This window comes from Vibrio olivae (genome assembly GCF_042428525.1).
Taxonomy (GTDB): Bacteria; Pseudomonadota; Gammaproteobacteria; order Enterobacterales; family Vibrionaceae; genus Vibrio; species Vibrio olivae.
On record NZ_JBHMEP010000007.1, the window covers coordinates 1 to 115,343 of the forward strand.

Here is a 115,343-nt window from a genome sequence, read left to right on the forward strand (position 1 = left end):
GCCGTGACAGTCATGTGAGCCCGATTTGTTTGGTGAGCCAAAACCGATAATGGTTTTAGTACAAATCAGCGTTGGGCGAGCCGTTTCCGCTTTCGCGGCTTCAATGGCTGCATTAATCGTTTCAGGATCGTGACCATCAACCGCAGGGATCACATGCCAGCCGTACGATTCAAAACGTTTTGCTGTATCGTCAGAGAACCAGCCTTCAACGTGACCATCGATAGAAATGCCGTTGTCATCCCAGAACGCAATTAATTTGCCAAGGCCAAGCGTGCCCGCTAGTGAGCTTGCTTCATGAGAGATGCCTTCCATCAAACAGCCATCGCCAAGGAACGCGTAAGTATAGTGGTCAACGATATCGTGACCTTCTTTGTTAAACTGCGCGGCTAATGCTTTTTCAGCCAGTGCCATACCAACCGCATTGCTAATACCTTGGCCAAGTGGACCGGTAGTCGTTTCAATACCCGGCGCATAACCATATTCAGGGTGACCCGGTGTTTTTGAATGCAACTGACGGAAGTTTTTTAGCTCTTCGATTGGCAAGTCGTAGCCAGAAAGGTGAAGCAGAGAGTAGATCAGCATTGAACCGTGACCGTTAGACAGCACGAAGCGGTCACGGTCTGCCCAGTTTGGGTTCGCAGGGTTGTGGTTTAGGTGTGAACGCCAAAGTACTTCGGCGATATCCGCCATGCCCATCGGTGCACCTGGGTGACCTGAATTTGCTTTTTGAACGCCATCCATTGCAAGGGCGCGAATAGCGTTAGATAAAATTTTACGATCCATAATAGTCATTACTCGATACGTTAAATAAGTCAGAGCCGATGGTTCGGCTCAAAAGGAATTTGTAAATAAGGCGAGCCTATTGCTCGCCTTTGTCTACTCAGCTTATAACTTCGCTTCGATCATTGACTCAAGTTTACCTTGGTCAACCGCAAAGTTACGGATACCTTCAGCCAGTTTTTCAACAGCCATCGGATCTTGGTTATGTTCCCATAGGAACTCTGAGTGAGTCATAGCAACAGGGCGCTCTTTAGACGCTTCAGTGACTTTTAGTTTCTCAACAACATCACCGTCTGCATCGGCAAGATCTTGAAGAAGTTGTGGGCTGATAGTGAGACGGTCACAACCTGCAAGTTCAAGAATTTCACCAACGTTACGGAAGCTTGCACCCATAACGACAGTATCGTAGCCGTGCTCTTTGTAGTAGTTGTAAATCTTAGTGACAGACAGTACGCCTGGATCTTCTTGCGCTTCAAATTCACGGCCTTCTTTCGCTTTGTACCAGTCCATAATGCGACCGACGAAAGGAGAGATCAGGAAAACACCAGCTTCGGCACACGCACGTGCTTGTGCGAACGAGAATAGAAGCGTTAGGTTACAGTTAATCCCTTCTTTCTCTAGAATTTCAGCGGCACGAATACCTTCCCAAGTCGAAGCCAATTTGATCAGGATACGATCATTGCTGATGCCAGCGTCGTTATACATTTTGATCAGTTGGCGGGCTTTCTCAACGCTGCCTTCCGTGTCGTATGAAAGACGAGCGTTAACTTCAGTTGAGATACGGCCAGGGATAGACTTAAGGATTTCTTTACCAATGTTGACCGCAAGCATGTCACAAGTGTCTTGGATTTGTTGCTCTTTATCATTGCTTTGTGATTTAGCGTATTCGATCGCTTGGTCGATAAAGGGCGCGTACTCGGCGATTTGAGCGGCTTTAAGAATCAAAGAAGGGTTAGTGGTGGCATCTTCTGGTTGGTACTTTTTAATCGCGTCGATTTCACCGGTATCCGCGACAACAGTAGTCATTTTACGAAGTTGCTCTAGCTTGTTGCTCATATCGATCATCCTATATTTGGCTTTGGACTGCATTACAGTCAGGCAGATGCTAGCAGGTTAACTAATCGAACATAGCTTGTTTTGCGTGAGTTGCGACCAGCTAACTCTAATTTTTCAACACGAAAACAATTTGCGTTGAGCATTTGTTCTAATGTTGAGTAAATGATGTACCCATATTTATCTGAATGGATGAAAATGTCAATTGAAATTGGGAGTTTTAGGTGAACTCCATCAAGCTTTTTTTGGGCATTTATTTAGGTGCTAAAAGAAAAACGTTTGCTTATGTCCAATAAGCATCCACAGAAGCCGTAACGACGCAACAAACCCACTGAGAAAATGTTATTTGGCTGAGCAAAAGTTACATGTTAAAGTAACTATTACATTTGTAACTTGTTGATACAAATGTTCACAGTTAATGAGGTAAATGCATGTCGAGTTCGAGTAAAGAGATTTCAGTTGAGAGCACTGATCTGCTCACTGAGGTAGCGGTGTCCTATTATCAGGATGGTGCGACTCAAGAAGAGATCTCAAAAAAATACGCCATTTCTCGAGCGAAAGTCGGGCGAATGCTCAAACAAGCGCGCGATGAAGGCATTGTTGAAATTACTGTCAAATATCACCCCGTCTTTAGTGCCAAAATTGAACAGCGCCTTATTGAACGTTTTGGTGTAAAGCGTGCATTAATTGCTCTCGACCAACCTAACGAAGAGCAGCAACGTCTGCAAGTGGCGGGGTTAGTTTCTAACTACCTTAACTCAACATTGAGAAATGGTATGGTGGTTAGTGTGGGACAAGGGCGCAACGTGTCTGCCGTGGCACATCATGTGGGGGTGATTACGTCTCGAGACTGCAAGTTCGTTTGTGGTATCGGCGGAATTCACCCGCGCGGCGGTATGTTCAATGCTGATCATATTTGCCGTCAGCTAGCCAAAAAATATGGGGGCACCTCAGAAACGCTCTATGCGCCAGCCTATGCCGAAAACCGAGAGCAAAAGTTAGCCTTTATGCAAAATGCAACAGTCAAGCAAACCCTTGATTTAGCGCGTAAAGCTGATGTTGCTTTGGTGGGGATTGGTGATATGAGTGAAAACAGTTACATGGTTGATTTAGGCTGGTTTACCGCTGAAGAAGTGGTGCAATCTCGTCTTCATCAAGGGGTCGTCGGTGATTTTGCTGGTTATGATTTCTTTGATATTCATGGTCAAGCGGCGAAGACCGTGATGAGTGATCGCATTATAGGGCTTGGAATCGATGAGTTTCGCCCGATAAATGAAGTGATAGCTATCGCGGCGGAAAACAGTAAGCCACTGGCCTTGCTAGGCGCTTTAAGAACTCAAGCCATCGATGTTATCGCCACAAGCGTCAGTAACGCGTTAACCGTTCTCAACTTAGACGAACAAATGGCAGGGCTCAGCACTCAGCCTACCGATTGAAATTTTAATACTCCGATTTAATGCCTTTGGTGTAGGAAATAACGCACTGATAAATAAGGTGTTACTGTCATTACACTGCTGTCATTTTGCTCTATTTTAGCCGCGTTTCATTGTTCGGCTAAAAAGAGTGAGATAGCGCTAAAACGTTGTCTTCATGCTTTTTAAAGCAGTTTATAACAGAGTGACAGGGCGTTCGGGGCGATAGTCCCCATCTGTAAAAACTGAATACTCTTAAGAGCTGACTTCTTGCCGTTGTAAGTTAATCTAGGTATGTCACGTGCTCTTAAAAAAAACGCTTGTTGTCTGGTTTTTTTCGTTTTTCTTTTTCGTGTTTTCAGCATTCGCTTATTCCGCTGGCGAAATCACGGTGTCTGTTACTTCCAATCAGACCCACTATGAGAATAACGACTCGGTCCATTATCAAATTACGGTTCGTAACACCACGCTGCAACGCCTAACCAACGTACGAGTGCAAAGTGATGTTTTTAGTCTCCAGTCTTATTCAAAGGATGGGTTAACTTCGGCATTCAAAACCACTGAGATTTCAGCAAGCAGTGGCTGGCTTTCCAATGCGGGTGTATTGGAAGCATCAAATAGCGACTTGGTTGCAGACTCGGTGAGCCTCTCACCTTTAGGTAGCGTTACTTATCATGTTGAAGCGCAGGCCAGCGACGATGTGATTGAGCAGATTAACTTGGCTGAAGCAACAGTTTGGGCTGAGATTGATGGCAGTGAGCAGCAATTTGAATCGAGCTCCCACGTCGCCCTTCAGCCGGCGCCTTATCAATATACGTTGACGCTTCGCGCGGATAAAACCCAGTATCAAGTGGGTCAGGCTTTGAATTACACCTTAACGCTTGAAAATACTGGGAGCTATAAAGTCCAACATCTTGATATTGATTTTCCTGTGGTGAGCGTGAATACGCAAGGGACTGAGAGCGGCGAGCAACCTGCTTTTCACTCGGTGAATATCAGCGCAAACCAAAGCGGTAGCGGCAGTGATGTTGGAATCTTCGACGCTTCATCTGATCTTGCTGTTACAGATGCAGCGTTAGCTGTCGGGGGGACGCTCACCTATCATATTGCCGCGCAAGTTAGTGACAACATCATCGGTGAGATTGTGACCCAAGCGTACTCGGTGACTCGAGAGGGGGCGCAACAAAGTGAAACTTTAGTTACGCCCTCTGCATTACCGGCTATTTCTTTAACGCATACCATCAATCAAACCCAACCTTATTTGGTGAATGATCAGGTGGTATTTGACGTATCCGTGGTTAACGACGGACAGGGCATCGCTCACCAATACCACGTTCAGCACAATATCGCAGACCTGGTGACTCAGCTTGGTCTTGCAAATAATTTAGCCAGTGATCACGACCACAGTGATGGTAGTGGTCAGCCATTTTCAACGTGGCATATCCAAGTCAATCCTCTTGGTGAGCACAGTTCCTCGAGCTTAAGCGCATTAGGCGACGGCACTGATGTTCCACTGGACGATCAGGTTACGATTTATCCTAATGAGCGTATTGACTACCAGATAGTTGCGACGTTATCACCTGTGACCATTGGTGAGCTTCATGGCGCTAATGCCAGAGTGCTTAATTCTGATAAAGCGCTTATCGCTGATAGCCAGTTAACCGGGGCGTTGAGCGCCGAAAAAATTCTCTCTGCCACGGATTCTGAGATCCGTATTGAAAAGTCTACAACCCGCTCTGAGTACATTCCTGGTGACGCTGTCACTTATAATATCTACGTTGAAAATAAGGCAAGTCATTATTTTGCCAACAACGTGCAGGTGGTGGATGACTTAAGCTGTGTGGTCACAGAGCAAGCTGATGGTGCAGGCGTTGGTCCTGCCTTTTCTCGCTGGAAGCTGGAGGTAGTATCAGGAGAAGATAACGTCGGTAGCGATCCTGGGCGTTTTCAATATGGGCAATGGATAACCACGCCGCTGACCCTATCTCCTGACATTGCACCAGGTAAATCAATTCATTATCAGCTTACCGCAGAAGTCAGTAGCACCAGTATTGGGACTATTTTAGATACTCAAGCTGGCTGCAGTGACAACGTGGCGGAGAGTGGATCAGGCATCCAAATGCCCGATGATAATTTGCGAGTCAGCAAAGATGTCGACGCGCGTTATTATTCACCCAATGGTGAGCTTACCTATACCATTCGAGTTGATAATGACGGTGACGGTTTTGCCAACCAAGTGCGGGTATTTGATGACTTGCCCAATATCACCACCACTGGGATTGAAGGCAATGAGGTCTCTGCATTTAGTGAATGGACGGTGACGGCCAAGGCGTTGCATCAAGATGGAACGCCGGCAAGCGCAACCAATACCGGAATTTCCAATAGTATGACAAGCCCTGAGCCGTTGGATGTTACCGCGACTATCGAACCCAATAGTTATGTGATTTATACCATTGTCGCGAAGGTGAACCCTTATGCGAACGGTAATATAAAGAACAGCGTGACGGTGGATGGGAATGTCTATGCTGACCGTGGTGTCGATCCGAGAGATTTTCAAATCGAGGTTGAGAAATGGGTTAAGACCAACAGTGATAGCGATTATCGCCGTGAATACACCTACTACGCAAAACAAGAACATACCATCAGCTATCAGCTTCGTGTCACCAATCCTAAAGGCAATGGATATGCGACCAATGTCGTGGTGAAAGATGCTATTTCCTCTGTGACGTCGTCACTTTTGGAGCCGGATAACCAAACAAAGCCAGCGTTTACCCATTGGACGATTCGTGCTGAGGCGGTGTCTGATAATCCAGAGTTAATTGCCTATACCGATGTCGGGACGTTTAGTGACGATAGTGACCTTGATACTCTGGCTCAGATTCCACCAAACGTTACTGTTGTCTATACCATTGAAGGGCAGCTTGACCGCAGCATTGACAATGAAATCCTTTATGGTGCGTTTACTAACCAAGTCACGATAGAAACACCAGATTCGCAATCGCAAACCAGCGCGAGCGATTCGGCGGTCGTCTATCCTCGTGAACCTGATGTCGTTGTGGTCAAACTCTCTAACACTGAATCATTTAGGCCCGGAGATTGGGTGGACTTCGATATTACGGTATACAACCGTGGCTCTGGCTATGCCAACGAAGTGCATGTTAGTGATGATATTGCAGGGATGAACGCTTTTTCTAAATGGGTCATCACCGCCGCGACAGACGATCATCATTCCCCTTTTGCCAGTGGCAGTTATGCGGGGCAAGCGAGTGGTTACGCCGATAATAATAATATCAATGCCTATATTGATATTGATCCACGAACCAGTGAAGGGCTTGGGCACGTTTCTTTTCATGTTCGGGGGTTGGTAAAAGAAGATTATACCGAAAAAGAAGTTAGCAATACGGTTGAGGTCTATGACCCGGTTAACGCTCTTAATATGTCTGCGACGGCGGAGGTCGGTGATCAAATTGAAAACCTGAATGTGTCGATCGTTAAAACGGCGGATAGCCATTATTTTACGCCGGGCGCAGACGCTATTTATACCATTGCCGTTCTCAACAACAGCTCGCAGCCTGTATCCGGGCTAAAATTAGTCGATCCGCTCACACAAATTCGTTCAGTACTAGCAAACCCAAAAGAGGGTCATTACGTTGAACTTGAAGACCAAAACCCATTTGTCTCATGGCAATTTGACTATGGGGACGGGAGTGGTTGGCGCGCTGTCACGAATGAAAATTTGATCTATCCAGCGGCGCAAGGTGAGACGTTCACACTTGATGCCGGTGAGCAAAGAGAATTTAAAATTCGAGCGCGAGTGAAAGACAACGTTGTTGGAACGCGTGATGAGTCCGGCCGCTTGCACAGCATCATCGCCAACGATGCTTATATCTACCAGAATTTTGAGTTAGTCAATCAGAAGTCCCACGTCTCTCATCATGAAATGCGTAAAGCGCACAATGGCGCGGACGTGGTGCGCAAAGTGTATGTGAACGGACAAGAGAGTCAGTACTATACACCGGGCGATCACATAACCTACACCGTGACCCATTCTTCCAACGTCGGATACGAAAATAACCGAGTGGTCCAAGAAAACTTGGAAGACATTAATGTACTACTGATGGATGGTAAGCTCGGCCATGCCTTTAGCGATAACTTTACAGTAACAGTCGATAAGCAAGACAGTCATGGTGGGCAAGGGACCACCGACGGCGTTATTGATGGCACGGTTGCAAACAATCAAAACATCGATACGGTGATTGATATCGCAGGTAAAGACTCAGTGACTTATACCGTTGAAGGGAATACGCGGGTTGATGCCGCTGGTGAGATAACCATCGGTGGCATCACCATCAAACCCTATGATTATCACCTTGCTTTCAACAAGACAGTTGAACAGGCGAGTTACCAACCCGATGGGACGTTAACATACCACCTGACGATAAAAAATGATGGGCAAGGCCCAGCCTATCAAATTCCAATTGAAGACAATCTCTCCAAGGTTAACGTGAGTTTGCTTGATGGTTCGAACGGCAACGCGTTTCAACCTGGTTGGACGGTGGTGGCGAATGTCTCTGGCAGCGACGCGGTGCAGACTGACCTTGATAGCCAACTTGGCGATGGGAAAGATATTAATACCCACTTTTCATTACCTGCGGGTGCAACCCTCGATTATGTCGTCACGACCAAAGTCAACGCCAATGCGGTCGGTGACATTTATAACTACCTCAAAGTCGACGGAGATTACGTCAGCAGCAAAAGCAGCGCGGCAACAGAAAAGTATCAGTTTGCCAAAACGCTGACCCAGTACTTAGACAGTGATGGCCGTACCGTACTGTCAGGGGGGTATACACCGGGAGGCTATATCGTTTATCAGATTGATCTGGTCAACGAGAACAACTCACACATCGATAGTATGTCGATCAAGGATGCGCTTTCTTCGATAACCACAGCGTATTTTGATGGCACGACAGGGCCAGCATTCAGCGAATGGACGGTTGAAACTCAGCAAGATGAAAGCGGGCTAAGTGATGCAGGAAAAGTGGCCGACAACGCGGATATTGATACTCAGTTTGATATTGCTGCGAGCAGCTTTTCTTCTGGTCAAACGTTTGTTCGTTACATAATTAATGCCAAAGTTGATGAGCGAGCAGTGGGCGCGATTCAAAATACCGCTTACGTTAATGGCGCTCACACACTCAGTGCGGAGCGAGCAACCATGCTCAGCGCCAATATCTCTAAGTTACACAAAGCGTATAGCGATGCTGGTTTTAATCAAGAAAAGCGCCGCTATAACCACCTTGAGGAAGAGCAATCTGTTGTTTATCGCCTTCGAGTGGAAAACCAAGGCAAAGGGACGGAATATGGCGCGTCGTTGCAAGAGACGTTTTCTGCCATAACCACCAAGTTGGCGCAGCAAGCCGCAGCGGAAAGTGATGAGCGACATGGCGTGGTATATCAGCCACACCATTGGACAGTAAGCGTCGAACATTCCGATGAAACCACAACCCAGATTGGCGAATTTTCGGGTGGGCAAGACGTGGATATCGATATTCCAAACTTGTCGATTGCTCCGGGTGGATGGATTGAATTTACCGTCAATGCCCAGATTCGATCGGATGCGCTTAGTGATATCCAAGTTACCCCTAAATATCGTGGTGCGAATTTTTCACGCTCTACACTTGCCGTCGATGACGCCAAGCTCGATGTTGAGAAAGCGATTGTCTCGATTGGCGGTAGAGCCTATCACCAAGGTGATAGCTATCGCCCTGGAGAGCGTGTGGTTTACCGCCTCTCCGTAAACAATACTGAACCCGTTTGGTATGACAACGCAGTAATCAAAGATGCGATCTCAGACATCAAAGTTGAGGTACTTGGTGGCGCGATGGCATCCGCGTTTTCTGAATGGCAAGTGACTCATACGATTTCAAGTGGTATCGACAATAAAGTCGATACCTATTTACCGACGTACGATTCTTCCGGCGATATCAATCTTGTAACTGACATTGCGCCAGGCGAACAGATTGAGTTCACGATTGTGGGCACGATACGCCAAGACGCCTTAGGAGAAATTGATGCTAACCAAGCTCAGGGAGGAACCGATCATGTGGCGACGCCGTCAATCCCATCGGTTGCACCGCAAATTGAGTTTGAAAAGCGCCTAATTAATACCACGGCAGATGACAACGGCGCGTGCACCTTTCCATCATCGAGTGGAGAACAATGCTTATACAACCCGGGCGGTCAGGTTAGCTATGAAGTTATCATTACCAACCAAGGTGAAGGCATTGCCAACGATGTTACGGTCGTTGATAAGTTAAGCAGCATTAAAACATCGACAGGCGACATTGCGTTTACCAGTCAATCTGTCTCCATGACTCAGCAACCCGCTGGCGAGCGTTTCTCGATCAGCGGACAATATCAAGGCGGCGTGCCTCTCGATGCCACTATGGATTTGATGCCGGGAGACAGCGTGGTGTTTGTGGTATCCGGGACGGTCAATGATAGTGCTTCTGGCTCTATCACCAATGTTGCTAAGGTCGGTGGTGTTGACTCCAATCCCATTACAGTTGAACAAGGCGAAGCTCAAATTATTGCCAATAAGTCAACCGATACACCAACGTACACGCCTGGGGGAGAAGTTCGTTATACCTTGTTAATTGCCAATACCTCGGAGTCTAACGCTGAAGTTCACCTTGTGGATACGGTGTCTCAGTATACGGTCGAAACGGTAGATGGTGCGCAACAAACAGCGCTCAGTGACTGGACGATTTCATCGCAAATTGTTGGGAATGCATCGGCGGATTATAACGACATTAGTATGCTTCAGACTTCTGGCGATATTGATGCCGTCGTGAAATTGGCTCATGCGCAAGGGGATGAGCCGACACTGCTAAAAATAGAGATAGTGGGTCATGTGCGTGACGATGCGGTCGGTCAGTTTGGCAATGTCTTGTATGTCAACAATAAGCAGTATGATTTGCAGCAGCATTTTATCTATCCGCAGGCGGGCGAATTACAAGTCAGCAAGGTGGCTAGCTCGACACCTGCCACCTATGAACCGGGCGATACCATCGGTTTTGATATTGAGATTGAGAATATCGGCGCGGGGTATGTGCAGAATCTGACGATTCATGATATTGCCAAGGATATCAAGTCACAGGTTGTTGATAGCATCGGAGAGCAAAAAGTCATCGACCACTGGCTTAAAGAAGGCAGTTACATCAACCTCACGGATAGCGGTGTGAGCCGCAGTGTCACGTTGGAACAAACCGATTTTGACGACCCAGAGGGTTTTATCGGCTATTACCATTTAGCGCCCAGCGCTCATCTCAAACTGCACTTAGTAGGCGTTGTGGCAAACAATGCGATTGGTGAAATTACTAACCAAGTTAAAGTTAGTGCGGACCATATTGATGGGACTCAGGCCAGTGCCAGTTATCTGCCTGTTGGCGCTCATATCGTCATTGATAAACAGGTAAATAAAAGCGTGTATGAGAGTGGTGATGAGCTAACGTATACACTGACGCTAACCAATACGACTGGCGCCTGGGCAACGGATGTTCATGTTGTCGATTATGTTAATCGAGTCACGTCAGAGTCGATTTTTGGTGACACAATCACCGCGTTTGAGCCAAATTCCATCACGATTCAAGCCGTATCTAAAACAGGCATGACACTATTGCCTTCGTCGTCACAAGGTTATGTTGATCACCAATTAGATGTTGCGCCAAATGACACGGTGACAATAACCATTGGTGGCAAACTGAAAGCGCAAGTTATTGGTGACGTGACCAATACGTTCAGTGCCGAATTTGATGGTGAGACTCAGCAAAGTCAAGTCACCACAACGCCGCTTATACCTAACGTGACCATAACTAAAACACCGTTAGTCGACCATTATGCACCCGCGACTGCAAATGGCTTTGTCATCACCGTCACTAACCACGATGCTTCTTATGCCAATGACGTGATGATTGAAGATCTATTAACTACGCTCGATGTCGAGTTACTTGATGGGGACAAAGGTCCAACCTTTACCCGTTGGCATCAAAGCGTGGCGTATGGCAGTGAAGGGACGTATGTTGACCATGTCGCGGGTTGGAATGACGATGCGAATTATCAGGTGGATTTGGCGCCAAATGACACCTTAACCATTACCATCGAGGGTGAAATTAACCCCGAGGCCACGGGGATTATCAGCAATACTGCGAGCCTCACGTTTGATGGAAAACGCAGTGACGCGACTGCGATCATTGAACCAAAAACGGTATCGCTGACGCTCGATAAGTTTGTCGGTGAGGCGGGCAGTGAGACGCAAACCGTCTATGAACCGGGCTCCGACAGTGTTTATCGAATTGTAGTGACTAATACCAGCAGTGCGTTTGCCAGTGGTATTCAACTGAAAGATACGTTATCTGAACTGAGCGTGAGCACCATTGAAGGGCATCAACAAAGTGCGTTTGAACGTTGGGACGTTGAGGTTGAATTTGGCAACGAACTGACCACGGTCACGCCTACGCCTGTTGGCGTTAATAATGACATCGATGCCGTGATCAATTTAGCCCCGCATGACAGCGTGGTGTTTACCGTGCGTGGAAAGGTGAATCCTCTTGCGCTTGGTGAGATCGAAAATACGGCCACCATGGTCTATGCCCAGCAATCGGGGGTTCAACGGTTTCAAGCCAGTGCGACGTTAACGCCTGCAGCCGATAATGTCTCATTTGAAAAACAAATTGAAAATACGGTCTATGAACCAGGAGACATTGCGGTCTATCACATAACATTATTCAACGATAGCCAAGGCTTTGCCCAGAATGTGGTGGTGCGAGACGTACTTTCACGGATTAAAGTACAAACCGCGCCTGATTTAAATACTGGAAATCGTCGGGTGATCAACGCCTTTACTTCATGGACGATTGAAGAAACGTATACTGATTCACGAACACAAATTAACAGTAAGCATGGGGCAAATAACGAAGATTTAAACAGTGTGTTGACCATCGCACCGCATGACACGGTGGAATTTATTATACGTGCCCAAACCGACAGTCGTGCTCTGGGTGAAATCGTCAATACGGCCTTTAAAGTCTCTCAAGCACCAAGCACTGCTCGAGGCGGCGAAGAGATAAAGACTCAGCAACGTGTTAATGCGGCTCAGGTACAAAGTTCGTCGGTGAGAATGACGCCCCGTGCTGTCGACCTAGTGGTCGACAAGACCACCAGCCAAGGCGATGACGTTGAATACACCAATGATGATCAGCAAATCACCTATGTTTTGCGCGTGGCGAATCGGGGCTCAGACGCCGTCATTGGCGCGCAAATGGTGGATGAAGTATCGAAATTGATGGGGGCAAATGGCAATCCGTTGTTTAGCAATTGGACGATTGAAATTAATGAATGGCCAAGCAATACCCCTGTGGCGACGCTAAACAATCAAGATCTGATGCTGCCATCTGCGGGACTATCGCTCGATTTGCAACCTTATATGGCTAACGGTTATCAGTTCACCATCACCGGTGACATCAATAAAGGCATTGATGATGATATTACCAATGTATTTACGGTAACCGACCCTGCCACAGGCGCCAGTCGCTCGGACAGCGTCACCGTACACGTTAAAAAGTTTGCCGACAATGAGGGTCAACTCAGTGTCTCGAAGCAAGCGTTAAAGACCGATGCGCAAGTGGGGGATGTGATCGAATATGAAGTGTTGGTGCAAAACAACAATGAGTCAGAGTTTAAAAATGTCAAACTGATTGACCGATATCCATCCGCTTTTCAGTATGTTGAAGGCTCGACTGAAATCACGAATAGTGGGCCTGATGGAGAGTTTGATACCGCGGATGACGTGATCATCTCCAGTGAACCCAGCGTCACCAATCAACTGAGCTTTACTCTAGGCGATATGCTGGCGTATGGCGCTTCATCGGAGACGACGACGGAACAAATTCGAGTGCGTTACCTGTTACGAGTAGGAATCGGTGCGACATTTGGTCAGTATGTGAATAGTGCTTGGGCGTTAGCGCCTGAAGCTGGGCACACCTCGGGCGCATTGACGGTTAAATCGAATACCGCGACTGCGACGGTCGATATCCTGCCCGATAAGTTGTTTGATACTGCATCGATCATTGGCAAAGTGTTTGAAGACCATAACCAAGATGGTTACCAAGCGAATGCTACCGCCTTTGATGTGCGATTAAAGGTAGATCTAGACCCAAGCGATTATATTGCACAGTCCACCCACATTCGAGAACAGGGCGTAACCCGTACGTTGCAAGATGCACACAACACATCACCGCTCATTTATGGTGTGAGCCACAACAAGTTACGTGGATTATCACTGAACCGAACATTAAATAAATCCAACCATATCGCGTATTTGTTTAAGACTAAATCGCGTCAGGGATTTGCCTTTAGTGTGGTCAGTCGAGATGGCAGCGAAATTCAATTTGATGCCAGTGGTCACGCACATTCGGTCGTGCATGGTGATGTGAAGCGTGGCCTTGCGGCCGAGAAATTACATGTCTCACGCCACCTGTATCAAAAAGGCAATGAATATGTGTGGGAAATTGTGATTGAAAACCGCGGTGTTTATGAAGATGGTGTACCTGGCGTTCGTTTACTGACCGTTGAAGGCATTGTGATTGAGACCGACCAGTACGGGCGCTACCACGTGCCTGACCAATGGGTTCTCAATAAAAAAGGCAAACAATTTCTCGTCAAGCTTGATACTGACTCACTCCCTACGGGGATGAGTGTTATCAGCGAGAACCCCAAAGTGCAGCGGATCTCTGCCAACAAGCTTAGTAAGTTCAACTTTAGCGTGGTGACAGAGGAGTAACGTAGCATGTTGAATGTCAACACAAAGCCGTGCGCAGCGCAGCGCAAGGTACCTCACTTATCGTCTGTCGCCATCGCGGTGGTCACAAGCTTATCCAGCGCAACTTGGGCGGTCGATGTCAGTGAACTAGAGAAGATTGAATCTCATACGATGCCAACGGAAGCGGTAGAACGCAAACAAAAGGACAATTCGAGGATCTATTTAGAGCAAGGTGCGATCTGGGCGAGTCGCGATATTACCCGTTTTGACCCCGTGTTGACGGTGCGCGCGAGTGATCGCATTGAAGTTAAAGAGGCAAAGCTGACCTCAGCGATTAATTTCACCATCACCACCAACTTTAGCTATTACATTGCACGCTATCAGCTAGAGATCTTTGATGGCCAAGATGTGCATTTGAGCCAACCGATTACTGTGCTTGAAGGGGATCAGCTGGCGAATGATAGCGATGTCGTTTGGAGTGTCGAACAAGCGTCGAAAACGCCTTTGGCTGCTGGCGGCCAGCTACAATTTCGACTAAAAGCTTGGGACCAATCTGGGAATATGGATTTAACCACCCTTGGCGTGATTGATTTAACCGCCAGCGAATCAGAAGTCGATATTCAGCGAAATGATGGCGAACAACAATTAAGTCGCCGTTTCGGCCAAGCCCAATTGATGCGTCATAACATTCCTACTTACGCAGGGTTGATTAAATTTATCGGCAATGGTCTTAAAGGGGTAGATAAAGTTGTCATTGGTGATGATGAGTTTGATGTAGAAGATGACGCGCTATACGCTGAACAATTCTTACCTGCCAATGCCTACCTGTTACCGACGAAAGTCATTTTTGATGATGGCGAACAGCGTGACTACCAACTGTTTGCGCGAGTGCCGGAAAATTACTACGTGCAAGCGGGATTAGCCGATTTCTATGTTGGTCGAAACTTTGTCTCTGGTAATGGCAGTGCTTTAGACGTAGACGAGCAATACCAAGATAATCTCTACAATCAGGGCCGTATCGCTTATTTTGGTCAAGGTAAGTTTGGTGACAAACTGAGAATTACCACCCATTTTGATTCTCGTGAAGGGGAAATCAAAGACCTGTTTAAACATCCTTTCGCTTCCGACAGTTCGGATGTATTTGAACTACTGGAAGACGATGACGAGCTGTACTACGGCCACTATGGTGACAATGCCAATATTCGTAAGGTGGTGAATACCAAAGGTAAAGTTTATCTCGATCTCCAATACGATAAATCCCAGTTGCTATGGGGAAATTACAACACGGGATTAACTGGTACCGATAATAGTGATTACAATCGCAGTTTATATGGCTTGAAAGGCGATTTTCGAACTCGCGGTACGACAAAATACGGTGAAGATAAACTCAACGTGGTTGGGTTTGCGGCTTCTTCGGATTCATTGTTTGGTCACGATGAATTTCTTGGTACTGGCGGCTCGCTGTATTTTTTGAAAAATGGCGAAGTGGTGCCGGGGTCGGATAAGGTGTCGGTCAAAGTCATCAACCAAAATAGCGGTATCGCTGAGCGTGAAGTTGCGCTGCAATCTGGGCGCGACTACGAGATTGATGCCTATCAAGGACGGATTATTTTAACACGTCCTCTTACTAACATTTTGCGCGATAACTTCTCGACGGTGATCGATGACACGCCTGGCGATGGGTATGAAAACTATTTGTCTGTGGATTATGAATATGTTCCGAGAGGGAGTGAAGCAAAAGACGCCTTAACCTTTGGCGGCCGTGCTAAAGGCTGGGTGAATGATTACGTCGGGTTAGGGGCTAGCTACGCCACGGAAGCGCGTGATGAACAAGACTACCAAAACTACAGCGCAGACATCACTTTGCGCGCCAGTGAAGGCTCATATTTGCAAGCCGAGTTTGGTCATAGCCAAGGCACGCAAACCGACTCTAACTTTGTCTCCTATGACGGCGGATTAACCTTCAATTCATTGTCACGGACGTTGGAAGAGAGAGAAGGGGATGCGCTGCAAATTAAAGCGGTCGCGGATCTGCACGATGTAGCGCCCAATGTATTTTCTCTTGTCGGGAATGACATCAAGGCTTGGTATAAATCGAAAGATGCTCAGTACAGTGATGCCAGTCAAGATGACGATGTAGAACAAGAATCTTACGGCGCCGAATTACGTCTTCAGGCGAGCGATCGCATCGCGATACTGACACGTTTTACCGAATTTCAGGAAACCAGCTTACAAGGTATACGAGAAACCGATACCACCCAAGCAGAGCTAGAAGGACAATTCAAACTTACCGACCATATAAAACTGTCTGCGGCGGGTAAACAAATTGAAGAGTTAAATCCAGATAAACAGCGCGGGACGGGATCTCTGGCAGGGCTAAGAGCTGATTATATTTGGAACTCTGACAACAGTATTTATCTCAAAGGCCAGAAAACCTTAAGCCAAAGTCAAGCTTACGATGAGAATGATAGCGTCACGCTCGGCGGCGAAGCGCGGGTAATGGATGACATCACGCTTGGCGCTGAATATACAACGGGTAGTCGGGGAGATGCGGCCCAAGCGACAGTCAACTACGATATTACCAGTGATTATTCCACCTACCTGACTTACTTAGACGATGATTATGAAGGCAGTAACAATGTGATTGTCGGTCAACGTGCCGACCTGACGTCAAATGTTGATTTTTACCAAGAAAATCAATTTGTAAATGAAAACAGTGGCAAAGGCCGAATCGATTCTTTTGGCTTTGGTTATGATCTTTCTGATGAGCTGGAATTTGGTATCGGTTATCAGCAAGGTGAGATTGAAAAACCGAATAGTCATGGTGTGGTCGAAGTCACTGAGCGTCGAGCGACGACTTTTAGTGCGCAGGTCGACGTCTCAGACGTCACGTTCAAACACAAGCTGGAATATCGTGTTGATAAAGGCGATGACCAAGTCGACCCGAGCCGTCGACGAATTGATCAAGTAGTGACGACAAATCGTTATACACATCATTTGACCGATGAATACACCTTATTTGGTAAGTACAACTATTCCAATACGGTGAGTAAAGTCACCGATGAAACACTGGAAAACTTTGTTGAAGCGAGTGTGGGCTTAGCTTACCGCCCCATCTATCACGACAAATTAAACCTCTTAAGTCGTTACACGTACCTGCGTGATAAAGATGCTCTGGATCGAGAGGTGAATTACACCAACGAGCGGAGCAAAATCGTCGAAGTTGAGGGAATTTATTCGCTGAATGCCAAAGTGGATGTAGGGGCGAAATACGCCCATAAAGATAAAACTCAGGCCTACGAGCGAGCGTCTGGGCGGTATTACACCGCAAAAAGTGACATCAATTTGTATGCAATCAGCACCTCCTATTCAGTGATGAAGAATTGGGATGTAACCGGTGAGTACCACTGGAAAACCGATACCATCAATGACCAACTTGAACATGGCGCGGTGGTGTCGTTCAACAAGCACGTGACTGATAATTTCAAAGTCGGCATTGGGTATAACTTTTCTGGTTTTGACAATAATTTAGCCAATCGAGATGACTACGATGCACAAGGCGTTTTCGTCAATGTTGTCGGTAAATTATAGGCCTATTATGCAGCAGCAAAAAATAAGAATCGCAGGGTTACTGGCCGGCAGTTTACTTATGGGGTGTTCGACGAACACCTACGTGAGCAATGAAAATACACGGGCTTTTGAACAGGTCCATCTCAGCAAGTTTGTTATTGAGGAATGTCGACTGTTTGAGCCGGAAGTCCGTGTCGCTATGGCATCACACTTCGCGTTTGATAGTGCGGCTCTTACTCAAGTCGACCAAGACGCGATTAATGCATTCATCAAACAAATTAAACCATTGCGTGGGCAAATCACGATTATCGGCCACACGGATACCCGCGGCTCTAAGGCTTATAATTTGGCACTCTCTGACCGCCGAGCGCAGTCGGTAGAGAAACACCTTCGCCAGCGGATTGATGAACAACATTATCAGTGGCGAGTGGAGTATTACGGAAAGGCGCGTCCGATGAATACGAGTGTCCGCCCAGAGGCGCATGCGCAAAACCGCCGTGCCTATATCATCTTTGAACAAACGCGAGCCAAGCAGAATCAACAGCCCGCATGCCCACCAATAAAACCTGAGCGCAAAGTTTCCGTTGCGATCACGCCACACTTCGATTTTGATCAAGCGGCACTCACACCCAGTTCTATTGCCTCATTGAATGAATTCGCCGAGCGAATCGCGGGGTTAACAGGCCGAATATTGATTGCAGGTCATACAGATAGCCAAGGAAGTGACGATTACAATCTAAAACTGGCGAAAGCGAGGGCGTATTCGGTGAGGGATTATTTAACAACGAGATTGGTGACGGAGGATTATCAATGGCAGGTCAGTGCCTTTGGAGAAAATGCGTTATTGAGCGATGAAAATACGCCAGATGATCACTCGCTTAATCGCAGAGCGGTAATCATGTTTACTCAGTTTTAATGCCAAATTAAGCCGCTTGAGTAAAAGGAAAACCTTGAGGAGTAAATAACTTAGCCAACAATGAAACTGTCATTTATTGATTGCAAATATTCATAATTTGTATAAATATGCAGTCGATCACTTTTGTTCTCCAAGGATAGGAGGATAATTTCCGAATCTGTTCGGTATGCGAAGTCACCATCATGAAGATGGTTGCATTGACTTCAATTTGTTGATTCAAGCGTTCAGGGAGTGAGCGGAAAATCACGCCCTTGTCTCCTCGCTGCGCGATTCGCGTATTCAACTCTCATTTCATTCATTGCATGATTGCTATTTCGTCCTATCCATCTCATAACATTATGGAAACAAAATGATAAACAAATAAATAACGATAGATAATAAGGAGCACATATGTATCAAGCGTTAAGGAATGGGCTATTAGCACTGGCGGTTGCGTTTTCTGTCCCAGCGATGGCTGAGAACTACACAATCGGCACCGGCAGCCAAAGCGGTACTTACTATCCACTTGGCGGTATGTTCGCCAAAATTTGGAGTGAAAATCTCCCCGATTTCAATATGCGTGCTGAAGTAACAGCGGCCTCCGTTGAAAACACCATTAAAGTGTCCACCAATAAACAACTTGCGGGGATTGCCCAAGGTAACGTGGTATTACAAGCGTTTAACGGCACCAAACCTTTTCCACGTAAAATGGACGTCTCTGTCCTATTTGCTTTGTATCCCAACGTTGTTCAATTCATTGTCCCTGCGAACTCAGATATTCAATCTATCTCCGATCTGAAAGGCAAGCGTGTTTCATTAGGCGCTCCAGGGTCAGGCACACGAGTCAGTTCGGTGAATATTCTTAATACTTTAGGAATTGAAGAGAGTGACATTAAAGCGCAATCTCTTAACTACACCGCGACAACCAGCGCCTTAGCCAATAACCAAATTGATGCAGGGGTGATTGTCGGCAGCTTGGGTGTTGGTGCGATTACAGAGCTTGCGTTAACCCGTGATGTTCGTATCTTGAGCTTTAGCGCTGATGAACTGGCGAAGATTGCCAAAGATTACCCTTCTTACATTGAAATCGATGTGCCCGCGGACTCCTACAATAAAGTCCCTGCGTTTAAAGCCCCCGCGGTTTGGAACGTTTTGGTGGTCAACAAAAATCTAAGCGAAGACATGGCTTACCAAATGACGAAAGCTGCGTTTGACAATATGGATAAAATTCGTCAGGTCATTGGCGTGACTAAGTTTACTACGCTAGAGAATATGACCAAATTACAGGGCATTGATTTGCATCCTGGTGCGGAGAAATATCGTCAAGAACAAATGAAGTAATCCTCAAGCGCAATCAGCTTGAGGTTGACGTTACATGGAGTAAGTGATGAGTAAAATTCATCCTAGTAACCAAAAAATGACCGATGCCATTTTGCTGATAGCCGCTGTTGCGGCTATCGCTTTATCGGTATTTCAAATCTGGCAGGGGATTGTCGCGAATTTGGCGGCACCCGTTTTTCGCCCTGTTCACGTTAGTTGGGTGTTGGCGTTAGTGTTTCTCGTTTATCCAACGTTGAGTGCGAAACGCGCGTTTCCGGTTTATCTTTGCGGGCGTATTGTCGATTTGATTCTGGTGGCCGCTACGTGTTGGGCATCGACGCAAATCGCCTTGTTTGACTATGACGATATCAGTTTTTTACTTGATGGCTTAGGCTCTGTAGAACAAGCGGCTGGTGTGGTATTGATTGTTCTGCTCTTGGAAGCGACACGACGCACCGTTGGCTTAGTGATGGTGGTCATTGCTCTGCTATTCTTAGCCTACGCCTTATTTGGCGATGCCCTGCCTGATAACGTCGCCAGTAAAGGCTTTACGTTGGAAGAGGTGGTTCGTTTCCACATTTATTCGACCAATGGGGTCTATGGTGCGCCGCTGGCAATCGCAGCTGGTGTGGTGTTTATGTTTGTGTTGTTTGGCGCGTTCTTGCAGGTGACGGGAGCGGGGCAATTCTTTATTGATATGGCGTTTGCGGTCGCGGGCAAATATCGTGGCGGACCGGCCAAAGCCAGTGTTATCGCATCAGCAGCTCTCGGCTCTATCTCAGGCTCGGCTATTGCCAATACGGTGACCACGGGCGCTTTAACCATCCCCATGATGAAAAAGCTCGGCTATAAGTCTGAGCAAGCCGCAGGGATTGAAGCGGCTGCCTCAACGGGTGGGCAGATCATGCCTCCGGTCATGGGCGCGGGCGCATTCGTGATGGCGCAATTTACCGGGATTCCATACAGTGACATCCTGTTGGTTTCGATCGCGCCAGCGATTTTGTATTTCGCCTGCACTTTACTCTACGTGCATCTCATGGCTTGTAAGCTCAATTTACAAGGGATGAGCGCAACAGAGCAGGTCTTTACCGTCCTGAAAAGTGGTTGGCATTTCTTGGTTCCCCTGATTCTAATTACCGTTCTATTAATGATGAGCTATTCACCCGTTCTGGTTGGGGTGATTGGCTGCGCGGCGATTTTGCTCGCATCGCTAACCCGTAAACATAGCCGCATTGGGTTTGGCTTATTCTTTCAGGGGTTGAAAGAGGGCGCTTTGATGGCACTACCGATCTCCGTTGCTTGTGCGACGGCTGGGATCGTTGTCGGCGTGGTGGGGCAAACAGGAATTGGCTTGCAGTTTACCCAGTTCCTTATTGCTATGTCTGGTGGTCATTTGTGGTCAGCATTGGCGCTTATCGCGGTTGCTGCCGTCATTTTGGGAATGGGGCTTCCGGTGACTGCTGCTTATATTGTGTTATCGATCATGGCCGTCCCAGCATTGATGGACTTTGGGCTCGGTTTGTTAACTGCACACATGATTGTGTTTTGGTTGTCGCAAACCTCCAATGTCACGCCACCGATCGCCTTAGCTGCATTTGCAGGGGCGGGGATCGCCAATGCTTCGCCGATGCGTTCGGCGGTACAAGCATTTAAGTTGGCGCAAGGCTTTTTCTTAATTCCAGCCATGATGGCCTTTTCTGGGCTTATTTGGATTGACGGTGAACCCACGCATTTTGTGATCGGAGTGATTGCGACCATCAGCTTGTTTATTGCCTTTGCCGGCGGTATTGAAGGACGTTTATTTGCGCCACTTGCGCTTTGGCAACGTGCGGTCTTACTGGTGATGGCACTTGGCGTGCTGTTTTTGTCTGATGTCTATCGCTTAGTGGCGCTGGCCATTATTGTGGTGATTTGCCTGCTTAATTACCGCCAGCCTGATAAACCGTTGACGCAGGTGTAACACATGCATCGAAGTAAGCAAAAGCCGAGCATAATGCTCGGCTTTTTTATCGCGTCTTAACGTTCAATGTTAGGCGTCGCTGGTGGCAATCGGTAAATCGGACCTAGAGCCCCACTCGGTCCAAGAACCATCATAAACGGCTAAGTTTCGATACCCACACAGGTGAGCCGCCAGCAGTACGATACAGGCAGTCACCCCCGACCCACAGGAAAAAATGGTCTGTTGCTGGCCTTTATCGAGCACGCCTTCGAGAATCGGTTTGAGCGCATCGACAGGCTTTATTTTTGCGCCATCCATCAATTGGGCGAACGGCATACAGACGGATTGTGGAATATGACCAGAACGTAGGCCTTCACGCGGCTCTGGCGTGGTACCCGCAAACCGCGCTTGATTGCGTGCGTCAACCGTTAAGCTGTTGGCATTATCGATCTGGTCTGCCACTTGTTCTGCGGTTAAAAAGTGATTCGGATTCAGGCTACCGCAGAAATCGCCACGTTGAGTGACGGTCTGGTATTGATCGCTGAGTGGGTAACCTTTTTCTTTCCAATCACTTAAGCCACCATTGAGAATGTAGACACTTTCGTGGCCCATAGCTTTTAGCATCCACCATGCCCTGGGCGAGGCAAACGTGCCGCTATTATCGTAAACCACAATGATCGAGTTTTGATTCAGTCCCAGTTCTTGCGCGTGTAGATTAAACTCTTGTTCACTTGGCATCATGTGTGGGTAAGAAGCATTTTTATCGCAGAAGACATGATCGTAATCGAAACGACGAGCGTTAGGAATAATGTTGGTCGTGTCTTTCGTCGGCTCGGCAGGGATTTGAAATTCAATACTGGTATCCAAAATCACGAGATTCGGGGTTTCCATATTGTCAGCGAGCCATTCGGCGGTCACAAGAGTCATGACATGTGCTCCTTATTGATGGGAAGTAGGCGTTCAGTATAAAAGTGAATGACGTTAAAAATGAAGCATAAATTGGTAATTAACTAAAAAAGCCAAGTCACTATGAGGCTTGGCTTTTCAGGATTGGAATAGGAAGTTTTTAGTTTTCACCGCATGCTGGGCAGCTTGGCATTTTGCTAAGCTTCATTTCTCGCCAGTTCATTGTGAGTGCGTCAAGCAGCAAAATTTTTCCTTGTATCGGTGTTCCGTAGCCGGACAATACTTTAATCGTTTCCAACGCTTGGATACTGCCGATAATGCCCACTAAAGGTGCCATGACCCCAGCTTCGACACAGCTTAGTGCCGTATCACCAAATAATGCACTTAAACATTGGTAACATGGCGCGTGTGAATCTTGATAAGTAAACACACTGACTTGACCTTCCATACGGATAGCGGCGCCAGATATCAAAGGGGTTTTATGCTTTAAGCACAGTCGGTTAAGTTGATTGCGGGTTTCGACATTATCTGAGGCATCCAGCACTGCATCATGAGTTTCGATAAGCGAATTCAATTCGTGATCCGTTAAACGCTGATTAATCGGCGTGATGGACACATGCGGATTGACGGTGTTCAGCATCGCTGTAGCCGAGGAGACTTTAGGTTCACCAATAGTTGCGTCACGGTGCAAGATCTGGCGCTGAAGGTTGGAAAGCTCAACGACATCATCATCGATGATCGTCAGTTGACCAACCCCTGCTGCCGCTAAGTACTGACTGGCTGCGCAGCCTAAGCCCCCCGCACCAAGGATGAGAACTGAGCTCTGTTTAAGTGCTTCTTGACCTTCAAAGTCAAAGTTTGTTAGTACGATTTGCCGGTTATAACGCAGCATTTCTTGATCGGACAGAATATCCACTTTCGCTCCAAAATCGTCACTAATGCTTAGTATAAGCAGGGAGATAACAGCTGAATTTGAACGGTTTCACCCACTTCTACTGAGCCGCGTTCACGCTCTAATACCACAAAGCAGTTGGCAAGGCTCATCGAGCGAAACGCCCCGGAGCTTTGGTTGCCTGTGGTTTCAACCACAAATTGCCCATTTTCGATACGATAAATGGCACGTTGATAATCGGTTCTACCAGGAAATTTTCGAAAGGCGTTTTTGGTTATCGCAGGGATTGATTCTGGCGCTTTCCATTGTGTATGCCCACCCAATTTGGCTAGCAGCGGTTGAACCAGCACATAGAGCGTGATCATTGCAGAGACGGGGTTTCCCGGAAGACCACAGAACCACGCGTTATCAAGTTCACCAAACGCGAACGGTTTCCCGGGTTTAATCGCCAGTTTCCAGAAACCAATTTGACCTAATTGCCCTAAGATATCTTTGGTGTAATCCGCTTCGCCGACACTCACGCCACCCGATGTCACGACCACATCCGCCAGTGATTGTGCTTGCTCAAAGGTCGCTTTCAAGGTTTCAGGGCAGTCGGGTACGATACCTAAATCGATGGCTTCGCAGCCAACGTTTTCAATCAGCGGCTTAATTCCGTAACGGTTGCTGTCATAAATATTGCCCGGCTTTAACGGTTCACCGAGTGGTTGCAGTTCATCGCCAGTCGAGAAAAAAGCCACTTTAGGTTTACGCACAACTTCCACGTGGCTGATACCCAATGAGGCAATCATCGGAATATCTCTCGGCGTCAGGCGCGCCCCTTTTTCCAAAACGACGTCGTGTTGCTTAATGTCATCGCCAATAGGACGAATATTGTTATTTGGTTTTAAATCTGTTTGATGAAAGGTGACACCCTGTTCGTTGGTATCGGTATTCTCTTGCATTTCAACCGCGTCACACCCTTGTGGAATTTGCGCGCCGGTCATGATTCGAATACAGGTACCTTGAGGCCATTCGCCTTCAAAAGGTTGCCCAGCAAACGATTTACCCGCGACGGGAAGGGGGGCGGATTGTTTTAAATCGCTTCGGCGCACCGCGTAGCCATCCATCGCTGAATTATTGAATGGCGGAACATTGATGGGTGAGAGAATGTCTTTGGCAAGCACATAACCGAGGGCTTGCTGTAACGGCAAGCTCGATGTTTGTTGAATAGGGATAATGTTGGCCAACATCTTGTCGATGGCATCTTCGATTGGCATTAAACCAGGAACGTCACAACAACTCATTCGTTCATCCTACTGCTGTATTTTGCGAGATACTCTAGCACATAAGAAAGGCAATAGAGAAAAACCGCCGTTAAAATAGGGATGTAATTATTAAAAAATCCGAGTATCCTTGTCTGCCATCCGATAGGGGTAATTCATAGAGGAACCGGAATGACAGGTCTTAGCGATTCGGCAAAGTTAGTAAAAGATGCGCTAGAAAGTCGTGGATTAGAAACGCCGATGCGTCCAAACAACATCGGCCGTGATGAGAAAAAGCAAAAAATTGAACATCACATGCGTGAAATCCTCAATTTGTTAGAGCTTGACCTAACCGATGACAGCCTTGAAGAAACTCCGCATCGCATTGCCAAAATGTACGTCGATGAAATTTTCTCCGGATTAAATTACGAAAACTTCCCGAAAATCACGGTCATCGAAAATAAGATGAATGTCAGTGAAATGGTGTGTGTCAAAGATATTACTGTGACGAGTACTTGTGAGCATCATCTTGTCACCATTGATGGTAAAGCGGCGGTCGCGTATATTCCCCGTGGCAAGATTATTGGGCTTTCAAAGATCAATCGTATAGTTCGCTTCTTTGCTCAGCGCCCTCAAGTGCAAGAACGTATGACTCAGCAAATTTTGGTCGCATTGCAAACCCTGCTTGAATCTGACGATGTTGCGGTCACGATGGATGCGACGCATTACTGCGTTAAATCTCGAGGTGTCATGGACGCAACCAGCACGACAACAACCACAGCACTTGGGGGGATTTTTAAATCTAACCCATCGACTCGTGCAGAGTTTTTACACGGATTACGCTGATTGTTGGTGACACTAGTTCTCTGAAGGGCCCTCGTAAGAGGGCTTTTTAATATCGCCAAGATTATCATTTACTTCCACAAGTGACTTTGCTTCATTTCCGTATACAGAGCCGATATGGCTCATCATGCTCTCTCGTCATTTAAACGCTATTCTTTCGCTGCCGCATATAACCCGGGTTTAAAGGCATGGTGCCTAATCTGTCAGTACCCAATGTTTGCGTACTTAGCCACATCTTAGAAAACCGCTACAAAATTCACATTTAAATTTGAAACCGCGTTTTAATATAATAATACTAACGGTTCGTTCTATAAATTAATCACAAGGTAACATCATGTTTAATGACTTAAACAACAAGCGTGTGGTGATCACTGGCTCAACAGGGGGGATTGGTCTTGCGGTGGCAAAATTATTTGCAGCGGCAGGCGCTCACGTCACACTAACCTCATACCGTGAACATAACGATATTGAACAGACCATCCGCCAGATAGCAGAGCTGGGTGGCAGTGCTAGCTTTCACCGAGTGGATTTTGCGAATGATGAGGACTGCCAACGGTTTATCAACGAATTTGTCGCTGAATATGGTGGTATTGATGTGTTGATTAATAATGTTGGTGGCCTTGTTGGGCGTAAGACTACAGAAGAGATTGATGCTGAGTTCTTTGACGATGTTGCTTATCTCAATATGCGCTCCGCTCAAACCATGGTGCGCTTGTCCCTGCCGTATCTTAAACAGTCATCCCTGCAAGAGGCTTGGAGTGCATCAGTGATCAATGTAGGGTCAATCGCGGCGGATTCCGGTGGCGGCCCTGGAGCATCGCTTTATGCCGCTTCAAAAGGTTGGCTTCATAGTGTTAATCGCGCTTGGGCAAAGACGTACGCCAAAGACAACATCCGTTTTAATGTTGTGGCGCCGGGAACCGTCGATACCGCGTTTCACGCCGATAAAGATGACGCAGCCAAAGCTCGAATCAGTCAAGGAATTCCAATGGGGCGTTTAGGGCGCGCGGAAGAGATGGCGCCGACGTTTGCCTATTTGGCATCGCATGCGATGTCTGGTTATGTCACAGGGCAAATCATCCATGTCAACGGCGGTCAATACATGGCGTAATCAGCGCAGTACATGCCATGTATATTAATAATATTGGCGTTTAATTGAGGTGACGTGGCGCCTAACAGTGGCCATGTCGCCTTATCTTGCATCGGTAAGTAAAGGGAATAAATGAATGAAAACACTCGCATTTGGTGAAATGATGCTGCGCTTAAAGCCGATGGGCTTTGAGCGAATTTTGCAAACCAATGGATTTGAAGCGGCTTATGGAGGGGCGGAAGCAAACGTGGCAGTTTCGCTGGCTCAACTTGGACATGATTCAGGCTATTTGACCAAGTTACCTGAAAACCCATTAGGTGAGGCGGCGATTGGCACACTGCGTAAGTTTGGCGTCGACACCTCACGCATCCTGCGCGGCGGTCCACGTTTGGGTATGTATTTTTTCGAAAAAGGCAACGGTGCACGTTCGACAGGCGTTGTCTATGACCGAGCGGGTAGTTCAATTGCAACGGCATTGTCTCAAGAGTTTGATTGGCCTTCACTGCTTGATGGCGTGGGCGTTTTCTACTTTTCAGGTATTACGCCCGCGATTTCGAGTGAATTGGAAATCGCGCTTAAGGCGGCGTTAAGCTACTGTCAAAAGCAGGGCATTACCGTTGTATGTGACCTCAATTATCGCGGAAAAATGTGGAAACCTGAGGTTGCGCAAAAAGTCATGGCCCAGCTCATGCCGTTTGTTGACGTTTGCATCGCCAACGATGAAGACTTTGAAGCCATGCTTGGAATTAAAGCATTTGATGGCGATCTCTCTCGCGGTATTGATCAAATTGATGACTTTAAGCGTGGCATGCAAGAAATCACTAAGCGGTATCCGAACTGCAAAATCGTGGCCAGTGTATTACGTAATATTCACTGTGTAGAGCAGAGTGATTGGATGGCGATTCTCTACCAAAATGACGAGTTTTTTGAGACGCCAGTGCACAATATCAATGTGATGGAAGGTGTGGCTGCGGGCGATGCGTTTGGCGCTGGTCTTTTGCATGGTTTGAATCATCAACTTCCGGTACAAGAAACCATCGAATTTGCTATCGCTGCCAGCGTCTTGAAGCTGTCGATTAGTGGCGACCTGAATTTAGTGACTGAAGCTGAAATTCGCGCCGCGATGTCAAAAGGATCTAACGCTCGATTAAGCCGTTAGTTTAAGGTTTGATGTCCTTTGATAAAGGAAGATAAATTGCTGAAATAGAGCAAAGTTTAAAACGAAAGGCGCTGAGTTCAGCGCCTTTGTTCATGGATTGAAGTGGGGGATTAGTTATCGGCTTTGTCTACCGATTTGACTTTATCTCCGCACCAGCTTTTGCGGCGCACGATGGTTTCATAAGGCCAGTAGTAGTGGCCTGCGCGAATCACTAAGGTGGCGATGGCGAGAATCAGTGCTGCGAGTGAAAGCCATACCACAAATACACCATCGAGCTCTTTCATTCCCAAGGTGATATAGCGCGCGATAGCCATAATTGCGATATAAATTGGGTAGCGAACGGGGATTTTTCCGTTTGTGACGAATTGCTGGACCATCGACAAGACTTCAAGATAAATAAACATCAGTAATATGTCGGTGAGCATGACCCTTTGCTCGGTGAACACATGAATGAATTCATTGCCTATGGCGACCAAGGTCGCGAGTGTAATCGCAACAAGCAATACTGCTTCGATCATATGGTAGATCTTCAAAAAGATTCGCGTGAAGGCTTTTGGTAGATGGTTTCCCATAATTTCGATCCCTGAAATAAATAGCCAGCCCAGAATAGCCATAGAAGCAACGTGAGGTCAATTTTTCTGTTGAGTGAATTTTGGGTTGGTTCAAATTTACTGGCGCATCACCACCATATTGACAATCAAGCAAGCGATTTAAAGCGTCTTAATTATGATACGATAGAGAGATTAACCGCCTGTAAAATAAAGGGAATTTACTTGGCGAATTTAATGGTGATTACTTCCTATTGGATTGGTTTTTGATTAAAATCAACTGGTTACATGAAGCTTAAAATCGAATAAGGTTAATCAGCATTAACCGTAATCGAGCAGGTACAGTGAGTTCCTAACAATAAATTTACTTATACAAAGATAACAAACGTGGTGGAATGCAGTAACACAATTAACGAGTTGTTTAATTGAGCATTATTAAAATCTTCAATCAATAGGGGAAAGAGCATGAGAATTTCATTGTTAGTTGTCGCCATTGCGTTTGTCTTGGGTGGTTGTTCAAATACTTGGAATGGTGTGAAGGACGACTCATCTGAAATTTGGAACGACAGTAAAGAAGCCGTTCACGAAGCGACAGAATAATAACGTCATCCCATCATTATTGGGCGTAATTATTCTAAACCAGCGCTAAACGCGATTGCAGAACCTAGTTGTTATGCAATCGCGTTTTGCTAATTGCTTGTTTACAGCATTAAAACCTCTGTTGTCACTCCATTTGTTGTTACTGATCACTTTATTTATATCCCACTTGAAAATGATAGTTGTTATCATTTAACTTTCTGGTAATCTCCGCGCTTTAAAACGTACCAATTGAATAATTAACCGTTTAACACTCTGTATAAATAAAATAAGAATAGGATTATGAATAAGAATTCAGTACTAATGCCATTAATTTGTGCCAGTTTATCATTTTGTGCTAACGCCGAAATGACCCAGATTGAAGATGTACTTGGGCGCCACGTGGAGGTCGATACTCCTGCTAAGCGCGTGGTATTGGGCTTTTATGCCGAAGATTATATGGCTATAGGAAGTGAAAAAGCCTTTGATCAGGTGGTTGGTCTATCAAGAGATACGTGGAAGTCATGGCGTCCACAAAGCTGGGAACTGTATACGAGCTATCGACCAAGTTTGGCAAACATTCCTGATGTTGGAGAAGTGGAAGCTCAGACGTTTTCTATTGAAAAAGTGCTGAACTTAAATCCGGACGTGGTACTTTTGGCGGATTGGCAGTATAAAGCAATGGATGTCGATTTACAGAGGCTGAAAGAGGCAGAGATTCCCGTTGTTGTCATTGATTACAATGCGCAAACGCTAGAAAAGCATGTAGCCAGTACTCGTGTGATCGGAAAGCTTACCGGAGAAACGAAGCGTGCAGAACGCATCGCCAAACAATACCAACAGGGAATTGAATTGGTTCAAAGCCGCATTCAACAAGCTGATGTCCCTAAGCCGCGCGCTTACGTTGAATTTGGTAACAAAGGTCCCGAAGAATACAGTTTTACTTATGGTAAAAATATGTGGGGAGCGATGCTCAAACAAGCAGGCGGCGATAACATAGCTGCGCCTTTTGTCGAGTGGTGGGGACCGATCAATCCTGAGCAGGTATTGGTTTCTGAACCTCAAGTCATTTTCTTAGCGGGGACGGAATCTCGCCGTGTTGACGGCGCCATTTTGATGGGGCAAAACGTCACACGTGAAGAAGCACAATCTCGTTTAAAAGGCTTTACGCATCGCACGGGGTGGGCACAATTACCTGCAGTGGCTGAGCAGCGTGTTTATGGCATTTATCAGGGCGCGTCACGCTCAATCGTTGACTATACGATGGTGCAATACATGGCCAAAGCATTGTACCCAGACTTATTTGCCGATTTAGATCCTGAAAAAGCGTATATCGACTTTTATAAACAGTATCTTCCCGTCGTGCCGCAAGGCACATTTGCCGTCTCCCTCTCGGAATAGAAAGTGCTCCACTCAGAATAGAAAGTGTTCCACGGCGTTTTACAGCGCCGTGTTTTTTTTTCGACGCCGGCTTATCGTCCGGCGCTATTTTCGATTTCTGAGTCGATGACTTTCCCCCATCTCTACTACGTCGGCTCAACGACACTGATAACATGAAAGAATTTCATGATCGTTATGAGTAAACTGAAGTTGCTTGAATTTAGCGTTGATATGATTATTTGGACATCTAGACGTATTTAGCAATTTGCGCCGCCGTTGGAGCGAATGCATAGAGATAAAGGATGGCCCTTAGATGAATCAATCCGCAGTTGACCCCCGTGCTCGTATTAATCAGTCTCCAATGACGTTGATGCAAATAGTCGTCATCGCGATAACGGTATGCTTTAGTGCGGTTGATGGCTTTGACGTCCTAGCGATTAGTGTGTCTGGTTCTGGGATTATGGCTGAATTTGGTCTTAGTCGAGCGGAGCTTGGCGCTGCGCTATCTATGGAGCTCGTAGGGATGGCGATAGGTTCCATCCTACTGGGGGGATTTGCTGACAAATTAGGCCGCCGAAAGATGGTGCTTGGCTGCCTGTTTGTGATGACTATAGGTATGTGGATGGTCGCCCATGTTACATCGATAACCGAGCTGTGTGCTTGGCGTGTCTTTACGGGGCTGGGCATTGGCGGTTTGCTATCAACCACCAATGCATTAACCGCAGAATTCTCAAATGAAAAGCGGCGCGGACTGTGCATCTCATTAATGGTCATCGGTTATCCACTCGGTGGTATTATTTGCGGCGCGGTAGGCGCTTCAGTACTTGAACAAGGCGCGACCAATTGGCGAGATATGTTTGTGGTTGGTGCACTTGTCTCGGCGGCAATGATTCCTCTCAGTTATTGGCTGCTTCCTGAGTCGGTAGATTGGCTAACGCGAATTCAGCCTAAACAGGCACTCGCGCGAGTCAATGCCTCACTTAAGAAAATACAACATTTACCAATTACACAACTGGCGCAGCGCGCAGAGAGCAAAGTACAAGGTTCAATTTGGGATATCTTTTCCAAGCAACTGTTGGTCGCAACCCTATTGATGACCGCCGCCTATCTGTTTCAAATGATCACCTTCTATTACGTATTAAAATGGACGCCAACCATTGTTGTTCAGATGGGTATCGGCGCGGCATCGGCGGCAGGCGTTTTGTTTTGGGTGAATGTCGGCGGGGTAATCGGTGGATTACTGTTTGGTGTGTTAAGTAGCTATGTTGGTTTAAAACCATTGACGATTGGCACGCTGCTGCTGACGTGCATTGCCGTTATTTTGTTTGGTCAATCCAAGCCGGATTTGATGCACTTAAGCTTGGTTGCAACCTTGGTGGGGTTCTTTGCTAACGCCGGCGTGTCAGGTATTTATACGCTTGTTGCTACTGTTTTCCCAACACACGTACGAGCAACAGGGACTGGATTTGTGATTGGTGTCGGGCGTGCTGGGGCCATTATTGCCCCTTGGCTTGCTGGCGTCCTCATGCAGCAAGGTTTCGAACAAGGTCAGCCACTTAGTGATGTATTAGCCTATGTTGCGCTTATCATGGGATTGTGTTCACTGGTTGCTTGCGCTGCGCTTATTTGCTTAGGCTTGGGGGCGAAAAAGCGCCAACAATATTCGACGCGACTTCAGGTATAAACGCCGTTAAGCTCAAGGAAATTATCGCCTTGAGCTTACTGGCTTTTCGCTCCCTGATTTACATAACAAACAGAAAATGGCACGCCTAGCTGTTCAAAGTGGCGAAACCATCGCCATTGATTATCCTGGACTTTATCTCCGGGCCCTTTGACTTCAACCCATTGATACTGCCCATCTTTAAAGGCAATTAAATCCGGCATCCCACTGCGATAGCGCGCGAGGTCGGTGAGCAGGATTTCAAATAACCCACGCAGCGTTGACGTTGGTATATAGGTGATGGCCTCAATGAGTAAATCTTCCGAGAAAAGGTTCCAGTTAACAAAAGGATTGCTTATTCCATACTTATGGTGATAGCGGTCAACCCATGCCTGATGGCTTAATGTTTCTAGTGTGTCCAATGCATGTTGAATCATCGCTTCACGTTTGGTGACAAAATCACTGTGATAAAGATCGAGAGGTCGATGCTGATAGGGGTTAATGAACGCCCCCTCGACCGGCGCAAAAATAACCTCCCAAAAGAGCAAACCAAACAGCCCATTGAGTAACGTATTTTCGCTGTAAAAGCAGCGCCAACCATCTTGCGTGAGGTGATTTAATACCGCTAACTCTACGCGCGTTTGTGAGAGGTCTAAATCATCCAGATGCAGAGTAGCGTGCTTTGGTTTTTGTGACCGCGTCACTTTTAGGCCGCGTTTACGGTCTAGCCGAGCCTGAAGTTTTCCAGCCACCTCCCACTCGCCGATATCTTTGGGATTTGAACGCATGTCGGAGATGATCGCTTGCATCATATCCAACTGATTGAGTGGCTCTAACATGCGAGCTTGCCGCTCACGGCTCGGAGGAAGGGTGCTCTGTTGGAACCATTTTAGTGCTTGATCTACCTCGCCAAGCCGCTCTAAATCTCGCGCAATGAGATTAATGATTTGCTCTCGGCGACGATTCACATCCTTGAACGGGCCTTTTTCAGGTAGTTGTTCGAGGAGTTCGATAAGTGCAAGACTGCGCTTTTCTGTCAGTTGATAGTTTGCGTAAAGCTCACTAAGGATTAGCCGTTGTTCAATATGATCACGGCTTTTAAAAAAGCGTCGCTCTTTACTTAAATCATAAGCTTCAAAACGATGTAAACCTATGTCCGTAAGCACGAATTGACTTAAATCCTGATGCGTATTAGCGAAAAATAGCAGTAAAAGAACATCGATAGTTCTTGGATGAAGAAGTTCAATGATTTGAAAGTCAAGCGCTAGCGATTCTGTGTGCTCTATGTCGGTACCTTCTGAAAATTGCTCAATCGCTTGTTGCTTGGTCATCCGTTTATCAAGACTTGAGTCCAGTGTAAGCAGTTCAGGTTTGGTCAACAATGACTGCGCCAAGTCAGCGCGGCTTATGCTTGGATTGACTCTTATAAATTCAAACTGCGATAGCTGACTCAGGGGGTGTTGCAACTCGCCGATTTCAGCGTAACTGAGCTTATCACTGCGAAACCAATGGCCTTTGCGTGATAGCATGCGAACCAGTAGACATTGGCTAGCATGAGAGAGTTGACTAAATGCATCGAGCCAACGTTGTTCCTGTGCTGAGAGTAAATCGCTGTACCACTCAGTTGCATGTTGGTGCAATTTTAAAAAATTATCTAAGTAATAATCTGGCGTGAGTGCGAGATTCGGCTCTGTCTTTTGCAAAATAAACCCGCCTTAACGTTTAATCTCGATAGAGTACCGAGATTGTCTGCTGTTCGCAAAGTCAGTGGTATTCAGCGCGAGAAACCATAAATTAGCCGCCGGCTGAATGATTTCGCGGTAATTCATATAAACTGTTCATATCATCTGAGATTGTCGCGCTAAAAAGCAAAAAATATTTATCATTTTCATCTACATATATTCAACAAAAGGTCGATTACCTATATATTGAGTGAGACATAAATAAAGGAGTTAAAAGGATGAGACTCTCGATATCTAGGAAGCTACAGTTAAGTTTTCTGTCGCTTGCGGTACTTTTTATCGTTTCTGCGTCATTTATCTATAAAAGTGTGACGGTCGTTGAAAAACATACCGGGTCGTTGATTCAAACGGATCTGCCGACCGTCGATACCAGTCGCTCATTTCAGCAATCGATTCAAGAGACATTATCACTATTACGTTCGTATCTATTACTCGGCGACCCTGGGGAATTAGAACATTTGAATCGCGTTGTGCAGACCACTGAAGCGTCTTTACCAACACTCAATACGTTGTTGAGTGAAGAGAGCTTCATTGAAGTCGAGCAGCAATGGGAACAAGTAAAAGCGCTTGCAATACAAACGGCGAAGCTCAGTCAAGATGAAGGGAATCTGCCTGCCCATGCGTTGTTTATTAACGAAGCGGCGCCAATTGCAGAAGTGGCGCTTGACCAATTGCAAGGGCTTATCAACGCGGAGTCGAGCAATAAGGAAGGCGGTGAGCGTAAGCGCCTGTTTCGCCTCTATGCTGACAGCTATACCTCCTTAGCCAATGCATTGTCATCAATGCGGGATTACTTGCAATATGGTCACAAATCACATTTAGACAAATACCATGACTTTTTGAAATCCCATGCCAAATACATTAATGAAATTGAAGAAAAGCAATCGTTGATGACAAGCGATGACCAAGGATTGTGGTCTCTATTTAAAGATATGGAAGCGCTGTATTTCCCGTTGGAAAAACAAGTGATTGAACTTCGTCAATCTTCTGGATGGAATTTAGCAAACCAAAAGATGGCGAGAGAACTGCTGCCTGCTATTACCCAACTTCAGCGCACCTTTGATAGCCAAGTTGCCACTCAGCAAGAGAAAGCCAAGCGCAGCGGCGAAGGCATTTTCTTGTCATTACAGAACGTCAGCACATTATTAGTGGGATCAGTGATCGTATTGTTTGTCGCCGCAGTGGTAGCTTCGCATTTAATTGGCAAAAGTATTGGTGAGCGAGTCGCGAAGTTATCGCAGCGTGCGAAGCAGATTGCGTCAGGGGATATATCAGAGCCGGCACTCGCCGTTAAAGGGCAAGATGAACTGGCGAGCTTGACCGTATCGATCAATCAAATGAACCAGTCGTTAGCGAATATTGTGCAGGGCGTGACATTAAAGGCCAATACCGTGAATGACAGTATGGGCAGTTTGGTGACGGCGAATCAGACCACAACCAGCCAATTGAGCGAGCAAAAAGTCGCGCTCGAGTTAGCTGGGCATCACTTGGCTGACGTAGCGCAATCTGCTGACCAAACGGCGGAGCGTGCTGAAGAGTCTGCAGCAGTGTTGACCGAGTCAAAGCAACAGTTGGCCAACGGCAGCGAAGCACTGAATAGTAATCGAGATGTGATTCAAAACTTGCACCGAGCTATAGAGCAAGCGAGTCAGAAAGTGAATGATCTGAGTCGCGAGAGCCAAGCAATTGGTCAAGTCACAGAGGTGATCCAAGGCGTTGCAGAACAAACCAACTTATTGGCACTGAATGCAGCGATTGAAGCGGCGCGAGCCGGAGAACTTGGTCGCGGATTTGCTGTCGTGGCTGATGAAGTGCGTTTGCTGGCGTCACGCACCAGTCAATCGACCTCCGAAATCACGGACATTATTACCGCGATTCAGTTGGCGACGTCATCCGTGGTGACGGAAATTGAAGATAGCCTTATGCTCGCCGAGCAAGGCGCGCAGCTCACTGAGCAAACGGTGGAAACGCTGTCTTTGACGTCGCAACAAATCGAGGTGTTGGGCGAGCAAATGGCTGGCTTGACGCAGGCTGCTCATCAGCAATCTTCTGCCACTCAAGCCATTAACCAAGAGATGAACAAGGTCACTCAAACCATTGATGAAGTGACGATGCTCGCTCACAGCTCCAACCAAACCACAGAGCAAGTCCGCAGCCAAGTGACCGATTTAACTCAAGAAATGGCGCACTTTAACGTCGCATCTTAGTCACTATGCAGAGAAAAAAGAGGGCTAAAGCCCTCTTTTTTAGTTCTAGACATTACCGGGTTTACGCCTTAACGTGAACTCTTTATCGTCGGCAAGGAAGTAAGATGAACATAGCAATAATTGGCGCAGGGGGGATTGGCTGCTATTACGGTGCGCGAATGCTCAGTGCCGGTCATAAGGTGAGCTTTATCGCGCGAGGCGCCCATTTGAAGGCGATGCAAACCGATGGCTTAGTGGTTCGGCATGAGGATTTCCAGTTTTCTCAAGTGGTGGACGCGTTGTCATTACAGCAGCTGTTATCGACACGTCAGTGCAAAGAGTTTGACCTGATTATTCTGGCGACCAAAAGTGGCACGACACAACAGACGATTGAACAGATGAAACCATGGATTCTCGCTGGTGAAGCGCCGGTATTGTCGATCCAAAATGGCGTCATGAACGAAGTCACAATTGATAAGCTGCTTGGAAGGCACCGAACACTGGGCGGTTTAGCCGTTTTGATCGGAGGGCATATTGTAGAGCCCGGAATGGTTGAAGTTGCGGGTGCTTCCCATATCGAGCTTGGCGCTTGGCCGACTTGTCAAGAGAACGCATTTTCGCAATCACAATTAAACCAATGGGTTACGGCGTTTAATCAAGCGGGTATTCCAACCACCAATTTTGATGATATCCAATATGCTTTGTGGCGTAAGCTCATCATCAATAATGGGGTTAACCCGCTGTCGGCGCTCACTTGGCTGGATACGCAGTCGCTGCTTAATGATTCGACCTTAAGTGAAAATGTGTACCAAATGATGATTGAAACGGCGCGCGCCGCTAATCAGGCGGGAGTACAGATCGCGGCGTCTGATGTGGATGATATGTTCAAACTGATCAAAGGATTTGACGCAATCAAAACGTCAATGTTGGTAGACCGTGAAAAAGGGCGTCCGATGGAAATCGACGATATTTGTGGCCCGGTGATTCATTATTGTCAGCAAAGCGGTGAGCCTGCCACAGTCACCGAGTTGATTGCCTGCACATTAAAATACAGTGCGCAGCACTAAACCAAAAGATGAAGTATGCACGTCGTAGGCCCTTTATTGATAAAGGTGAGAGGCTAATAATTAAGCATTTGAATTCATTTTGATTGTTATCTGTACGAACAGACCGAAAATGATAAAAAAGTGCTTTTCTTTTCAAATGGCTGTGGCATATTAATAAGCGTCCCACGACGAAGCGTACTTCGTATAATGGCTATTACCTCAGCCTTCCAAGCTGATGATGCGGGTTCGATTCCCGCAGTACGCTCCAATCTCTTTCTAAGATTTTCTTGCATTTTCCCTGTTCGTTTTTCTATCGCTCCCAATCATTGGGTGACAGTTTGTTTGGCGTGTTAGCACATTTAAACCCACTCCAAATTAGTCTGCTTTGAAGCGGGTTTTAAAGCCTTATAATATTGGCGTTTTGGTGATAGAGGCCGGTTGGCGCTCAACCAAAATTTCTCCGCTGCGAACGGAGTACAACACATCCGCTTGTTCACGAATGACCTCAACATCATCGCAACCATTCAAAATGATAAAATTGGCGGGTTTGCCTATCTCAATACCATAATGCTGCTGAATGTTCATGACTTTGGCGCCATTATCGGTAATAAAGTCGAGCGCCACTTTAAAGTCGTCGTAACCCATCATATGACAGGCGTGAAGTGCAAAATCGACTTGGCGCAGTAAGCGACCGTTCCCTAAGCTGTACCAAGGGTCTTGGATAGAATCTTGTGCCAGCGCGACATTAATGCCAGCATTGCGTAACTCTTTGACTCGCGTGATACCGCGTCGTTTGGGGAAGTTGTCAAACCGACCTTGTAAATGGGTATTTTCTGTTGGACAGGAGACGAAATTAATGCCAGACATCTTCAGTAAACGAAAAAGTTTCGAGCAATAGGCGTTGTTGTATGAGTGCATCGCGACGGTGTGGCTGGCGGTCACTTTATCTCCCATTCCCGCCTCCAATGCCGCGGTAGCGAGCACTTCCAAAAAGCGTGAGTTGCCATCGTCGATTTCATCACAGTGAACATCAACCAGTTTGTTGTGTGATTTCGCCAATTCCATCACCCAGCGCATCGACTCAACACCGTATTCACGTGTAAATTCGAAGTGGGGGATTCCGCCCACGACATCTGCGCCAATATCGAGTGCTTGTTGCATTAATTGCTTGCCATTGGGGTAAGACAAAATACCTTCCTGAGGAAAGGCGACCACCTGCAAATCCAGGTAGGGGGCGAGGCGCTGCTTGAGTGGTACAATGGCTTTTAACGCCGTAAGGCTTGGATCGGTGACATCGACATGAGTACGAATATGCTGGACGCCATTTTCTATCAGTAAACTCGCTGCTTTTAAGACCCGTGACTGTACATCTTGCTCACTGAGCAGCTGTTTACGCTCGGCCCAGCACTCAATCCCCTCAAACAATGTGCCGCTCTTGTTCCAGCGTGGTTCTCCCGCAGTTAACACCGCATCGAGATGAATGTGAGGTTCAATAAACGGTGCGCAGAGTAACTTTTGCTTCGCATCGATATCGCAGGGCTCGTCACAATGGCCTGATTGTGGTGTTATCTGGGTGAATACGCCGTTATCACACTCGAGAGTATATAGCGTTTCCTGATGTCTGAGACGAGCATTAATAATTTTCATAATCATCCTTGTATGGTGTTTGATTCGGGGTGAGGAACGGCTCCATCATAAGCGCATTTTGAATCGCCAGTCGGTGAGTGGGATCATTGATTAACTGCCCGGTTAACGTTTCAAAGCGGATTAAACGAGAGGTGATGGTATTACGATGCACTCCGAGGGTGGCAGCGGTCTTGCGAAGACTGCCTAATTGAGAAAAATACGTGAGCAGCGTGTGCTTTATTGTGACAAGGTCACGTTTTTCTGTGTGAAAGAGTGGACCCAAATAGCGCGAACAAAAGTCGTACTTTATGCTGTCATCATCAATGGCGGCAAAAACCTGCTGCAACCCCAACGCTCTATAATGATAAATCGGCTGGTTAGGGTATTTAGCGGCAAATTCAGCGCATTGTTTCGCCTGATATCCCAAACGATTTAGTTGAGTCAAATTCGCGCCATCGCTTATGCCGATAGCCACTGGCAGTGCTTGGTTTAGGAGTTGAGTATGTAGCGCGTGCCATATGCTTTTGGGGCCGTGCTGAGAGTGGCTCAAGTTGTTGGTCGGAATGACCAGTATCCAGCCGCCACGATAGTCAGTGACAGGAAATCGACTGTCATAACGCACTAGCCATTCGCGCAGAATATATCGATGACTGTCTTTTGCGGTGTGGTGTTCATTAAGAGGAAGCACCATTGCGACAGTCAGCGGCACATCATCACTTAATGCTAATTCTTTGGCTTGGGCCAAAGCCATAGGCTGGAGTGTGGTATTGCTCTCTAATAGCTGCTGGATAAACCATTGCTTAGAGCGCTGGGCAAAGCCATCTTGAATAATGGCGTTTGATAAACGCTCGGTAACGGTGACCATAGGAAGCGAGTAGGGCTGTTCAAGCAGTGGCATCAGAGCCTGTTCACAGAGCTGTATCCACCTTGGTGGTAAAAACGGAATATGCTTTGAGCCAGTTAAAACCACTATCGCTGAGGCATGGCATTCATTGGCAACGTCGATCAGTTGTTGAAATTCATCATCATCCCATTGGCGATTAATACCCGTGACGAACAACACTTCTCCGCCTTTTAGCCAAGGCTTTAACTGCGAATCTTCTGCTACATAGGGCCAACGAATGGCCCTTTTTGTTGTGTCACATTGGGTTTTGATGACCATTGACTCAAGCTGGTCAATGGATGGGAGATCAAAGACCGTCAGCATAGAATTAGCTCACTTTGGCTGCTTGTTTATGGCTTGCGGTGATCGTAACCAACAGCATATAACTGGCGGCAGCAGCGATCATGCCAACGATCGGCGGCATCCAAGGAGATAGGTACGCGGTGAGCGAGCCAATGAAATACGCCGCCAACCCACAATAATCAAATGTGGGTAGAGAGATGTCATTAAGCTTTGGTGGCGCAGCGCGGTGGACAAACCAGAAGTTAGCCATGATCACGGCACCAATAGGTGGAATAAAGGTACCGAGAAGCACTAAGAAAGGAATGAGCAAATTGTACATGCCAAAAATCGCGAGCAGAGTGCCAATACCTGCGCCGACAATCGTGATTAGCTTACGTTGCTTGGTGCGAAATAAGTTACAACCCGCGGCGGCGAAGTTATAAATTGTATTGTCTTGCGTGGTCCAAATATTGGCAAATAACATTAAGATTGCCGTGACCATAAATCCTTGAGCGACCAATACGTCAACGATATCCGCTTGTTGATAAATCATAGCGCCAAAGGCACCGATAAACACCATTAGACCGTTCCCGATAAAAAATGCCGCTAACGTCGCGAGTACCGCAATACGACCTGTTTTTGAAAAACGGCTCCAGTTAGTCGCTTGTGTGCCACCGCTGATAAAGGTTCCGATGACAACCGTAATGGCTGCGCTGTATTGCATGCTATCGGTCGGCTCCAGGCCGATGAGTGCGACCATCCCACCGACATCGACGAGGCCTTGATAAAAACTGATCGCGATAAACACAAGCATCAAAGGTACCGAAATCTTAGAAAGCAGTTCCATGGCGCGGAACCCGATTGACGCAGTGATACAAAAGCCAAATCCAAAGACAATCATCAATGGAATTTGCCAGCTTTCACTGATATTGAGCAGTGTGGTGAGCACAATCGCAATGGTGGCAACGCCCCAGGCATACCAACCGATTTGCGTAAAACCCAGCACGAAGTCTGACAGTTTACTACCATGCTCGCCAAAGCAATAACGTCCGAGTAGGACTGTATTAAGTCCGGTTTTATAGGCGATGTAACCCAGCGCTGCGGCGTAGATACCGAGTAAAAGATTACCAATAACAATAATGCCCATCAGTTCATTTAAGTTAAACGCCGTACCTAAACTTCCTCCTGCCCACATTGTCGCGGTAAAAAAAGTAAATCCGAGTAACACCGCAGCCATAGATATCAAGCCTTTGCGGCTTTCTTCCGGCACTTCACTGAGCGGATAGTCGTTGTTTCCTTGCATCGTGTTCGTCCTTTATTAAGAGTCTCAGTCCCCTAAACAATGTTTGTGCCATGTTTTAAACATTAGAAATTGGGCGTGTGGTACAACCAAATAGATTTTATATGTACCAAGAGCTAGGTGGCGCTATGCCGCAGCTTAGACCTTGATGTATTGAAGTGCATGGCGCGTTATTTTGGTGCAGTATGACCACGCTGACTTGGAGAGCAGAAATAAGCGCAAGCGACGTCTAAATAAAAAGGGTTTGGAAAATCCAAACCCTTTTTATGGTTACTCGTCACTCATTGAGCTTATCTGGTGAATAGAGAGATCCGCACCGTTATATTCTTCTTCCTCAGTGAGTCGAAGACCTGTTAATCGATGCAGGCTACCGTAAACAATCGCTCCTCCGATTAGGGCAATAGCAATCCCCGTCACGGTCCCCATCAGTTGCACAATAAAGCTCACACCGCCCAATCCGCCTAATGCGGTTTGTCCAAATATGCCTGCTGCAACTCCGCCCCATGCACCGCACACGCCATGCAGAGGCCACACACCTAATACGTCATCAATTTTGGTCTTGTTTTGTAAGTGCGTAAATAGCCATACAAAGAGAACACCCGCGACCACCCCTGTGACTAATGCGCCGAGTGGATGCATGAGATCGGAGCCTGCACATACCGCAACTAATCCTGCTAGCGGTCCGTTATGGATAAAACCAGGGTCGTTTTTACCTGCGATCAACGCGGCGATAATACCGCCTACCATTGCCATTAACGAGTTCATGGCAACTAAGCCACTAATACCATTAAGCGTTTGTGCCGACATAACATTAAATCCGAACCAGCCAACACACAGAATCCATGCGCCGAGAGCTAAGAAAGGAATGTTAGAAGGCGCAAAGTTAGTGTGTTTACCAGCACGAATTCGTCCGTTACGCATTCCAAGGAAAATCACCGCGACCAAGGCAATCCAACCGCCCACACCATGGACAACGACCGAGCCAGCGAAATCATGGAACGCATAGCCAAACTGAGATTCAAACCAAGCTTGTAAACCAAAGTTACCGTTCCAAATCATGCCTTCAAACAGTGGGTAGACAAGGCCTACAGTGAAAAACGTCGCGATGAGAATCGGATAAAACCGCGCGCGTTCGGCGATGCCACCTGAAACAATGGCAGGGATCGCGGCGGCAAAAGTGAGTAAGAAGAAAAACTTGACGAGTTCATAACCGTTACCTTGAGATAGGGTGGCAGCATCGGCAAAAAAGTTTGCGCCATAGGCAATCCAATAACCAAAGAAGAAGTAAGCGATGGTAGAGATACCGAAATCGGTAAAAATTTTTACGAGTGCGTTAACCTGATTCTTTTTACGCACGGTCCCCACTTCTAAAAAGGCGAAGCCAGCGTGCATTAAAAAGACCATGATGGCGCCAAGCAGTAGAAAAAGTGTATCGGAACTTTGGGTCAGGGTTTGTACAGCTCCTTGTACCTGACTTACGGTGTCATTCATTCTCGTTAAACTCCATTAGAAATAATTATCGCACTGATACGGTGCTGAATTTATTTTAGGTTCACCAATTTGGTGATTTTTATAATTTGTTGCTCTAACAGCAATAACTATTCCAAAATTAAAAAAGGAGATTAATTTATATTTAAATAATTACTTTTCAATAACTTAATGTCATGTTGCTTCATTGTTAAATCAAATTTTTATTAAATTAAAGCACCTTTAAGGTGCAATTTGTGCACTCAAAATGATCGCTAGGCACTGTTTTTGGGCAAAGCTTTTAGGTAGTGACATAAAGAGGGCACTATACTGAGGCACGATAAGTCAGGGCTACTGAACGTATCGAGGCGGCGTTTCCCATAAGCTATTTACAGTCAGCACTCCGAAAATGCTTACGAGTTATAACGCCGCGGACTGGCTCTTCATCCATGACAGGAAATGCGCAACATGTTCATTGGGGGCGTGCCCAGAGCCAGTGACAATGTAATAACCATGGTCGGTACTGACACTGAACTGCTTCAGTGCAACCAGCACACCGCTGTCAATAAAATTATCGAGTAGCGGTGACCATCCTAAGGCGACACCTTGACCTGCGATAGCGGCTTGAGCGACTAAGGTATAGTTATCTAACTCCATTAATGAATCCGGTGGTGTCCAGCGCCGTCCATGAGAGGTAAATAACGTTTCCCAGTCGATCCATTTTTGACCGAGGTCGGCATTGAGCTTGAGTAACGGTGCGTGGCTTAACTGTTCAATGGTGGTGAATCCAGCATAGTGCTCAAGTAATTTCGGACTGCATACCGGATAGACCGTTTCTGATAACAGCTTTTCGCTGTTGTAACCTTGGTAATGCCCATCCCCGAATAAAATGGCGATATCGGCTTCGGTTGAAACGAGGTCAATGGCTGATTGCGAGGTTTGAATTCGAATGTCGATCTCTGGATGCAGTCGTCGAAATTCTGCCAGCTTTGGCATCAACCAATAAGATGCAAATGCAAAGTCAGTGGCGAAGTTAATTCGAGGTGACTGTTTATTTTGCATTATTTTTTGCAAAACTTTACGTAAATCTCCCAAGCTTTGCTGTGTCGTTTCCAGTAGCACATGGCCATCGTCTGTCAGGGTAACCCCACGATAAATTCGCTCAAATAGAGCGACTCCAAGCTCCTTCTCTAATCCCCGAATTTGCTGGCTGACCGCAGGCTGAGTGGTGCCTAACTCTCGCGCTGCGGCAGTAAAACTGAGCAGCCTTGCACTGGCTTCAAATACCACTAAGGCTTGTAAGGGTAAATGGTCGTTTTTGGATAACATAAGCTTAACTTATCCCATACATAAGTTTTCAGTCAGTTTACATCCCAAATTTCAAAGTGCAAGGTAATGGCTCACGAGATATTTACACTTTTAACATCAGCCGTACTTATTGTTGGTCAAATCCACAGGGAGGAAAAATGTCCATTAAACAGCCCAATATTCTTTTTATTATGGCCGACCAAATGGCAGCCAATTCGTTGCCAATTTATGGGCATCCGGTTGTCAAAACGCCACATTTGGACAGTATCGCTAAAGAGGGCGTAGTGTTTGATTCTGCGTATTGCAATAGTCCACTGTGTGCGCCGTCTCGTTACGTATTGATGACCGGTCAATTGCCGAGCATGATTGGCGCGTATGATAATGCCGCCGATTTTCCAGCGGATATTCCAACCTTTGCTCACTACTTGCGAGCTCAAAATTACAAGACAGCGCTTTCCGGCAAAATGCATTTCTGTGGGCCTGACCAGTTGCATGGCTTCGAGCAGCGACTCACCACCGATATTTACCCTGCTGATTATGGTTGGTTCCCTAACTGGGATGATCCAAGTAGCAAGCCGACCTGGTACCACAATATGTCTTCAGTGACTCAGGCGGGTCCTTGTGTCCGGAGCAACCAGCTCGATTTTGATGATGAAGTGGTGTTTCATGCTCAGCGCTACTTGTACGATCATGTGCGTCAAGGTGATGACCGACCTTTTTGCTTAACGGTATCTATGACCCATCCTCATGACCCTTATGCGATTCCAGAAGAGTATTGGAACCGCTATGACAATGACGAAATTGACTTACCAAAAGTGAGCATTGCGCGCGAAGAGCAAGACCCACACTCGCTGCGTTTACAAGACGTGTATGGCTACTATGACCAACCGATTGGCGAACAAGATATCCGTAATGCCCGCCGCGCTTACTACGGGGCGATCAGCTATGTAGACGACAAGATCGGAATGCTGCTAAAAGCGCTAAAAGAGACCGGGTTGGACGACAACACCATTATTGTCTTTTCTGGCGATCATGGCGATATGCTCGGTGAACGTAACTTATGGTACAAGATGTCGTTCTTTGAAGGTTCAACACGCGTTCCGATGATTGTTCACTATCCAAAGCGCTATCAACCGAAACGCGTGAAAGAATCGGTTTCTACTATGGACTTACTACCGACATTTATGGAAATGGTGACAGAGCAACCAGTCAGTGATTTACCGATGCCGATTCAAGGTCGCAGCTTAATTCCTCATTTGACCGACGGCATTAATGCGCATGATGAAGTGATTGGTGAATACTTTGGCGAAGGCGCCATTGCGCCAGTGTTCATGATTCGACGTGGGCGCTACAAATATATCCATTGTCACATCGACCCAGACCAACTGTTTGATTTAGAGTCCGATCCATTTGAGCTGGTTAATCTCGCCAATGACCCTACTTATGCCGATGTCGCCGGTTCATTTCGCACCGAAGCCCTGAAACGTTGGGATTCTCACCAACTAACTCAAGATGTTTTAGTCAGTCAGCGCCGCCGACGTTTAGTGGTGAAAGCCATGGAGAACGGTAAAAAGCTGGCATGGGATCATCAGCCGATTTTTGATAGTAGCGAAATGTATATGCGTAATCACATTGATCTTGATGATCTTGAGGCACGTTCTCGGTTCCCAAAACCGGAATAATGTCAGTCATCACGTAAAGGAAATAACCACGATAACAGGAGCAATTCATGTCTATTCGATTAAGTAAGCCGTCTTGGCTTGGTGCGCTTTGTGCCACCACGCTGTTTATGTCCAGTCATTGGGCCGCTGCCGCTGAGCCGGCTCAATGTAAAAAAGTCACATTAAGTGACCCTGGCTGGACGGACATCGGTGCTACCAACGGCGTTGTGACGACGTTGCTTGAAGGGCTTGGGTATGACACCCAAATTTATTTGCTCGGTGTTCCGGTTGGCTTTGAAAGTCTCAAAAACGGCGAAATAGATGCGTTTATGGGAAATTGGATGCCAGCGCAAAAAGGCTTTATCGAAAAGTATCAAAATGATATTGATGTTGTGCGTACTAATTTAGAAGGGGTGAAGTTTACCTTAGCAGTACCAAGTTATGTCTATGAGCAAGGCGTTAAGGATTTCAGTGATTTAAATCAGTTTGCGGATGATTTTCGTGAGCGTATTTATGGCATCGCTCCCGGGTCGCCAGCGAATGATAACTTGCAGAAAATGATCGATAGCAATGATTTTAATCTGCAAGATTGGCAATTGGTCGAGTCTGGTGAGCAGGGAATGCTCTCAGAAGTTGATCGAGCTATCCGCCGCAATAAATTTATTGTGTTTTTAGGCTGGGAACCGCATCCGATGAACGTCAATCATGATATCAAATACCTAAGCGGCGGCGATAAGTACTTTGGGCCGAATTACGGTGGTGCCACGATTCATACATTAACGCGTAAAGGTTATGCTGATGAATGTGGTAATGTTGCTAAGCTTCTGACTAATCTAAAATTTACGCTCACGATGGAAAATGAAGTGATTGATTCAGCGTCGGGTAAGGGGGCGGGGCAAGCCAAACAAGCTGCGAAAGAATGGATTCAATCGCACCCACAAGTGCTTGATTCATGGCTTGACGGTGTTACAACCTATCATGGCGAGCCTGGTGAACCAGCAGTGAAACAATCACTCGGTATCTAATCGTCGTTAGTTAAAAATGAAATATTAAGTTAAAAAGGTGGTGCCGCGTTGAAGGCGATGAAAATCTGGTTTCCTTGGTTAGGGCATGTCACGCCGACCACTTTTCGCGCCGATATTCTCGCGGCACTGACAGGGGCATCTCTTGCGATTCCGCAAGGTGTTGCTTTTGCGACTATTGCGGGATTACCGCCTGAGTATGGTTTTTACTGCGCATTGGTCGCGCCAGTCATCGCGATTGTACTGGGCTCTTCTTGGCATATGGTATGTGGGCCGACAACGGCGATCTCGGCGTTACTCTTTAGCGCGTTACAAAGTGATTTTGCTGTAGGGAGCGCTGAATTTATTCAAGCGGCGATTACCTTAACGTTTATTGCCGGTTTAGTGCAGGTTGCGTTAGGCATTGCCCGTCTTGGCAGTGTGACACATTTTGTGTCACATGCTGTGATGGCGGGTTTTATCACGGGCGCAGCGATTTTGATTATTCTAAGCCAAGTTAAGTATGCCTTAGCCATTGACTTGCCCAGACCAGAGCAGTTTATTGACTACCTACAGTTGCTACCCACTCAATTGATGCATACTGACTATTACGCGCTGGCGGTAAGTGGTGTGACGATGATTAGCGCAATCATCATCAAGAAAATCCATGCGGCACTGCCACATTATCTTATCGCCTTAGTGCTCGGTTCGTTAATCGGTGCTTATTTTCAGTCTCAAGGTGCCGATTTAGTCACTGTTGGCCGTTTACCTGGGGTAATTCCACCGTTTTCTGCGCCTAATTTGAGTGTGCCTTTGATTCAACAAATCGCGCCTGGTGCGGTAGCTATCGCGTTTGTAGGCCTACTTGAAGCCGCTTCTATCGCAAAAGCCATCAGTTTGAAAACCGAGCAGAAGCTGGATGCAAACCGAGAGTTTATCGGCCAGGGGTTATCAAATGTTGTCGGCAGTTTCTTTTCTTCTTATATGAGTTCAGGCTCGTTTACCCGCAGTGGTGTCAATGTTGAATCCGGCGCAAAAACACCCCTCGCGGTGATATTTATGTCGCTGTTTTTATTTGTTATTTTACAAACCATTGCGCCTCTGTTTGCTCATCTTCCGCTCAGTGCCATGGCAAGTATTATTATCTTGGTCGGTTGGCGACTAATTGCCTTTGAGGAGATTAGATTCTATCTTCGGCGCAGTAAAACGGAAACGGCGATTGCGGCGACAACCTTATTTGGTACCTTGCTGGTAAGTTTAGAGTTTGGTTTATACGCAGGTATCGGGCTATCGTTGGCGCTGTTTCTGAAACAGTCGATTAAGCCAACGGTGCGAATTCTCGCGCCTATGAAGACCGAGCAAGGCACCTATTTTCATAATACTAAACGCTTTAACTTAACCACTTGCCCTCAAATTCACTTTATTAGTTTGGACGGACCGGTGTTTTTTGGAGCCGTTGACTATCTTGAAAAGCGTTTTGAACACATTCAGCAACATGATGATAAACCGCATTGGATTGTTCTGGGGATCGGGATTTCAGATATTGATATGCATGGTAGCCATATGCTGACCGAGGTGGTGCATAGTAAGCAGCGCAGTAACGGTAACGCACATTTTGTGGTGCGTTCATTTTGGAAGCGCCAACGACTGGAGACGTTTGGTTTTATTCATCAGGTCGGTGAAAACAATGTCTATCCGGCTAAAGGGATCGCGATAGAAGAAGTGGTCCCACAATTAGACCAATCGATTTGCCAACATTGTGATAAAAAGATATTTGCGGAGTGTCCAGGTAAGTAAACCGCAGGGGTAACGTATTTACGGTCAATATCCAATCTATACCAAGGAAGACAATAATGGAGTATGGGGTATATGTTTTAGTGTGCTTGGCGGCGGTTGTTGCGCCGGGCCCAGCGGTTCTTTTAGCGGTAAAAAACGCGTTAACTGAAGGAATGAAAGGGGCATTGGTTGGGATTGTTGGCAATATAAGCGCCATGCTGCTGCTCGCGATGTTGTCAGCGTCCGGGCTAAGCGCGCTTTTGCTGGCGTCGGACACGCTGTTTCAGGGGGTTAAGTTCGTCGGTGGTGCGTACTTGATTTATCTAGGGTTTTCCTCACTAAAGAGAGCGCAAAAGCCGGAGCACGGGCTAGTAGAAACACCGAATACCGCAAAGGTTCACACACAATTCAGACGCTTATACACCCAAGCATTTGTGGTGGGTGTGAGTAACCCCAAAGCTATCGCTTTTTATACTGCGCTGTTTCCTCAATTTATTGATGTTAGTCAGCCACTAGGGCCACAGCTATCAGTGCTTGCGACGACGTTTGCCTTGTGCTCTTGTACAGTATTAGCAGGGTACGCATTGCTCGCTCGCCACTTTAGGCACTATCTGTTACGGCCAAAAATAAGCCAGCGATTTCATCAAATCACTGGCGGACTATTTATCGGGTTTGGAAGTAGCTTGCTGTTAACGTCACGCTAAGCCGCAGAGATGTATTGACGCTTTTGGTTTTTTTGCTTGTCTAATTCATCAAGCAATGCATCCATGTCCAACTCAATATTAAAGCGGCGCTTTAAATTGGCGAGGAAGATTGGATCTTCACACATCGCTTTTTCAGGCTCGTCACTGATTTTCGCCACAGGGCGTCCATTACATTCAGTCAGCTTAATGACGATAGACAAAGGTTGATAAGTTTTACCTTGAGCATTTTTCCATCCACCGAGGTCATTGGTTAAAAAAGTGCCGATACCAAAGGAGATGTTGACTCGTCCTGCAAAATATTCACACAAGTTAAGCGCTTCATCGAAATTTAAGCCATCAGAGAAAATGAACAGCTTGGTGTTTGGGTCAATGCCCAAGCTTTCATAGTGGGCGATCATCCGGTCTCCCCAACGATATGGGTCACCAGAGTCATGCCGAATACCATCAAACGCTTTGGCAAGGTGCGTGTTGAAGTCATTAATAAAAGCGTCGGCATTGAGCGTATCGGTTGGTGCGATGGCCAATTGCCCGTCAAACACACGCAGCCACTGCTCAAGCGCGACCTTCTGCGAATCTCCAACATTGACTAAGGCTTGGTGGGCCATGAACCATTCATGAGCGATTGTCCCAATCGGCTTTAATCCGAACTCACGAGCAAAGTGATAGTTACTGGTACCGAGCAAGAGTTCTGGCATCGTCTGTTTCAGATGAGCCATCACATCACGCTGAACTTGGCCCGAGAAGCGGCGGCGAGTGCCCATTTCTGTTAATGAGAAATTATTAATCCCACGTTCTTTGAGTGCTTGTTTGAGCTCAGTCACCTTGTTATCCAGAATGTCGACTGGAAGGTGAGCGGGGACATCTTGCCAGTGGCGACGGCTTCGCACTTCAGAAAGAATCGACATAACGATGGTTTCGTAAAGAATCGTATCGCGCCATGTACCTTGAATACCGATCCGCAGCTGGGATTTGTTGTCATGTTTAATGACGCCAAACTCAACTTGATGTTCAGGTTGAAAATGAAAATAGCGTAATGACTGAAGAAAAGAAGGCTGCAGATAGGGTGATGCTTTCTCCAAATAAAGGATATCGGCATCAGAGAAGCGCAAAGAGGCAAGTTTCATTACTTCCTCTCGCACGTCATCAAGTAATGTGCTGACGTCCTCATCGCTACGTACGATCAACTCATAACGTACCTGAACGTCAGGATACAGCGAGTGAATCGCTTGCATCATGGTGATTTTATACGCGTCCAAATCAAGTAAGCTACGAATCATGCTTGGTGAGAATAGACTGGCGCTCATAAGCCTTTCCTTCAAATCAAAAACTACGTTAGTAACATTTCGTTCCTAACTTTTCGGTAAAATTAATCCACTACGTTTAATTTGTCAACGACTGTGATATAGATCAATTTGATAAATTGCTTATGAGACAAGGTAACGCCTGAATAAGAAACGATATTAAGCCACCAGCTACTCCAAACGCTTGTATGGTTGATGTTATTAAGGTTAATAACAATTTGTGATTTTCAATTGACCACAAAACCGAGCTTACCTAGAATGGCGGCATAACATCGTAAGGAATTCACTATGATAGTCACTATTGATCTCGTCTGTTTACGTTTAGACGAAGAGGGGATCAAAGCCTTATTAATTAAACGCAGCAATCCAGAACGGCCCGATTGCGGAAAATGGGCTCTGCCTGGTGGGCTGGTTTATGATGAAGACATGACTGCGCAAGGCGGAGAGCCCGCTGATGAGGATTTTGATTCCGCGCGACGCCGCATTTGCCGCGAAAAAATTCATACTTACCCCAACTTTATTAGTGACCCTCTGGTTGACGGTAACCCAAAGCGCGACCCAGACGGATGGAGCGTGAGTATTTCTCACTATGCGTTGCTTAATCCTGCGAATGTTCAGCAAATCAGTAATGCGGGAATGAGCGAACAGCGCGCCAATTGGTTTAACTTGGCGGATGTTCTCGCGGGCAAGTTTGATTTGGCGTTTGACCATGTTGCTCAAGTTAACCACGCATGGAAAAAACTCAGTGCGGCCGTGGAATACACTTCCGTTGTCCTGTTTTCATTAGATAAAGAATTTTTGGTCGCTGATATCATCGACGCTTATGCCAAATTTGGAGTGGAAGTTAATCGAATGACCGTCAAACGTCGCCTGATTGATACAGGTGTTATTGTCAGCGCAAATAAAATGGCCGCCTCGTGTAAGGGCAAGGGAGGTAAACCCGCGACGGTTTATCAACTTGCCAGTGAGCAAGTTTCTTATTTTCAAACCTGTTTGCGTAAGTAACACGCATTCGACAACCAACATGGACTGTGGTGATTATGGGGCTAAAAGGTGTTTTTAGTGGCTGGCTGCTATTTCTCGGATTAATTCTTTCGCTTGTAGCTGGATTCACACATTGGATCCCAGGCTACTATGCGGGAATACCAATTTGGATTGCCTCTTTTCTGTTTTTTCCTGATGTGCGACCAGCGCAAAAAAAGCAGATCATCGTCCTGCTGGCGTTGGGAGGAACCGGTCTTTTCTATGGCGCTTTTCATGGTATTGAGCATCAGTTTTTCATTCGCGCGTTAGCCGCCAACCAAGTTGTCGTCTATATGTTGATTGCCGTAGGGTTCTTGCGTCTATTTGCGGTCGATGAAATGCGTCAACAAGAACGTTTGCCCCAAGGCAAATGGGCCATCATTCGGACTTTGTTTGGCGCCCATTTATTTGGCGCCGTGCTGAATATGTCTTCAGTGGTTATTGTTGGAGATAAACTGGCGAACAAAGGGAAATTGGTCCCGACACAAGGCTTAATGTTGTTACGCGCTTTCTCGATTTGCGCGTTTTGGTCGCCATTTTTTGCTGCAATGGGTTTAACCTTGGTGAGCGCACCGGGTGCACAGCTCTCAACATTGGTTTTATTTGGCATTCCTGTCAGTATCGTCGCTCTGCTTCTCAGTGCTTGGCAGCTCGCCAAACGCCCGGATGTCGAACAATTATTGGGTTATCCCATCACTTTGTATTCGTTATGGATGCCGGCGTTACTGGCGATGATTGTTATGGCTTCTCACCATTTTTGGCCTAAAATCAGTGTTTTGTCTTTAGTTAGCTTGATATCGCTGGCATTTATTGGTTTGTGGATGTCAATCACACAGGGCCGAATCGGAATACGAAAAATTCGCCATCATATCGATGGAGGGATTGCCAGTTCGCGAGGAGAAGTGGTTCTATTCTCGGCTGCAGCATTATTGGCATCCGGTGTTGCGGCGTTGCTCAGCTCTCTCAACATTGATTTAGCGCCTGCTGACTTCGGTGCTTTCGAAGCAGGCATGACCGTGATTGCTTTGGTTATTTTAGCGATGACAGGTATGCACCCGGTCACCAGTGTGGTGCTGGCTGGCAGTATTCTCTCTCCCAATGCGTCTGACCCAGATCTACTTGGCTTGGCGTTGCTTATGGGTTGGTCTCTGGGCATTACATTATCACCGTTTTCAGGTATTCAGCTTAGTATTCAATCTCGTTACGCAATTTCAGCAAAGACGCTGTTAGCACTCAATTGGCGTTATATTTTGGCGATGCTCGTCGTCTGTTTGCTGATGCTTTGGCTGTATACCTGCGTTTAGAGAGTTTGAAGTAAAGTCGCAATCTGCGGTTTCAAGTTGAGAGATTGATGTAAAAAGTTGCGGCTTGTGATGGTGCGCACTTTTCAGGCTAGGTAGTTTGAAGTCTTGGTTTAATCCGGAGTCATCTCTTTAATATGAAACTCATCCACGGAGTGGCGATTATTGCCGTTCTTGCCCTTAGCGGCTGCTCAGCGGTTCCAACCTGGGACGAATTCTCTAAAGCTTCTCAACCCGAAAGATTGTGTTCTCGCTCTCAAAAAAGCGATGAATGTCAGATTGAAAAACTGGCGTTTCAGCGCGCTAATCAGCTATGCCAACACGATAGTGACCCGAGTTACTGTTTCACTATGGCGAAATATGGCTGGGACAATAAAAAGTATCTACTTGCACAAACTGGTGAGCCATTAACGGAGGAGACGGTGAAAGAATTTACCGTGCTATGTGGGCTTAAGCAGAATGCGCCTTTCCCCTGCTGACAGACTGAATCTTAATCATGGAGTTGACGCGGTGTTCGAACGTAACACTGCGGCATTCTAATTTATTTGAGATTTTACTTTGCGGTAGTTAAGTGGCGCCATCCCCATATTGGTATAAAAGAAACGAGAGAATGCGCTGGACGAGCCAAATCCGGTGCGATCGCTAATTTCTTGAACACTGCAACGAGAATGTAATAAAAAGTGCAATGACATATCCAAGCGAACTGATTTTAAAAGCGCTGAAAATGTTGTATTTTCTTGAGATAGTTTTCTATATAAAGTCCATCGGCTAATATTAACTTCAGAGCATACTGAATTTAATAAATTAGATTCGTTACTCGGTCTGTTTTTCTCAACTTTATCTCTAATTATTGTTTTTATTATTGTAGAAAAATAGTTTTTTTGTCCTATTTCAATACCAATGTCTATTAACGCCGAACGCTGAATTTTAATGATGTTTGGATTATATATTTGTGAGCATTTTTTAACCTGGTGGTTTAGGAAATACATATCGTTATACGCGTTGTTCCAAATGACTTTTGTGTTAAATACTTCTTCATAAATACTCTTCTTTAGTACTGGATTTCCTGTTAACTTAATTTCAACTGATAAATTTGGGTCGATAATTTTTGCCATTCCATAAAGATTAATAAAGTTGGCTAAGGCGGAATAACTGGTTTTATGGCTAATGAATTCGTCGGTATAGCGTAGCCGAGTATACTGCTGTTCCGATTGGCAGGTGAGCTCATCACAACTGCCGACAATAAACCTAAACTCAAGGTAACGTGTTAATAGTTCAAAGATTGATTCGCTGTTTATGCAGTAACTGACCAGCTCAGGGAACGAGGCATAGAACCCTGCTAAGATTTTGGCAGGGTCTTGCATCAGTTCGGTCAGCATGAGCTGGCGATGGTCTTTATAGAGGAGATCCATTAATTTTCCATAAGGATCTTTATCTATTCTTCCATGGTGAAGTGCCAGTTCATATTCAGAGATATGACAGGTACTTTTTAGTTGATCCACATCTTTACCTTGCTCGGATAAAGATTTGAATATATTAGCCACTACGCGGTTTGATATATTTCTCATCGTTATATTATTCATTTTTTGTTTGATGATAATAATCAAGTCTAGCTAGGTTTGTGATTCGTTTCACGCTTGCATTTTTCTGACATTATCCTGATAAATATCATTCTAAAGTTTTATTTTTGATTACAGTCACAAATGAATATTACTGCTACCAAGAGTTAAAATATCGCAACGGTGAGGTAAGAATAGATTTATTTTGACTATTAAAGTTAATGCGGTGCCAATGGACATACCTTCTGTCGATATTTTTATTATGTCTTTGGTTTATAGGGGTTAATAAATAAAGGAAACGAACATGAAAACGAAGCATTTTAAGTTCAACCCTATCATGCTTGCATTAGCTATCTCGGTTACGGTCATTGGTTGTAACGACGATGATGATTCAACGAATCCTGATCCTCAGCCGCCATCTAACGGAGAAACCACCAATTATCGTGCTCAGGCCGAGCAGATGGTGGCGCAACTGTCAGTCAGTGAAAAGTTGGATATCGTCACTGGCCCGGGAATGAATAACCCAGAAGGCGCGGTGAATTTATTGCAAGATGTACCTGGGGTGGCGGGTTATATTAATGGTGTTGTCAATGATGATGTAAATATTCCTGCCACCAAGTTAAGTGACGGCCCCGCTGGGCTAAGGATCGAACCAACACGCGATGGTGACGAAAATACCTATTATGCGACTGCTTGGCCGATCGGTTCGGTTCTCGCCTCTTCATGGAATAAAGAACTGGTTGAGCAAGTGGGTGAAGGGCAAGGCAATGAAGCCCTTGAGTATGGGGTCGATGTCATTCTTGCACCAGGCATGAATATTCAGCGTAACCCTCTAAACGGTCGAAACTTTGAATACTATTCAGAGGATCCGGTACTCAGTGGGCGAATGAGTGCAGCGATGGTCGAGGGGATGCAGTCTCAAGGGGTAGGGGCAACCATCAAGCACTTTGTGGCCAACGCCTCAGAAACCGACCGTTACTATGTCGATGATATCGTTGAGCCTCGTGCCTTGCGCGAAATTTACCTTCGAGGGTTTCAGATTTCTGCGGATGAAGCCGAACCGATGGCTATCATGACGTCTTATAACCTTGTGAACGGAACGTATGTTAATCAGCGTGAAGATGCCTTGATAGATATCGTTCGCAACGAATGGGGCTTTGATGGCATGGTCATGTCAGACTGGTTTGCTGGTAATATCATGCAGATAAATGATGCAGTCCCTGTTGACCCAGATTCCGCATTGAAGCAGCAAATCGCGGGAAACAATTTGATTCAACCTGGAAACAACAAAGAGAGTCTACAGCAAGCTTATGATGCAGGAGAACTTACCGATGAGGTGCTCGATCGCAACGTTGTAGAGATCTTAACCCAAGTACAGAAAATGCCGACGTATCGTGGCTATGACTATTCGAATCAACCTGATTTAGACGCTCACGCCACGCTAGCCCGTCAAGCCGCAGCAGAAGGAACCATTTTGTTGAAAAACAATGACGCTGCGCTGCCGATTACTTCGGGGAGCTCACTGGCAACCTTTGGTGTCAATCAAGTCAATTTTTACAAAGGTGGAACAGGCAGCGGTGATGTCAACGCTGCGTATACCGTCAACTTGATTGAAGGGCTTGAGCAAACATACCAAATCAATAGCGCGTTGACTGAGTATTACGAAAATTACTTTGTCGAAAATCGCGTGGAAGTCGGCAATTTACTGGGCACCAACTACGAGTGTGAAGACGCACCAGTAACCGATAATCCAGAACTGCAAGTGTTAGTGTCGCAAGCGGCGCAAGATAATACAGCAGCAATTGTGACGTTTGGACGTCAAGCGGGTGAGGGTGGGGACCGTTCACCTGAGCAAGGGGATTACCGCTTAAGTACTCAGGAACTTGACATGTTGACGCAAGTGGCTGAAGCGTTTCATGCGCAAGATAAGAAAGTTATCGTGGTACTCAACGTCAACGGCATTATTGATACCAGTGATTGGGCAGACTTAGCCGATGCGATTTTATTGCCATATATGGGGGGGCAAGAAGCAGGAAATGCCGTTGCGGATGTGGTCAGCGGTGCGGTGAACCCAAGCGGTAAATTGGCGCAAACGATTCCTAAAGCGTACAGCGATGTTCCTTCATCAGAAACCTTCAGCGGGCTTGATACCAATGATGATGGTGTGATCGATGAAACGCATATGAATGAAGGTATTTATGTCGGCTATCGTTATTACACGTCGTTTGACGTCGATGTGGCGTATCCGTTTGGGTATGGCTTATCTTACACCACCTTTGATTATGGTCAGCCAACGATTGTCGAAAATACGCTTTCTTCAGGGTCGGATGGTGCGATTTCTTTTACTGCAACCATCACCAATTCTGGCACCGTAGCGGGTAAAGAGGCCGCCCAACTGTACGTCAGCGCGCCAGAAGTGAAATTAATGAAACCGACTATCGAGCTTAAAGATTTTGCTAAAACCGATGAGTTGGCTCCGGGCGCATCACAATCATTGAGCTTTAACGTACCGGCGAGTGTATTGGCAAGCTTTGATCCAGAGAACAACCAATGGATCGTTGAGTCAGGCACTTATTCGGTGTATGTCGCACCATCGTCTGATATCACCGATGTCGCGCCGATTACGTTTAGTGTAGCGAGTGAAATTGTCGTCAGTGATACGACGCCTGGTGCGTTTGCGTTACCTGAAGGTGTCGATGCTGCGTCCTTTGTGACCGTTGCTGAACAATAATCTATTTTTCAGAGAACTTGGCGCTCTAGCTGCATGGTTAGAGCGCCTTTTTGTATAGAGAAAACCCCCAGCTAGGCTGGGGATTCCGTAAAGCTTATAGCTATAAGTCAGTTATATAACCCCTTTCAATTTGATAAAAACGTCTTGTGGTCTGGCAACTGCAAGAGTTAATTAAGAATTGAAAGGGGGTCCCAATGGGGGACGAAAAGAGCTTAGCGCACACGCGATGGAACTGTAAATACCACATAGTCTTTGCACCGAAATATATAAGGCAAGTTTTCTACGGAGAAAAACGTAGAGCGATAGGTGAAATATTGAGGAAACTATGTGAATGGAAAAATGTGAACATTCTTGAAGCGGAATGTTGCGCGGATCATATCCACATGCTTTTAGAAATACCGCCCAAAATGAGTGTTTCAGGGTTTATGGGGTACTTGAAAGGCAAAAGTAGCCTAATGCTTTATGAACGATTCGGCGATTTGAAGTTTAAATATAGAAATCGAGAGTTTTGGTGCCGAGGTTATTATGTAGATACGGTAGGTAAGAATACGAGCAAGATACAAAATTACATCAAGCACCAATTAGAGCAGGATAAAATGGGAGAGCAATTATCGCTCCCGTATTCAGGTAGCCCGTTTACGGGCCGCAGGAAATAGTCGTATGCAAATGTCAGATCACTACGCGCCTGCTAGGGCGCTGCCAGTAGGAGAGCCTTATAGGCGCATATGAAAAACCACCGGCTATGCCGGTGGATACTTTTAATGCGTGAATTATAAGTCTAGTCCATTGTTTTATGACGCTATTCACACTTATTGATGGTTGCAACCGAGGGTATAAATCACGCAACACAAGGGTAAGACGCAAATTGTCCGGGTGATTAAAGTGGCAATGTGGTGACCGAACAGGGATGAAAACCTTCGGCAGCACAACGCATTAAACACCAGAATTTAAGGATAATATATGAAAAACAGTGGCTTTAAGTTTAACCCAATAATGCTCGCACTTGCCGTGGCGATCGCAGCGACAGGCTGCAGCGATGACGACGACAATAATGATGCGCCTTCTCCTGGTAATGGCGAAACCAGCAGTTATCGCGCCCGTGCAACGCAGATGGTTGAGCAGATGTCAGTTAGCGAAAAGTTGGATGTGGTTTCAGGGCCGGGTAGTGACCAGCCGATTAATTTAACTCATGATGTGTCCGGTGCCGCGGGTTATATCAATGGCGTAGTCAACGACAACCTTAACATTCCAGCGGTAAAACTGGCGGATGGCCCAGCAGGGCTTCGGATTAATCCAACTCGTGAGGGTGACAGCAATACTTATTACGCAACGGCTTGGCCAATAGGATCGGTTCTCGCTTCAACCTGGGATAAACAACTCGTAGAACAGGTCGGTGAAGGGCAAGGTAACGAAGGTTTAGAATATGGGATCGATATACTTTTGGCTCCCGGAATGAACATTCAACGTAACCCGCTTAACGGGCGTAACTTCGAATATTACTCAGAAGACCCGATATTAAGTGGGAAAATGGGCACCGCGATGGTGAATGGTATGCAATCACAAGGTGTCGCAGCCACCATCAAACACTTTGTTGCCAATGTGTCTGAAACCGATCGTTACTATGTGGACGACATCGTCGAGCCGCGAGCGATGCGTGAAATTTACTTACGAGGTTTTCAACTTGCCATCACTAATGCGCATCCATTATCACTCATGACCTCTTTCAATAAGGTCAATGGGACTTATGTTAATGAGCGCTATGACATGTTGAGAAGTATTCTACGTGATGAATGGGGCTACGAAGGACTGGTCATGTCAGATTGGTATGCGGGCAATATTTTTGCGATGAACCCATTGGTTCCCGCAGACCCTGATGCCGCTGTGAAACAGCAAATGGCTGGCAATAACTTGCTCCAGCCTGGTAATGCCAAAGAGAGTTTGCAGCAAGCGTACGACGCCGGGACGTTAACTGATGACGCCCTTGATCAAAATGTCATTGATATCTTAACGCAAGTTCAGCAAACGCCAACCTATCGTGGCTATGAGTACACCAATCAGCCAGACTTAGACTCTCACGCCGCATTAGCAAGGCAGGTCGCTGCAGAAGGTACGATCTTGCTGAAAAATACCGATACCACGTTGCCGATCACCAGCGGCGCGTCTCTCGCGACCTTTGGGGTCAACCAAGTGAACCTCTATAAGGGGGGCACCGGCAGTGGAGATGTCAATTCTGCCTATGCAGTTAACTTATTGGACGGGTTAAGCCAGCAATATCAACTCAATGCTGAACTGGTCGATTATTACCAACGCTACTTTGAGGAGAATCAATATGAAGAAGAGGTTTTCTTCAATACCATTATCAAATGCGACGATCCTATGGTGTCCGACAACAGTGATTTAATGGCACTGGTTGAGGACGCGGCACAGCACAACGATGCGGCTGTGATCAGCTTTGGGCGTCAAGCGGGTGAAGCCGATGACCGCGATTCGGGTCGTGGTGATTACCTTCTTAGTGACTCAGAGTTGGATATGGTTCAGCAGGTGTCACAAGCATTCCATGCACAAGGGAAAAAAGTGATTGTGGTATTAAACGTTAATGGCGTGATTGATACCAGTGAGTGGGCAACGGATGTTGATGCCATTTTGTTACCTTATATGGGTGGACAGGAATCAGGCAATGCGGTCGCGGATGTATTGAGTGGCGAGGTGAATCCTAGTGGTAAGCTGGCGCAGACCATGCCGTTGAGTTATGACGATGTGCCATCTTCAAGTACATTTGAGGGGCTAGATACCGATAGCGACGGTGTTATTGATGAAACCCATATGAATGAGGGGATATACGTCGGCTACCGTTATTATACTTCGTTTGATGTCGACGTTGCCTATCCGTTTGGTTACGGGTTGTCTTATACCACCTTTGATTATGGTCAACCAACAATCGTCGAGAATACGCTTTCAACAGACTAAGAAGGCGCGATTTCATTTCGTGCGACGATTACCAACTCGGGTAATGTGGCAGGTAAAGAAGCGGCGCAGCTTTATATTAGTGCGCCAGAAGTCAAACTGATGAAACCGACTATTGAGCTCAAAGATTTTGCTAAAACAAATGAATTGGCTCCGGGTGAATCTCAACCATTAACCTTTACCGTACCGGTTAGTGTGTTAGCAAGTTTTGACCAAAACAGTGATCAATGGATCGTCGAGCCTGGAAATTATTCGGTTTATGTCGCCCCTTCATCTGAGGTGAGTGACATCACTCCGATTACGTTCAATGTCGCTAGTGAGATCATCGTCAGCCAAACTACGCCTGATGCAATGGCGCTACCCGAAGGGGTTGAAGCGAGCTCTTTTGTCACTGTCCCAGAACAGTAATCACCTATCCGATGGGCGTATGAAAGGCGGCGCTTGCCGCTCTAACGCGACATTCATTGAGCGTACCCCCTAGAGCGCAGCCGTGCTTGCATCGTGCATGGGTAAGCCTAAGTCCGATTGGCCTTGGGCTTTTTTATTTAAGACTAATATCAGCGTTTAAAGCGCAGCGGTTTATTATGTACGTCTAAGTAACTGATATCTCTTTTCTTATTTCTAGGATTATCAAAATGTGATGTAACGCTCGGTAAATTTATTCATTCGTATTGGCATTGGCGCTGGTATGCACCAAAACTACGATTTGGTTTCATATATAGCGCCAAAAAAGTGCACATAGCTCACAAAAAGGCGTGTTTTTGTGAAGCTGATATGTTCTTTTCTCAATAAATCAATTGCTTAAATAAGTGGCATATATTGTGCTGTATGCATAGGTAGGTGGGTATAGAGGAGAGAATGTTATGGATGCATTCAACTATCATTCGTTTAATCATTTGGTGGGTGATGTTTCGGCATTACTGTTTACAAGCAGCAAACACGACATCATGAAGTACCAAGGTTCGATCAACCAATTAACTCAGGCGATCGAATATGTACGTCATCATCGTGCTTTAACGCATGCAGCATTAAGTGGTGAGGCATACAGTCGTAAGGCGCTGAACCATTTGCAAGGCAACCTCAAACGTAGCGCAGAAGATATCGTCAAAAACCGAGTCATCGGTAAAAAGGTTGACCGTATCGCGTTAAAAAACCACATGCTTCATCTTGTTGATTCCATCGGTGAGCTTTCACTTCCTAAGAGTTTGGTGGTGCATGGCAAAGTCATCCGTGAAATGATTTTCCAAATTGATGAGCAGATGTTAACCGCAATGACCAAAGCCAATAAGTTAAATATGGCGGGGGACTATAACGATCAGTGGCAAAGTGTAATGAGCGCAGTTGAAGCGCTCACCCAATATCGCTTGTCGATTGTCGCTATGCACCTTGATCCGCGTGATGATATGTTGGTTAATCGCGCTAAGCTATTGCACAAAAAAATGGTCAAAGTCAGCTCATGCTACCAAGGATATCACCGCAAATTGGAAGAGTGCATGATTGAACTCGAGCATTACACCAAAATTGAAAATATGGAGAGCAGCGTCGAATTTCAGCAGCATCTCTATGGTCTGTGCTCTGAAATCTCCGCGTCCTTGATTGAAGTCTATAAGCAAATTACCGATCACACATGTACCAAGGTATTTAATGCATGTGTGGATTAAAACGTTGAACAACGAATAACAATGTCAGTGCTAAAAAATTAAGCCCCGCTAATCAGCGGGGCTTTTCTGTCTCAGGCAATACGCGTTGTCATGAGATGCCAATTGCGTCTTTGCTGTTTTAACTCTTGCTTGAGCTGCGTATATTTCATTTGTAACAGGGAGTGTTCGTACTGTTTCATGACGGTATCGTATTTACTTTCCAGTAGCTGCTTTTGTGTTTGATAGTAGTCATTTAACGTTTGGGTTAGACGCTCAAACTCTTGGGCAAGCTTTGCACTGTGTTCTTGCTGGGTTGGATCGGCACTTAATCGCGTCTGGGCATATTGAAGCTTGGCCTTGGCTTTCGCCAGTTCAATCCGCAAATCAGAAACGCTTCTTAGCTTTGTAGTTAACCCCACCCATGAACAACTTTTAATCAACCATTTGGTTGGATCGTATTGCCACCAACGAACGCCGTTACGATAATCGTTTTCGAAGATGTGATGGAAATTGTGGTAACCCTCACCGAAAGTAAACACGGCAAGTACAGCGTTATCACGGGCGCTGTTTTTTGTTGTATAGGGTTGTGACCCCCAAACATGGGCCAACGAATTGATAAAGAATGTCGAGTGATGGCTGAGACATAAACGCAGAACGCCCACAACCAGTAACATCCCCCAAATATCTTGGTAAATAATGCCCAGTAGTAGAGGTATACCAATATTGGTAAGTAGCACCAGTGGTAGATAGTATTTATGTTGCCACATCACAACCTTATCTTTCTGTAGATCTCGACAATTGGTGTAATCAATATGTTGATTGGTCGCGTATTCTCTTAGCATCCACCCAATATGGGAAAACCAAAAACCACGTCCGGCTGAATAGGGATCTTTATCATTATTATCGACGTGCTTATGATGCACGCGGTGATCAGAGCTCCAGTGCAGCGCACTATTTTGTAAGGCAAAAGCCCCACCTAAAGCAAAGATAACCTTGAGTGCCGAATGGGCTTCATAGGTTTTGTGAGACCACAAGCGATGATATCCGGCCGTGATCGAGAGATTACAAAAGCTAAAAGTAATGAGTAGCCAAACCCAGTGCTTCGCATCGATGCCATATTGGTATGCGTACCAAGGTACGACACCACAGCTGATTGCAAATAATAGAGTAAACAGTATCACGTTTTGCCAAATTATCGGCGGCTTGGTGTTGGTCGAAGTCGTCATAAAAGTTAATTTTGGGCTTACAAGTGTGCGCTAGAATATCAGTGCTTATCACTAAGTCAAATGAATATAGTGATAAACACTAAGTTTGTTTGGCTTTTGCTTAACAAATGAATAGTATGAATAAGCAAGTTATCCTTACAGGAAGTAATAAGGAACTAAGAATGGAAATAAATGTAGCCGAATATAACGATTTTGAAGCCATCGCCCAGTTGCATACTCGAAGCTGGCAGAAATATTACAAGGGCATACTTAAGCAACACTATCTCGATGATGAGATTCTCTCTGAACGCCGAGCAATTTGGCAGACGCGTCTTACTAATCCCCCATTTAATCAACATATACTTAAGCTTGAAGATAACGGCAAATTGTGTGGTTTTGTCTGTGTGTTTGGCAATCATGACTTTTTACGTGGCAGCATGGTGGATGCGCTTCACGTTGATCCTGATTATCAACATCAAGGCATCGCTACAACATTACTTACAGCCATGGCGGAATGGCTGGAACATTTTTTCAAAGATTCAGGCGTTTATCTCGAAGTGTTAGCGAAGAACCAGCAAGCCATCGAATTTTATGAGCATATTGGTGGAGAGTTCTCCCAGTCACGTCAATGGACAGCACCATGTGGTTCGGTTGTCGAAGAACTGATTTACGCTTGGAAATCGCCGAGCTTTCTGATGCAAAAGTTGGGTCTACATGATTCTTTATCATTAGAAACACCTTGATACAAAGAACAAATCCGGATTGACACTGTCCGGACATTCCTCAGCAAGCCGTTATTTAGATTGAGCATCCTTTAAAGCCTTACTTAAATAGCGGGTATTTTATGAACGCCAGACTTGCTGCCGTTACTCTGTCGAGCGTGCTTGTGCTCACAGGGTGCGGTGAACAACGCACCATGTCACCTTCTGCTTCGCCAGTTGTCACTGTGAGCACTGCACAAACCTCAACCTATGCCTTTCAAAAAGCCTATACCGGCCGCATTCAAGCCGTTGAAGACACGGATATTAGTGCCCAGGTAACCGGTTATTTGACCGAACGTCATTTTAAAGAAGGGCAAATCGTAGAAGCGGGTCAGCGGCTTTACTCCATTGAGCCGTCAGCGTTTGAAGCACAAGTTGCCAGCGCGGAAGCGGCGGTTGCGCAAGCAAATGCAGCGTTAAAGAAAGCCGAGCTTGATTACCAGCGCGGAAAGCAACTTCTTCCTCAAGGCAGTATTTCACAAGCCGAATTTGATGCGCTCTCTGCGTCATTGCTGAGTGCGCGAGCTCAGGTAAAAGCCGCACAGTCACAACGAGATTTGGCAAAGACCCAGCTCTCATACACGCAAATAGTGGCGCCTATCAGTGGGCGTATCGGCGCCAGCAAAGCCAGTAAAGGGGACTTACTCTCCCCCAATATGGGCGTGTTGACGACAATCGTAAGTCTTGATCCTGTGCTCGCCGCCTTCAACATCAGCGAGCGTGAGCGTTTGCAATTCAAGATTGAAGGCGAAACTCAAAGTGCGAATAGAAACACTACCGTTGAGCTTGAATTGGAAAACGGCCAACGTTATGCCGAAAAGGGCGATATTGAATTTGTTGATAACCGTATTTCCCTGACCACGGGGACGTTGGCCATGCGGGCGCGCTTTGCGAATCATCAGCATTATTTAATACCCGGTCAACATGCAAGGGTGATCATTAAACAAGCAGAGCCAAGTACGGTACTGACAGTACCAGAAAAGGCAGTACAAAGGGACCTAGAAGGGAATTTTGTTCTCGTCGTTGACTCTGATGGCAATGCGCATCGCCGTATTGTATCTCTTGGGCCTATTTCGCCGCAGGGCATTATTGTCCGCAGCGGTATTAAGGCCGGCGAGCAGGTTATCACTGAGGGGCTTCAGCGTGTAAGAGATGGGATGCCTGTCACCATTCAGCCTAATCAGGAGTAGTCAGGTATGCTAAGTCGTTTCTTTATTCAGCGCCCCAAATTTGCCTTGGTCATTTCAATTATCTTGATGCTGGCTGGTGGCATTGCGCTTACACAGCTACCGGTAGCTGAGTACCACAAAATTAGCCCACCTTCAGTGAGTGTTTCTGCATTTTACACAGGGGCAAGTGCCGAGGTTGTGGAGCAGGCGATTGCTGACCCAATAGAAACCGCGGTGAATGGGGTCGAAGGCATGATTTATATGTCTTCAAAAAGTGCTAATGATGGCTCTTATAGCTTAAATGTGACGTTTGATGTTGGTACCGATCCCGACATGGCTCAAGTGAATGTGCAAAACCGCGTGGCGCAAATTGAAGCCAAGCTTCCTCAAGAGGTAAGAGCAGTTGGCGTCACGGTAAAAAAACGCTCGCCAGACATGCTTATGGTATTGAACTTTTATTCGCCTGATGGGAAATACGATGACCGATTCTTGATCAACTACGTCAATCTTAATATTAAAGATCAATTGGCTCGCGTGAAGGGTATCAGTGAAGTGAACGTCATCGGGGGAGGGGAATACGCGATGCGTGTCTGGCTCGACCCTGAGAAAATGGCCAACCTTAAATTGACCACATCCGATGTGTATTCAGCGTTAGCAGAGCAGAACGTTCAAGTAGCCGCAGGGCGCGTTGGTTCTGCGCCTTTTCATACCGATTCACAAATGCAATTCAACCTAGTGACGAAAGGGCGATTAGAAACGGTCAGTGAATTTGAGCATGTCGTTCTCAGAGCGAATTCAGATGGTTCAAGCGTGTATTTGAAAGACATTGCACGTGTCGAGTTAGGTAAAAAATTCTATGACGGAAATGGTCAGTTTCGAGGACAGGATGCGTCGATTGTCGCGCTTTCGTTACAATCGGATGCCAATGCACTCGAGAGTGGCCAAGCTGTGATGACCTTACTTGAGTCCCTAAGTCAGAATTTTCCACAAGGATTGAGTTATGAGACCAGTTATGACACGACGGTATTTGTGTCTGAGTCCGTTAAAGGTGTCGTTAAGACACTGATTGAAGCCGTATTATTGGTTATTGCGGTGACGTATCTATTTTTAGGCAGTTTTCGTTCAACCTTAATCCCCGTGGTTGCCATTCCGGTTTCTTTGATTGGGACCTTTGCCATTATGTTGGCGGCTGGGTTTACCATCAACACCGTTACCCTATTTGGCTTAATCCTAGCGATAGGTATCGTTGTGGACGATGCGATTTTGGTCATCGAAAATGTTGATACAACCATGTCTACTCACCCAGACCTCACGCCTCGGCAAGCGACCTTAAAGGCGATGAAAGAGGTTACTGGTCCGATAGTTACCTCAACTCTGGTCCTTTTGGCGGTGTTTATACCAGTCTCAATGCTACCCGGTATCACTGGCATCATGTATCGCCAATTTGCGTTGACCATTTGTATTTCAGTGATCATTTCGTCGGTGAATGCTCTGACATTGTCTCCGGCACTGTGTTCGTTGGTATTAAAACGTGGTGGAGGTAATACAGCGGGTTGGTTTAACGCATTTAACCGAATGTTTGGTCGCTTGACGGAGCGCTATGGCACCTTGGCCGGTTTTTTAGTGAAGAAAGTCGTGGTTCTGGGCTGTGTGTTAGTCGTTTCAGTGGGCGCCATTGGTTATTTTGCCAAAACGACATCAACGGCATTTGTGCCCCAAGAGGACAAAGGCATTTTGCTAACCAATGTTCAGCTTCCGGATTCTGCCTCGCTGAATCGTACCGAAAATGTCACACAGCAATTAATGGCGTTAGTTGAACAAGAACCAGGGGTTGATGGTGTGAGCGTGGCAAATGGCTTTGCGTTTATGACGGGCGCAGCAGCCTCGAATGGTGCATCGCTATTTATTAAGCTGCATGACTGGCAATACCGTCAGGCGTTTGACGGCGATAATAGTGCCAATGCTATCGCGACGCGTATCAACCAGCGGGCCGCTGTCAGTTTACCCGAGGCGGTTGTCTTTACGATGGGACCGCCAGCGGTGCCAGGAATGGGAGCAGCTTCAGGATTTGAATTTGTATTAGAGGATACTTTAGGGCGAAGTCGTACCGAGCTTGCGGATGTGATGAATCAGTTAATTACAACGGCAAACCAGCAGCCTGAGATTGCGGCCACTTTTAGTACCTTTAGAGCCAATGTCCCGCATTACTATCTGGATATTGATCGTGAGAAAGCTAAGCAGTTAGGTGTGTCGTTGGGGGAAGTCTTTCAAACATTACAGGGTAACTTAGGCTCTATTTATGTTAATGATTTCTCCATGCTTGGTAAGAGCTACCGAGTGACTTTGCAAGCAGACGGTGAATACCGTCAAGGCATCGATGATCTTGAACGCTTTCATGTACGCTCACAAACAGGTGAAATGATTCCACTGAGTACCGTGGTGACTTACCAACAGGTCTTTGAGCCAGATGTTGCATGGCGTTACAACATGTATCGCAGTGCGGTGATTCAAGGTCAACCAGCGACTGGCTATTCAAGTGGCGACGCGATTAATGCGATGGAGCGTGTGGCTTCGCAAGTACTCCCGCATGGCTATCAGTATGAGTGGACCGGGATGGCTTACCAAGAAATTCTTGCCGGTAACCAAGCCGTATATGCCTTTGCACTGGCGCTGATTTTTATCTACCTATTTTTGGTGGCGCAATATGAAAGTTGGAGTGTGCCTATCGCCATTATATTGGTGGTTCCGATTGCGACCCTAGGGTCTTATCTGGCGTTAAACCTGACAGGAACACCGCTCAACTTATACGCGCAAATAGGATTGGTGTTGTTGATTGCCTTGGCGGCGAAAAATGCCATTCTAATCGTTGAATTTGCCAAAAATCAGCGAGAAGAGAGTGAGCAAGATATTCAAACTGCCTCCATTCTCGGTGGTAAGCTGCGTTTTCGTGCCGTCAATATGACTTCGTGGTCGTTTATTCTTGGCATGATACCGCTGGTGGTGGCGTCAGGTGCTGGGCATATTAGTCAAAATTCATTGGGAATTGCTCTAATTGGTGGGCTACTGTGTGTACTCATCGCCGGAACCATGTTGATACCTGGGCTGTTTAACGTAGTTCAACACTGGCGAGAGAAAATCCATGGTGGGACAACAAAGTTACCGACCCTACCCGATGATTAACAAAGTCCACTGTCTGATAAGCAGCTCTTAGAGCTGCTTTTTTTTATATCCAACGTCCGTTAACCGAAATGCTAAACGCGCAGAAACGAACATTTTTACCAAAGCGAATAATCGGCATTCATTCTTAAGTTTATTTAACCTATTAATATTACGTTTGTTTTTATTCTTGGCTAAATATGTGTTAATTATAAATCACTGAAAAGCTGATTTGATTAACAAAAAGGTAACCATTTTATAAACAAAATGTGCTCGAACGCTCATTTATGCTCATGTTGAGTTTTCGTTAACGTAAATTTATGGAAAATCCAGTTTGAATAACAACAAAACATAATCCATTAACGTGAATACAAAGGACTTTGAACATGACGCGAACTAAAAGGCCAACATTACTTGGCGAGTGCATCGCTGAGTTTATAGGAACGGGACTACTGATCTTCTTTGGTGTCGGGTGTGTTGCTGCACTTGTGCTGACGGGAGCGCAATTTGGTCAGTGGGAAATCAGTATTATGTGGGGCTTTGGTGTCGCAATCGCGATTTATTGTACCGCTGGCGTTTCGGGGGCTCACATTAATCCAGCGGTAACCATTGCGCTTGCCACCTTTCACGGTTTTGATAAATCTAAAGTGTTACCTTACATCTTTTCTCAAGTGTTAGGTGCGTTTTGTTCAGCAGCGTTAATCTACGGACTGTATAGTAACTTGTTTACTGAGTATGAAGTGACCCACAATATGCTACGCAGTAGCCCAGAGGCATTAGCAACGGCAGGTATTTTTTCTACTTACCCTAACGCTGCGCTCTCATTCTTTGGCGCTTTTGCTGTTGAATTTGTTATCACCGCAGTACTGATGTTTGCGATCTTAGCGCTGGGTGATGAAAACAATGGTGCACCAAGGGGCGCTATGAGCCCACTGTTGATCGGCATTTTAATTGCCGTTATTGGTGGTTCGTTGGGCCCATTAACTGGATTTGCAATGAATCCTGCTCGTGATTTCGGACCCAAGCTTTTTGCTTACTTAGCTGGCTGGGATTATGCCTTAACGGGCGCACGTGACATTCCATACTTTATAGTGCCGATTTTGGCGCCCATCTGCGGTGCGTGTTTTGGTGCTTGGGTTTATCCAAAATTTATCGGTGCATATTTGCCAACAGTGGGTACAGGATGCACCATTCCAAATCAGTGTGACGATAGCAACGAAAACCAAGAAGCACACGTTTAAGTTAAAGCCATACTTCAATTGACGATGAAAGAATAAGGAATACACCATGAGTGAACAGAAATATATTGTTGCTTTGGACCAAGGAACGACAAGCTCTAGAGCTGTGGTTCTTGACCATGATGCGAACATCATTAGTGTATCGCAGCGCGAATTCACTCAAATCTATCCGGATGATGGCTGGGTAGAACATGATCCAATGGAGATCTACGCAACGCAGAGCTCAACTCTCGTCGAAGCGCTGGGTAAAGCCGGAATTCGTAGTGATGAAGTAGCTGCGATAGGCATCACCAACCAACGTGAAACCACGGTGGTGTGGGATAAAGAAACCGGAAAGCCCATATACAATGCCATTGTTTGGCAATGTCGCCGTACTGCCGATATTTGTAAATCACTGAAAGATCAAGGTTTTGAAGATTACATTCGTGAAAATACTGGGTTAGTCCTCGACCCTTATTTCTCCGGAACCAAAGTGAAATGGATTCTGGATAATGTTGAAGGGGCGCGAGAAGCGGCCAATCAAGGTAAATTACTCTTTGGCACCATCGATACTTGGTTAGTCTGGAAAATGACTCAAGGGCGTGTGCATGTTACTGATTACACGAACGCATCGCGCACTATGCTGTTTAATATCAATACCTTTGAGTGGGACGAAAAAATGCTCAAAGCGCTAGATATTCCACTTAGCATGATGCCTGAAGTTCGTAAGTCGTCTGAAGTATACGGTAAGACCAATATTGGTGGTAAGGGTGGGACACGTATTCCGATTGCGGGTATTGCCGGTGACCAACAAGCTGCGCTGTATGGACAGCTTTGTGTGACACCAGGCCAAGCCAAAAATACCTACGGTACTGGGTGTTTCCTGCTGATGAATACGGGTCAAGAGAAAGTCACTTCTCATAATGGATTGGTCACCACCATTGGTTGTGGGCCAAGCGGTGAGCCAGCTTATGTATTGGAAGGGTCGGTCTTTATGGGCGGAGCATCCGTGCAATGGTTACGTGATGAGCTGAAATTTGTCGACGATGCCCATGATACGGAATACTTTGCGACTAAGGTGGATACATCAAATGGCGTGTATGTTGTGCCTGCGTTTACTGGCCTTGGCGCGCCGTATTGGAATGCGTATGCACGCGGTACGGTTGTTGGGCTAACACGCGGCGTGAATGCCAATCATTTAATCCGCGCAACACTTGAAAGTATTGCTTATCAGACCCGTGACGTACTTGATGCGATGCAAGCAGACTCTGGAATCAAGTTGGAAGCACTGCGTGTCGATGGTGGCGCTGTGGCAAATAACTTTTTGATGCAGTTCCAAGCAGATGTCCTTGATACACAAGTGCTACGGCCTAAAGTCACTGAAGTCACCGCTCTCGGCGCGGCGTATTTAGCTGGGATGGCCGTCGGTTTCTGGGACAGCTTAGACGAGTTACAAAATAAAGCAGAACTTGACCGTACTTTCGTTCCTCATCATGACGAAGAGAAACGAAATCGTCGTTACCGTGGTTGGAAGCGTGCGGTGAAATGCGCGCAATACTGGGCGGAATGTCAAGACGATGATTAATGGCTAAAGTACGCTAAACACAAAAAAGCCCCGAAAAAAATTCGGGGCTTTTTATCGAGTTATTGGTTTAAGCGGCGCTGTTTTGCAGCTTGCTTTGCGCCTTTTTCTCTTGCTGCATTTTGGTTAGGAAGTACACGTTAACGCAGGCAATAAATCCGTTCGTTACCACGACAGGCCAAGCACCAATCATCAATCCGTAAGCTGCGAATAAGGCACAGCCGATAAAGTTGATGACACGCAACTTTTTAATGTCTTTCATTGTGAGCGAAAGTGCCACCATGATTGATGCAGCGTAACCGATCATTTCAACCATATTCATGTCCATAATTTGACCCTCTATCATTTGCGCACGTTGTGTGCGTTACCAAACTTCTCATCGTGAGATTAGTGAGGAAGCTCCTTGCCTCGAATGGTCTAAATTAAGCAACGGCTGGCAATATATCAGTCCATGTATAGCGAGAAAAGCACAAATTAATGAAGGGAGAAGGTTAGCGATTACGCAATCGTTTAGCGACGAAATTTAATCCTCGACAACCTATGGAAAGTGTATTGATCAAAAAAGCCCACAATAATGTGGGCTTTAAAATAGGAGGCTGGAATGCTTATTTTTTGGTCTGAACGTGCTGTTTTTCAGCTTCAGTCAGTTCGCGGATACGGCGTGAAATTTCACGGCGCTCTTTTGAAATTTCGGCACTCTTGATGATGTGATCATCAACGCGATCTTCGTAGTCTGATTTCATGTTTTTAATGATTTCTACGATTTCATCGTGTGACATATCAGTCTTGATGTAATCAAGTAAGTTGTCGAGTAGATCTACACGCTTGCGGTTGTCACGAACTTTCTTTTCGTTGTCTAGCAATTCACGTTTCAATTTGTTTTTGCGGCGTGCATTTGCCACGATTTCGAATACACCACTCATAGAGTTCTTGTCCTATTTTCTAACGTTAACTAACTCGATTAAAACACAACATTCCTTGGCTTTACAGTCTTAAAATCAATCATTACATACTGTTGACGCTTTTATAGCCAGACTGTGCTCAGGAAGTTGAGTCCTCGACAGATATAGGGATAATATTTGATTATTGAGGACTTTTTATTGATTTGAACATGCAACCTTCTCAAATCGTTGTTTCAAAAGCGCAGGAAGAACCTAGTGGTGACCCACAAAGTCAGCGACTTCGTCACGCTTATCAAAACGAACGCAAAAAGCTTGAACTAACTGAAGTAGAATTAAACCGTTCGAAAATTTTCATGATTGACCAAGATGGTAATATTAAACGGGTTTCGTTGCTGTCTGAGCATTAACTTCAGCAACACACGCTAAGGATACAAGATGAACATTGAATTAACGCCCATTGAAGCGAGAGTTATCGGCTGCCTACTTGAGAAAGAAGTGACTACGCCAGATTATTACCCATTAACACTCAATAGCTTAACATCCGCTTGCAATCAAAAGAGCAATCGCGATCCAGTGACAGAGTATGAAGATAGTGAAGTCCAACAAGCCGTGGATGGTTTAATTGCTCGCCGCCTTGTCAGCGATGAAAGCAGCTTTAATAGTCGAGCGAGTAAGTTTCAACACCGTTTCTGTAACACTGAATTTGGTGATTTAAAGCTAACGCCTCAGGAAAAAGCGATTGTATGTTGCTTATTATTGCGTGGTCCACAAACACCCGGTGAGATTCGTACCCGCACCAATCGCCTTGCGGAGTTTCATGATGTGAGAGAAGTTGAGCAAACTCTTGATAGCATGGCAGCGCGTGAAGATGGGGCTCTCGTGGTAAAGTTACCTCGAGTACCGGGCAAGCGAGAGTCTCGCTACCAACATCTTTTCTCGGGTGAGGTGGATATAGAAAGCTTTGCACAAGCGCCAGTCAGTGCTTCGAGCGGAAGTGTGGAGCGCATCGAAGCGCTCGAACAAGAAGTAGAAAATTTGAAGCAGCAGTTGGCGGCGTTAACTGAACGCGTTGAGCAGTTTTTAGATTAATGAGCAATATCGACCAAGTCTGGTTTATCTACCTAGTGCGCACTCATAAGGGTGCGCTTTATTGTGGAATCACCACTGATGTTCAACGACGTTTTAAGCAGCATCAGACAGGTAAGGGGGCAAAGGCACTCAGAGGAAAAGGTCCGCTTGAGTTGAGTTGGTATCAACAAGTGGATGGTGGACGCAGTTTAGCGTCTAAATTAGAGCTTCGACTTAAAAAACTGCCCAAGTTTAGTAAGGAAATGCTAATAAGCCATAAACTGAAACTTCAAGATGTGATTTCAGTATAAGAAGTTTAGTTCTTTTGTGTTAGTTATAAAAAACTGTATTAACCTTTTTTGTGGAAATAATAAAAAGGGTCTATTCAGCCATGAACAAACTAACAAAAATATCTTTAGCAGTGGCAGCAACACTACTGAGCCTCTCGGTAATGGCTGCATCGACCGTCGCTGACGCGCGCGGTAACGGGATGGGGAACACTGGCGTTACCACCGCCGATTTTCTCCTCGCGCCTTTCTACAACCCAGCGCTCACCGCTGTATCCCGGGATAACGACGACTTTGGTCTTTTATTGCCGGCTGTCGGGGCGAGTGTCAGGGACAGTGATGATACGTTAAGCACCTTAGATGATCTGCAAGATACGATCGATGCCTTTGAAAATTCAGGCAGTGTTGATATCTCTGACGCAGCGACACTTAACGATTACTTAAATCAGCTTGAAGATGATTCCGCTTTGAATGCGAGTGTCGGCGCGGGTGTGGCGGTAGCCGTTCCTACTCGCATGCTGTCGGTCAACTTGTTTGCTCGTGGTTACGCTGAAATTATCGCGATTCCCAATATCACGGCTGACCTAGGCGATAACCCAATCAATGTGCGAACTCGTTACGAAAGCTCGTCAGTTCGAACCATTGCGTTTGGCTACGGTGAGTTTGGCGCAGCCATGGCCAAGCAATTTATGATTGCTGGGCAGCAATTCTCGTTCGGTGTGGCGCCGAAATACCAACAAATGAAAACTTACAAAGAAGATATTTCTGTTCAAGACTATGATATCGAAGATTTCGACCAAAGCGAAACGTCAAAGTCTGCGTTTAATATGGACTTGGGCGCAGTGTGGTTACTCGATGAATTCCGTGCGGGCCTGGCCGTCAAAGATTTATTCTCGCAAGAGATCGACACTATCGATAAGCAAAATCAGTATAAGTTAGATACTCAAGTGACGATATCTGGTGCGTACGTTAGTGAATTTTTCACCGCTACGCTTGATTGGGATCTAACCAAGCAAACTCGGTTCTCTGGCGTTGATGACGATACCCGCTTCTTGAGAGTTGGGGTGGAAGGAAACGCATGGGGTTGGGCGCAGTTGCGGGCGGGTTATCAAATTGATACCGAAGACACCTTAGATAACACAGTAACGGCTGGTATTGGTATTAGCCCTGCTGATGTGGTGAGCTTAGACGTTTCCGCTGCTTATGCTGGCGAGAATGAGTTTGGTGCTTCAGTGAATCTCGCTTTAACCTTCTAAATCATCGGTTAAAAACATTAGGTTGAGCATAATGTCGGGCTAGGCTTTGGGTTTATGCCGAATTTATGCTCAACCTATTAAAAAAAAAGATCTTTTTCTTTTATCGTACTCCTTCCCAAGCCATACTATTATTTATGTAAAGAACAAAAAAGGGCTTTAAACAGCAATGAAAATTTTGCTCGGAATAGTAACGCTTTGGTTGGTGCCGCTGCTGGCTTATTCAAGTGAACTGCTCAGTGGATACTGGCAGTATGATGAATATCTATCTACACACCCTAAGCAGAAGGCCTTAACAGAGCAGTTAGCCCAATTAGTTCGAGGAAATCCTGTCCGTCTCTCTTCTTCTCCCAAGCCGCCGATCTCCATTTCTGTTGTTTATCCAGGACAACAAATTTCAGACTACTGGGTGCGCAATATTAAAGCATTTGAAATGCGGCTAGAAAAGCTGGGGATCGCTTATGAAATTAACCAGGTATTTACACGCCCTAATATTGATTTCCGCCAGCAGAGTGTGTCCTTGCTTGATGCCATTCATAACAAAGCGGATTATTTAATTTTCACCCTGGATACCACGCGTCATCGCAAATTTATTGAACATGTTTTGAGTTCAACTGATACCAAACTTATTTTGCAAAACATTACTACGCCGGTGAGAGCATGGGATGGACAGCAGCCATTTATGTATGTTGGTTTCGATCATATTAAAGGGACGCAAGTTTTAAGTCAGTATTACCTAGAACATGAACCGCCCGAGAGCCGCTATTCGGTTCTCTATTTTTCAGAAGGTTATGTCAGTGATGCGAGAGGAAATACCTTTATAGAAAGTATGTCGCATAAAAACGATTACAAGCTCGCTTCTGCCTACTATACCAAAGCGACTCGCCGCTCTGGTTATGAAACCGCACTACAAGCGGTTGAAAATGATCCAAACATTAATTTTATCTATGCCTGTTCTACCGATGTTGCATTAGGTGCTGCGGAAGCATTAAAAGAGCTCGGACGCCAAGATATTTTGCTCAATGGTTGGGGCGGTGGAACGGCTGAATTAGAGGCGATCGCAAATGGCGATTTGGGTGTAACCGTTATGCGTATGAATGATGATACGGGGATTGCGATGGCAGAGGCGATTAAGCTTGATATTGAAGGGAAAGAGGTTCCAACGGTATTTTCAGGCGACTTTGAATTGGTTACGTCTAGCGATGACCAACAAAAGCTTAATGCGTTAAAACAGCGGGCATTTAGGTACTCAGACAACTAAGCTTATGACAAAGACTCAAAAATATAGTCGGCGACGTCTGGCGTCGCTTATTACTCGTTCTATATTTATCACCATCAGTGTGCTGACGGTGATCGTCTTACTTCAAAATTATCAGGTTAATCAGCAGGTTGTTGCTCAAGAAGCTGCCCGTTCTAAACTTCAAACCTCCAGTCTTGTTCAGCAAATTTTTAATTACCGTCTTCAATCTCTTGAAATTCAGCAGGATAGCTACAGTCGAAACTTGTCGCTAACCAGTGCGTTGATGTCTTTAAATGCTTCTGATATCGATGCTTTTTTTAATGGCGTTGATCAAGTCAGCCCGGCCGTCACTCCCGATTTCCGTTTCATTATTGACGATGAAGAACTGCTGTGGGAAGACGCCAATGCCCAATTTTATGGTATTGAACCACAGGCATTACTTGAAATCGGTCATAACATGTCGATGGGAACCAATTGGCATGTGGAGGAGGTTTCATCCATGATGGGGCCTCGCTATTTACTACTGAGAAGAACTCCGGTGATTGATTTAGACAGCGGCGAAGTCTTGGGGTACATCCATATCGGTTTGGTTCTCAATAGTAACTTTTCTTTGGTAAGTTCGCTGCTTAAAGGTGCCAATGTCGACCACATCTTGTTGGCCGCCAAATCGAATATTATCGCCGCGACGACAAAAACCGATGACTTTCGTCATTTGAAATGGCTGGATGAATATGCCTCAGTGCTCAAAAATCACGAGTACATGGTCTCTCGTACTGATTTGACGATTAACGGCAATCCAACCTTCCTTTCTGTTTACACCATTCAAAATAATGCTCATATCGTGACGATGATGCGTAGCCATTATATGTGGGTGATTATTGCTTTGGTGTGTATTTTACTGATTGCACTGTTTAGTCGCCATTGGTTGGGCCAGCGCGTCTCGAAAGAATTATTGCGTTTAACCAAATACACTACCGTGGCTGCAGAAAAGCAGAAAGACAGTGAATTTTGTGGCTCTTCGATTGAGGAATTTCATCAGATCGGAGAATCGTTCCAAACTGCCTTTCAGCGTCTTAAGGAGCAAGAAAAGCTGTTTGTCGATCTCTTTAACTATTCGCTATCGCCCATTACGTTGTGGGACAACAAAGGCAAATTAATTGAGATGAATCCTGCTGCTGAGCGCAGTTTTAAAACAGGAAATCTTGATGACAACGGCTTCAGTATCTTAGTTGAAAAGCTCATTCCACAAATCCATATGTGCGCGCACGGTGCGACAATTACTGGCGTAACGATTCCTATTGGTGAAACGACCTATCGATGGAATTTATCTCCCATCATTATTGATAACGAAATTCGTAACATCATCGCTCAAGGACAAGATGTTACGAGCTTTATTGAAGCGCAGCGTCAGAGTGCATTAGCCCGCGAAGAAGCTGAAGAGTCAGCCCGTGTTCGTGCTGACTTCCTGGCGAAAATGAGTCACGAATTGAGAACGCCACTTAATGGCATTCTAGGCATATCACAATTGCTCCGTGACAAAATGGTGGATCCAAATACCAAAGAGCACATCGACATTCTCTGCCACAGCGGCGAACATCTTCTCGCCGTACTGAATGATATTCTTGATTTCTCGAAAATTGAACAGGGTAAATTTCAAATTCAATGCGCCGACTTCAACTTAACTGAACTCGTGACAACGGTTGATAAAATCTATCGCCCATTGTGTGATGAGAAATCGGTGGCGCTTGATGTCGTGAGCAAATTAGATGACCCGTTTATTGTGTTTAGTGACCAAGTCCGTATTAATCAAATTTTGTTTAATTTAGTCAGTAACGCGGTGAAATTCACCAGTAAAGGTCAAGTTAGAGTCGTTATAGAATGTATTGAAGAACCAGATGGAAACGATGCTACCTTGCATATTGCGGTAAAGGATAGCGGGATTGGTATCGACTACAGCCGGCAGGAAACGATTTTTGAGCCATTTGTTCAAGCTGAATCAACGACCACGCGAGAATATGGCGGGAGTGGGCTAGGGCTTGCCATCGTGAAAAGCTTGGTCGACTTAATGAATGGTCATATCTCGTTGCAGAGTCGTCCCGGCCATGGTGCGACCTTTGACGTGCTTATCCCTGTTGAAGTCAAACCGGATAAGCAGACATCAAACAGTTACAATTTGGTATCAGAGCCTGCGTTGATGTTTGATGATGAGTTACAAGTGCTATTGGTCGAAGATAATCACACCAATGCGTTTATTGCTAAGGCGTTTTGCGAAAAGTATGGCATGAAAGTGCATTGGGTCCAGGATGGCTATAATGCCATTGATTTTCTCAAGCGAGATACCCACATCGACTTGATTTTGATGGATAACCAACTGCCACAGCTTGGTGGTATTGAAACCACTAAAATCATACGCGAAGATCTCGGTTTATCGGTGCCGATCTATGCATGCACTGCTGATGGTATGCAAGATACAAAAAGGGCCTTTCTCGCCGTTGGGGCCGATTATGTGTTGGTCAAACCGATTAAAGAAGTTGCTTTGAATCAGGCGTTTGTCCATTACAAACACACGTTTTTATCCTCTGAAAATCGCGCCCATTAATGGGGATATTCATTGAAAAAGGAGCCTAAAGGCTCCTTTTTAGTATTCAATGGTTCTCGCTATCAAGCATACTGCTGCATCGATTCGACGTTATGATTATCACGACTTTCAATATAGCGTTGCAGCTCAGCTTCAACTTGTTCATCGTTGATCAGTAAATGTAATTTGCTGCGGCGATAAAGGATGTCTTTTGCGTTCAATGCAAATTCATGATCGATTAAATAGTCAACTTCAACTTGGTAAAGGTCATCTGCGAATTTGTGCCCCAACTCGTTTTGGTTACTAACGTGCTCTAGCAGCTTGTTGATATTGCTTCCGTAGTTGTGCATCCAGCGTTTAATCAGGGAGACATCTAACGAAGGAAAGCGCGCTCTATAAGTTGCGAGTAAGCGTTGCGGATCGTAATTTTCACCACCGGGCAATACAGAGTTTGCTGTCCAAGCTGGTTTCATGTTGGTAAAGAATGGGCTGAGCTGTTTCATGGCCGATTCGGCCAATTTACGATACGTTGTAAGCTTACCGCCAAACACCGAAAGCAGGGGAGCTTCATCCAGCTCTGACTGTAAAGACAAAGTATAGTCACGAGTAATTGCTTGCGGTGAATCTGACTCATCATCACACAGTGGGCGCACACCACTAAAGCTTGAGACGACATCATCTACAGTCAACTGTTTCATAAAGTGGCTATTAATCACATCCAACAAATATTGAGTTTCTTGACTGTCGATAGTGACCATTCTTGGATCACCATGGTATTCCAAATCTGTTGTGCCAATCATGGTGAATTTATCTAAATAAGGAATCGCAAAGACAATGCGTTTATCTTCGTTTTGTAGAATATAAGCCTGTGGCTCATCATGAATCTTGTTAACGATAATATGTGAACCTTTAATCAGACGAATACCATATGGTGAGGTGGTTTGAATAGAATCTTGAATGAATGATTTTACCCAAGGGCCTGTCGCGTTCACCAGCGCTCGACTACGACGAGTGTGCTGTGTTTGAGTGCGATGGTCAAAAAGGGTCACCTGCCAATGGTCACCGACACGCGTTGCTGATTCAACTGTACAGTAGTTTGCGATCTCTGCGCCTTGCTGCTTTGCTTGCATAATATTGAGCATGACAAGGCGAGCGTCATCGACCCAGCAATCAGAATATTCGAATCCTATTTTGAGGTCAGGTTTGGTGACTGAGCCTGCGGCTAACTTAACCTTTTTGCTTGCTGGAAGTGAAGTACGCTTACCAAGATGATCATATAAGAACATACCGATACGAATCATCCAAGCAGGGCGCAAGTATGGCTGATGAGGGAGACGAAAACGCATTGGGAAAGCAATGTGTGGGGCTTTAGCCAGTAAAGTCTCGCGCTCGGCAAGCGCTTCACTGACCAAACGAAATTCATAATGCTCAAGATAACGCAGCCCACCATGAATGAGTTTGGAGCTTGCTGATGACGTTGCACTCGCAAAATCTTGCGCCTCGTACAGGCCGACGCTAAGCCCACGACCAGCCGCATCGGTTGCGATACCAGCGCCGTTAATACCACCGCCGACCACAATGAGGTCGAGCAACGTGTCGTCTTCATGATGCAAAGGGGATGTTTTTGAATTGGTCATTTTTGTTCCTTTATGCTCGTTCGCGCTATTTATATGCTCACTGTAACTAAAATATAGCCAATAATGTTATAAATTTGTTCGTTAAATTTGAGATTGATCATCAAATGTTTTCGTTAGATACAAAAAAGCTCACGATTACAACGTGAGCTTTACGGTTTTTAGTGAGCAATTAGGACTAGCGGCGAGCGAGTTTGCGATGAGCCTTAGAAAAATGACCTGCGCAAAACGCGCCGACAATAGATAGTTCGCCAGCGAGACACAGCGAAGCCGCTACTTCAGCGAGCGCTTTCGCTTTTCCGCTACCCGCTAGCCCCAAAATATCTAAACACGCTTTTTGACTAGGAAGTTCGGTTCCACCGCCAACGGTACCCACCATTAAGTTCGGTAAGGTTACGCAGGCATAAAGTTGACCTTTGGCTGTTTTTTCGATTCGTGTGATGCCGATTGCTGATTCCGCGACACAGGCAGCATCTTGACCGCAGGCAATGTAAAGCGCACTCAGCGCATTGGCATAGTGCGCATTTACGCCAATACCACCACTCATTAGCGCTCCAGTCGTCGTCATTTGACCAAATTCAACCATTTCATCCACCGAGGTATGCAAATAACGGCTAATAAAATCTGCGGGTAGGGTGATGTCTGCGACTACCTTTTTACCGCGTACGCTACGCATAGTATGACTATTGGCTTTTTTATCTCCAGATAAATTGCCATCAAGATACGCCGAACAAATAACGATCGGACTTTGGCTGACAATATATTCAAAGATAGCGTTGGTGGCGAAGGTGACCATATTTTGACCGCTGGCATCGCCGGTCAAGTATTCAAATACGAGATAGGTACGATTGCCTTCGATGTGAACATTGATATCTTTTAGTTGACCATGTTGTGTGGTGCTATGAGCGAGCTGTTTAAAATGCTCATATTGGGTGACAGCCCAGGCAACAAATTGACCAGCCTGAGAAACGTTTTCAAAGCTAAATACGGGAGTGCGAGTAACCCCTTCATTGATCAACATCGCATTTGCACCGCCAGCGGCTGTCATTATTTTTGAGCCGCGAGCATAGGACGCAACTAACGCAGCCTCTGTAGTGGCTAAAGGCACTCGGAAATCACCTTGAGCATGTGTTCCATTGATACGTAGCGGGCCTGCAATACCCACCGGGACTTTTACCGTCCCAATAAAATGTTCGATATTTCGTTTATACAGCCCGTGTGTTTGCTCAGTTTGTGTGTCAAGCAGTATCCGCTTATCCACGCTACTGCTGAGCGCTTGCCAGCGTTTTTCAATCATGGCTAAGTTTGTGGTGGCGCTGGGTGGAAGATCTTTATGGTCAGGCGCGTAACGGGGTGTATGTTGAGCATCCCAAATCGGATATTCAGCAGTTTGAGACAGATTTAATTTAGGCATAGAAAATGGTTTATAAACAGCATCGAGGGATAATAACGGCTAAGGGGGAAATCGCAATGCTATTTACTTCAAGCTTGGGATATTTTACGAAGTAATAATGAATCAGCCAAGAAAGAGTTGGGCATTAATATAGGGTGTCAATCAGATGTGAATATCTAATAAGCTGCCGAGCATTTCTTGATCGCGCTGCATGACATTTGTACCGACACGACTATATTGGGATGCCTGACTGAGCTCGATGAGGGGATCAGTATATGAACTTATCATCGACGGTTTTTTGTCTTGAGCAGCGTCCTCCTCCGGCGCTGTAACGGTGAGAGATTCGGTGTCTTTAGATGAGGGGGAAGTCGAAGCGATTTGTTGAATATCACGCGCAGCACTTTCAGCCATTTTGTTAGACTGATCAAGAATTGAATAACCCGCGGGGATAGATGATATCGACATAGAAACACTCCTAATTGATTAGAGTGTACTTTGTGGTGAAAAAATAATCAATAAAATCTAGCCAACGGTTTCACTCATCCATTATCAGTGAACCGTTAAGCAAACAACGTTCTGATTAAATCGAGTTCTTCTGATGATAACAACTCATCACACTCTGGTTTAAGTTGATGATTAATTTCACCTTTTAAAGACTCTAGCTGAGATGGCGAAAGATATTTCAGTTGAGATTTAAGCTTCTCAAGCATTTGAGAACCGTTGATCAAAGCAGGATCCACATTTTTGGTGTGGTAATCTGCACTAATTGAATATGCCTGACCCATATTGTGTACCTTACAATGAATGACTTAACTCAGTGTAAGGTTTGTCTTATTTACAATTGTCTGGGCAATGTCAATCACTGTAAGGCTTTGGTGATGTTAATTTTAAGACTCATACTTTCGTTTTTTCGCCTTTTCTTCTTCAGATTGTTCGACGCGTGCGGCTAGTTTACTGGCCAAAGAGTGCAGCTCCGGTAACATACGATAAATGAGATAGAGTTGCTGAAGTACCATCCGTGCTGAGCTGTCGTCGTCATCGCGCCATTCGGCCAACCGACTTTCTAAACCAGGGTCGTCAATCTCGCTCGTATCGCAATCGGGACTGTGCTGCTCTAATTGTTGACCCAAGATGTCTAAATGGTGGTGGATAACTCGATGAGTATCTAATACTAATTGATGAGTTTGCTTATCATCAATGCGAGTTCTATGCGCACCAATCGCGGATATGTAGCTTAGCAGAGCGTGGTTAAGTGAAAGAAAACGATAACTTTCCTCAACCGCTGAACGGTATCGCCCCGGTTCTGCCAACATACTGCTGATTGCTGTCGTTAAGTTCGCATCAGAATTATGGGCATGACGACGAGCAATACGATAGCTCAAGCTGTCTTTTTTACCGATACGGTATTGGCCAATGACGTGAGCTAGGTAGTCTTTATTGGTCAGAATAGAGTCGGCCATGACTTTATGTAGCCGCTTTGATTGCCAATCAGGTAAAATATAGACCACCGCAGCAACTGCCAGTGCACAGCCAATTAAGGTATCCGTTAAACGGGGCAATACGACCGCGAATCCTTCGCCTAACTGGTTGAAACAAAATAGGACAAAGACCGTAATAAACCCCGTGGCGTAGCCATAGTTGTTTAACCGAGTTGTAAAGAATAAAACCCCAGAAATAACAATTATAACCAATTGACTCTCTTGGGAAGGAAAGAGCGTCAGCAGTGGTACACCAATCAGCAAGCCTGCCAAGGTGCCAATAATACGTGCGACCAGCTTTTGCCGCGTAGCGCTATAGTTTGGCTGACAAACGAACAGGGTTGTTAGTAATATCCAATAGCCGCGTTCTAATCCAAAGCCTTGAATGATTCCATACCCTACAACTAATGCAGAGGATAACCTTACAGCATGACGATAGAGTAACGATTGTTTATTGAGATTAGCTCGGATTCGCCCCCACATCACTTTGAGTGTATGTGCTTCTGTATCGTCAAGTTGACCTTCTTCAAGTTGATTTACATCCGGATTGTTGACGTTACTCAATTGACGCTCAACAGTACTTAAATTGTTAAACAGATAACCGAGCTGAGCCAACAACTGACGCCATTCAGGTTTATGTTGCTGCTGAAGATGGCTTAAAGCATTGTGTACTTCTTCGAGAGCGAGCGCACTGACATCACTGTGTTCGTAAGCATTCCCTAAACGAATTGATGCGGCAATATCACGACAAGCTTGCGCTTGAGAGCTCATTAAGTGTTTGAAGCGGAATAAAATATCAGAGCGCTCAAAGTGATTGGCTAACTCTTGATAACGGTAATGTGTCGAGCTTGCTCGCTCATGGATATCTTGAGCCAGAAAATATATGGATAGAAACCGGTCACTGGTGCTATCAACGTGGCCCCGTTTAGAGCGATTGAGAAAGGTCATTTTACACAAGTTAAGCGCAGTGACGGTCGCGGCATTGAGTGCAGCTTCTTTTAAACGCAGCGGCTGAGGCGTCAAGTTAGTTACCGGGTGAAATAGCTCACTTTTTACTTCCAGATAATCGCCCAACGCAGAATAGACGTTAGCTAAGCTTTGTTGCACTGGCTGAAGTGGAGAAATTAGGTACCAGATCATCGAGATTAAGTAGTACCACCCAGCGCCAATCAATAGCATCGTTGGCTGGACCCACAAATCTGTGCTCTGATGAGCCCCAAGCATGGTATATATTGCGATCAGAAGCGAGCCAAAAGCGATACTTGCATAACGTGGGCCGATGGCGCCAAGCATAATAAACCCGAAAGTCGAAACGGCCAATCCCAGCGCAAATAGCAGCGGATGATCAAAAAGAATTTCGATAGAAAACGTGGCGATAGCGAAACAAAGTAGCGTTAAGGTGATGCTTTTTAGCCGACCTGTGAAGCTGTCATCGCTTTCAGCCAAAGCCGCCGCGATCACGCCCAGCAGTAACGGGATGATCAGTGAGTTAAGCTGGAAGTACCAAGCAGGAATGGCAATACCCGCTAAAGTAACCAGTATCAGAATACTGTAGTTGACGGCTCGGTTTGACCAGTAAAGACGAATTTGTTTGGATATTTGCACGCGTCGCTAGCTTCTTGAAGTGATAAATGGGCAATCAATGATATTACTTGAGTTGTATAGTAACGTTCTGATCCAGATAAAGAAACAATACTGTAAGTGGAATGAATTTTCAGTCAATGATTGACATAAATTTTTCATATTATTTTTTTGTTAGGCTATGATGGCCATAATTGCAAACAAAGGCTAGTAACAATGCAGCTAAGTGCCAATAAGACTGCAAAGTTTTTCATTCAAAATGAGTACCATCAGGTCAAGCTTGATCATGATGTACTGGTTATTGCTTCCGACCGCTATGAAGAACGTATTCCATTTAATGTCTGGAATGGGAAAATTAAGGTAAAACGCGGTTTAATATGGACGGGATTACAGTTTTTTGCCAATACGGAATCCAATAACATTCAGCGTGCTTGGATGGCACAAGGTTTTAATTGGGAAGAGAGTCAACGCTTCGCACAGTATGCGTTGGAACGTTATGAGCATTGGCATACACGCCAATGCGAACAACTCAATAAATATTTACCTGAGTGGGAGCAAGAGCTTTACCGTTTGCGTCGCCTGCCGTTTTTTCTATCGCACTCACAGGTAGAGAAATGGCTTAAGCTGCTATACCGTGACTTTGAACTGATGAATATGTCACTCGAAGAAGCTTGCAATCGTATTCCTGAACGTATTACGCCAATGTTGCCTTGGATAGAGCATACAGACCAAACACTGAAAGCCCGCAATGACGAGTGGATTGAGCGCGAGCGCAGTAACTGGGAAGTGTTGTTTTCCCAGCTCGAGTCTTCGCCACTTAATCTTTCTCAGCAACAAGCGGTGTTACTTAACGACGATAACAACCTTGTGCTCGCGGGCGCAGGTTCTGGAAAAACCAGCGTGCTGATGGCGCGCGTCGCTTATCTGTTACAAAGTCACCTTGCTCAGTCGAACCAAATTTTAATGCTTGCCTTTGGACGAGATGCTGCGTCTGAAATGAGTGATCGTCTTCAACAGCGTATCGGTATGAGTGCGGAAGGGGTTGTCGTCAATACGTTCCACCAGCTTGGTTTGAGTATTTTAAAACATGTGGATGGACCAGAAGTCACAATTTCACCGCTCGCGCTTGATGATAATCAGCGGCATGCTTGGTGTATTGATTGGCTTAAAAAGCATTGGATGACCCCAACGAACTTCAAACGTTGGCAAAAGCATTTGGCGAAATGGCCGATTGCGTACCTTGCTGGCGATGATGAGCTCGGCAGCCAAGTCGAAAATCCAAAACTAATTGCCTGGCTTGATACCCAACTAATGCAACTCGCGGCGATGGGGCTAGGAAAAAAAGATCTTCAGGAGAAATTGGTTAATCATGACCAATACACGCGCTTAAATAGTGAGCTTTCTTTGGTTTGGCCGTGTTATCAGGCATGGCAGCAAATGCTAAAAGAAACGGGTCATATCGACTTTAATGTGATGATTACTCGTGCCACCCAGTACGTTAAGCGTGGTAAGTTCATTCCGCCATGGACATTTATCATGATCGACGAGTATCAAGATATTTCTCCTCAGCGTCTGGCTTTGGTCGAAGCCTTGTGTGAACGAAACAAAAAGCAACAGACGCCTTGTGTATTATTCGCCGTCGGTGATGATTGGCAGTCTATCTACCAATTTGCAGGTTCGGACGTGGACCTGACAACGGGTTTTGCACGCCGATTCCCCAATTCAACGATTCATTACTTGGATACAACGTATCGGTTCAACGACCAGCTTGGCGCAGTCGCCAACCGGTTTATTCAGTGCAACCCGCATCAGTTACCTAAAGAGCTCAAGAGTCATAAACAGCAGAAACAGCGATCGGTATGCTTAACGCCGACAAATAGCATCGAAAAAGTATTGGACCAACTCAACCGTAAAGCGAAAGACGATAAGAGCGTATTACTTCTTGGCAGAAATCATTACCATAAGCCGGATCTACTTTCTGATTGGAAAAAACAGTTTGCTAAGCTGAGTATCGAGTTTATGACCTGTCACGCGAGTAAAGGTAAAGAAGCCGATTACGTGTTTGTGTTATCCGTTGATGAAGGGCAATTTCCATCTAAAGTCAAAAACGTACATATGGACGGCGCCTTAACTCAAGGAAATGACGACTACGAATTCGCTGAGGAACGTCGATTATTTTATGTGGCATTAACTCGAGCTAAACAACGTGCTTGGGTAACGTATAATGGGTCTGGTTCGGTGTTTGTGAAAGAACTGCTTGAGGAAAATTATCCGGTGAGCAAGCAAAGATAAGAAAGCCCGCTTTATGCGGGCTTTCTTATCTTTGTCGATACACATACACACTGTGACGTTTAGATGCGCTCAGATAGATACGATTGATAATCGGGGATCTCAATATCCACTTCTTGTTCTATGAGGTCAGAAGCAAATAGGAATTTAGCGGTCGCTCGGTTAGTGGCGACGGGAATATTCCACACACTGGCGATTCGCAGTAACGCTTTAACATCTGGGTCGTGAGGCACGGCATTCAATGGATCCCAGAAGAAAATCAGCACGTCTATTTTTCCCTCAGAGATCAGTGAGCCAATTTGTTGATCGCCGCCCATAGGGCCGCTAATCATACTTTTAATCGCTAAGCCCGTTTCTTTGCTCAGCATATGCCCTGTCGTTCCTGTAGCATACAGAAAGTGACGTTGTAGCTTTTCAATGTTTTCATTTACCCAACGCAGCAGCTCGGATTTACAGTGGTCGTGAGCAACAAGCGCAATGTGCTTATGAGCCGGCATTGTCCGCTTCGTCTTTTTCATTATTTTTCCCTAGAAAGTCGACATCAATAATGACGACTATTTTGACATTAAACGTATTGTTTCGCATACGCATTTCATCGAGTTTGTGATAATGAATTTAGATTATTTTCAAAATAATCACTAAACCAAACACAATGGTTTTTATCCATCGTTATTAAGAATCTGCTTATCTATCGGTTTGTTTTATATACAAAACATCATGCATTATGTGATTTTACTACACATACGGGTAATTAAATTGAGCTGATGTATTGACCTTTATCCAATAAATAGAGTTAATCGTTCTTAATATTGAGTAATTACTCATATGAGAACTTACTGATATAACGTGTTTTTTTACAATTCAGACTTAGATAAGAGTGATAAATATGGTCTATATCGAATCTCAACGTCTGAGAATGTCCCCCATTAGAATGGACCATTGGTCGCTATTTCGACGCTTGCATCAAGACGAAGCGGTTATTCGTTATATCTCTGACAAACGAAATCTTGTGGAAATTAGAGCTCGATTCGATGAAAGGTTAGTGGAATGGCATTGGGGAGACGGGCATTGGTTATGTCTTGTTATCAGCCACAAATTGACCGGAGAGTGGCTAGGTATATGTGGACTGCAATTAAATGATGATCAAACCAGCGTCCAAATAGGGTATTTACTACTGGAAGAATTTCAAAATCAAGGGTTGGGGACCGAAGCTTTGATGGCGTTAGTCAGTTATATCGAACACTATTTGCCGGTTATGGAAGTCAGAGCAACCGTTACTGATGGTAATGAAGCGTCATGTGCGATTTTAGACAAAGCGCAATTTGACCTTGAAGATGTCGAGCCTTTATCCCTTGAAATAGGTGGTGAGTTGCACGATGAACTGATCTATGTCTATCGTGTTCGCCGTCGGCACTAATATAAAAAGGCCTCAGTATTGAACTAAGGCCTTTTTAAGTTTTGTTGGCTTAATCGAACTTGTAGCTTTCAGGAACGACAACGATGCCTTTCTCTGAGACATGAAACCGTTTCGCGTCTTCGTTTCGATTGATACCGATTTGGGTGTGGGGCGGAATTTTTACATGTTTATCGATGATGCAATTCACTAACTGACATCCGTTACCGACTTCTACATCATCAAACAAAATACTGTCGACGATGGTTGCGCTGTCATTGATACGTACATTTGACGAAATCACAGAATGCTGAACGGAGCCACCAGAGTTGACCACACCGTTGGAGATGATCGAATTAATAAAAATTCCCTCGTTTCCGGTTGCCGAGGAGACTGTGCGGGCAGGGGGATTTTGAGAGGCGTAAGTCCGTATTTTCCAATCAGCTTGATAAAGGTTCATTGGTGGTACGGGTTCAAGTAGGTCCATATTGGCTTCGTAAAACGCATCGATGGTGCCCACATCTCGCCAATAGCTGTCTTTGGCAACCCGTCCTCTATCACTGGCAAATTCGTAGGCAAAACTCTTTCCATTTGGCAGTAGCTTGGGAATGATGTCCTTACCAAAATCATGTTTTGAATTCTCTACTTTGGCATCGCGGCGTAGTTCAGAGGTTAAAACGTCCATATTAAAGATATAAACACCCATAGAGACCAAGCTACGTTCTGGGTTGTTTGGCATTGACGGTGGGTCAACGGGTTTTTCAACAAACGATGAAATGCGACCTGAGCTATCGGCCGCCATAACGCCAAACTCTGTCGCTTCTTCGCGAGCGACATCCATACAGGCGACAGTCATTTCAGCGCCTGTTTCTTTATGCGCCTCCAACATGGCGGCATAGTCCATGCGGTATATGTGGTCACCTGAAAGGACAATCACGTACTTCGCTGAGCTGCGCTCTAAAAGCCACAAATTATGGAAAATGGCATCAGCGGTGCCTTCGTACCATTTACCCCCTTTGCGCATTTGTGGCGGAACCACCGTAATGTATTCCCCCAACTCTGGGTTGAATATAGACCAGCCATCACGCAAGTGCTTTTGAAGCGAATGGGATTTGTACTGCGTTAAGACTAAGATCTGCCTGAGGCCTGAGTGAAGACAATTAGTAAGGGTAAAATCGATTATACGGTATTTACCGCCAAAGGGGACTGCGGGTTTCGCTCGGTCATCCGTTAGCGGGCTCAATCTTGAGCCGACGCCGCCGGCGAGTAAGACGGTCAATGTATCTTGCATAGTATTCTCCCTGAAACGATGCATGGTTTGCTGGGCGGAAAGCAAAATATGGGTGTTACCGATACAACTTCATTCTAGTAGCCCCATTGGTTTTCTAACCAATCAACAGCGGGGGGATTTAAACAACTTAAGCACTCAATATTTGGCTCTGTTCCGTGACCAAGTGAGTGTCATTTTCTATAGATGTCACTTTATTTCTTCCATTCTGCTTTGAATGATATAACGCCTGGTCGGCTCGTTTATAAGAATGAGCTGACGACACACAGAGTTGCGTGACACCAACGCTGACTGTTGTCTCTCTGACATAGTTGTCTTGAATCACGCAACGAATTCGATCAACCACGCGACAAGCAGTCTCTAGATCGGTATAAGGCATCATTAACGCGAACTCTTCTCCACCAATTCTAGCTGCGAAATCGGCTTTACGACTGTGTTTGGATAACATTTGTGCAATGTAAAGAAGCGTTTTATCACCCTCATCGTGACCAAACTCATCGTTTACATTTTTAAAATTGTCGACATCGAATAATGCAAGGCACGTTGTTTCTTTTTCCGGGTAACGTTTGACTCTTTGGCAATGGTCATCAAGCTGAGTATCAAATTTCCGTCGATTCCATAGGTTACAAAGAGTGTCCTTTTCACTAAGATCTCTAAGCCGGAGTTCCAGCTCTTTACGTTCTGAGATATCAACAAACGAGGATACGTAGAATTGCACGGTATCGTTGGAGTCTTTAACTGACTGAATTCGCATAATTTGAGTGAGTAGCGAGCCATCTTTTTTGACATTAACGACTTCGCCTTGCCAAAGCCCACGCCTTTTGAGTGTTTTCCAGATTTGAATATACAATTCTTGGGGGTATTTACTGGCAGCAAACATATAGGGGCGTCGTCCTTTCACTTCCTGTAATGAAAACCCACTGAGTTTGGTGAATTCATCATTGATAGACACGATGCGATTTGCTCTATCTGTGATGATGACGGCGGAAATACCATTCATCGTGGCACGCGCGATACGGCTATCTAAACTGTTTTTCTCATGATGCGCATGCCAGACAACAAAGCCTAATGACATCATAAATATCAATGTATAGATGCCTGTCGCCTGAATTTTTAAATCAGAGACTTCTGATTTGATCAGTGGTGCTAAATCGTTAGCGCCAACACTCTCATATAAATACAGCGTAATGTCTGGTGAAAATTGGTCTAATTTAACTTGATGGAACATGGTCCAAAAACCATGCTCATACACCATACCCATTGCTTTTTGTTGCATAGTCTGCCAAAGCAGGGGAGAGCGAATGGACAATGGGTTGAGACCAGCGTTGGGTTCCGTTGTATTTGGTTGGTGTATGAATAAATTCAAGCCATCGTCTGCCACCACATGAGGACGAGTTGCTCCTTGCTGATCAAACATGGCGCTTTCCAATAAATGGCTAAATTGTAGGTTGACTAATACGTAGCCTTTGCGCTCGAGCATAAAATCGATCGGTGTAATGACTTGGAGTAGAGGACCACGATTGTTGGTTGTTGGCGAGTCGTCAGCTTTTAAAGCGTGAAGGCTGCTGTCTCCCGGCTTGATCTGCTGCGCATTTTGGAAAAAAGTCGTGTGGCTTTGATTTTCGAGTTGTGTTTGTGCAACCACGATACTGTAGCCATTGTGATTATTGATACCGACCAATTCATTACCATCCTCGTCTAACAAACGAATGTTGGTGTATAAGGATTGGTTGCGAATGGCCAATAACCAAACATCTTCGACCATCTTAAGGGTGTTACTTGAGGGAGTTTGAAGAGCATTATGCACAAAGCCGTTGTGCGCTAGTCGATTAAATGTCTGAGAAAATGCTTCGTAATTGCCCGTTAATGCTCGCTGGCTAAATGCAATTTGACTTTGAGTTTGTTGTTTAACGTTTTGTTCAACCTGTTCACTAACCCGTGACTCTGCTTTGAGAAAATATAAAGAAGGTAGCAGCGCCAGCACTAAGAATACCAGCGTAAATTCAGTGATAAAAGTGTACTCTTTTTTCGACATTCTGCGTCTTGTTATAATCCCTTAGTAGTATTTCTACATTATCTTGTTTTTACGTAGGCCGTCCTGTAAAACTTGGTGTAACAGCGCAAATTATTGAATGTAAATATATGCAACTAGTTCTATGGCATAAAAAAGCCCTCCGAAGTGGAGGGCCCAAATGCCAAATTGAGGGTGAGGCATAAATAATTAAGCGGTAGCCGCTTGCTTATCGCTAACTGCACGCTGTTTTAAAAATGCGTAAGTAAAGCCGGTGACCGCAGTACCTGCAGCAATAGCAATGATGTACATGAATACCGGTGTAATCGCATTAGGAATAAGCAATACGAACAAACCACCATGAGGCGCCATGAGTTTGGCACCAAACAGCATTGAAAGTGCACCTGTTAACGCGCCACCAACCATACAAGACGGAATGACACGAACCGGATCTTTCGCGGCAAATGGAATTGCACCTTCCGAAATAAAGCACAAGCCAAGTACGAAAGAGGCTTTGCCCGCTTCACGTTCATTCGCTTCAAATTTGCTTTTCGCAAGGAAGGTTGCGAGCCCCATACCTAACGCAGGAACCATACCTGCAGCCATAATCGCGGCCATTGGCGCGTAGGTTTGTGATGCGAGTAGACCAACACCGAACGTGTAAGCGGCTTTGTTTACTGGACCACCAAGGTCGAAACACATCATCGCACCAAGGATAACACCAAGTAGAACTGCGTTGGCCGAACCCATATTTTCAAGGAATGTGGTTAGTGCGTTCATGATCGCAGACACAGGGCCACCCACGACATAAATCATCACTAGACCCGTGATCAAACTTGCCAAAAACGGAATGATCAAAATCGGCTTCAAGGCTTCCATTGATTGCGGAAGTTGGATTTTATCGGACAACAGTTTTGCTGAATAACCGGCAAGGAAACCGGCGACAATACCACCCAAGAACCCCGCACCTGTTGAGCTTGCGAGCATACCGCCAATCAAACCAGGAGCAAGACCAGGACGGTCTGCGATTGAAAATGCAATAAAACCTGCGAGCACGGGAATCATCAACGCAAATGCTGAACCACCACCAATGGTCATTAGTGCTTCCGCAAGTGTGCCTTGTTCTTTGAACGCTTCAATACCGAATACGAAGGAGAGGGCGATGATCAAGCCACCAGCAACCACAACGGGTAACATATGAGATACCCCGGTCATTAGGTGTTTATACACGCCTTTCTTCTCTTCTGTTCCAGATGAATCAGATGTATTTTGCGATGCGCTGTGATGGTACGTTTTCGCGTTATCAAACGCTTTTTCGAACTCTTGCTCTGTTTTCTTTAACGCTAAACCTGTACTGGTACGGTACATGGGTTTGCCATCAAAACGGTCGAGTGGAACTTCGATGTCCGCTGCAATAATCACCAGATCAGCATCGGCAATTTCTTGGGCGGTTAGTTGGTTTTTTGCACCAACTGAACCACGAGTTTCAACTTTAATTTGGTGGCCAAGGCGACCGCCGACTTCTTCCAACGCTTCTGCTGCCATGAACGTGTGGGCGACACCAGTCGGGCAAGCAGTAATCGCAACAATTTTTTTCGCACCAGAAGGGGCTACGCTGGCAGTGGCCGGTGCAGATGCCGATTCAAGCACTGTTGCACCTGTAACGGCATTCTCTAGGTAGGCCTTTGGATCTTGGGTACACGCATTGATATCAGAGCGATATACTTTCTTGCCAATAAAACGAGTATCGTCGACGTCGCTGTTTGCTGCGATAATCACAACATCAGCTTGATCAATTTGCTGTTGTGTTAATTGACTTCCGTCAAGCACACTGGATTGGCACTCAATATGAGCAGTCCAGTTTAAAGCGGCAGCGGCTTTTTCGAGTAGGCCAGCAGCGATGATGCTGTTTGCAACACCGCTTGGGCAGGCTGTAACAATTGCAATATTCATAGTATTAACCTTTGTCTTTATTGGCTTTCTTGTTAAGAAAGTTGTTCCACTGTGGTTTGTTTTTGTAGGGTTCGCACTTCGTTAATGTCATTAATACCGACTCCGACTTGCGTAACAGCGAGCGCAGATAAAGCGGTAGCAAATGACAATAATTCGGGTTTCGGGAGCTGCTGCATGTGCCCCCAACATAGACCGGCAACCAAAGTGTCTCCGGCGCCAACGGTACTCACTACCTCCATGCGGGGAGGTTGGGCTCGATACCATTGATCTTGATTAAGCCACATAACGCCATCAGCTCCCATGGATACAACGATATTATCGATGCCTTTGTCGGCGAGTGTCTGAGCGGCGGATTGGCACTCTTCTGGCGTGGTGAGTTTCTTACCCACAAAATCAGAGAGCTCTTCATCATTGGGCTTAATTAACCAAGGCTTCGCGTCAATGCCTGCGGCTAGAGCTTGGCGACTGCTGTCGAAAAGCACTTTTTTACCTTGCTTATGCAGATGCTCAATCCACTGGGCACATAGCTCAGGTGAAACGCCTCGAGGAAGACTGCCGGCAAAGACAAAAAATTCATGTTGCTGGCACAGCTCATCCAATTTCGCTTCAAATGCTTGGATTGAAGATTGATCGATATGAATACCTGGGAAATTAATGTCGCTGACGTCACCCGACGCCTCCACCAATTTCACATTGATTCGTGTTGAGCCTTGAACACGAATAAACTGATCATTGGCGCCCATATCGCTAAACAGTTGACTAAACATCTCTTGGTTATCTGCGCCAAGAAATCCCGTTACTGTCACCTCTGCTCCAAGCTCAGAGAGCACTTTAGCAACGTTGACGCCTTTACCCGCGGCATGCAGTGAGCTGTGGTTCACTAAGCTAATTGAGCCAACATTTAACGTGTCGACACTGCCGGTGAGATCCAATGCCGGGTTTAGCGTGATCGTTACGACTTTATTGGTCATCTTCGGCTCCTTAAGCTTCACCTAGGCCTGACTCGATAGCAGCGCCAATAGCAGCGAGAGCTTGCTCTGCGTCCGCACCTTCCGCGGTGAACTGCAATTGATGTCCATGCTTAACGCCAAGCGCAATCACTTTCATTAAGCTTTTTGCATTAACCGTTTTTCCGTCACCATCAAGGTTTGACACTTTAATTGTGCTATCAAATTTTTTCGCTTCTGCAACTAGCATCGCTCCAGGGCGGGCATGTAAACCGTGGGCATTTTTAATTTTAAATACAGCAGTATTGTTATCACTTTGCTCGGCGTTATCTGAATGGGTCGTCGCGATTTCTTCGCCAGTAAATTGAGCAATCAGGTTTTCTACCGAAGCGTTAAGCAGCTTGGCTTGCTGGCCATCAAAAATAATTTGGTTCAATATCGCCAGCGTCTTTTGGTGCGCATTGTTACACGCAGCAAACGCAACTAAACCTTTCACAGGTAGGTTTTCGTATTCACAGTGGTTTGCTGTGGTAACGAACGACATTGCTGTACGTTTCACAGACTTATTTGAGCTAACAACCCAGAGGCCATTGCCAACATGGGTGGGCTGTTTTGTGACAAGGTCACCGACGTATTCCGCTTCACAACAGCCGGTATTTTTTAATAGGCCTCCGGCAACGGCGGCCATTTGCACCATATCGCTGGCTGGAAAGTCTAGTTGAATCAATGAAGCATCAAAATCACATTCGAACTGAACATCGCCGTTGAGTAGGGCAATAATATCTTCGGCATTGGTTGCTTGCTTTAGCTTGTCTTCAACACCATCAGCAGACAGCACTTTGGTCAGTTGCTTCAAAATGCCCAAGTGCTCGTCTGATTTTGCTGCGATACCAATGGCTAAGTAAGCAATATTTCCATCGCCCCAATTAACGCCTTCTGGGAAATGCTGTACAGTCACACCGGTCTCATTGACTTGGTCACGAGTGTCGGTAGTGCCGTGTGGAATCGCAATACCGCTTCCGAGAAACGTTGAGTTTTGTTGTTCACGGTTAAGCATGCCTTCCACATAACCCTCTTTAACTAAACCCTTATTCGCGAGTTGTGAAGCTAAAGAGCGAATCGCATCTTGCTTGGATTGATACGATTGGTTGAGTGTGATGTCTTGCGTAGTTAACTGGAGCATAAGTGCCTCTTCATGTGCTAACGATGATGCCATCGATAATTTTATTATTTGATGCTAGCTGAATCGTTTCAGCTAAAGTTTAAAAAATTCAGCAAAAGGAAAATTACTCATCCTATTGCTGTAAGTTTAGAGCAAATATCTCAATCTGCTTTATAAGTCTCATTTTGCTGAACCCTTTCAGCTTTCAATGCTGAAACGTTTCAGCTTATAATGCAAACAAATCAATGATCAAAGTTAGGGATATTTGATCGACAGCACATATTGATGGTGGAGATATGACACTAGATGAAATTGCACGTTTAGCCGGCGTGTCTAAGACTACAGCGAGTTATGTGATCAACGGCAAATCACAGAAATACCGCATCAGCGAGAAGACTCAGCTAAAAGTGATGGCTGTGGTTGAGGAGTACAACTATCGCCCTGATTTAGCGGCGAGTTCTTTACGTGCAGGTAGCAGTCGTTCATTTGGTTTGATTATTCCTGACCTAGAAAACACCAGTTATGCACGTTTGGCAAAGCTCCTCGAACAGCACTCTCGGACTGCGGGTTATCAGATTCTTATCGGATGTTCAGATGACAACCCGGACACGGAAAAAAGTGTGGTTGATGCACTACTAAGCCGACGAATCGACGCATTGTTTGTCGCAAGTTGTATTTTAGATGCGAATAGCTTTTATCTATCACTGCAGCAACAAGGTACGCCAGTTATCGCTATAGACCGCCCGCTAGATGACGAACACTTTTCATGCATTATCAGCGAAGATTTTAGTGGCGCGTACGAATTAACACAGTCATTAACGACTAAAGATGTCGTCAGCTATGGATTGATTGGTGCGCTCCCTGAGCTTAACGTGTCACGTGAGCGCCAGCTTGGTTTTGAATCAGCAGTTAAGGAAGCCAAAGGCAGCTTACAGGTTGACTATGGCCATCACTTTCATCGTGAAGAAGGGCGCCGAATATTCAAAAGCTGGGTAGACGGAAAAGTACTGCCTCAAGCAATTGTCACCACGTCGTATACCTTACTTGAAGGTGTGCTGGATGTGTTGATTCAATACCCTGAGTTAACCAATAAGATTCGGCTCGGTACATTTGGTGATAACCGGTTGCTCGATTTTCTCCCGATCAAAATCAACTCACTTCCACAACAGTTTGAGATTATTGCCGAAAGTGCCTTAGAGCATGCGCTGAATGCGGCCGCGAAACGGTATCAGTCGGGGATTGAGTTAATACCAAGGAAATTAGTGGTGAGATAAAAGCCTCGATAGAGGCTTTCAGTGAACAGATTAAAACTGGAAACGTACCGACATAACAATTTGCGGGCCGAGCGTACCATCATTGCGCGCTTGTGCCGCAATGGTTAATTGATCCGTTGAGTGGAATCGAGCGCCCGCACGGAACACTGAGTTATCATCATTCGTCCCAGCCAACACTTCCGCCTCGATTTGATTGGTTAACCACAGTCGAACGCCGATATTCATCTCTTTTTTGGTTTCATCGTCTTTATTGTCTTCTTCATCGGAATAGCGGATACCATGAAAGATAAATTGGCCGAACACATCCGCAAAATCGGTGACCGGGCCATTAAAGCCGATACCAGCCGCAAGATCATAATAACCATTAAAGCCACTATCGACTCGAGCCAAAAGGTGTGAGTTATCGGTTAAATAGGTACTCAACTCAAGTCCTGTGGTCTCGGGACTGACAGCAGTTCTTACTTCGAAATAGTTGTAATTAAAATTGTTCGCATAGGCACTGGGTAGAAAACTGAACGCGAGAAGACCTGCAACGAGTGTTCTTTTCAAAATCGACTCCGATAACAACGGGTTTAAATAATAAAAAAGGCTTGCAAATAGCAAGCCATATATTAACTTTCGTTGCGCGGTTTTGCGAAGTTTTTATATGATTTGTATGTGGTCGACCTCAATTTCAGGCTGATGTTCGTTTTCATATTCACCAAACAATCGAACCTTGGTCTTATTATCGATAGGTTGATCTAAATGAATGTCGTCATCCAGTTCGACTTCAATTTGATCTTTTCCGTCAGAAAAGACAAAACGTTCATCGCTAATCCGTCTGACTAAAATGCCTTCCACAATCACATCTCGCTCTATATGATTCGGGGCTTCACTGACTAAATCAGATAAGCGTTCAACTTGCATATCTCCGTTATATTGGATGCCACGGTTAACTTGCTGTTGCTTGTCATCAGCTAAAGCGAGTGCAGGAAGTAACGTCATTGATACAGTAACTACGCCAACAAATAGTTTTTTCATCGCTTGTCTCTCTCTTGTTTTGCTTAATAACTTTCTCTTGATTTGCGAGTGTTATTAAACCAACTTGGGCTTGAACCTTTGATGAGCCTACTATTCATATCCTGTTCATTTTATTGAGGATAGCGATAAAGAAGGAGTATGATAGCGTATCAACTATTGATTCGAGAATTTTATGACGCTTCAGCCGACCCATTTGATGGTGCAAGGGACGACATCCGACGCAGGCAAAAGCGCTTTGGTGGCAGGGTTGTGCCGAGTGCTTCAAAGACAAGGCGTTAACGTCGCGCCTTTTAAACCACAAAATATGGCTTTAAATAGCGCTGTCACGGAAGATGGTGGAGAAATAGGGCGTGCTCAGGCTGTTCAGGCTCAGGCTTGTGGAATAAAGCCGACGATACACATGAATCCAGTATTGCTTAAACCGAATTCGGATACTGGGGCCCAAGTGATTGTACAAGGTAAAGCGGTCGCTAATATGGGGGCTTGGGGATATCACGGCTATAAACAGGTGGTGCTCCCTTCAGTGCTTGAGTCCTTTAATCAACTCAGCCGTGACTATACGTGTGTGATGATAGAAGGCGCGGGGAGCCCTGCTGAAATTAACCTGCGAGATAACGACATCGCGAACATGGGGTTTGCCGAGGCAGCAGATGTCCCAGTGATTATTGTCGCTGATATCGACCGTGGCGGCGTTTTTGCCCATCTTTATGGGACGTTGGCGTTGTTGTCCGAATCAGAACAAAAGCGGGTGCGGGGCTTTGTGATAAACCGTTTTCGCGGCGATGTGACCATTTTACAACCTGGATTAGATTGGTTAGAACAAAAGACGGGCAAACCCGTGCTTGGGGTATTGCCCTACTTGCATGGTTTCCAGCTTGAAGCAGAAGATGCGATTACGTCAGAGCAGACGCTGCAAGGGGAAAGCAAATTAAACGTTGTCGTCCCTGTATTAACGCGTATCAGTAATCACACCGACTTTGATGTGTTTCGCCATAACCCAGACATCAATTTTCGATATGTACGTAAAGGCGAGCGTATTGATCATGCTGATGTCGTCATCTTACCTGGCACTAAATCTGTTCGCGCTGACTTAGCGTTTCTCCGTGAGCAAGGTTGGGATCAGGATATTTTCCGTCACCTACGTTATGGTGGGAAGGTTATTGGTATCTGTGGCGGGTATCAAATACTCGGAAGCGTTATTTCCGATCCTGATGGGGTGGAAGGAAGTGCTGGAAGCTCACAAGGCCTTGGCCTGCTCAATCTCGAAACGGTTTTGACTCAAGAGAAGGCGTTAACCAATGTTGATGGGCGACTTACTTTAAACCAGCAAACGGTTGATGTAAGTGGCTATGAAATTCATGTCGGTCAAACCTGCATCAATGAGACAAACATGCCTCCGATTGAGTTACAAAATGGACGATTGGATGGTGCGATTGATAGCAATAATCAGGTCTTTGGGACTTATTTACATGGTTTGTTTGATAACAGCGACGCTTTTCATTTGATTTGTCAATGGCTTGGGCATTGTGATATTAGTAATCAATCCCATCACGAGATTCAAGAACGCGCCATTAATCAAATTGCCGATGCGATTGAAGAATTCCTCGATCTGAGTCTTATTTGGCCCACTCAACCACAAATGGATTTACCATGATCAAACACAGCCTTGTTATTGCTATCGCAATGAGTTCTATGTCAGCGTTCGCCGCTGATCTCAACGTATACGCTGCTTCTTCAATGACAAATGCGGTTGGCGAACTGGCAGAGCAATTTGAAGCTCAGTATCCAGATACCCATATCGTACCGGTTTACGCCAGTTCGTCTTCCCTCGCTCGTCAAATTGAAAATGGCGCACCTGCTGATATTTACATTTCAGCAAATGAAAAGTGGGTCAAATATCTAGAAGATAAAACGATCATCGAACCTGAGCATGTTGGATTACTGGCCACCAATAAATTGGTGCTCATTTCCCCAAAAGGCGAAGAGAAAGCGTTTGATTTCGAGGATGCTAATGCCTGGGTTTCGGCTTTAGAGGGAACGCGTTTGGCTATTGGTAACACTCAAGCGGTTCCCGCCGGCATTTATGGTAAAGAAACATTGGAAGCGCTGAACGTATGGGCTGAAGTCCAAAAGCACACGGCACCAACCAATAATGTGCGCATCGCGCTTGCATTGGTAGAACGCGGTGAGTCAAAGCTCGGCATTGTCTATAAAACCGATGCGATGCAATCGAAAAATGTTGGCGTCGTGACTGAGTTTGATGACCAATTACATACTCCAATTCGTTATCCAATGGCGACGTTAAATGATAAAGATGCCTCGAACGCCTTTAAAGAATTTTTAAATACCCCAAAAGCGCGCGAAGTACTCGCCAGCTACGGATTTAACTGAGTTTTAACGTGGATTTAATTACTGATTACGAATACCAAGCCGTTATTATCAGCCTTAAAGTTGCGTTGTTCGCACTTGTATGGCTGCTTCCCTTGGGGTTGATATTAGCGTGGATATTGGCCAGAACTCAGTTTGTTGGCAAGAGTTTGTTGGACAGTATTATTCATCTACCGCTTGTTATGCCTCCGGTTGTCATCGGCTATTTATTACTGGTGACAATGGGCAGGCAGGGCATTATAGGCAAATGGCTGTATGAACAGTTTGGATTAGTTTTCAGTTTTAGCTGGAAAGGGGCAGTGATCGCATGTGTTGTTGTCTCTTTACCTTTGATGGTACGTTCCATTCGTTTGAGCCTAGAAAATGTGGACGTAAAACTAGAGCAGGCCGCTCAAACACTTGGTGCATCAAATGTGAAGGTGTTTTTTACCATCACATTACCATTGACGATCCCCGGTTTGATTACCGGGGCGATGTTATCATTCGCTCGTTCTCTGGGTGAGTTTGGTGCCACCATTACTTTTGTCTCGAATATTCCTGGAGAAACGCAAACCATCCCTTTGGCGATGTACAGCTTCATCGAAACGCCAGGCGCAGAGGCGCAGGCTGCGCGGTTGTGCGTGATTTCCATTGTTATCGCTCTAGGGTCTTTGATGACCTCTGAGTGGATTTCACGCCGCATGACCAGCAGGTTAGGAGTGACCCGATGAATCAACTCGCTGTCTGCTTTACGAAGCAATTAGGTGATACTTACATCGATGTTGACCTGACGATACCTGGCCGTGGTGTCACTGCGATTTTCGGACGCTCTGGCGCAGGAAAGACGTCTATCATCAATGTATTAGCCGGGCTTATACGCCCAGACTCTGGTCACATTGTATTTAAAGAGCGTACACTGTTTAGCCGTCAAGAACGGGTCAACTTGCCCGTTAATCAGCGTAAAATAGGCTATGTATTTCAAGAGGCTCGACTGTTTCCTCATTACAGTGTCAAAGGAAACTTACTCTACGGAGTAAGACAAAAAGACGAAGAGTATTTTAAGCAGGTGATATCCTTGCTTGCGATAGAGCCTTTACTTTCACGGTACCCACATCAACTCTCGGGAGGCGAGAAACAGCGCGTTGCCATTGGGCGAGCGTTGTTGAGTAAACCTGATATTCTACTGATGGACGAACCGCTGGCGTCATTAGATTTACCTCGCAAACGTGAAGTGCTTCCGTTTTTAGAGCAACTCGCTGAACGGGTCGAATTACCAATCATCTACGTATCACATAGTCTTGATGAGGTTCTACGCTTAGCCTCGCACCTTGTTGTTATTGATAATGGCAAGGTTGCTGTCAATGGACGCTTGGAAGACGTATGGGCGTCTGCTGCGATGAGGCCTTGGCAATCTTACTCAGAACAGAGCTCATTGTTTGACGGCACCTTAGTTGAGCAATGGGAAAAATACGCGCTGAGTAAAGTGATGATCAGCGACGGTGTGTCACTGTGGATTCAGCATATAAATATGCCGCTGCAATCATCTGTTCGAGTACAAATTCGTGCTAATGATGTGTCATTAACCAAATCGAAGCCCAACCAAACGTCCATTCGAAATGTGCTCCCTGCAACGGTACTAGAGATTGAGGCGATGGAATCCGCTGAAGATAACCAGAGCGTCGCGGTTAAGGTTGAATTAGCGCCTAAGAGTTATTTATGGGCGAGGTTAACGAGATGGGCTGTTGATGATCTCGTCCTTAATAAGGGCGATCTTGTCTTTGCTCAGATCAAAGGTGTGAGCATATCGCAACAAGATATTAGTCTGCTCCATGAAAAAAGCCGCCCATGATGCGGCTTTTGATCGTCGTTATATTGACTATGACGGAATGGTCTGCGGGATTATCTCGCAAACACGTCGCGAAAGTCTTTCTTCAGTAATGGGTCGCGGCGCGCTTTTTTGATTTGCTTAACCATGTCTTTAATACAATCATGCAGTACTTTATCAAGTAGCTCTGCGCGATACTGTTCTTTTTCATCGTCAGACATTGATTCTGGCAAATTCAAATTTGGAAATTCCTCCATCACATTGATGCCGGCAAAAGATTGGCTCACGGAAATAAGAGCATGAAACTGCTCGAAGCTATCCACGATATTCTGAGCGCTTGCTGGAAGGGAATCCCAAGCTTCACGAACCGACTCTTCTGTTACTTCGTGAATGGAAGCAACCATATTGTACATGGACTCTGGCACATCATCGAACTCAACCACTTGACGAAGTTCGGCTGATAGTTGGTCAAGAGTAGTATCCATTTGTTCAGGATTATTTGAGTCAGTCATCTGATAATTCTCATAGTAAATTGAGCCGATATGCTAAAAAAAACGTGTTGAAAGTCAACTGCTATTCAAGCCTTTTTTAGCATATTGTTTATTGTATAAAGCTTTTTCGGGTCTGTACTCAATTTCGCTCAATATGAACACTATAAATTATTTATCATCGCTATTTGTTGATTGAGTTACGTTGTCACGTAATAGTTTGTGCGCCATCGCCAAATAGCGTGAAAATACAAAAAACTGTATCATCTTGGTGACCTTTCACTCGATGGCGAATAAAGCGCTTGGTTATTTCACGTTTAATTGTTAACCAATAGACAGGTTCAATCGATTAGTTAGGTTAAGTTAGTGCGATTAGGGGTGAAAAGCGTACTTATCGTTGAGTTCATCATTGTTGCTCCGGCAGTGGCTGCGTCTTATCCGCCTGCAGAAAAATATCTTGAGCGGGCGTTGTCAACGGGGATTATCCTTTCAGATAGTGAAGTTCTGAGTTTCGGTTTACATGACTTCGACCCGAACGAATTGTTTAACATTCATAATGACAACATTGGCTCAGAAGAAGCGTTACAACTTCGTCAGCAATTGGCGGTAACTTCGTTACCCTACACATTTGAACTCAATGATCGCAGTAATCAAATTCAACACCAGATCACCACGCGCTTTTCGCTTCTATCTGGTGATAATTCGGTGCGTATTCGCCAACATCCTCAACGTGATAAACAAGATCAACTAATAGTAGGCGCTATGAGTGGCTATCAATTACGCTACCAGGCGGATTCACACTGGTCATTGACGCCGGGGCTTGCCGCGCATCTTCAATATTATCGTAATCACCACGAGTACCGAAGTGAGTTGTCTCGGCGTTTAGTTAAACCGATTCTAGATGGCGTTATCTATAATACAGATGCCTACGCGATAACGTTGGAACCAACGATTAAAATCAAATACCAAGCCAATGAAACTTGGGGGGAATGGAACCTTAACAGTACCGCGCATTACTTCTACGGGTTTGGTTGGGGGAATGCCAGTGATGGCGATGTTGGTAACCCTGAAGGCTGGTATTTGTCTAACGGTGTTGAGGCTATGTATCACTTAAAAGAGTGGAGTGGGTCAGTTCACTCACTGTATGGAACGTTACGCCGAGTTGATATAGGAGGAGACCCGAGCCAACCCTTTGGGACGAATTATTATTATGAATCTTCGTTTGGTTGGCTAATGGATTCGCCATTTTTGCATCGTTGGATTGATAACATCGGTTTGGGGTTAAGTATTAATTACGGCAGTGCGATCAAAGGGGGGAGTATCGTCTTATTTTTCAATCAAGACTAATTGCCAGCAACCTGATTTCGTCCCCCATCTTTGGCCTTATATAAGGCGCGGTCGGCGCCTTTAATCACGTCTTCGACTTTATTTATTTTGCGATTATCGCAAACACCAATGCTCACGGTAACATTTACCGTTTGATTGTTAGCGTTTTTACCTCTGCGGCGGGTGCCTTGTCGATTGTTTTTAGGGCGAGCATTGGTATCACGTAGCGTCATTTCATAACCCGCGATGTTTTCTCTTAACGTTTCTAGGTGAGGTTTTGCCTCTTTCACTGTTTTGCCCTTAAATAAAATCGTGAACTCTTCCCCGCCATAACGATATACGCGAGCTTTCCCTCCGACTTCTTGTAGCTTAGCTGCAACCAGCTTAAGAACGTCATCTCCCGTATCATGACCATAAGAGTCATTAAAGTTTTTAAAATGATCGATATCAACCATTGCGATAGCGTATTTTCGCCCTAAGTGCTTGAGGTCTGAATCCAGCGCCAATCGCCCAGGAATATTGGTTAATCGATCATTAAATGCAAGCTCATAACTGGCTGACAGTAGATAAATAATCTGAACGATCGCCGCAATAGAAAACATCGTGACTGAAATATAGGGCACATGAAAAAAGATAAATGTTGTACTGGCTAGCACTAAAGAGCTATAAGCAACAGCATCGATAATACGGTTATGTTTCAGGAGCAGAATCGCTGCGATACCAATGACCGCACATAAATAGAGCACAAGAATCAGTGGCAGTTTTGATATGACGGGCTCGATATATAAAAAGGTTTCATTGACGTTGGTAAAGCCACCAGCGGCAAAATAGTCGAGAATCAGATAACTCCAACCGCAAAATAGTGACAGCGTCACTAAAAACGCAACGTATGTTTTTGAGAGTAGGCTGGTATCTCGCATCGAGTACACTAACATGGCCGCGATGGGGAACAGAAACGCAAGCAACGCCAATTCAAGCAAAGTGGTGCCTGTTGCGAGCGGGACCTGGAGTCGCCACTGAATGACCCAATACGCCACTAACATAGCCGTGGATATCATGGCGATACGACTTTGCTTAAAAGCATGTCCAAGCGCGATAACAGCAGCAAATAGGACAAATGGCAGGTTAGATGCAAATCCTAAATTGGCTTGAGTCACGATAATGACGTTACTCATTCCCAGCGTCACTAGACAAAGCAGCAAGATTGGAAATGTGAGTCGAAACCAGTATGAGGTAACTATTGAGTAAGACATGTATTAGGCGTGACTTTAATAACTTTTCATAATTTTGTTAGGAAGACAAGAATAACGCGATTTAATGAATTTCCAAGCTTTTTACCATACTTGAGTATGAAAAATGGAGTCTACCCCCGAATATGGACTCGCTAGCGCAAATTTTGCAAAACAGTCGCTAGTTTTTCCATCAAATTTAATCCTATACTCAATACAAGGTTGTGATGTTTATTCATTGTTAGTCAAAGGAAAAGCGTATGCAAATTGGTTCTGACGTTCACAATTATATGGAAACTTTAGTTGGGCAAGTGTTAGCTGGTGACGATTATGTTCTGCGCTTTACTCATGAACAACTGTCTGATTTGGCATGCCTCGCATTAAATAGGGTTAGACCTGTGTATATTAGGTACGACATCGATTTTCTCTCTGCGTTACCAGAAGAGCGTCTTGTCGTCCTTAAGCAGCATGTCGATAAGGCGATTGCGGCAGCGACGGAAATGATCGTTGATGATCGCCGTAAAAATCGCGATGATGACGGCATCGAAGTGATACACGGTAGCCAATACGCTGAAGAAGACAGTGAATTAGAGTGGTATGAAAAGCCGCTCATTGGGTCAAAGTAATTTAAGGAGTTGAAGTGGGTTTATTTTCGCGTTTATTTGGTGGTAGCAAAAGCGAACCAGAAAAAATAGAACCAGAAGAATATAAAGGGTTTCATATCTATCCTTCCGCCATTGCGGAGGGAGGGCAGTACCGTATTGCGGGAAGAATAACAAAAGAAGTCGAAGGCGAGCTCAAGACGCACGAGTTTATCCGTTCTGACGTGTTGTCATCCAAAACTGATGCTAATGATTTAATGCTGAAAAAGGCACAAATGTTTATCGACCAAATGGGTGGGAAAATTTTCTAGCACATCCTAATGCTTCTTGATTCTTATCATATTTTATCGAGCTATAAGACGTTATGCTTATAGCTCTTTTTATATCTAATGTATTGTTTAGAAAGAAAAAATAAGCAACTGGTTTGACCTCTGAATTACGATTGGTCTTGTCTTACAATCGTGAATATGCGCATGTTTATTCATACTTTAAAGTTATAAGTAATGATATTTCGTATTTATGCGGTGAAGGGCTTGCGGTTGCGGTTGCGGTAATGGTTAGTTAAAAAAGTGATTCATTGTGCCAATCGTCAAGGAATAGCTATGCAAATTGGTGTGCCAAAAGAAACACTTGCGGGAGAAACGCGGGTGGCTGCTTCGCCTAAATCAGTGGAGCAATTAATCAAACTAGGGTTTGAGGTGGTCGTGGAGTCAAGTGCTGGTTCTCTTGCCAGTTTTGACGATACGCTTTTCGTCACAGCGGGGGCGTCTATCGCTTCAACGGAAGAAGTCTGGGCAAGTGACATTATTTTCAAAGTAAATGCGCCTTCAGAAGAAGAGATAGCACTACTCAAAGATGACGCAACATTAGTCAGTTTTATTTGGCCTGCGCAAAACCCGAAACTCATGGAAGCGCTGGCAACCAAAAAAATTAATGTCATGGCAATGGATGCCGTGCCACGAATTTCACGTGCACAAGCGTTAGATGCATTATCATCAATGGCCAACATCGCGGGTTATCGCGCGGTGGTTGAAGCGGCACACGAATTTGGCCGTTTTTTCACAGGTCAAATTACCGCCGCGGGTAAGGTTCCACCAGCCAAGGTGCTCGTTGCAGGTGCGGGTGTGGCTGGTCTTGCAGCGATCGGAGCGGCAGGTAGCTTAGGGGCTATTGTTCGTGCTTTTGACGTTCGTCCTGAGGTCAAAGAGCAAGTTGAATCTATGGGCGCCGAATTTTTAACGCTGGATTATCAAGAATCAGCAGGCTCTGGCGATGGCTACGCCAAAGAAATGTCTGATGAATTTAACCGCAAAGCCGCTGAGTTGTATGCCCAGCAAGCAAAAGATGTCGATATCATAGTTACCACGGCTCTGATTCCTGGTAAGCCCGCACCGAAGCTTATCACCAAAGAGATGGTCGACAGCATGAAAGCGGGGAGTGTCATCGTTGATCTTGCGGCTGCAAACGGGGGAAACTGCGAATATACTCAAGCTGATAAAGTCATCACGACACCCAACGGTGTTAAAGTGGTTGGTTACACAGATATGGTTGGTCGCCTTCCCACCCAATCGTCTCAGTTATACGCGACAAACTTAGTTAACCTTTTCAAACTGCTGTGTAAAGAAAAAGACGGTACCATTGATATTGATTTTGACGATGTGGTGTTACGCGGTGTCACGGTGGTGAAAGACGGTGAAGTCACTTGGCCTGCGCCGCCGATTCAAGTTTCGGCGCAGCCACAAGCCAAACCACAATCAGCGCCAGTCCCTGAGCAAAAAATTGAGCAGCCAGTTTCGCCAGTTAAGAAATTAGCCGGGCTTGTTGTGGCTGTTGGGGCATTTGCATGGGTTGCGTCTGTCGCGCCATCTGCGTTTCTTGCGCACTTTACGGTGTTTGTTCTTGCCTGTGTTGTCGGCTATTACGTTGTGTGGAACGTAACTCATGCTCTGCATACGCCGTTAATGTCGGTAACAAATGCCATTTCCGGTATTATTGTGGTGGGCGCGTTATTGCAGATTGGTCAAGGCAACGGATTAGTCACAGTGTTGTCTTTTGTCGCGGTGTTGATCGCAAGCATAAACATTTTTGGTGGCTTCACTGTCACGAAACGTATGCTTGAAATGTTTAGAAAAAATTAATAGGGAGTAACGAATGTCTGCAGGATTAGTACAGGCGGCATATATTGTTGCTGCGCTATTTTTTATTTTGAGCTTGGCGGGTTTGTCAAAACAGGAATCCGCAAAGTCCGGTAACTATTACGGCATCGCAGGGATGACCATTGCGCTGATCGCGACGATCTTCTCTCCATCAGCACAAGGGTTTGGTTGGATCATTCTAGCGATGATCATCGGTGGTTCCATCGGTATCTACTACGCGAAAAAAGTTGAAATGACCGAAATGCCAGAGTTGGTGGCCGTTTTGCACAGTTTTGTCGGGATGGCCGCAGTGTTGGTGGGGTACAACAGCTTTTTAGAACCGCCAGCACCCGTTTCAACTGACTTAGCCGGAATGCACGCGGAACATGTGATTCACTTAGTTGAAGTTTTCCTCGGCGTGTTTATTGGTGCTGTGACGTTTACCGGATCCATTGTTGCGTTTGGAAAATTGCGTGGGGTGATTTCTTCATCTCCGCTTAACCTTCCTCATAAGCACAAATTGAACCTTCTCGCGATTGTGGTTTCTCTGTTGTTGATGTACCACTTTGTCAGTGCTGAGGGCAGCATGTTTGCCTTGATTGTGATGACGTTAATTGCATTTGCTTTTGGGTATCACTTGGTTGCATCAATCGGTGGTGCAGATATGCCTGTGGTTGTGTCAATGCTGAACTCTTACTCAGGTTGGGCTGCCGCAGCCGCGGGCTTCATGCTTGCTAATGACCTGCTTATCGTGACTGGTGCGTTGGTCGGCTCTTCTGGTGCGATACTTTCGTACATCATGTGTAAAGCGATGAACCGTTCGTTTGTTAGTGTTATTGCCGGCGGGTTTGGCCAAGAAATTTCTATTTCAGGGGATGAGGAACAGGGTGAACATCGTGAAATCAGCGCGGAAGATGTGGCTGACATGTTGAAAAACTCTAAATCCGTGATCATCACGCCAGGATACGGAATGGCGGTTGCACAGGCGCAATACCCGGTTTATGAGATTACTGAAAAGCTTCGCTCTCAAGGGATTGACGTACGTTTCGGGATTCACCCAGTAGCTGGTCGTTTGCCTGGACACATGAATGTATTGTTAGCAGAAGCTAAAGTCCCGTATGACATTGTATTGGAGATGGACGAGATCAACGATGATTTCTCAAGTACCGATACCGTGTTAGTCATTGGAGCTAACGATACGGTCAACCCGGCGGCCTTAGAAGACCCGAATAGCCCAATCGCTGGAATGCCTGTGTTAGAAGTTTGGAACGCACAAAATGTGATTGTATTTAAACGTTCAATGAACACTGGTTATGCGGGGGTACAAAACCCACTATTCTTTAAAGAAAATACGCATATGTTGTTTGGGGATGCAAAAGATAGCGTCGACGCAATTTCTAAATCGCTATAAACTTTAAGATTAGTTTATAAATGGAGCCAGCATGCTATCATGCTGGCTTCTTTTATCTCGAGAACGGTCTTGTTGACATTTATATTACATTTGAGAAACCTCATTCTGTCATAATGCGCCAAGTTTTGTATAAATTACTGATATGACGAATAAATACATTGATTACTAAAGTATTACGAACCCTGATAACTTGCAGTCTACTGGTGTCTTCGCTGGCAAGAGCGGATTCGTTGCCGGAGAGAATTGATCTATTTATCGATTTGTTTGATACATCGAATGCCATCGTTTCGTATGATGTCAGGGCGCTACAATCGGACTACCCGACGCGCCTTATCGAACCGAGTTCAATGTTTCCGCAGACGGCAGAATATCCACTGCGAGATATTCAGCGCTTGTATCAACTTGCACAGAACTGTACTGGAAACTTGCCTCTGAACCCATTGGTAACAGAGCCTTTGGTTTTCACTCGCGCCATATGTAACGGGACAACTTTGTCTCAACGATGGTTTGCAAGAAGCGCATTGATTCACCCAGGTGGTGGTTCTTACGCGCACCGTTATGTTTTAGTTCATCCTGATAAGGCGATTGAACTTCAGCAGTACATGCATGTCAAAGAGCGTCCGGTAGCGTCAGAAAACTCGTTACTCGGTCGTCTGCAACGCATGAGTGAAGAATCAATGAACTCGTTAATCGCAGGTTCAAGTATGTTCCTTGAAGATGATGAGTTCTGGTTAAGAAAAAACGACAGTTACTACGTTTTTCCGGAAAGCGTTTGGCAAGCAAATAAAGATGAAGCAGGGCTAAGTTATCAACTAGAGAGTGAGGCAAGTACCTGTTTTATTCAGCGCGGTAATTTATGCTGGGGCGTAGAAGACCACTCTGATTTGTTAAGAATCAGTATGGTTGTGTTGGTTATCGCCAACATCTTATTGGTGATTGGTTGGTCAATTTATCGATGGAATAGCAAACGGCAGGAAATGCGGAGCCGTATGTTAATCCTACAAATCTTGACTCACGAGTTGAGAACGCCAATCGCAAGTTTGTCATTGACCGTGGAAGGGTTTCGCCGTGAGTTCGAACATCTTCCTGAATCGGTATACGACGAGTTTCGACGTTTATGTGAAGATTCCCGTCGACTAAGACAACTTGCAGAAGCTAGTAAGGACTATTTGCAATCAGACAACAAACCTTTGGCAACGGAATGGGTGCCCTCGGTTGAAGAATGGTTAGCATTTAAAGTAGAAGAAGAATTTGTAGGTGACATCGAATTTAAGATAAATCAAGATGTTGCTGCTAAGTTGAATGTGTACTGGTTAGGTACATGTATCGATAATTTAATCCGCAATGCGATGAAATATGGCGTTGCTCCCGTTACGATTGATGTAACAACAACACAAACAAACCTCACGGTTAAAGTGATCGACCAAGGGGAACTGACTCAAAAAGATTGGCGAAACGTTCGTAAGCCATTCGTGAGTAAAAGTGGACTTGGTTTAGGTTTAACGATCGTTGAATCAATGGTTGGTCGGATGGGCGGAAAAATGTCCCTCATTGGTCCACCGACAACATTTATATTGGAGATACCTTGTGAAACAGACGTTGCTTCTCGTTGAAGATGATAAAAACTTAGCGGATGGCTTACTAGTAAGCCTTGAACAAGCGGGATATGAATGTTTTCACGCTGAAACAATTGCTGAAGTTGCTCAGCATTGGGAAAAAGCGGATCTTGTCATTTTGGACCGTCAATTGCCCGATGGCGATTCAGTTGTACATTTACCAGAGTGGCGACAACTTAAAGACGTACCGGTTATTTTGCTCACTGCGTTAGTGACAGTGAAAGATAAAGTCATGGGGCTTGATGCCGGCGCAAATGATTACTTAACTAAACCATTTGCCGAAGCAGAGCTATTTGCCCGTGTTCGAGCACAACTTCGCGCACCTGAACTTGATATGGAAGATGACTCCAAGGTTCGTACTGAACACCTTGTGATTGATAAATCTACACGAGAAGTGTTTTATAAAGAAGAGTCCATTACCTTAACCCGTACCGAGTTCGACTTGCTGCTGTTTTTAGCTAGCAACTTAGGGCGTGTGTTTACTCGTGATGAACTGCTTGATCACGTATGGGGATATAATCATTTCCCGACCACTCGAACTGTTGATACCCACGTTTTGCAACTTCGTCAAAAGCTTCCTGGGCTTGAGATCGAAACCTTGCGCGGCGTTGGTTACAAAATGAAAGCATAATGAAGCGAACGGTTTCTATTCTAGGGGCACTGCTTGTTAGCAGTGCGCCTTGCTTTTCAGCAAACGTGCCTTGGTTTGAAAGCAATACGCCTTTAACTCAAGCGCACCAAAATTTGCTCAACGGCAATTTACCAGCGATGTTTTCATCGTTGGTAGAAGTCTGGCAGCTAGAAAAAAACGAAAACCTTACGCCACACCTCAATGAACTGTTCTTAATGTCCCTTGAAGCCGATTGCGGAAAAGGGTTAGATACTAAAGCGCTTCCTCTGTGGTTAAAGTCAGTGACCGTTCGACGCTCTGACATTCAAAGTCCAGGACGCGACGCCTACCGAGCAGTGGTTGAAGTTAACTCAACCAAGGAATTGGTGGATGTGTCATTGACTCGCTGGATTGTTAAGTCTCTATCTAGTGATGATTCTTTGATTTCGCAGCCACTTAATGATGAAGAAGGTCAGGTAAAATACATTAAACGCTACAACCTCAACAGCCGAATGCCTATGGGGCTGTATCGTATTGATGTGACCGCAGCAGACCAAACCTCTTGGAGTTCTTGGCTGGTGATTGGTGAGGAAAAAGCCAAGCAAACCGTACGCTGGGCAACCAAAGATCAATGGCAAGTTGAAAAAAAGGCGTTACTTAATCCAACATGCCCCTTACCAAAGCTCAATGTAGCAGTCTATGACTATGTTGATGGTCGTTATAATCAGGTATGGAGCCACAACTATGAAACGGAATATCCCACCTCTTTAGATACCACCGCCATTCCACCTGATCGTTATGTATTAGCGGTTTCGATGACTCACCAACGTTGGCAAGGGCCGATAATTGTTGAGGAATCTCAAATAATCAGTAAAACCTACGATGTATCTGCGGATGAATAGTTAAAGTTACCGTGTTTTATGTCGTTATAGTTAAAGAGATAATTAACAGAACTATAGCGACATGAGCCAACTAAAATTAAAACATCTTACTTTTGCACTCGCACTTGCGAGTTCTAGTGTCTACGCAACCAATTATTCAATCGAAGCTCGAGGCGATGCGATGGGTGGTGTTGGTGTTGTTTCCGGCAGTTTTCTTACCGCACCGTTTTATAATCCCGCTTTAACCGCCATTTATCGACGTAATGACGACGTGGGCATGATATTGCCAAGTATTGGTGTCCGTTATAACGATGAGGATCAGATGGTTGACGGCATCGACGCCATCTCCGATTTGATTTCTGAAGCATCTGATGGCAATTACAGTAACGTTGGCCAATTACAGCAGCACCTTGATGATATCAATGGTGATACCATTGGCTTGGATTTTGGCGGTGTTGTATCCTTCGCGATACCAAACCAATTTGTTTCTATGAATATATTTGGTAAAGCCTATGCCCAATCGGTTGTGCAAGCGGACGTTTATGACGGAGCAAATACCGGTAACGCGCAAGTTGATACTGCGGTAAATGCTGAATTAAGCGCGGTGAATGCAGTTTCGCTCGGTGTGACAGAAGCAGGGATATCACTAGCCAAATACCAAACGTTTTTAGGCCAACACATGGCTTTGGGCATCGCACCTAAGCTTCAACGTATATACACCTTTGTTTATTCGGCAAACCTCAATAACTACGATATTTCCGACCTTGGCGAAAATCAAAAAGGCGAAACGATGTTTAACATGGACGCCGGTATGATCTGGTTTTATGGTCCATTTCGCGTCGGGGTTTCCGGCAAAAACCTATTTTCTCGCGATATAGAAACGAAGCGTGTTACCGAGACACTCACTTCAAGCTTAGATAACAGCCAATCACGTAGTTTAGACCTCTCTTACGCTTACAAAATGCGACCACAATTCACGTTGGGTGCTGGCATTGTCGCAGATTACTTCACTTTGAGCGTAGACTATGATTTACGAGAAGAAGATCGTTTTACGAACTTTAACGATAACCAACAGATGCTAAGGGTAGGGGGTGAATTAGATTTGCTCCGTCAATTAAAGCTTCGAGCTGGTTGGAATCGAAACCTGGCTTACAGTGACAGTGAAGATACGCTCACCGCAGGTATAGGATTAAATTTACTTGGTTTGATGCAATTAGATGTCGGAGCAAGTTATACAAGCGCCGATGCGATGGGCGGGTACATAAATTTCCTTGCGAGCTATTAACGATTCATAATATAGTCGCCGATTGAAAATAAAGAGGTGACTATGTTTGATGATTTACCGACTCTTTCTCACCAAGAGCAACAAGAGGCTGTAGAAGAAATCCAAAAGCTCATGGCTGAAGGCATGAGTACGGCCCAAGCGATAAAAGTTGTCGCTGAACGAATAAGAGAACGAGCTCAAAACGAGCAATAGTGAGATAAGAAAAGGTCCATGAATTAACATGGGCCTTTTTTATAACCTATAATGCACTATAACTATAAGCTCTGATGAACAATATAATATACTAACTTTACAAACCTAAAAATAAACACGCATAAAATACACACAGAGCACTATGATTGTTAAAATATTCATTTAAAATCAAACAATTGGCTTGGAGTTTTGTGCTAAAGGGTAATATTTGAGCTTATAGACAATGTACAAACTGTAATAAAATTACAGTTTGTATGGTGGTGGTATTGCAATCTGTAAGACGCAGAATATTATTCTTTTTATACAGAACTCACCAATCGGCACATTAATCTCATATGAATTATTTTGTAAGAAACTTGAAAAGTGATTAGTAATTCATTCTAGTGACAGTGTCACTGTTAGAATGTAGGTCGAATCCACGCTTTCGATGATATGACTGGTTTGCGCCAAATCTAAATGCATGGCAGTTACAGTCGCTCAAGTAGACGATTGGGTCGACTGGCGAAATGTCGAAGCATTAATGCAACGCACAGTTGCGTTAGTTTTGAGTTCAAGTGCAATGAATGGAGTTGCCAGAGGAAACGGATTATTTGTATCGAATGATATCGCTTTACGATGAACTCTTAAGTTAAACTACCGTTTATCAAGCTGCTCATGGTTAAAAGACATCGATATTTAAAAAGCGCTAACACAAACAGAATAATGTCGATGAGCACAAAGTCGTTATAGACATTTATCAAAAACACCTTAAATACGCATTATGCTACGTTTTGTTAAATGATACTAATTTCATAAAATCCGTAAAATACCCTCGTTTTGAGGGTTTAAATGACGAAGTATTACGAAATGACGAAAAATTATGTTTTTCGTGAGTTCATATGCAATTTATCACGTGAGGAAACTGCAAAACTTTGTTTTAAAAGTGTGATGGAGGTCAAGCGGTGGGATAAAGGCAAACCTATCCCCAAAGAGTGCAAACGACTGATGAGAATGCACAAAGGTTTAGAAATTAGTCACTCAAAGGAATGGGAAGGGTTTAGCATGCAAAACAATATGCTAAGACTACCCAATGGACAATTATTAAGCCCACAACAAATTTTAATCGGAGCAGGGTTGCTAGAAATTCAGTCCGAGCTAGAGGTCAAAACTTCTACGCACTTGGTTAAGCTCGCTAGGGCGATAAGTAATATAAAAACGGGGTAAGACTTTCACCCCGTATTACTATACGGGGTGGTGCTGCGCACTAATCCCATCGTATTGCTCGACACTCGCAACACTCCCATATTGTTACTTAATCATGTTCCAGTAGGTTAACGCGCCACTGACGCTGTAAGGCTCTGCGAGGCTTATCTTAGCAGTAAAGGAGGGGGTTTTCGTGAGGGGTCTGCTACGCAGGTTTTCGGGCATTTAGAAAAGACAATCCCTTGAGTGAGGCGAGTGCCCTTGTATGGGCTGCGCCCATTAAAGAAATAGCCCTTAAAGGGCTATAGAATTGTTGTCTTAATGACGATTCGTAATTCTTTCTTAATCACTTCGCTACGCTCAGAGCGAAACAAAGCCCCAATGAAAGGAATATCTTTAAGCACAGGCACCCCAGATTCGCGCCTACGTTCATCCTTTGATATCAGACCGCCCAACATAATGGTTTGCTTGTCGCTGACTTTGACAACAGTTTGCAATGACCGCTTATTGGTGATGATATCCGCAGCGATTGAGGAATTGGTGACCGCTTGAGATTCTTGGCTAATGGAAAGCACAATATGATCATCAACAATATGTGGTGTCACATCGAGAGACACGCCCACATCTTGGCGTTCTATGCGCTGGACTGTTTTACCACCGTCCGTTGTCTCAGTGGAAATTAAGAACGGTACGTTTTGACCCACAGTGATGTACCCCCGTTCCCTATCCATAACCAACAGATTAGGACGAGAGAGTAAATCGGTAT

General features: G+C 45.4%; 88 protein-coding genes and 1 tRNA gene (1 of these 89 running past the window's edge). 56 read left to right on the plus strand and 33 right to left on the minus strand.

The features are described 5' to 3' along the window. Both ACFFUV_RS17350 and tal read right to left on the minus strand, forming a co-directional pair. Positions 1-786: thiamine pyrophosphate-binding protein (locus ACFFUV_RS17350; protein WP_390195540.1), on the minus strand; the 786-nt coding region annotated here is incomplete at its 3' end. Between the two features lie 99 nt (positions 787-885). Then, positions 886-1,836 carry a transaldolase gene (tal, locus tag ACFFUV_RS17355; protein ID WP_390195158.1) on the minus strand — a complete coding sequence of 317 codons (951 nt, stop codon included), beginning with the start codon at positions 1,834-1,836 and terminating at the stop codon, positions 886-888. 428 nt (positions 1,837-2,264) lie between these two features. Here tal and ACFFUV_RS17360 point away from each other — a divergent pair, with 428 nt between their 5' ends. The 6 genes from ACFFUV_RS17360 (at position 2,265) to ACFFUV_RS17385 (ending at position 21,809) form a co-directional block, all read left to right on the plus strand. Next, a complete protein-coding gene (locus ACFFUV_RS17360) occupies positions 2,265-3,269 on the plus strand; it encodes a sugar-binding transcriptional regulator (RefSeq protein ID WP_390195160.1) in 1,005 nt (334 codons plus the stop codon). 277 nt (positions 3,270-3,546) lie between these two features. After that, positions 3,547-14,085 carry a DUF11 domain-containing protein gene (locus ACFFUV_RS17365; protein WP_390195163.1) on the plus strand — a complete coding sequence of 3,513 codons (10,539 nt, stop codon included), beginning with the start codon at positions 3,547-3,549 and terminating at the stop codon, positions 14,083-14,085. A gap of 6 nt (positions 14,086-14,091) precedes the next feature. Then, positions 14,092-17,655 carry a TonB-dependent receptor gene (locus tag ACFFUV_RS17370; RefSeq protein ID WP_390195165.1) on the plus strand — a complete coding sequence of 1,188 codons (3,564 nt, stop codon included), beginning with the start codon at positions 14,092-14,094 and terminating at the stop codon, positions 17,653-17,655. A gap of 7 nt (positions 17,656-17,662) precedes the next feature. Then, a complete protein-coding gene (locus tag ACFFUV_RS17375) occupies positions 17,663-18,550 on the plus strand; it encodes an OmpA family protein (RefSeq protein ID WP_390195168.1) in 888 nt (295 codons plus the stop codon). Positions 18,551-18,940: 390 nt separating this feature from the next. Next, complete coding sequence (locus tag ACFFUV_RS17380; RefSeq protein ID WP_390195170.1) at positions 18,941-19,870, plus strand: TAXI family TRAP transporter solute-binding subunit; 930 nt, start codon at positions 18,941-18,943, stop codon at positions 19,868-19,870. A 46-nt stretch (positions 19,871-19,916) separates the two neighbouring features. Further along, the gene (locus ACFFUV_RS17385; RefSeq protein WP_390195172.1) at positions 19,917-21,809 is read left to right on the plus strand and encodes a TRAP transporter permease; all 1,893 of its coding nucleotides are present in this window, start codon (positions 19,917-19,919) and stop codon (positions 21,807-21,809) included. Between the two features lie 69 nt (positions 21,810-21,878). Here the strand turns inward: ACFFUV_RS17385 and ACFFUV_RS17390 are convergent, their stop codons facing one another. The 3 genes from ACFFUV_RS17390 to moeA all read right to left on the minus strand — a co-directional run bounded on the left by ACFFUV_RS17390 (position 21,879) and on the right by moeA (position 24,872). Then, positions 21,879-22,715 (minus strand): sulfurtransferase, encoded by an 837-nt coding sequence (locus ACFFUV_RS17390; protein WP_390195174.1) that lies wholly within the window; start codon positions 22,713-22,715, stop codon positions 21,879-21,881. Between the two features lie 139 nt (positions 22,716-22,854). Continuing rightward, positions 22,855-23,610, minus strand: coding sequence for a molybdopterin-synthase adenylyltransferase MoeB (moeB, locus tag ACFFUV_RS17395; protein WP_390195176.1), 756 nt, complete (start codon positions 23,608-23,610; stop codon positions 22,855-22,857). A gap of 26 nt (positions 23,611-23,636) precedes the next feature. Next, entirely contained in the window at positions 23,637-24,872 is a 1,236-nt protein-coding gene (gene moeA, locus ACFFUV_RS17400; protein WP_390195178.1) for a molybdopterin molybdotransferase MoeA, read from the minus strand. 150 nt (positions 24,873-25,022) lie between these two features. Between moeA and folE the strand changes: the two genes are divergently transcribed. From folE to ACFFUV_RS17415, 3 genes are all read left to right on the plus strand, one after another. Beyond that, positions 25,023-25,676 carry a GTP cyclohydrolase I FolE gene (gene folE, locus ACFFUV_RS17405; RefSeq protein ID WP_390195181.1) on the plus strand — a complete coding sequence of 218 codons (654 nt, stop codon included), beginning with the start codon at positions 25,023-25,025 and terminating at the stop codon, positions 25,674-25,676. A 331-nt stretch (positions 25,677-26,007) separates the two neighbouring features. Beyond that, positions 26,008-26,784 (plus strand): SDR family NAD(P)-dependent oxidoreductase, encoded by a 777-nt coding sequence (locus tag ACFFUV_RS17410; RefSeq protein WP_390195183.1) that lies wholly within the window; start codon positions 26,008-26,010, stop codon positions 26,782-26,784. Between the two features lie 115 nt (positions 26,785-26,899). Continuing rightward, positions 26,900-27,922, plus strand: a complete 1,023-nt coding sequence (locus ACFFUV_RS17415) for a PfkB family carbohydrate kinase (RefSeq protein ID WP_390195185.1) — start codon at positions 26,900-26,902, stop codon at positions 27,920-27,922. 110 nt (positions 27,923-28,032) lie between these two features. Here ACFFUV_RS17415 and ACFFUV_RS17420 read toward each other — a convergent pair whose 3' ends face one another. After that, complete coding sequence (locus ACFFUV_RS17420) at positions 28,033-28,494, minus strand: phosphate-starvation-inducible protein PsiE (protein ID WP_390195187.1); 462 nt, start codon at positions 28,492-28,494, stop codon at positions 28,033-28,035. 441 nt (positions 28,495-28,935) lie between these two features. Between ACFFUV_RS17420 and ACFFUV_RS17425 the strand changes: the two genes are divergently transcribed. From ACFFUV_RS17425 to ACFFUV_RS17435, 3 genes are all read left to right on the plus strand, one after another. Next, positions 28,936-29,070, plus strand: coding sequence for an entericidin EcnAB (locus ACFFUV_RS17425; protein ID WP_390195190.1), 135 nt, complete (start codon positions 28,936-28,938; stop codon positions 29,068-29,070). A gap of 279 nt (positions 29,071-29,349) precedes the next feature. Further along, positions 29,350-30,447 (plus strand): ABC transporter substrate-binding protein, encoded by a 1,098-nt coding sequence (locus tag ACFFUV_RS17430; protein WP_390195192.1) that lies wholly within the window; start codon positions 29,350-29,352, stop codon positions 30,445-30,447. A gap of 292 nt (positions 30,448-30,739) precedes the next feature. Then, positions 30,740-32,110, plus strand: coding sequence for an MFS transporter (locus ACFFUV_RS17435; protein WP_390195194.1), 1,371 nt, complete (start codon positions 30,740-30,742; stop codon positions 32,108-32,110). Positions 32,111-32,145: 35 nt separating this feature from the next. Here the strand turns inward: ACFFUV_RS17435 and ACFFUV_RS17440 are convergent, their stop codons facing one another. Next, positions 32,146-33,789 (minus strand): VRR-NUC domain-containing protein, encoded by a 1,644-nt coding sequence (locus tag ACFFUV_RS17440; protein WP_390195196.1) that lies wholly within the window; start codon positions 33,787-33,789, stop codon positions 32,146-32,148. 257 nt (positions 33,790-34,046) lie between these two features. Between ACFFUV_RS17440 and ACFFUV_RS17445 the strand changes: the two genes are divergently transcribed. From ACFFUV_RS17445 to ACFFUV_RS17455, 3 genes are all read left to right on the plus strand, one after another. Next, positions 34,047-36,035, plus strand: coding sequence for a methyl-accepting chemotaxis protein (locus ACFFUV_RS17445; RefSeq protein ID WP_390195199.1), 1,989 nt, complete (start codon positions 34,047-34,049; stop codon positions 36,033-36,035). Between the two features lie 104 nt (positions 36,036-36,139). Then, positions 36,140-37,081 carry a ketopantoate reductase family protein gene (locus ACFFUV_RS17450; protein WP_390195201.1) on the plus strand — a complete coding sequence of 314 codons (942 nt, stop codon included), beginning with the start codon at positions 36,140-36,142 and terminating at the stop codon, positions 37,079-37,081. 172 nt (positions 37,082-37,253) lie between these two features. Then, positions 37,254-37,328 (plus strand) — tRNA-Gly (locus ACFFUV_RS17455). Between the two features lie 137 nt (positions 37,329-37,465). Here the strand turns inward: ACFFUV_RS17455 and codA are convergent. The 5 genes from codA to ACFFUV_RS17480 form a co-directional block, all read right to left on the minus strand. Then, complete coding sequence (gene codA / locus ACFFUV_RS17460; protein ID WP_390195203.1) at positions 37,466-38,707, minus strand: cytosine deaminase; 1,242 nt, start codon at positions 38,705-38,707, stop codon at positions 37,466-37,468. Next, positions 38,694-39,893, minus strand: a complete 1,200-nt coding sequence (locus ACFFUV_RS17465; protein WP_390195205.1) for a PucR family transcriptional regulator — start codon at positions 39,891-39,893, stop codon at positions 38,694-38,696. The genes codA and ACFFUV_RS17465 overlap by 14 nt, the downstream gene beginning before the upstream one ends. Positions 39,894-39,897: 4 nt before the next feature. Then, on the minus strand, positions 39,898-41,154 hold the full coding sequence (codB, locus tag ACFFUV_RS17470; protein ID WP_390195208.1) for a cytosine permease: 1,257 nt from the start codon (positions 41,152-41,154) through the stop codon (positions 39,898-39,900). A gap of 267 nt (positions 41,155-41,421) precedes the next feature. Beyond that, entirely contained in the window at positions 41,422-42,642 is a 1,221-nt protein-coding gene (locus ACFFUV_RS17475; RefSeq protein ID WP_390195211.1) for an ammonium transporter, read from the minus strand. A gap of 396 nt (positions 42,643-43,038) precedes the next feature. Beyond that, positions 43,039-43,947 carry a choline sulfate utilization transcriptional regulator gene (locus tag ACFFUV_RS17480; protein WP_390195213.1) on the minus strand — a complete coding sequence of 303 codons (909 nt, stop codon included), beginning with the start codon at positions 43,945-43,947 and terminating at the stop codon, positions 43,039-43,041. Positions 43,948-44,084: 137 nt separating this feature from the next. Between ACFFUV_RS17480 and betC the strand changes: the two genes are divergently transcribed. The 4 genes from betC to ACFFUV_RS17500 are packed head-to-tail and all read left to right on the plus strand — an operon-like array spanning position 44,085 to position 49,068. Beyond that, on the plus strand, positions 44,085-45,608 hold the full coding sequence (gene betC, locus ACFFUV_RS17485; RefSeq protein ID WP_390195215.1) for a choline-sulfatase: 1,524 nt from the start codon (positions 44,085-44,087) through the stop codon (positions 45,606-45,608). A 47-nt stretch (positions 45,609-45,655) separates the two neighbouring features. Next, complete coding sequence (choX, locus tag ACFFUV_RS17490; RefSeq protein ID WP_390195217.1) at positions 45,656-46,612, plus strand: choline ABC transporter substrate-binding protein; 957 nt, start codon at positions 45,656-45,658, stop codon at positions 46,610-46,612. 57 nt (positions 46,613-46,669) lie between these two features. Further along, positions 46,670-48,385: a SulP family inorganic anion transporter gene (locus tag ACFFUV_RS17495; RefSeq protein WP_390195219.1), complete on the plus strand. Its 1,716-nt coding sequence runs from the start codon at positions 46,670-46,672 to the stop codon at positions 48,383-48,385. 56 nt (positions 48,386-48,441) lie between these two features. After that, entirely contained in the window at positions 48,442-49,068 is a 627-nt protein-coding gene (locus ACFFUV_RS17500) for a LysE family translocator (protein ID WP_390195221.1), read from the plus strand. Here the strand turns inward: ACFFUV_RS17500 and pncB are convergent. After that, positions 49,065-50,372, minus strand: a complete 1,308-nt coding sequence (pncB, locus tag ACFFUV_RS17505) for a nicotinate phosphoribosyltransferase (protein ID WP_390195223.1) — start codon at positions 50,370-50,372, stop codon at positions 49,065-49,067. The genes ACFFUV_RS17500 and pncB overlap by 4 nt on opposite strands. A gap of 285 nt (positions 50,373-50,657) precedes the next feature. On the opposite strand from pncB, the gene ACFFUV_RS17510 reads away from it, so the two are divergent. The 3 genes from ACFFUV_RS17510 (at position 50,658) to ACFFUV_RS17520 (ending at position 53,172) form a co-directional block, all read left to right on the plus strand. After that, positions 50,658-51,374, plus strand: coding sequence for an NUDIX domain-containing protein (locus tag ACFFUV_RS17510; protein ID WP_390195225.1), 717 nt, complete (start codon positions 50,658-50,660; stop codon positions 51,372-51,374). A gap of 35 nt (positions 51,375-51,409) precedes the next feature. Beyond that, a complete protein-coding gene (locus tag ACFFUV_RS17515; RefSeq protein ID WP_390195227.1) occupies positions 51,410-52,696 on the plus strand; it encodes a hypothetical protein in 1,287 nt (428 codons plus the stop codon). Between the two features lie 134 nt (positions 52,697-52,830). Then, positions 52,831-53,172 carry a hypothetical protein gene (locus ACFFUV_RS17520; protein WP_390195229.1) on the plus strand — a complete coding sequence of 114 codons (342 nt, stop codon included), beginning with the start codon at positions 52,831-52,833 and terminating at the stop codon, positions 53,170-53,172. Between the two features lie 57 nt (positions 53,173-53,229). Here ACFFUV_RS17520 and ACFFUV_RS17525 read toward each other — a convergent pair whose 3' ends face one another. Then, positions 53,230-54,195 carry a helix-turn-helix transcriptional regulator gene (locus ACFFUV_RS17525; protein ID WP_390195231.1) on the minus strand — a complete coding sequence of 322 codons (966 nt, stop codon included), beginning with the start codon at positions 54,193-54,195 and terminating at the stop codon, positions 53,230-53,232. A 361-nt stretch (positions 54,196-54,556) separates the two neighbouring features. On the opposite strand from ACFFUV_RS17525, the gene ACFFUV_RS17530 reads away from it, so the two are divergent. The 5 genes from ACFFUV_RS17530 (at position 54,557) to ACFFUV_RS17550 (ending at position 61,608) form a co-directional block, all read left to right on the plus strand. After that, positions 54,557-56,983 carry a beta-glucosidase gene (locus tag ACFFUV_RS17530; RefSeq protein WP_390195233.1) on the plus strand — a complete coding sequence of 809 codons (2,427 nt, stop codon included), beginning with the start codon at positions 54,557-54,559 and terminating at the stop codon, positions 56,981-56,983. A 194-nt stretch (positions 56,984-57,177) separates the two neighbouring features. Next, positions 57,178-57,639, plus strand: a complete 462-nt coding sequence (gene tnpA / locus ACFFUV_RS17535; RefSeq protein ID WP_390195235.1) for an IS200/IS605 family transposase — start codon at positions 57,178-57,180, stop codon at positions 57,637-57,639. A gap of 304 nt (positions 57,640-57,943) precedes the next feature. Next, positions 57,944-59,950 (plus strand): beta-glucosidase, encoded by a 2,007-nt coding sequence (locus ACFFUV_RS17540; RefSeq protein ID WP_390195237.1) that lies wholly within the window; start codon positions 57,944-57,946, stop codon positions 59,948-59,950. Between the two features lie 45 nt (positions 59,951-59,995). After that, positions 59,996-60,355 (plus strand): fibronectin type III-like domain-contianing protein, encoded by a 360-nt coding sequence (locus ACFFUV_RS17545; RefSeq protein WP_390195239.1) that lies wholly within the window; start codon positions 59,996-59,998, stop codon positions 60,353-60,355. 455 nt (positions 60,356-60,810) lie between these two features. Then, complete coding sequence (locus ACFFUV_RS17550) at positions 60,811-61,608, plus strand: hypothetical protein (protein ID WP_390195241.1); 798 nt, start codon at positions 60,811-60,813, stop codon at positions 61,606-61,608. Positions 61,609-61,679: 71 nt separating this feature from the next. Here the strand turns inward: ACFFUV_RS17550 and ACFFUV_RS17555 are convergent, their stop codons facing one another. After that, a complete protein-coding gene (locus ACFFUV_RS17555; protein ID WP_390195243.1) occupies positions 61,680-62,813 on the minus strand; it encodes a fatty acid desaturase in 1,134 nt (377 codons plus the stop codon). A 161-nt stretch (positions 62,814-62,974) separates the two neighbouring features. Between ACFFUV_RS17555 and ACFFUV_RS17560 the strand changes: the two genes are divergently transcribed. From ACFFUV_RS17560 to glpK, 5 genes are all read left to right on the plus strand, one after another. Continuing rightward, positions 62,975-63,535, plus strand: a complete 561-nt coding sequence (locus ACFFUV_RS17560) for a GNAT family N-acetyltransferase (RefSeq protein ID WP_390195246.1) — start codon at positions 62,975-62,977, stop codon at positions 63,533-63,535. 101 nt (positions 63,536-63,636) lie between these two features. Further along, complete coding sequence (locus ACFFUV_RS17565) at positions 63,637-64,743, plus strand: efflux RND transporter periplasmic adaptor subunit (protein WP_390195248.1); 1,107 nt, start codon at positions 63,637-63,639, stop codon at positions 64,741-64,743. 6 nt (positions 64,744-64,749) lie between these two features. Beyond that, positions 64,750-67,902, plus strand: a complete 3,153-nt coding sequence (locus ACFFUV_RS17570) for an efflux RND transporter permease subunit (protein WP_390195250.1) — start codon at positions 64,750-64,752, stop codon at positions 67,900-67,902. A 362-nt stretch (positions 67,903-68,264) separates the two neighbouring features. Beyond that, positions 68,265-69,119, plus strand: a complete 855-nt coding sequence (locus ACFFUV_RS17575; RefSeq protein ID WP_390195252.1) for an MIP/aquaporin family protein — start codon at positions 68,265-68,267, stop codon at positions 69,117-69,119. A gap of 46 nt (positions 69,120-69,165) precedes the next feature. Further along, positions 69,166-70,680: a glycerol kinase GlpK gene (glpK, locus tag ACFFUV_RS17580; RefSeq protein WP_390195254.1), complete on the plus strand. Its 1,515-nt coding sequence runs from the start codon at positions 69,166-69,168 to the stop codon at positions 70,678-70,680. Between the two features lie 67 nt (positions 70,681-70,747). On the opposite strand, the gene ACFFUV_RS17585 is transcribed toward glpK, so the two are convergent. Together ACFFUV_RS17585 and ACFFUV_RS17590 are read right to left on the minus strand one after the other, a co-directional pair. After that, positions 70,748-71,005: a YgjV family protein gene (locus tag ACFFUV_RS17585; RefSeq protein ID WP_390195256.1), complete on the minus strand. Its 258-nt coding sequence runs from the start codon at positions 71,003-71,005 to the stop codon at positions 70,748-70,750. 277 nt (positions 71,006-71,282) lie between these two features. After that, on the minus strand, positions 71,283-71,600 hold the full coding sequence (locus ACFFUV_RS17590) for a DUF496 family protein (RefSeq protein ID WP_390195259.1): 318 nt from the start codon (positions 71,598-71,600) through the stop codon (positions 71,283-71,285). Between the two features lie 188 nt (positions 71,601-71,788). Here ACFFUV_RS17590 and ACFFUV_RS17595 point away from each other — a divergent pair, with 188 nt between their 5' ends. The 6 genes from ACFFUV_RS17595 (at position 71,789) to luxQ (ending at position 78,026) form a co-directional block, all read left to right on the plus strand. Further along, positions 71,789-71,986, plus strand: coding sequence for a hypothetical protein (locus ACFFUV_RS17595; protein WP_390195262.1), 198 nt, complete (start codon positions 71,789-71,791; stop codon positions 71,984-71,986). 28 nt (positions 71,987-72,014) lie between these two features. Further along, positions 72,015-72,668, plus strand: a complete 654-nt coding sequence (locus ACFFUV_RS17600; protein WP_390195265.1) for a YceH family protein — start codon at positions 72,015-72,017, stop codon at positions 72,666-72,668. After that, the gene (locus ACFFUV_RS17605) at positions 72,668-72,958 is read left to right on the plus strand and encodes a GIY-YIG nuclease family protein (RefSeq protein ID WP_390195267.1); all 291 of its coding nucleotides are present in this window, start codon (positions 72,668-72,670) and stop codon (positions 72,956-72,958) included. Before ACFFUV_RS17600 ends, ACFFUV_RS17605 begins: the two co-directional genes overlap by 1 nt. 80 nt (positions 72,959-73,038) lie before the next feature. Then, the gene (locus ACFFUV_RS17610) at positions 73,039-74,190 is read left to right on the plus strand and encodes a conjugal transfer protein TraF (protein ID WP_390195269.1); all 1,152 of its coding nucleotides are present in this window, start codon (positions 73,039-73,041) and stop codon (positions 74,188-74,190) included. Between the two features lie 166 nt (positions 74,191-74,356). Continuing rightward, on the plus strand, positions 74,357-75,448 hold the full coding sequence (locus tag ACFFUV_RS17615; RefSeq protein ID WP_390195271.1) for a substrate-binding domain-containing protein: 1,092 nt from the start codon (positions 74,357-74,359) through the stop codon (positions 75,446-75,448). 4 nt (positions 75,449-75,452) lie between these two features. Then, positions 75,453-78,026, plus strand: coding sequence for a quorum-sensing autoinducer 2 sensor kinase/phosphatase LuxQ (gene luxQ, locus ACFFUV_RS17620; protein ID WP_390195274.1), 2,574 nt, complete (start codon positions 75,453-75,455; stop codon positions 78,024-78,026). 62 nt (positions 78,027-78,088) lie between these two features. Here luxQ and glpD read toward each other — a convergent pair whose 3' ends face one another. The 5 genes from glpD to yccS all read right to left on the minus strand — a co-directional run bounded on the left by glpD (position 78,089) and on the right by yccS (position 84,115). After that, positions 78,089-79,642: a glycerol-3-phosphate dehydrogenase gene (gene glpD / locus ACFFUV_RS17625; protein WP_390195276.1), complete on the minus strand. Its 1,554-nt coding sequence runs from the start codon at positions 79,640-79,642 to the stop codon at positions 78,089-78,091. Between the two features lie 175 nt (positions 79,643-79,817). Next, entirely contained in the window at positions 79,818-81,053 is a 1,236-nt protein-coding gene (locus tag ACFFUV_RS17630; protein WP_390195278.1) for a hydroxymethylglutaryl-CoA reductase, read from the minus strand. A 141-nt stretch (positions 81,054-81,194) separates the two neighbouring features. Then, positions 81,195-81,497, minus strand: a complete 303-nt coding sequence (locus ACFFUV_RS17635; RefSeq protein ID WP_390195280.1) for a hypothetical protein — start codon at positions 81,495-81,497, stop codon at positions 81,195-81,197. A 95-nt stretch (positions 81,498-81,592) separates the two neighbouring features. Beyond that, entirely contained in the window at positions 81,593-81,817 is a 225-nt protein-coding gene (locus tag ACFFUV_RS17640) for a hypothetical protein (protein WP_390195282.1), read from the minus strand. Positions 81,818-81,919: 102 nt separating this feature from the next. Beyond that, positions 81,920-84,115 carry a YccS family putative transporter gene (gene yccS, locus ACFFUV_RS17645; RefSeq protein ID WP_390195285.1) on the minus strand — a complete coding sequence of 732 codons (2,196 nt, stop codon included), beginning with the start codon at positions 84,113-84,115 and terminating at the stop codon, positions 81,920-81,922. Positions 84,116-84,307: 192 nt separating this feature from the next. Here yccS and helD point away from each other — a divergent pair, with 192 nt between their 5' ends. Then, positions 84,308-86,383, plus strand: coding sequence for a DNA helicase IV (helD, locus tag ACFFUV_RS17650; RefSeq protein ID WP_390195287.1), 2,076 nt, complete (start codon positions 84,308-84,310; stop codon positions 86,381-86,383). 59 nt (positions 86,384-86,442) lie between these two features. On the opposite strand, the gene ACFFUV_RS17655 is transcribed toward helD, so the two are convergent. Then, positions 86,443-86,898, minus strand: coding sequence for a methylglyoxal synthase (locus ACFFUV_RS17655; protein ID WP_390195289.1), 456 nt, complete (start codon positions 86,896-86,898; stop codon positions 86,443-86,445). A gap of 398 nt (positions 86,899-87,296) precedes the next feature. Here ACFFUV_RS17655 and ACFFUV_RS17660 point away from each other — a divergent pair, with 398 nt between their 5' ends. Continuing rightward, positions 87,297-87,797: a GNAT family N-acetyltransferase gene (locus ACFFUV_RS17660; protein WP_390195291.1), complete on the plus strand. Its 501-nt coding sequence runs from the start codon at positions 87,297-87,299 to the stop codon at positions 87,795-87,797. A 49-nt stretch (positions 87,798-87,846) separates the two neighbouring features. Here the strand turns inward: ACFFUV_RS17660 and glgC are convergent, their stop codons facing one another. The 5 genes from glgC to fruB form a co-directional block, all read right to left on the minus strand. Further along, positions 87,847-89,088, minus strand: coding sequence for a glucose-1-phosphate adenylyltransferase (gene glgC, locus ACFFUV_RS17665; RefSeq protein ID WP_390195294.1), 1,242 nt, complete (start codon positions 89,086-89,088; stop codon positions 87,847-87,849). 103 nt (positions 89,089-89,191) lie between these two features. Continuing rightward, on the minus strand, positions 89,192-91,096 hold the full coding sequence (locus ACFFUV_RS17670; RefSeq protein ID WP_390195296.1) for a sensor domain-containing diguanylate cyclase: 1,905 nt from the start codon (positions 91,094-91,096) through the stop codon (positions 89,192-89,194). A 186-nt stretch (positions 91,097-91,282) separates the two neighbouring features. Further along, on the minus strand, positions 91,283-93,025 hold the full coding sequence (fruA, locus tag ACFFUV_RS17675) for a PTS fructose transporter subunit IIBC (RefSeq protein ID WP_390195298.1): 1,743 nt from the start codon (positions 93,023-93,025) through the stop codon (positions 91,283-91,285). 32 nt (positions 93,026-93,057) lie between these two features. After that, the gene (pfkB, locus tag ACFFUV_RS17680) at positions 93,058-93,996 is read right to left on the minus strand and encodes a 1-phosphofructokinase (RefSeq protein WP_390195299.1); all 939 of its coding nucleotides are present in this window, start codon (positions 93,994-93,996) and stop codon (positions 93,058-93,060) included. Between the two features lie 10 nt (positions 93,997-94,006). Next, the gene (gene fruB / locus ACFFUV_RS17685; RefSeq protein WP_390195301.1) at positions 94,007-95,155 is read right to left on the minus strand and encodes a fused PTS fructose transporter subunit IIA/HPr protein; all 1,149 of its coding nucleotides are present in this window, start codon (positions 95,153-95,155) and stop codon (positions 94,007-94,009) included. 275 nt (positions 95,156-95,430) lie between these two features. Here fruB and cra point away from each other — a divergent pair, with 275 nt between their 5' ends. Next, positions 95,431-96,408, plus strand: a complete 978-nt coding sequence (gene cra / locus ACFFUV_RS17690) for a catabolite repressor/activator (RefSeq protein WP_390195303.1) — start codon at positions 95,431-95,433, stop codon at positions 96,406-96,408. A 30-nt stretch (positions 96,409-96,438) separates the two neighbouring features. Here cra and ACFFUV_RS17695 read toward each other — a convergent pair whose 3' ends face one another. Both ACFFUV_RS17695 and ACFFUV_RS17700 read right to left on the minus strand, forming a co-directional pair. Beyond that, on the minus strand, positions 96,439-96,960 hold the full coding sequence (locus ACFFUV_RS17695; RefSeq protein ID WP_390195542.1) for a hypothetical protein: 522 nt from the start codon (positions 96,958-96,960) through the stop codon (positions 96,439-96,441). A 90-nt stretch (positions 96,961-97,050) separates the two neighbouring features. Beyond that, the gene (locus ACFFUV_RS17700) at positions 97,051-97,428 is read right to left on the minus strand and encodes a YgiW/YdeI family stress tolerance OB fold protein (RefSeq protein ID WP_390195305.1); all 378 of its coding nucleotides are present in this window, start codon (positions 97,426-97,428) and stop codon (positions 97,051-97,053) included. A 172-nt stretch (positions 97,429-97,600) separates the two neighbouring features. Between ACFFUV_RS17700 and ACFFUV_RS17705 the strand changes: the two genes are divergently transcribed. From ACFFUV_RS17705 to modC, 4 genes are read left to right on the plus strand one after another with little or no spacing between them, the layout of a single operon-like run. After that, positions 97,601-99,082, plus strand: coding sequence for a cobyric acid synthase (locus tag ACFFUV_RS17705; RefSeq protein WP_390195307.1), 1,482 nt, complete (start codon positions 97,601-97,603; stop codon positions 99,080-99,082). Then, positions 99,079-99,819: a molybdate ABC transporter substrate-binding protein gene (gene modA, locus ACFFUV_RS17710; protein WP_390195309.1), complete on the plus strand. Its 741-nt coding sequence runs from the start codon at positions 99,079-99,081 to the stop codon at positions 99,817-99,819. The genes ACFFUV_RS17705 and modA overlap by 4 nt, the downstream gene beginning before the upstream one ends. A 17-nt stretch (positions 99,820-99,836) precedes the next feature. Further along, positions 99,837-100,526 carry a molybdate ABC transporter permease subunit gene (modB, locus tag ACFFUV_RS17715; RefSeq protein ID WP_390195546.1) on the plus strand — a complete coding sequence of 230 codons (690 nt, stop codon included), beginning with the start codon at positions 99,837-99,839 and terminating at the stop codon, positions 100,524-100,526. Then, positions 100,523-101,644: a molybdenum ABC transporter ATP-binding protein ModC gene (modC, locus tag ACFFUV_RS17720; RefSeq protein WP_390195311.1), complete on the plus strand. Its 1,122-nt coding sequence runs from the start codon at positions 100,523-100,525 to the stop codon at positions 101,642-101,644. The genes modB and modC overlap by 4 nt, the downstream gene beginning before the upstream one ends. Positions 101,645-101,694: 50 nt before the next feature. Here the strand turns inward: modC and ACFFUV_RS17725 are convergent, their stop codons facing one another. Further along, entirely contained in the window at positions 101,695-102,132 is a 438-nt protein-coding gene (locus ACFFUV_RS17725; RefSeq protein WP_390195313.1) for a DUF3069 domain-containing protein, read from the minus strand. Positions 102,133-102,486: 354 nt separating this feature from the next. Between ACFFUV_RS17725 and ACFFUV_RS17730 the strand changes: the two genes are divergently transcribed. Further along, the gene (locus ACFFUV_RS17730) at positions 102,487-103,455 is read left to right on the plus strand and encodes a Solitary outer membrane autotransporter beta-barrel domain (protein ID WP_390195315.1); all 969 of its coding nucleotides are present in this window, start codon (positions 102,487-102,489) and stop codon (positions 103,453-103,455) included. On the opposite strand, the gene ACFFUV_RS17735 is transcribed toward ACFFUV_RS17730, so the two are convergent. Then, on the minus strand, positions 103,452-104,687 hold the full coding sequence (locus ACFFUV_RS17735) for a GGDEF domain-containing protein (protein ID WP_390195317.1): 1,236 nt from the start codon (positions 104,685-104,687) through the stop codon (positions 103,452-103,454). The two genes, ACFFUV_RS17730 and ACFFUV_RS17735, sit on opposite strands and share 4 nt — an antisense overlap. Positions 104,688-104,923: 236 nt before the next feature. Between ACFFUV_RS17735 and ACFFUV_RS17740 the strand changes: the two genes are divergently transcribed. The 10 genes from ACFFUV_RS17740 to ACFFUV_RS17785 all read left to right on the plus strand — a co-directional run bounded on the left by ACFFUV_RS17740 (position 104,924) and on the right by ACFFUV_RS17785 (position 114,598). Next, positions 104,924-105,289, plus strand: a complete 366-nt coding sequence (locus tag ACFFUV_RS17740; protein ID WP_390195319.1) for a late competence development ComFB family protein — start codon at positions 104,924-104,926, stop codon at positions 105,287-105,289. A gap of 14 nt (positions 105,290-105,303) precedes the next feature. Beyond that, positions 105,304-105,576, plus strand: coding sequence for an HlyU family transcriptional regulator (locus ACFFUV_RS17745; RefSeq protein WP_390195321.1), 273 nt, complete (start codon positions 105,304-105,306; stop codon positions 105,574-105,576). A gap of 291 nt (positions 105,577-105,867) precedes the next feature. Then, complete coding sequence (gene pntA, locus ACFFUV_RS17750) at positions 105,868-107,403, plus strand: Re/Si-specific NAD(P)(+) transhydrogenase subunit alpha (protein ID WP_390195323.1); 1,536 nt, start codon at positions 105,868-105,870, stop codon at positions 107,401-107,403. 13 nt (positions 107,404-107,416) lie between these two features. Continuing rightward, complete coding sequence (pntB, locus tag ACFFUV_RS17755; RefSeq protein WP_390195325.1) at positions 107,417-108,811, plus strand: Re/Si-specific NAD(P)(+) transhydrogenase subunit beta; 1,395 nt, start codon at positions 107,417-107,419, stop codon at positions 108,809-108,811. A 158-nt stretch (positions 108,812-108,969) separates the two neighbouring features. Next, complete coding sequence (vxrA, locus tag ACFFUV_RS17760) at positions 108,970-110,424, plus strand: sensor histidine kinase VxrA (protein WP_390195328.1); 1,455 nt, start codon at positions 108,970-108,972, stop codon at positions 110,422-110,424. Further along, positions 110,399-111,058, plus strand: coding sequence for a response regulator transcription factor VxrB (gene vxrB / locus ACFFUV_RS17765; protein WP_390195330.1), 660 nt, complete (start codon positions 110,399-110,401; stop codon positions 111,056-111,058). The genes vxrA and vxrB overlap by 26 nt, the downstream gene beginning before the upstream one ends. Beyond that, on the plus strand, positions 111,058-111,939 hold the full coding sequence (locus ACFFUV_RS17770; RefSeq protein WP_390195332.1) for a DUF2861 family protein: 882 nt from the start codon (positions 111,058-111,060) through the stop codon (positions 111,937-111,939). The genes vxrB and ACFFUV_RS17770 overlap by 1 nt, the downstream gene beginning before the upstream one ends. Positions 111,940-112,000: 61 nt before the next feature. Next, a complete protein-coding gene (locus tag ACFFUV_RS17775) occupies positions 112,001-113,203 on the plus strand; it encodes a conjugal transfer protein TraF (RefSeq protein WP_390195334.1) in 1,203 nt (400 codons plus the stop codon). A gap of 42 nt (positions 113,204-113,245) precedes the next feature. Further along, positions 113,246-113,395 (plus strand): YoaH family protein, encoded by a 150-nt coding sequence (locus ACFFUV_RS17780; RefSeq protein WP_390195336.1) that lies wholly within the window; start codon positions 113,246-113,248, stop codon positions 113,393-113,395. Positions 113,396-114,241: 846 nt separating this feature from the next. Continuing rightward, a complete protein-coding gene (locus ACFFUV_RS17785) occupies positions 114,242-114,598 on the plus strand; it encodes a regulator (protein ID WP_390195338.1) in 357 nt (118 codons plus the stop codon). Between the two features lie 281 nt (positions 114,599-114,879). Here ACFFUV_RS17785 and ACFFUV_RS17790 read toward each other — a convergent pair whose 3' ends face one another. Further along, positions 114,880-115,343, minus strand: the final stretch of a protein-coding gene (locus tag ACFFUV_RS17790) for a secretin GspD/PilQ domain-containing protein (protein ID WP_390195340.1). Its footprint extends 739 nt past the window's final position; 464 of the gene's 1,203 nt are visible here — the last part of the coding sequence; its start codon lies beyond the right edge, outside the window; its stop codon occupies positions 114,880-114,882.

Excerpts from the sequence above, each read along its gene's own strand:
- ACFFUV_RS17725 (WP_390195313.1), bottom strand. The coding sequence starts at position 102,132 with ATGACTGACTCAAATAATCCTGAACAAATGGATACTACTCTTGACCAA.
- ACFFUV_RS17445 (WP_390195199.1), top strand. The coding sequence starts at position 34,047 with ATGAGACTCTCGATATCTAGGAAGCTACAGTTAAGTTTTCTGTCGCTT.
- folE (WP_390195181.1), top strand. The coding sequence starts at position 25,023 with ATGACAGGTCTTAGCGATTCGGCAAAGTTAGTAAAAGATGCGCTAGAA.
- ACFFUV_RS17640 (WP_390195282.1), bottom strand. The coding sequence starts at position 81,817 with ATGGGTCAGGCATATTCAATTAGTGCAGATTACCACACCAAAAATGTG.
- ACFFUV_RS17480 (WP_390195213.1), bottom strand. The coding sequence starts at position 43,947 with ATGTTATCCAAAAACGACCATTTACCCTTACAAGCCTTAGTGGTATTT.
- helD (WP_390195287.1), top strand. The coding sequence starts at position 84,308 with ATGCAGCTAAGTGCCAATAAGACTGCAAAGTTTTTCATTCAAAATGAG.
- ACFFUV_RS17735 (WP_390195317.1), bottom strand. The coding sequence starts at position 104,687 with ATGTCTTACTCAATAGTTACCTCATACTGGTTTCGACTCACATTTCCA.
- ACFFUV_RS17615 (WP_390195271.1), top strand. The coding sequence starts at position 74,357 with ATGAAAATTTTGCTCGGAATAGTAACGCTTTGGTTGGTGCCGCTGCTG.
- choX (WP_390195217.1), top strand. The coding sequence starts at position 45,656 with ATGTCTATTCGATTAAGTAAGCCGTCTTGGCTTGGTGCGCTTTGTGCC.
- luxQ (WP_390195274.1), top strand. The coding sequence starts at position 75,453 with ATGACAAAGACTCAAAAATATAGTCGGCGACGTCTGGCGTCGCTTATT.
- ACFFUV_RS17785 (WP_390195338.1), top strand. The coding sequence starts at position 114,242 with ATGACGAAAAATTATGTTTTTCGTGAGTTCATATGCAATTTATCACGT.
- ACFFUV_RS17585 (WP_390195256.1), bottom strand. The coding sequence starts at position 71,005 with ATGGACATGAATATGGTTGAAATGATCGGTTACGCTGCATCAATCATG.
- ACFFUV_RS17570 (WP_390195250.1), top strand. The coding sequence starts at position 64,750 with ATGCTAAGTCGTTTCTTTATTCAGCGCCCCAAATTTGCCTTGGTCATT.
- fruA (WP_390195298.1), bottom strand. The coding sequence starts at position 93,025 with ATGAATATTGCAATTGTTACAGCCTGCCCAAGCGGTGTTGCAAACAGC.
- glpD (WP_390195276.1), bottom strand. The coding sequence starts at position 79,642 with ATGACCAATTCAAAAACATCCCCTTTGCATCATGAAGACGACACGTTG.
- ACFFUV_RS17655 (WP_390195289.1), bottom strand. The coding sequence starts at position 86,898 with ATGAAAAAGACGAAGCGGACAATGCCGGCTCATAAGCACATTGCGCTT.
- betC (WP_390195215.1), top strand. The coding sequence starts at position 44,085 with ATGTCCATTAAACAGCCCAATATTCTTTTTATTATGGCCGACCAAATG.
- ACFFUV_RS17600 (WP_390195265.1), top strand. The coding sequence starts at position 72,015 with ATGAACATTGAATTAACGCCCATTGAAGCGAGAGTTATCGGCTGCCTA.
- fruB (WP_390195301.1), bottom strand. The coding sequence starts at position 95,155 with ATGCTCCAGTTAACTACGCAAGACATCACACTCAACCAATCGTATCAA.
- ACFFUV_RS17595 (WP_390195262.1), top strand. The coding sequence starts at position 71,789 with ATGCAACCTTCTCAAATCGTTGTTTCAAAAGCGCAGGAAGAACCTAGT.
- ACFFUV_RS17610 (WP_390195269.1), top strand. The coding sequence starts at position 73,039 with ATGAACAAACTAACAAAAATATCTTTAGCAGTGGCAGCAACACTACTG.
- codA (WP_390195203.1), bottom strand. The coding sequence starts at position 38,707 with ATGAAAATTATTAATGCTCGTCTCAGACATCAGGAAACGCTATATACT.
- moeA (WP_390195178.1), bottom strand. The coding sequence starts at position 24,872 with ATGAGTTGTTGTGACGTTCCTGGTTTAATGCCAATCGAAGATGCCATC.
- ACFFUV_RS17410 (WP_390195183.1), top strand. The coding sequence starts at position 26,008 with ATGTTTAATGACTTAAACAACAAGCGTGTGGTGATCACTGGCTCAACA.
- ACFFUV_RS17520 (WP_390195229.1), top strand. The coding sequence starts at position 52,831 with ATGAAACTCATCCACGGAGTGGCGATTATTGCCGTTCTTGCCCTTAGC.
- ACFFUV_RS17530 (WP_390195233.1), top strand. The coding sequence starts at position 54,557 with ATGAAAACGAAGCATTTTAAGTTCAACCCTATCATGCTTGCATTAGCT.
- ACFFUV_RS17390 (WP_390195174.1), bottom strand. The coding sequence starts at position 22,715 with ATGACTCTTGTGACCGCCGAATGGCTCGCTGACAATATGGAAACCCCG.
- ACFFUV_RS17630 (WP_390195278.1), bottom strand. The coding sequence starts at position 81,053 with ATGCCTAAATTAAATCTGTCTCAAACTGCTGAATATCCGATTTGGGAT.
- ACFFUV_RS17575 (WP_390195252.1), top strand. The coding sequence starts at position 68,265 with ATGACGCGAACTAAAAGGCCAACATTACTTGGCGAGTGCATCGCTGAG.
- ACFFUV_RS17435 (WP_390195194.1), top strand. The coding sequence starts at position 30,740 with ATGAATCAATCCGCAGTTGACCCCCGTGCTCGTATTAATCAGTCTCCA.
- ACFFUV_RS17510 (WP_390195225.1), top strand. The coding sequence starts at position 50,658 with ATGATAGTCACTATTGATCTCGTCTGTTTACGTTTAGACGAAGAGGGG.
- ACFFUV_RS17450 (WP_390195201.1), top strand. The coding sequence starts at position 36,140 with ATGAACATAGCAATAATTGGCGCAGGGGGGATTGGCTGCTATTACGGT.
- ACFFUV_RS17635 (WP_390195280.1), bottom strand. The coding sequence starts at position 81,497 with ATGTCGATATCATCTATCCCCGCGGGTTATTCAATTCTTGATCAGTCT.
- glpK (WP_390195254.1), top strand. The coding sequence starts at position 69,166 with ATGAGTGAACAGAAATATATTGTTGCTTTGGACCAAGGAACGACAAGC.
- ACFFUV_RS17425 (WP_390195190.1), top strand. The coding sequence starts at position 28,936 with ATGAGAATTTCATTGTTAGTTGTCGCCATTGCGTTTGTCTTGGGTGGT.
- ACFFUV_RS17370 (WP_390195165.1), top strand. The coding sequence starts at position 14,092 with ATGTTGAATGTCAACACAAAGCCGTGCGCAGCGCAGCGCAAGGTACCT.
- ACFFUV_RS17540 (WP_390195237.1), top strand. The coding sequence starts at position 57,944 with ATGAAAAACAGTGGCTTTAAGTTTAACCCAATAATGCTCGCACTTGCC.
- tal (WP_390195158.1), bottom strand. The coding sequence starts at position 1,836 with ATGAGCAACAAGCTAGAGCAACTTCGTAAAATGACTACTGTTGTCGCG.
- modC (WP_390195311.1), top strand. The coding sequence starts at position 100,523 with ATGAATCAACTCGCTGTCTGCTTTACGAAGCAATTAGGTGATACTTAC.
- cra (WP_390195303.1), top strand. The coding sequence starts at position 95,431 with ATGACACTAGATGAAATTGCACGTTTAGCCGGCGTGTCTAAGACTACA.
- ACFFUV_RS17465 (WP_390195205.1), bottom strand. The coding sequence starts at position 39,893 with ATGCTGACGGTCTTTGATCTCCCATCCATTGACCAGCTTGAGTCAATG.
- ACFFUV_RS17475 (WP_390195211.1), bottom strand. The coding sequence starts at position 42,642 with ATGAATGACACCGTAAGTCAGGTACAAGGAGCTGTACAAACCCTGACC.
- ACFFUV_RS17360 (WP_390195160.1), top strand. The coding sequence starts at position 2,265 with ATGTCGAGTTCGAGTAAAGAGATTTCAGTTGAGAGCACTGATCTGCTC.
- ACFFUV_RS17740 (WP_390195319.1), top strand. The coding sequence starts at position 104,924 with ATGCAAATTGGTTCTGACGTTCACAATTATATGGAAACTTTAGTTGGG.
- ACFFUV_RS17430 (WP_390195192.1), top strand. The coding sequence starts at position 29,350 with ATGAATAAGAATTCAGTACTAATGCCATTAATTTGTGCCAGTTTATCA.
- pntB (WP_390195325.1), top strand. The coding sequence starts at position 107,417 with ATGTCTGCAGGATTAGTACAGGCGGCATATATTGTTGCTGCGCTATTT.
- ACFFUV_RS17415 (WP_390195185.1), top strand. The coding sequence starts at position 26,900 with ATGAAAACACTCGCATTTGGTGAAATGATGCTGCGCTTAAAGCCGATG.
- ACFFUV_RS17380 (WP_390195170.1), top strand. The coding sequence starts at position 18,941 with ATGTATCAAGCGTTAAGGAATGGGCTATTAGCACTGGCGGTTGCGTTT.
- pncB (WP_390195223.1), bottom strand. The coding sequence starts at position 50,372 with ATGAGCGCCAGTCTATTCTCACCAAGCATGATTCGTAGCTTACTTGAT.
- ACFFUV_RS17780 (WP_390195336.1), top strand. The coding sequence starts at position 113,246 with ATGTTTGATGATTTACCGACTCTTTCTCACCAAGAGCAACAAGAGGCT.
- ACFFUV_RS17565 (WP_390195248.1), top strand. The coding sequence starts at position 63,637 with ATGAACGCCAGACTTGCTGCCGTTACTCTGTCGAGCGTGCTTGTGCTC.
- ACFFUV_RS17495 (WP_390195219.1), top strand. The coding sequence starts at position 46,670 with ATGAAAATCTGGTTTCCTTGGTTAGGGCATGTCACGCCGACCACTTTT.
- ACFFUV_RS17500 (WP_390195221.1), top strand. The coding sequence starts at position 48,442 with ATGGAGTATGGGGTATATGTTTTAGTGTGCTTGGCGGCGGTTGTTGCG.
- ACFFUV_RS17375 (WP_390195168.1), top strand. The coding sequence starts at position 17,663 with ATGCAGCAGCAAAAAATAAGAATCGCAGGGTTACTGGCCGGCAGTTTA.
- codB (WP_390195208.1), bottom strand. The coding sequence starts at position 41,154 with ATGCAAGGAAACAACGACTATCCGCTCAGTGAAGTGCCGGAAGAAAGC.
- pfkB (WP_390195299.1), bottom strand. The coding sequence starts at position 93,996 with ATGACCAATAAAGTCGTAACGATCACGCTAAACCCGGCATTGGATCTC.
- tnpA (WP_390195235.1), top strand. The coding sequence starts at position 57,178 with ATGGGGGACGAAAAGAGCTTAGCGCACACGCGATGGAACTGTAAATAC.
- ACFFUV_RS17770 (WP_390195332.1), top strand. The coding sequence starts at position 111,058 with ATGAAGCGAACGGTTTCTATTCTAGGGGCACTGCTTGTTAGCAGTGCG.
- glgC (WP_390195294.1), bottom strand. The coding sequence starts at position 89,088 with ATGCATCGTTTCAGGGAGAATACTATGCAAGATACATTGACCGTCTTA.
- ACFFUV_RS17590 (WP_390195259.1), bottom strand. The coding sequence starts at position 71,600 with ATGAGTGGTGTATTCGAAATCGTGGCAAATGCACGCCGCAAAAACAAA.
- ACFFUV_RS17705 (WP_390195307.1), top strand. The coding sequence starts at position 97,601 with ATGACGCTTCAGCCGACCCATTTGATGGTGCAAGGGACGACATCCGAC.
- pntA (WP_390195323.1), top strand. The coding sequence starts at position 105,868 with ATGCAAATTGGTGTGCCAAAAGAAACACTTGCGGGAGAAACGCGGGTG.
- ACFFUV_RS17660 (WP_390195291.1), top strand. The coding sequence starts at position 87,297 with ATGTCCCCCATTAGAATGGACCATTGGTCGCTATTTCGACGCTTGCAT.
- ACFFUV_RS17700 (WP_390195305.1), bottom strand. The coding sequence starts at position 97,428 with ATGAAAAAACTATTTGTTGGCGTAGTTACTGTATCAATGACGTTACTT.
- ACFFUV_RS17385 (WP_390195172.1), top strand. The coding sequence starts at position 19,917 with ATGAGTAAAATTCATCCTAGTAACCAAAAAATGACCGATGCCATTTTG.
- ACFFUV_RS17420 (WP_390195187.1), bottom strand. The coding sequence starts at position 28,494 with ATGGGAAACCATCTACCAAAAGCCTTCACGCGAATCTTTTTGAAGATC.
- ACFFUV_RS17550 (WP_390195241.1), top strand. The coding sequence starts at position 60,811 with ATGGATGCATTCAACTATCATTCGTTTAATCATTTGGTGGGTGATGTT.
- ACFFUV_RS17605 (WP_390195267.1), top strand. The coding sequence starts at position 72,668 with ATGAGCAATATCGACCAAGTCTGGTTTATCTACCTAGTGCGCACTCAT.
- ACFFUV_RS17555 (WP_390195243.1), bottom strand. The coding sequence starts at position 62,813 with ATGACGACTTCGACCAACACCAAGCCGCCGATAATTTGGCAAAACGTG.
- ACFFUV_RS17515 (WP_390195227.1), top strand. The coding sequence starts at position 51,410 with ATGGGGCTAAAAGGTGTTTTTAGTGGCTGGCTGCTATTTCTCGGATTA.
- modA (WP_390195309.1), top strand. The coding sequence starts at position 99,079 with ATGATCAAACACAGCCTTGTTATTGCTATCGCAATGAGTTCTATGTCA.
- ACFFUV_RS17670 (WP_390195296.1), bottom strand. The coding sequence starts at position 91,096 with ATGTCGAAAAAAGAGTACACTTTTATCACTGAATTTACGCTGGTATTC.
- ACFFUV_RS17775 (WP_390195334.1), top strand. The coding sequence starts at position 112,001 with ATGAGCCAACTAAAATTAAAACATCTTACTTTTGCACTCGCACTTGCG.
- ACFFUV_RS17560 (WP_390195246.1), top strand. The coding sequence starts at position 62,975 with ATGGAAATAAATGTAGCCGAATATAACGATTTTGAAGCCATCGCCCAG.